Raw genomic sequence first — 114,377 nt, 5'->3', positions numbered from 1 at the left:
AGGTTGCGAGGCGGCGAGCACACGGGCGCTGGATCGCGCGCTCGATCAGTTGCGGGTGAAGCAGGGCGACAACGTGGCCAACTGGCGCTGGGCCGACGCCCACCCGGCCATCTCCATCCACCGGCCGATGAGCAACGTCAAGCCGCTGGCGCCGTTCTTCGAGGTGCGATCGCCCACGGGCGGCGACCCATTCACGATCAATGTGGGGCAGTACCACCTGGACAAGGCCGATGCGCCGTTTGCCAACCGGCACGCAGCCAGCCTGCGCGCCATCTACGACCTGGCCGACATGGACAACTCCCGGTTCATCTACCAGACCGGGCAGAGCGGCAACGTGTTTTCAGGCCGCTACCGCGACATGAGCAAGACCTGGTCGGCAGTGGAGTACCGGGCGCTCACCATGAAACCCGGCGAGTGGACTTCCACGCTCGAGCTGACACCCTGAAGAAGGGTGCGTTACTTCAAGTTGCCTGAGAGGAACTGAGCGAGGCGCTCGCTCTTGGGTCGGGCCAGCACCTCGGCGGGCACACCCTGTTCTTCGATGCAGCCCTTGTGCAGGAAGATCAGGTGCGAGGACACCTCGCGTGCGAAGCCCATTTCGTGCGTGACCACCACCATGGTGCGGCCTTCTTCGGCCAACAGCTTCATCACGCGCAGCACCTCGCCCACCAGTTCGGGGTCGAGTGCGCTGGTGGGCTCGTCGAACAGCATCACGTCGGGCTCCACGGCCAGCGCGCGCGCGATCGCCACACGCTGCTGCTGACCGCCACTCATGTGCGAGGGATAACGGTCTTCCACGCCCCGCAGGCCCACGCGTTCCAGGTAGCGGCGCGCGGTCTCCACCGCTTTGTCCTTCGGGATGCCCAGCACATGCACCGGCGCTTCAATGATGTTCTGCAGCACCGTCATGTGGGCCCAGAGGTTGAAGTGCTGGAACACCATGGCCAGCTTGGTGCGCAGGCGCTGCAACTGGGCAGCATTGACCGCGCGCAACTCGCCGCGTTTGTCCGCCTTGAGCTGCAGCTCTTCGCCAGCCAGGATGATGCGACCGGTGTTGGGGTTCTCCAGCAGGTTGATGCAACGCAGCAGCGTGCTCTTGCCCGAACCCGAACTGCCGATCAGGCTGATCACATCGCCAGCGCGGGCCTGAAGCGACACGCCTTTGAGAACCTCATTGGAGCCAAAGCGCTTGTGGATGTCCTGGACCTCCAGCAAGGGCCGACCGGGCGTTCGGGTGGTGGTGGAGTCAGCAGTCATGTTCAGTGCCCGATGGAGATGGAAACTCAGGCGCCCAGCAGATCGCCTGAGCGGAACGGTGTGGCGCCGGCGATCTTGCCGACTTCACCGCCTGCAACGATATAGCGTTCGCGCACGCTGGCATACAGCACACCCGAGACCTCGGAGCGCACCTCATGCACCCGTGCAGGTCCAGCGGCCGTGGGGTCGATCACCTCGGCCACCACGTCGCCCACGTCCAGGTGGGAGCCTGGTTTTGCCAGAAACACCAACACACCGGGTACCGGTGAACGCAGCGTCTGCGAGCCCGCCAGCGGCGTCGGCTTGCAAGCCATGGGCGGCAGCGCGCGCGGCGCGGCGGCAGCCAGGGCGCCTGTGTGTTCCAGGAAAGCGAAGATCGCCTGCGCGTCCTGCCGGGCGATGTCGTGTGACACGTCCGCCTCGCCACGCAGCTCCACCGTGGTGCTGGCACATGCCTGGGGCAGAGGGGCCTTCACGCCTTGGGCGCGCAGCGCAGCGGCCAACTGCCACCACAGACCCGAGAGGCGCTCGTCGAACGGCCCGCCGCCAGACTCGCGTGCCAGCAGCACGGCCTGGCAGCCGAGCAAGCGCGCCAGCGGCTCGAACGGCGGCCAGCAGGCCTCCTCGCTGTAGAGGTGCATCACCGCGTCGTTGTCGCAGTGGAGGTCGAGCACCAGGTCCGCGTCGTGAGAGAGCAGCAGCAACCGTCGGCGCATGCTGTCGAGCTCGCTGGCGGGCTGCCACTGGGTGAGCCACTCACCCACCAGTTTGCGCACCGTGGCCACGTTGGCGTGCGCGTCGGGGCCCATGCGGGAACTGGCGTCGGTCAGCACGGCGGCGGCCATGTCCGGGTAGTGGCGGTTGAAATTCTGTGCCGTGTCGAACTCGAAACGGCCCATGGCGCGGTGGTCCAGTCGCTGGCTCAGGCCGATCGGGTTGGCCGCCGGGACCACGATGACCTCGCCCAGCAGGAACCCCGCCTTTTCGGCCTCTTCCAGCCGCTCGCGCAAGTGGTGCGCGACCAGCATGCCAGGCAGTTCTTCGGCGTGCAGGCTGGCCTGTATGTAGACCTTGGGACGAGCGCCGGGCGTGCCAAAGTGAAAACCTACCAAGGTCTTCTGACTGCCCAGGCTTGGGCTGAGCAGGGGGTATTCGGTGCGTTGCATGGTTCGACTGAGGCCGCGGCCCTCAATGTCCGCGGGGCGCCAGGTGGGCCAGGAAGCGACGCTCGGCAAGCTTGAAGGCGCCCACCAGGCTGAACGTGATGGTGAGGTAGATCGCGGCCGCAAAAATGTAGGCCTCGAAGGGCAGGTAGAAGTCGGAGTAGATGCGGCTGGCGGCGGCGGTCACATCCAGCATGGCGGGCACGGTGCTGGCCAGACTGGTGGCGTGCAGCATCATCACCACCTCGTTGCTGTAGGCCGGGAGGGTGCGGCGAATGGCGCTGGGCAGCACGATGCGACGCATCGCCGTGGCTGAGCTCATGCCCATGGCCTGCGCGGCCTCGATTTCACCGGCGGCGGTTTCCCGGATTGCCCCCGCCAGCATCTCGGCGGTGTAGCCGGCGGTGTTCAGGCTGAAGGCGAGCAACGCGCAGAAGAACGGCTCCTTGAAGTGCGTCCAGGGCCAGACGTCGTTCCAGCGCTCCTGGATCCAGTCCAGTTGCGCGAGACCGTAATAAATCATGTAGAGCTGAATCAGCAGCGGCGTGCCGCGGATGACGTAGGTGTAGGCACCGACGAGCCAGCGCAGCGGCGCCACCGAACTCGTCAATGCCAGCGCGAACAGCACGGCGAGCACCGTGCCCACGCCCAAGGACGAGAGCAGCAACCACACTGTGGTGATGAGGCCCTCGCCATACATGGCCAGCGTGCTGGGCTGAAAGATGACGTCCCATCTCATGGCTGGTGCTCAGGTGTTGGCGCGCTTCACGCCCAAGCTGAAGCGTCGGTCCAGCCAGCGCAGCGCCCACAGCGACACGGAGGTGTAGACCAGGAACAACGCAGCGGCAAACAGGAAAAAGGTGAAGGGCTCGCGGGTGGCCGCGCTGGCCTGTTTGGCCAGGTAGGTCATCTCCTGCAAACCGATCAGGCTGATGAGGGCGGTGGCTTTGATCAGCACCAACCAGTTGTTGGTGAAGCCGGGCAGGGCGTAGCGCACCATTTGTGGGGCGGTGATGCGCAAGAAGGTGCGCACAGGGCCCATGCCGAACGCCCACGCAGCTTCCATCTGCCCCTTCGGGATCGAGAGGATGGCACCACGGAAGGTCTCCGTCATGTAGGCGCCATAAATGAAACCGATGGTGAGCATGCCCGCCAGGAACGGGTTGATGTCGACCGAGGATTTGCTGCCCATCGATTCGAGCAGGTTGTTGAGTCCGATGGTGCCGCCATAGAAGATCAGCAGCATGAGCACCAACTCGGGAATGCCACGCACCAGCGTGGTGTAGACGGTGGCCAGCCCCACGAGAATGGGGCGGCCCGAGAGTTTGGCCACCGCGCCAAGCAGACCCAGCAGAATGGCCACCACCAGAGCGGCCAGTGAAACGCCCACCGTGAGGAGGGCGCCCTGCAGGATCGAGGCGAAGTAGCCGGACAGCACGCTACAGCTTAGTTGCCGTACACGTCGAAGTCGAAGTATTTCTTGCTGACCGTCTCGTAGACGCCGTTGGAGCGAATGGACTTGATGGCGGCGTTCAACTCATCCTTGAGAGCGGTCTCGCCTTTGCGCAGGGCCACGCCAACGCCGGTGCCGAAGTACTTCGCATCCGCGAGCACGGGGCCCACGAAGCCGTAGCCGGCGCCTTCAGGCTTGCTCAGGAAGCCGCCATTGACTTCAACCTGGTCAGCCACCGTGCCGTCCAGACGGCCGGACTTGATGTCCAGGTAGACCTGGTCCTGGGCTTCGTAGGGAACCACGCTCACGCCTGCGGCCTTGAGTTCACCCATGGCGTACTTCTCTTGCGTGCTGCCTTTGAGCACGCCGATTTTCTTGCCCTTGAGGGAGGCGACGTCGGTGAATGGTGTGCCAGTCTTGACGACGATGCGGCTGGGCGTGAAATAGTACTTGTCGGTGAAGTCCACGACCTGCTGGCGCTCTTCGGTGATCGACATCGAGCTGATGATGGCGTCGTACTTCTTGGCTTGCAGGCCGGGGATCATGCTGTCCCAGACTTGTTCGACGTAAACGCATTTGCGTTTGATTTCGTTGCACAGCGCTTCTGCGATGTCAACGTCAAAGCCGGTGGGCTTTCCATCCGCGGTCTTGAAGGTGAAGGGTTCGTAGGTCGGGTCGATCGCAACCTTGAGTTCAGGCAACTCGGCCGGTGCAGGCGCCGCAGCCGGGGCAGCAACCGGTGCAGGCGCAGGGGCAGCCTCGGGCGCTGGAGTTTCGGTCTTGCCGCAACCAACCAGGGCGGCGGCGCCAATCAGGCTCAGGGAGAGAAGGAGATTTTTCATGAAGAAGCTTTCGTTTGGATGCCGTTGTGAAGATGGCAGCGGCGGGCACTCGCATTGTAAATCTCGCCCTGCCCGCGTCACGACCGATGGGGACCGGTGTTTCCCCGCATAGCGCAGCAACTATTGTGCCTGCCAGGGGCTGCTGACCACGACTTGCCGGCATGCGGGCCGGCTCCTCGACGGCAGCGGCACCGCCGCAGGAATTCGGCGGCGTCGGCCCGCGTGAGGTTGGCCACTGACAGCCGCTGGCGCTCCTCCCACAAGAACGAGCGGCGCTCCTCCTTTGCCGATACACTGCCTTCAAAGTTGATTGTCGGAGCCACGTTTCTCCGGGGGGATTGAAATTCACGCGATGCCGGCTGCTCGTGTTTTCACGACGCGCCTGCCTTTGAATTAGATGTTGAACGGGCATTCCATGAAAGCGATGGACACTCCGCACCAGCTTGTCGTCTTCACCCTTGACGACCAGCGCTACGGCCTGCCGTTGGCCTCGGTGGAGCGCGCCACGCGCATCGTCGAGATCACCCCGTTACCCGATGCGCCCGCGATTGTCCTCGGACTCATCAATGTGCACGGCCGGCTGGTGGCGGTCGTGAACCTGCGCCACCGGTTCCGCCTGCCCGGGCGCGAGTTTGCTCTGAGCGATCAGATCGTGGTCGCCCACACGACACGACGGCCGGTCGCTTTGGTGGTCGACGCCGTGATCGGGGTGATGGCCTATGCCGAGCAGCAGTTGGTGGATGCCGCAGACATCCTCCCCGGCACCGACCACCTGGAGGGCGTGGTGAAACTCGACGATGGCCTGATCCTGATCCACGACCTGGAGACGTTTCTCTCGCTGGATGAGGCCCGCGCCCTCGACGTGGCCATGGCGCAGGACGGATGATGCCGGCCCCGGTCCAGGACGCGCAGTGGTCGCGACTCAGCGATTTCATCGCCAGGCGCATGGGGCTGCACTTCCCATGCGAGCGTTGGGACGATCTGCAGCGCGGCCTGGCCGATGCGGCGCAGGAATTCGGCCTGACGGACCCCGCGGCATGCATCGACTGGCTGTTGTCGGCGCCGCCGACCCAAGGGCAACTGCAGGTGCTGGCAAACCACTTCACGATCGGCGAAACCTACTTTTTCCGGGACCAACCCACACTGCAAGCCCTGGCCGAGCACATCCTGCCCCCATTGATCCGGGCCCGGCGCGGCCGCGAGCGGCGCTTGCGCATCTGGAGCGCGGCCTGCTGCAGCGGCGAGGAACCGTATTCGCTGGCGATCCTGTTGCATGAGTTGCTGTCGGATTTGCAGGACTGGCACGTCACCATCACCGCCACCGACATCAACGCGCGCTTTCTGCACAAGGCCGCTGCGGGCATCTACGGCGACTGGTCTTTCCGCGGGGCACCGGCCTGGCTCAGGTCGCGCTATTTCAAACGCACCGCAGACGGGCGCTACGCCGTTGTCCCGGAGATCAAGAGGATGGTGCGCTTCGCGCACCTGAATCTGGTGGAAGACGTCTACCCCTCGCTCGCAACCGACACCCACGCCATGGATGTGATCTTCTGCCGCAATGTGCTGATGTACTTCACGCCGTCGCAGATGGGCAAGGTGGTCGACCATCTTCACCACGCGCTGATCGACGGCGGCTGGCTGGCGGTGAGTCCAACCGAAGCGTCACAGACCTTGTTTCCGCAACCGCAATTCGCGACGGCGAACTTTCCCGGTGCGGTCCTGTTTCGGAAAAGCGCGGTCCCACTTCGGTCTGAACCGCCTGCGATGGCCTTCAACCCGGCGCCGGCGTTTTTTGTTCCTGCGGTCGATGAATCCTTGCCATCGGAACCGACCGATCCGGCGGGGGCCGGACCTCGCGCGATGGAAGCGGCGCAGGGTTCATTGGCCAGCGCGGAATCGCTTTACCGAGAAGGCCGCTATGGCGAGGTGGTTGACACCCTGCTCACCCTGCATTCACGGCGTGCGCACGAACCGGCGACCTGTTCCCTGCTGGCGCGCGCGCTGGCCAACCAGGGCAAGCTGGGGGATGCGCTGACCTGGTGCGAGCGCTGGATTGCCTCCGACAAACTGAACGCCGCTGCACATTACCTGCGCGCGGTTGCTCTCCTGGAACAAGGCGATGCCGGGCAGGCACGTACCTCGCTGCAGCGAGCACTTTATCTCGACCACAATTTTGTTCTCGCGCACTATGCCCTGGGCAATCTTGAGCGCGGCCGCGGAAAGATCCGCGAGGCCGACAAGCATTTCGCCAACGCCCTGCATCTGCTGCGCCAATGTCAGCCGAACGACCCGCTGCCCGAATCGGATGGCCTCACCGCCGGCCGGCTTGCTGAAACCATCAACTCGGTGATCTGCATGGAAGCTTCGCCATGACGAACGGGGCTGACACCCTTTCGCCTGCGGCTGCCACAGCCGAGGCCAGACAGATCCTCCGTGCCCGCGCGCAGGCACTGGCACGTCCCCCGGAAAACTCCCGAACCACAGAGGCGACGCTCGAACTGCTGGAATTCCATCTGGCCCGGGAACGCTACGCAGTGGAAACCCGCTACGTGCGCGAGGTCCATCCGTTGAAGCATCTGACGCCGCTGCCGTCCACACCGCCGTTCGTTCTCGGCATCGTCAACGTGCGCGGCCGCATTCTGCCGGTGTTCGATATCAGGAAATTTTTCGGCCTGTCCGAGAACGGATTGACCGATCTGCACCGCATCATTCTCGTCGGTGGCAACGACCTCGAACTCGGCCTGTTGGCGGACATCAGCGTGGGCGTGCTCACCATTGCAGCGGGGAGCGTGCAACCACCACCGCCCACCTTCACCGGGATCGGCACGCAATACCTGAAGGGCATCACCGCCGAGCGCCTGGTGGTGCTCGACATCGGCCGCATTCTGACGGACCCGGGCATCCTGGTGCATCAGGATGCGGACAATTGATTGAACGCAAAAAGGCAAGGGAGGCCAGCGCCATGAAATGGAATGTCGGAACCAAGATCGCTGCCGGGTTCGGTCTGGCGCTCGCCGTTTTTGTGCTGGTCGGGGCGACCTCTTATCGCAGCACGACCCAATTGATCGAGACATCGGATTTGCGCCAGAACACCTACGAAGTGCTGAGGCATCTCGAGGAAACGCTGTCATTGCTCAAAGATGTCGAGATCGGCTCGCGCAGCTTTGCGTTGATCGGCGAGGAAAGTTACCTGGAGCCGTATCTGGCTGCGGTGAACAAGGTTGCTCCGAGCCTCCAGGAGCTTCGAAAAATGACCACGGGCAACCCACGCCAGCAGCAGCGTCTCGACGCCCTGGAGCCGCTGGTCACGAAACGGCTCGACTTTGCCGGTGAGGCGATCGAGCTGCGCCGCGCCCAGGGCGCGCAGCCCGCCGTTGAACTCATCCTGACCGGCCGGGGCAAGGCGACGATGGGCCAGATCCGCGAAATGATCGACCAGATGAGAAACGAAGAGGAAGGTCAGCTCAGGCAGCGCGTGGCGGTCGCAGACAACGATGGCGAGAATGCGAAAAGAGTTGTTTTCCTCGGCACGCTCGTCGCGCTGTCACTGGCGGTTCTGGCCGGGTTCCTGATCACGCGCAACATCGCACGGCCGCTTCAGCAACTGACCGCCGTCGCCGATCGGATCACCGTCGGCGATCTCAGCGCGAAACTGCTGGTGGAGACCCGAAACGATGAAGTGGGCGTGCTGGCGCACGCGTTCGAGCGCATGACGCAGTCGCTGCGCACCATGGCCGACGCGGCCTCGCAGATTGCCGCCGGTGATCTGCGCACCACCGTCAAACCGCAATCCCCCGAAGACGTGCTCGGCAACGCCTTCGCGCGCATGTCCGAGGATCTGCGTGCGCAGATTCAGGGGTTGGTGGAAGGGGCGAGCGTGCTGGGAGCCTCGGCCAGCGAGATCGTCGCCTCGACCAGCCAGCTGGCCTCCAGCGCCAGCGAATCGGCGGCGGCGGTGAGCGAGACCACCACCACGGTGGAAGAAGTACGGCAGACCGCGCAAGTGGCGAGCCAGAAAGCCAGACTGGTCTCCGACAACGCGCAGAAGGCGGCGCAGATTTCCAGCAGCGGGCGCCTGGCCGCCGAAGGCGTCACCACCGGCATGAACCGCATCCGGCAGCAGATGGACGCGATTTCGGCAGCCATGGTGCGCCTGTCCGAGCAGGGCCAGGCCATCGGCCAGATCATCGCCACGGTCGAGGACCTCGCCACGCAGTCGAACCTGCTGGCGGTGAACGCCGCCATCGAGGCGGCCAAGGCGGGCGAGCACGGCAAGGGCTTTGGCGTGGTGGCGCAGGAGGTCAAGAGTCTGGCCGAGCAGTCGCGCCAGGCCACCAACCAGGTCCGCACCATCCTGGGCGACATCCAGAAGGCCACCGGTGCGGCGGTGATGGCGACCGAGGAGGGCGGCAAGGCAGTGGAAGCCGGCACCCGCCAGACCGAAGCCGCGGGCGGCTCGATCCAGGCGTTGGCGGGCAGTGTCAACGAGGCGGCGCAGGCGGCGACCCAGATTGCCGCCTCCAGCCAGCAGCAACTGGTGGGCGTGGATCAAGTCGCCGGCGCGATGGAGAGCATCAAGCAGGCCGCTGCCCAGAACGTGGCCAGCGCCAAGCAACTGGAAACCGCCGCGTACAACCTCAATGAACTCGGCCAGCGGCTCAAGTCCATGGTCGAACGCTACAAGGTCTAGCCCGGTCCAGCCATGACCGCCCAGGACGAGGAGTTCCTCCACCAGCTCCGCGCGACCTTCAAGGTCGAAGCCGCCGAACATTTGCAAGTGATCGGCGCCGGCTTGCTGGATCTGGAGAAAACGTCGGCGCCCGACGCGCAGGGCAAGACCGTCGAAACGGTGTTCCGCGCGGCACACAGCCTCAAGGGTGCCGCCCGCGCGGTCGACTTCACCGAGATCGAGTCGCTGTGCCAGTTGCTGGAAGACGTGTTCGCGTCCTGGAAACGGCGGGAAAGCGCTCCGTCGTCCGCCGTGCTGGACACGTTGCACCGCACGCTCGACGCGATTTCGGCAACGCTTGCCCCGCCCGCCGGTTCGGTCGGTCCGGGCGCATCGCCCGATCTGGCATCGCTGCGCCAGTCCCTGCGCCAGGCGGGAGCCTCGCCGCCCGGGAGCAGAGCGGCGCCGGAGGCTGTTGTCCCGATCGAAGCAGTGCCGCTCGGGGCGCCCGCCGCAGCGGCAGAAACCACGACCCGGGAAACGGTGCGCATCGCCGTGGCCAAGCTGGACACGCTGCTGCTGGAATCGGAGGAAATGCTCATTGCAAAGCTGAACGCCGGTCAGCGGGCGGCCGATCTGCGGGAACTGGCCGGGCGCTTGAGTGCCTGGCGCAAGGCCTGGGCGGCGGTCGAACCCGAGGCGCACCGTCTGCGCCAGGCGCGCGAGCAGGCGCTCGCCGACGAGGATCGGCGCTCCGCTGCGGGGTTGCCGCGGTTGCTGGATTTTTTTGACTGGAGCATGGACTACCTCAAGATGGTGGAGAGCAGGGCGGAGGCGCTGGGCCGAACCGCGGAGCAGGACCGCCATGCCGTTGGCAAGCTCGTGGACGATTTGCTGGAGGACTCCAAGCAACTGCTGCTCATGCCTTTCGCCGCGATTTCAGCCCCGCTCCCGAAACTGGTGCGCGATCTCTGCCGTGATCAGGGCAAGGAGGCCGATCTGACCATTCAGGGCGAAGACGTCGAAATCGACAAGCGCATCCTCGAGGAGATGAAGGATCCCCTTGTGCACCTCCTGCGCAACTGCGTCGACCATGGCGTCGAAGCGCCGGCCGAACGCGCAGGTCGCGGCAAACCGGCCCGGGCGACGATCACGCTCGCCGTGAGCCAGATCAGCGACAGCAAGGTGCAATTGCTGCTGTCCGACGATGGGGCAGGCATCGACACCCGCAAGGTCAAAGCCTCGGCCGTCACGCACGGGTTGATGTCGGCGGAAGAGGCCGCCCGGCTGGTCGAACCCGAGGCGCTGGCGCTGATATTCCGCTCCGAGGTGTCCACCAGTCCGATCATCACGCAGTTGTCCGGACGCGGACTGGGGCTGGCCATCACGCGCGAGAAGACCGAAAAACTCGGCGGGGAGGTCTCGGTCGAGAGCCGTCCAGGGCTCGGAACCACCTTCCGCATGGTTGTGCCCGCGACACGGGCGACGTTTCGCGGCATCCTGGTCGAAGCGGCCGGACAGCAGCTGGTGCTGCCGACCTTGCAGGTGGAGCGTGTCATTCGCGCAAGGCCCGAGGACATCAAAACCGTCGGAGGCCGCGAAACCATTTCATTCGACGGTCGTGCGGTCGCGCTGGTGCGGTTGGCCGATGCCCTGGAGCTGCCACCGGTGGAACGACAAGACCCGGCACCCGGCGGTGCACTGGTCCTCGTTCTGGGCAGTGGCGAGCAGCGCGTGGCGTTCACCGTGGATGCGGTTCTCGATGAACAGGAAGTGCTGGTCAAACCCCTGCGCAAGCCGCTTTCACGCGTGCGCAACATCGCCGCCGCCACGGTGCTCGGCTCCGGGCTGGTCGCACCGATACTGAATGTGGCGGACCTGCTCAAGTCCGCCCGCAAGGTGTCGAGCGCGGCGGTGCTGGCGGCCCCCGACAGTGCGGCCCTACCCACCAAGACCAGGAGAATTCTGATCGTCGAGGATTCGATCACCTCGCGGATGCTGCTCAAGAGCATCCTGGAATCGGCGGGTTACGCCGTGAAGACCGCGGTGGATGGCATGGAGGCCTTCAGCCTGCTGCGGGCGGAAGATTTCGACCTGGTTGTCTCCGACGTGGAAATGCCGCGCCTGAACGGCTTCGATCTGACCTCGAAGATCCGCGCCAACCGGAAACTCGCCGAGCTGCCGGTGGTCCTGGTGACGGCGCTGGACATGCGGGAGGACCGCGAGCGCGGCATCGATGTCGGCGCCAACGCCTACATCGTCAAAGGCAATTTTGATCAGAGCAATTTGCTGGATGCCGTGAAGCGGCTGATCTAGGGAGTGAACTTTCATGACCGATGGCAAGATCGATGTGCTGGTGGCCGAAGACTTTGCGGTGACGCGCATGTTCCTGGTGCGCCTGCTCGAATCCGACCCGCAGATCCGCGTCGTGGGCGCCGTTGGCGACGGCCAGGCCGCGGTGGATTTTGTTCTGAAGAACAGGCCCGACGTTGTGCTCATGGATCTGTACATGCCCAAGCTGGACGGCTTCGAGGCCACCCGGCGGATCATGGAAACGCGACCACTGCCAATTGTGATCTGCAGCGCCGTCGCCGATCCCAGGGAACTGGACATCATCTTCCGCTCGCTGGAGGCGGGCGCGGTGGCCTGCATTGAAAAACCCGTCGGCAGCGGACATGCGCAGTTCGAAACCAATGCCGCGAACCTCCTTCAGACCGTCAAATTGATGTCCGAGGTCAAGGTCGTGCGCCGCCTGGCGCGCTCGGGGCCGGCGCCCGCCGCTGCAGCCCGCCCCGCGCCATCGCTGCGCGCTCCAGCAGAGATCAAACTCGTCGGCATCGGCACCTCCACCGGCGGGCCGCCGGTGCTGCAGTCCATCCTCGCCGGACTGTCAAAGGATTTCCCCGCGCCGGTCCTCGTCGTGCAACACATTGCGCGCGGCTTTCTGACCGGCATGGCCGACTGGCTGAGGCAGACCTCCGGCCTGCAGGTCCATATCGGCTCTTACGGCACCCTGCCGTTGCCGGGACACGTGTATCTGGCCCCCGACGATTTCCACATGGGCATCGGTGCAAGCGGTCAGATTGTCCTCACCCGGGAGGGACCGGAGAACGGACTGCGGCCAGCGGTCTCGTTCCTGTTCCGCTCGCTGGCCGAAGCCTACGGCCCGAACGCACTGGGGGTGCTGCTCACCGGCATGGGCAAGGACGGCGCAGCAGAACTGAAACTGATGAGGGACAAGGGCGCGATCACGATCGCGCAGGACAGCGAAAGCTCGGTCGTGCACGGCATGGCCGGCGCAGCCATCGCCCTGGGGGGCGTGACCCATGTGCTGCCGGCCGACAAGATCGCCGCAGCGCTGGTCTCACTGGTCAACAACAGAAGCAACAAGGCGAGGAACTGAGATGGTCGATACAAATTTGGGGGTCGCGGAAGCACCGGCAAAAATCCTGATCGCAGAAGACAGCCCCACCCAGGCCCAACGGTTGCGGCACATTCTCGAGCAGCAGGGTTACGAAGTCCGTGTGGCCGCCAACGGCCGCCTGGCGTTGGAAATGGCGCCGCAGTTCCAACCGGCGCTGGTCATCAGCGACGTGGTCATGCCGGAGATGGACGGTTACGAGCTCTCCCGTCGAATCAAGACAGGCGTCGGACTTCGCGACATCCCGGTGATCCTCGTCACCACCATGTCCGATCCCCAGGACGTGATCCGCGGCCTGGAGTGCGGGGCCGACAACTTCGTCCTCAAACCCTATGACGAACGTTATCTGCTCGACCGCGTGCGCTACGTGGTCATCAATCGCCAGATGCGCCGTCCGGAAGACGCGGGCATGGGCGTGGAGATCTATTTCAACGGGCAGCGGCATTTCATCACCGCGGACCGTCTGCAGATCCTCAACCTGCTGCTGTCCACCTACGACGCCGCCATCCAGCGCAACAAGGAACTGAGCCGGATCCGGGAAGCGCTGGAGAAGAGCTCGTCCGAACTGCTGGCGGCAAACCAGTTTCTGGATTCGGTGATCGAGAACATCCCCGACATGGTTTTCGTCAAGGATGCCGTCGATCTGCGTTTTGTCCGCCTCAACCGCGCCGGGGAGCAACTGCTGGGCTACTCCCGGGCGGAGTTCCTCGGCAAGAACGACCACGACTTCTTCCCCAAGGACCAGGCGGATCTCTTCACCGCCAAGGACCGCGAGGCGCTGGAAGCCGGCACGGTCGAAGACATTCCCGAAGAGCCGATCAAGACCCGCGAAAAAGGTGTTCGGCGGTTGCACACCAAAAAAATTCCCATCCCTGACGAACACGGCCGAGCGCGCTATCTGCTGGGCATTTCCGAAGACGTCACCGAACAGAAGGAGAAGGAGCGGGAGATCCTCAGGCTGAACGCGGCGCTGGCGCAACGGGCCACGGAGCTCGACGATGCCAACAAGGAACTGGAATCGTTTTCCTATTCGGTTTCGCACGACTTGCGCGCACCGCTGCGGCACATCAACGGCTACGTCAAGATGCTGGCCGGGGACATCGGCGATCAGGTCGGGGACGAGCCGCGGCGCTATCTCAAGGTGATCGCCGAGGCCAGCCGGCACATGGGACAGCTCATCGACGACCTGCTGGATTTTTCCCGCATGAAGCTGGTCGACATGCGCGAAGCGCGGGTGGATCTGGGCGAACTGGCGCGGGAAGTCCTGGCGAATCTGGAAACGGAAACGCACGGACGCAATATCGCCTGGAACATTTCTCCCTTGTCCACGGTCGCAGGCGACGCGGCGATGCTCAAGCAGGCACTGGTCAACTTGCTGGGCAACGCGGTCAAGTACACGCGCGACCGCGACCCGGCGCGGATCGACATCGGAACCGCGGGCGAGGAAAACGGCCGTGTCGTCGTGTTTGTGCGCGACAACGGCGCCGGATTCGACATGCAATATGCGGACAAGCTGTTCGGCGTGTTCCAGCGGCTGCATCGGGCCGATGAGTTCGAGGGCACGGGCGTCGGCCTGGCCAATGTCCAGCGCATCATCGCCCGGCACGGTGGCCGGATCTGGGCCGAGGCCGAGATCGACAAAGGCGCAACGTTCTATTTCACTTTGAAGCCGGCGGCAGCAGAAGAGTGAAGAGTGAATGGACCGGAGCTACCAGCTCCGTCCGCCGCGCAACTTGCCGTCCTTAACTTAACATAATATACATCGTGGAAGATGTAAACATCACCCAGGAAACGACCCTGCAGCCCAGAAACCCGCATGGTTGGCTGGCGCAACTAGAAGAACCCATTTGTGGAAGGCAATGGCAGCAAACATGGGCACTCCGGCGCAGCGCGCGTTGGGCGACGTGACGCCACAGGAACTCGCCGGCATGGACTTCGTCGCCGGCTCCATGGGCTCCAAGGTGCAGGCCGCCCGCGATTTCGTCAACCGTGCCGGTGGCATGGCTGGCGGGCACGCGGGTGATCCTTTCATGACTTGCTCAGGTAGACCAAAGCCGCGTTCACCACGTATGCCGCCACCAGCCCCACGCTCACCCAGCTGAGCACGCGCAAGGCGCGACCTTGCGGACGCATCACCAGACCGATGATGACCAGGCCCGTCATCACCAGCGCCGTCACCGCCGTGCCGGCGTGCACGGCCGAGGCATCGGCCAGCAGCGGGCCGCGAACGTAGAAGGCGTCGTCCACCGCGAGAATGGCGACGTTGAACAGGTTGCTGCCCAGCAGGTTGCCGATGGCCATGTCCAGCGCCCCGAGCCGCAGGGCGCCCAGCGTCACGGCCATCTCCGGCAAGGTGGTGACGACGGCCATGAGCACGGTACCAACGAAGCTGCGTGACACCCCCAGTGCCTGCGCCATGCCGTCGGCCACTTGTGGCAGCCAGCTTCCCGCAGCCAGCACCACCAGCGCGGCCAGCCCGAAGGCACGCCACTCGCGTCGGGTCTGTTCCGGCGGCGCTGGCGTGGCGGGCACGAGTGCTGCAGCGGCATCGGCCATCACCTGGCGCTCGTGCCCATGCACGCCCCGCAGCGCCAGCAGGTACAGCGCCAGCAACAAGGGGCTGTATACCCCGACGTGCAGCACCGCCGGCGCACGCGCACCCGTGAGCAGACTCAGGGCGACAAAGCCCAGCATCACCACGCCGAAGCCGGCCGACAGCAGGTGCGTCGCGCTGGCCTCGCGGTACATCGGCTGCTTGCGCTGCAGGGCGTCCACGACGACGAGGAACAGCAGGTTGATGACGCAGGCCCCGAGCGCATTGCCCACGGCGAGGTTGGGCGCATCGACGAAGGTCACCGCGCTGATGCCCGAGGCCAGTTCGGGCAGGGAGGTTACCGTGGCCAGCAGTGCCAGCCCGACCCAGCCGCGTCCCCAACCGTAGGCCAGGGCCAGGCGGTCGGCGCTGCGGCTGAGCACGTAACCCGCGCGCCCGATCAACACGGCGCAGACCGCAAGCTGGACCACCAGCCAGGTGAGCGTCACGGGCGCCCCCCGCTCGCCGCGCACCCATTGTCGGGGTGCCCTCCTCGGTCATTCTGCGGCTCACGACGCCTTGGAATCCGCATTGCCCTTGAAGAAGTTCATCCAGCTGCTCGCCAGCGCCCGCATGCTGTCGACCGACGCCGCCGCGGGCGGAAGGCCTCCGTCATCGACCAGGTGATCGAAGCGGCTGATCAGCTCGTTCTGCGTGTCCACGGCCACCACACCGATCTGTTGCCAGTAGCGGGTGGCGCCGTCGACGTCAAAGCGCATCAGGTCGACCTGAATCTCCAGCAACTGCGCGGGGTCTTTGGCTTCCCTGAGCCGCTGCGCGGCGTTCGAGTAATGGGTCAGCGCGTCATGCGCCGCTTTCTCCTGGATGTGGCGCAAGGCTTCGAAGCCCTGGAAGATCGCGCAGGCGCCCTCGGTCGCCAGCGTCATCTGCTGGCGCGGCAGATCGAGCGCGGCGTTCAATGCCTCGGCGGGTGCCACAACGGCTGGCGCGGGTTTGGTGGATCGGCGGGTGACCATGATCATGTCCTTTCCTGTGTAGTGGAGGTCGCGCGGTCGGTGCGACTTATCTTGAAGGCTTTGCAGGCGTCTCGACGGGACCTCCATGCCCGCCGAATGGTTTCTGACCGCGGAACTCACGGCACCAGCACCGCCGCCCCCTTGTGCAGCAGGCGGAAAAATGCCTCGCCATCGTCACGCGTGAGGTTGGCCACCGATCGCAGTTCGCGTTCGCCCCACAGCAGGCCAAGGCCGTGCAGTCCCCGCTGTACAAGGACGCATGACGAGGGGAAACCGCTTTGCCACGGGTAAAAAAGCCCGGACTTCAAAAAGAAAAAACCCGACTCAAGGTCGGGTTTGTTTCACATCCATCTGCTTTCTTGAGCAGATGCGTGCGGTCATTCTTCGACGAATGCTTCTTCGCGCTTCTTCTTGATCGAAGGCAGCAGCACGATCACCAGCAGCAGGACAGCAGCGCCCAGCAGCGAAGCCGAGATGGGACGGGTCACGAACACCGACCAGTCGCCGCGTGAAATCAGCAAGGCGCGGCGCAGGTATTCCTCCATCATCGGACCGAGGATGAGGCCCAGCAGCAGAGGTGCCGGCTCGCAGCCCAGCTTGATGAAGCTGTAGCCGATGAGACCGAAAATGGCCACCATCCAGATGTCGAAGCTGTTGTTGTTGGTCGAGTAGACGCCGATTGCACAGAACAGCAGGATGGCGGGGAACAGCCAGCGGTACGGGACCGTCAGCAACTTGACCCACAAACCGATCAGAGGCAGGTTCAGGATCACCAGCATGAGGTTGCCGATCCACATGGACGCGATCAAACCCCAGAACAACTCCGGGTTCGAGGTCATCACCTGGGGGCCAGGCTGGATGTTGTGAATGGTCATGGCACCCACCATCAGCGCCATGACGGCGTTGGGCGGAATGCCCAGCGTCAACAAAGGAATGAAGGAAGCCTGCGAACCCGCGTTGTTGGCCGCCTCCGGTGCGGCCACGCCACGGATGTTGCCCTGGCCAAAAGGCACTTCGCCGGGCTTGAGCTTGGTTTTCTTCTCGATGGTGTAGGCCGCAAAGGACGACAACAGTGCGCCACCACCCGGCAGGATACCCAGCATGGAGCCCAGCGCCGTACCACGCAAGACCGCGGGTGCCATGCGCTTGAAATCTTCCGCGGTCGGCATGAGGCCATGCACCTTGCCGGTGAACACCTCGCGCGTGGCCTCGTCGTGCGACAGGTTGCTGATGATCTCGCCGTAGCCGAAGATGCCCATGGCGATCACGACAAAGCTGATGCCGTCGGTCAACTCGGGAATGTCGAAACTGAATCGCGCCACACCGGAATTCACGTCGGTGCCGACCAGGCCGATCAGCAGACCCAACACGATCATGCCCAGCGCCTTGAGCAACGAGCCCGAGGCCAGCACCACAGCGCCAATGAGACCCAGCACCATCAGCGCGAAGTACTCGGAGGGGCCGAAGCTCAGCGCCACCTCGGTCAAGGGAGGCGCGAACGCGGCCAGCACCAGCGTACCGACACAACCAGCGAAGAACGAGCCGAGCGCAGCGGCCGACAAGGCTGGGCCTGCCCTGCCCTTGCGGGCCATCTGGTAGCCATCGATCACCGTGACGACGGAAGACGATTCACCAGGCAGGTTCACCAGAATGGCCGTGGTGGAACCGCCGTATTGCGCGCCGTAGTAGATACCAGCCAACATGATGAGCGCGGACACGGGTTCCAGTCCGTAGGTCACGGGCAGCAACATGGCAATCGTGGCCAGCGGACCGATGCCGGGCAGCACGCCGATGAGCGTACCCAGCAGGCAGCCCACGAAGGCGTAGAGCAGGTTCTGCAGGGTGAAGGCGACGCCGAAGCCCAGCGCGAGGTTGTCAATGAGGTCCATGGGGTGTCTCCGGTCAGGCGGTCAGGAAAGCAGGCCACACCGGGAACTGCAGGTTGAGCATGTAGACAAAGGCGCCATAGCTGCCCACGGCGAGGATGGTCGCAAGGATCACTGATTCCTTCACGTTGCAGTTCGGGCGCGCAAAGCCTGCAATGATCACCAGACCGTAAATGGCGACGATGAAGCCCATGGCCGGAATGCCCAGCGAGGGCAGTCCCACCAGCAGCACGCCGAAGATCAGGTTGGCCCCGAGCACGAAGCCCAAGGGGCGCCATGCGATCTTGCCGATGGGGTCGCCGTCGGGTGCCTTGCTGCGAAAAGACAGGACCGTGATCACGATGCCGAGGACCGTGAGCAAGATGCCGAGCAGCAGGGGGAAGTACCCGGGGCCCATGCGGGCCGCGTTGCCTACGTCGAAATTCGTTGCACCCACGGCGAACGAGATGCCCACGATGGTGAACATCAATCCAGAGAAAAAGTCTTTTTGACTTGCCAGCTTCACAGTGTCTCCTCCAAATAATGGGTGCCGCGATTTTGATCCGGTCAAAGCAATTGCCCCATGTGGGTTACACCTACATACGCGGTCGCGTGAAGCGCCTCGTCTTCACACTGCAGACGTCCGCGAGGCGTGCCTACCAGCGACCCTTGGGCTGTTTCGCCCGGACGAATGCCGCGATGAGGTTGGCCGATTCGGCCCTCTGGGCGCGGTTGGCGAAATCGATGGCCGTGAGTCCCTGCTGGTTCTTCAAGAGGGGATCGGCGCCCTCTTCCAGCAGCAGCTTCACCACCGTGGGGTGGCCGTAGTGCGCGGCCATCATCAGCGGCGTCGTGCCGTTGGGTGACTCGGCATCGATGTAGGCGTGGTGCTCCAACAAGAGACGCGCCATGGGCAGACTCGTTTCGTCGGCGTTGGTGGCGGCGTAGTGCAAGGGAGTCCAGCCGGGCTTGTTCACTTCGGCATTGCGTGCGATCAGGCGCCGGGCCGCTTCCAGCCTGCCCTTGAGTGCCGCCATCATCAGCGGGCTCTCGTCATTGGGGGTGCGACTTTCAACCTGCACTTTGGCCTGCCCCAGAAGGAAGTCCGTGACCTCTGGTGCTTCGTCGCGCAAGGCAAGAAACAGCGCGTGTTCGCCCCCCTCGTTTCGCGTGTTCAGGTCGAATCCGCGTTGAGCCAACTGCCGCACCGCGCCGACGTCATCGCGCTTGACCGCCGAGAAGAAGTCGGTGAACGAGTCGGCCCACAGCGTGGTGGAAATCAAGAACAGTGGCAGCAACAACCATTTGAAAACAATGGTCTTTTTTGTATTTTTCATGTGAACTCTCAAGTCAGGATTTCGTCGGAGATGACCTGACGCGGTCAAACAGGCGATCGAAGTTCACACTCGTGGCCTGCGCCACCTCGGCCACGGTCAGGCCCCGGATCTCGGCAATCTGCTCCGCGACCCTCGGCACGAAGGCCGGTGAATTGGTTTTGCCGCGATGGGGCACCGGTGCCAGATACGGGCTGTCGGTCTCGATCAACATGCGATCCAGCGGCACGAACGCGGCGACCTCGCGCAGGTCGCTCGCGCTGCGAAACGTGAGGATGCCGGAGAACGAGATGTAGAAACCGAGCTCGAGCGCGGCGCGAGCCACCTCGGCCGTTTCGGTGAAGCAGTGAAACACGCCGCGAGCCGTGTCCATCGAGCCGGCCTCGCCGTGAAAACCACCCTCATCGCGCAGGATGGCCAGGGTGTCTTCAGAAGCACTGCGGGTATGGATCACCAGTGGGAGGCGGGTGCGCCGTGCAGCACGGATGTGGGTGCGAAAACGTTCGCGCTGCCAGGCCATGTCGGCCGTGGTGCGATCGCCCAGACGGTAATAGTCCAGCCCGGTCTCACCAATCCCCACCACGCGTGGACGTGCAGCCCGTTCAATCAAATCGTCCAACGTGGGCTCCTGCACCCCCTCGTTGTCCGGGTGCACGCCCACCGTGGACCACAGGTTGTCGTGCTCGCGTGCCAGCGTGTGCACATCTTCGAACTCTTCCAGCGTGGTGCAGATGCACAGCGCCCGGTCCACCTGCGCCTGTGCCATGGCACTCAGGATCTCGGGCAACTGGCTTTTGAGTTCTGGAAAATTCAGATGGCAGTGGGAATCGGTGAACATGCGGGCCCTGGGAGTTCGGCAGCGGGAAGCGGGCCATTCAAGGCCCGATCGGCGGCACAACGGGAGAAAGGCCGACTCAGAGCGTCTGGGTGGCGCGGTCGGATCCGAGGCTGGAGCCGAGGATTTCCTCGATCTTCAGCTTCAACATGCGCGACTTCTCGTCGGACGGGAAGCGGATGCCGACACCTTGCGTGCGTCCCCCGGAGGCTTTGGCCGGGGTGACCCAGGCCACCTTGCCCGCCACCGGATAGCGTTGCGGGTCGTCTGGCAGGCTGAGCAACACATACACATCGTCGCCCAGGCGGTATTCGCGGGACGACGGAATGAAGATGCCGCCGTCTGCGAACAGGGGAATGTAGGCGGCATAGAGCGCTGCCTTCTCCTTGATGGAGAGCTGGATCACGCTCGGGCGCGCCGCAGCCGCCGAGGGAGAAGGGTTTGTGCTCATCGGTGGGAGTTTAGCGGCAATCCCCCACGGGGTGCGTCCTGTTGCATAGCTGCGAAGCCATGCCCGGCTGGGCATTTTCTGCGCGGTCGCGCAGCGCGTCAGTGCGGCCTGGCCGCCAACACCTGGCGCGTGCGCGCAGCCCAGGCTTCCTGCATGAGGCCTGGGTTGTAAGGGTGCTCGACGGAGCGCGCGGCCTGCATCAGTTCGCGCGACCAGGCGGCCAATGCCGTCATGCGCGGGGCGGCGGGCAGTCCCGCCGTGGGGAAGAACCGGGCCGGTGCGCCCGAGCCATGGGCCATCAGGTCGTGACACAGCTTCTGCAACACGGCGAGCTGCCGGGCCGCGGGCCAGTCGGCCAGCACCGACCAATCGCCTCGTGCCAGCGCCTGAGGCAAACCCGCCCAGGCTTTGGCATCCAGTCCGCTGGAGGCCCAGGCCAGCGCGTCATCGGGTCGTCCGCCCGCCGCCTGCAGCCACACCGAAGCCTGCTCGGGCGTGGGCGGTGGGGCGGGTGATTTGCCACCCGCTTGCGCGGCGCTCACCTGCCCGATCAACCAGCCGAGCGCCTCTGTCTGCGCCGGCCAGACCATCGCGTGGGTCTGACAGCGGCTGCGGATGGTGGGCAACAGCTGGTGCGCCGACTCGGTGGCCAGGATGAAACGCACCTCGCCGACCGGCTCTTCCAGCGTCTTGAGCAAGGTGTTGGCCGACTCCATGTTCATGCGCTCGGCCGGGTAGACCAGGATCACCTTGGTGTTGCCGCGCGAGCGGGTGGTCTGGGTGAAGGCCACCGCGTCGCGCGCGGCTTCCACCCGGATCAGCTTGCTGGCCTTGCGCTTCTTGTCGTCGATCTCCTTTTGCGCGCTTTCGTCCAATGGCCAGCCCAATTCGAGGCTGAGCACCTCGGGCATGAGTGCGCACAGGTCGGCATGGGTGCGCACGTCGATGGCGTGGCAACTGCCGCATTCGCCGCAGGCGCCCTGCGGTGTGGGCTGTTCGCACAGCCAGGCGCGCGCCAGCGCCAGTGCCAGGTCGTATTGCCCCAGACCCGACGGGCCGGAAAGCAGCAAGGCGTGGCCGCGTTGGGCCATCAGGCTGACGAGCTGGGTCTGCAACCAGGGCGCAAGACTTGACCCGCTCATGGATGCTCCTCGGCCCGCAGCCAGCCGCGTTGCTCGAAGGCCTGCCGCACGTGGCGCCACACCACGTCCTTGGGCTGGTCCGAGGCCACGCGGGCGAAACGCGAGGGATCCTGCTGCATGCGATCGCCGTAGCCGGCGGCCACCCGCTCGAAGAACGCCAAGGGCTGGGATTCGAAGCGGTCGGGCAGGCGCGCGCCAGCCAGACGCTGGGCAGCCACGGCAGGTGGCAGATCGAACCACACCGTCAGGTCGGGTTGGCGCAGGTGGTCGTCCTGGTCGGGCAGCGCCTGCACCCAGCGCTCCAGTTGGCGCAGCACGTCCAGGTCGAAGCCGCGACCGGCGCCCTGGTAGGCAAACGTGGCATCGGTGAAGCGGTCACAAAGCACCACGTCGCCGTGGGCCAGCGCGGGCTCGATCACCTGCTGCAGGTGGTCGCGGCGCGCGGCAAACATCAGCAAGGCTTCGCTCAGTGGATCCATCGGGTCGTTCAGCACCAGCTCGCGCAGCTTTTCGGCGAGCGGCGTCCCTCCGGGTTCGCGGGTGAGTGTGACGGCCCTCCCCTGTGCCCGAAAGGCGTCGGCCAAGCCAGCAATGTGGGTGGATTTGCCCGCACCGTCGATGCCCTCAAACGTGATGAAAAGTCCGGCAGTCTGCATGAAAGGGAATGAAGTTCGGGCGGGATCAGCGGCGCAGGATGTAGCGCCGCACCGCGGCATTGTGCTCTTCGAGCGTGGCGCTGAACTGGCTTGAACCGTCGCCCCGGGACACGAAATAGATGGCGTTGGTGTCGCCTGGCTGCACGGCGGCCCTCAGCGACGCGGCCCCCGGCATGGCGATCGGCGTGGGGGGCAGCCCGACGCGGGTGTAGGTGTTGTAGGGCGAGTCGGTCAGCAGGTCGTCGCGACGCAGGTTGCCGTCGAATCGCTCACCCAGTCCGTAAATGACGGCGGGGTCGGTTTGCAGGCGCATGCCGATGCGCAGCCGGTTGGAGAACACACCGCCGATGCGGCGGCGGTCGCTCTCCAGACCGGTTTCCTTTTCGATGATGCTGGCCAGGATGAGGGCCTCGTCCGGTGAGCGCAGCGGCACGGTGCTGTCTCGCTGGGCCCATGCCTCGGTCAGGCGCTTGTCCATGGCCTGCGCGGCCTGGCGCAACACGCTGGAGGCGTTGGCGCGCTTGGCCACGCGGTAGGTGTCGGGGAAAAACCGCCCTTCCGGGTGGCGGCCGGGGTACCCGATGAGGGCCATGATGTCGGCCGAACTCAGGTTGTCGAGGTCCTGGGTGAGGTCGGGCGAGGACCGCACCAGATCGAAGACCTGACGGTAGTTCCAGCCTTCCAGCAGGGTGATGCTGCGAAAAGCCTGCTCGCCCCGCACCAGCTTGGAGAGCAGACGGCGCGGCGTGGTGCCCGGCGCAATTTCGTAGCTGCCGGCCTTGATGTCGCGCGACTGGCCGGACACCCGGAACCAGCCGTACAACAGGACCCAGGGGGTCTGAACGCCCGAAAAAGAGAGCTTTTCGGCTATGCTGCGCGCCGATTGGCCGGGCTCGATCTCCACGTCCAGGGGCTTTTGCTCGGTCACGCCGGGGGCCAGTCGCAGCGGTTCATCGATCCACCACACGCCGAAGGCGCCTGCGATCAGCAGGGCCGCCAGTGGCAGCATGAACATGAGTTTGAGTAGGCGTAACAAGGGTGTGAGCTCAGCAGGGTGATGGGGCCGGCGCGAAGCGCCTGAAGCGGTCACACGATGATAATCGGGCACTTCCACAGCGCGGCGTGCCTCTTGCGCCGCTCCCGGCACCCCCGGGCGCCCCACATGAACACCACCAGCACCGCCATGACCCCATCCTTGCCACTCGAGGCCCCTCAAGTTCTGCACGGTGTCGCCCGGCTGACCCGGCTGGGGGCGATCCAGGTGGACGGCGAGGACGCCGCGACGTTTCTTCATGGCCAGCTCACGCACGATTTCGCACTGCTGGGCTTGTCCGAGGCGCGCCTGGCGGCCTTCTGCTCGGCCAAGGGCCGCATGCAGGCCAGCTTCGTGGGCTTCAAGCGCAGCCACGACCAGATCCTGCTGATCTGCAGCCGGGACCTGCTGCCCGCCACGCTCAAGCGGCTGTCGATGTTTGTGTTGCGCGCCAAAGCCAGACTGAGCGATGCCAGCGAGGCCTTCGCCATCTGGGGCCTGGCCGGCAGTGCCGTGCCCGCCGCCCTGCCCGATGCGCCGTGGACGCAATGGCGCGACAACGACGCCAGCGTGGTGCGCCTGTACCCCGCCGACGGAACCGCGCGAGCCCTGTGGGTGGCCCCCGCCACCGCCTCGGCGCCCACCGGTGAAGCGTTGAGCGAAGACCTGTGGAACTGGCTGGATGTGAAGAGCGCGGTGGCCACGCTCAGCCAGCCGGTGTTTGAGGCTTTCGTGCCGCAGATGCTCAACTACGAGTCGGTCGGCGGCGTGAACTTCAAGAAGGGTTGTTACCCCGGCCAGGAGGTGGTGGCGCGCAGCCAGTTTCGCGGCACGCTCAAGCGCCGGGCATATCTGGTGCACGGCCCTGAACCTCTGACTGCCGGGCAGGAGGTGTTCCACAGCAGCGACGCCGAGCAACCCTGCGGCACGGTGGTCCAGGCGGCGCCCCACCCGGGTGGCGGCTTCGATGCCATCGTGTCGATGCAGACCAGCGCGGCCGCCGACGGCAGCCTGCACGCCGGCAGCGCCAGCGGGCCGGCGCTGAGCCTGTTGCCCCTGCCCTACCCGTTGCTCGACGACATCTGAGTGGCTTGGCCATGTGCCTGATTGCCTTCGCGCTGAACGCCGATCCGGCTTGCCCGCTGCTGATCGCCGCCAACCGCGACGAGTTCCTGGATCGGCCCACGGCGCCGCTGCACCGCTGGCAGTTGGACGACGGCACCGAGGTGGTGGGGGGCCGCGACCTGCGCGACGGTGGCACCTGGCTGGGTCTGAGCACCCATGGGCGCCTGGCCATGCTGACCAATGTGCGCCAACCGCTGCCGTTGGCAGCGCGGCGCAGCCGCGGCGAGCTCGTCACGCGCTGGCTGCAGAGCGATGGTGATGTGATGCGGTTTGCGGCCGGCATCGCACCGGCTGACTACGGCGGTTTCAATCTGGTGGTGGGCGACTTCCATGCCCGCGCCTGGCACTGGCTGGGCAACCGCGACCCCGATGCGCCGCACGCCAGCGAAGCGAACGTGCTGCACCAGCGTGCACTGGATGCCGGCATCTACGGCTTGTCCAACGCGAGCCTGGACACGCCGTGGCCCAAGACCCAGCAACTGAAAGCCGCGATCGGCGAATCCCTGACCAGGGCATCCGACTGGTTGTCACCCTTGTCCCGAGCCCTGACCCACGACCAGCCGGTGCTGGACCCGGAACTGCCGCGCACTGGCGTGCCCGACCACATGGAACGGGCACTCTCCAGCCCGTTTGTGCGCATGGCCGATCGCGCCTATGGCACGCGCACCAGCCAGGTGGTCAGCGCACGAGCCCATGGGAAAGGCTTCGCCGTGACCGTCCACGAATGGACCCACGACCCCACCTTGACCGTGGCCAGTCTGGCGCCTGAGCATTCGCGCCGTGAAACGCTGGTGTGGTGAGCCTCAGAGCCGCTTGAACATGGTCACGTGCGGGATGCCGGCCTCTTCAAACGGCTCGCCCAGCACCGTGTAGCCCAGCCGGACATAGAAGCCCTCGGCGCTGCGCTGCGCGTGCAGCACCACCTCGGCGTCGCCACGCTCGCGGGCCGCTTCCATCAAGGCCTGCAACACGTCGCGTCCCAGGCGCCCGCCACGCAGCGTTCGGTCCACCGCCATGCGCCCGATCTTGGAAGTGCCCGGCTCGTGGGCCAGCAGGCGGCCGGTGGCCAGCGGACGGCCCAGCCGGTTGTAGGCCACCGCGTGCACGGCCGTGGCGTCGGCTTCGTCCCACTCCAGCTCTTTCGGAATGCGCTGCTCCTCCACGAACACCGCGGTGCGCAGGCGCCGGGCGTCCGGGCCGAGTTCGCTCCAGGCGCCCACGCGCACCTCGGTCACGGCCTCACCCGCTTCATAGCCGGTGAGGATGTCGCGCAGCAATGGGGGCACCGGTCGTGACGTCTGCGTGGCCGGGTCGGCAAAGACGTAGATGATTTCGCCGGAGATGAGGTGTTCGTCGCCGCGAAAGATGGCGCCCGTGAAGGTGAGCGACGAGTTGCCGATGCGGCTGCATTTCATGGCCACCTCAAGCTGGTCGTCCACCCGGGCCGACGCGTGAAATTCCACCGTGGCTTTGACCACGTACAGGTCGCCGTCGAGCTGCGCCATGCTTTCCTGGTAGGGCAGACCCAGCGCGCGCCAGTAGTCGGTGATCGCGGTGTCGAAGTACATCAGGTAGTGCGCGTTGAAGACGATCTTCTGCATGTCCACCTCGGCCCAGCGCACGCGCAGGCGGTGGAAGAAGCGGAAGTCGGAGCGTTGCAAGGTCATGTCAGTGCCGCCCGGCCGTCCGAAGGCAAATGACGCGCCCCCTCGGGGGGCAGCGATACGTGAAACGATGAGCGTGGGGGTAGTGTCATGGGGGTCATCCGTTGAAGGCTTGGCGCAGCGCGCGCGCTGCGTCGTTGTGGGCGGTCAGTGCCTGGGGAATGGCACGGCCGAGGTTGATGAAGCCGTGCACCACGCCGGCGTAGATCTCGATGTCCACCGGCACGCCCGCATGCCGCAGCCGGTCGGCGTACATCACGCCCTCGTCGGTGAGCGGATCGCATTCGGCCAGGCCGATCCAGGCCGGCGCGACATCGTCGAGCTCGCGCACGTGGCCATGCTCGTCCACGCCATCGAGTGGGGCAAAGCGCCAGTCGTCGCGGTCGGCCGCGCTGCGCAGGTAGTGGCCAAAGAAGTAGCTGATGTGCCGCTCCTCCAGCAGAAAGCCTTCGGCAAAGGTCTTGTGCGAGGCGGTGTCCTGGTGACCCACGCAGCCCGGGTAGAAGAGCAGCTGCAGCGCCAGCGGCACACCGGCGTCGCGCGCCGCGATCGCCGTCACGGTGGCCAGCGTGCCCCCGGCGCTGTCGCCGCCCACCGCGATGCGGTTCGCATCCAGACCCAGCGCACCGCACTGCTCGCGCAGGCCCGTCAGGCTGTCCCAGGCGTCATGCACGGCGGTCGGAAACTTCCATTCGGGCGCCAACCGGTAGTCCACCGACACCACGGCGCAGTGCGCCAGGTGGGCAAGGTGGCGGCACAGCGCCGCGTGCGTGGCCACGCTGCCCACGGTGAATCCGCCGCCGTGGAAGTACAGCAACACCGGCAGGGCGGCTTCGGAATCCGGCGCGAACAACTGCGCGTGCAACTCCGCGCCATCGCGCGCGGCGAAGCGCAGGTCTTCCACCCTGGGCAGTTTGTGCGCAGGAATCTCCAGCACACCAGCGCCTGCTTCGTAGGCCAGTTTGGCCTGCGCCGGCGTGAGCGCGTGCAGCGGCAGGTGCCCCGCTCGTGCGATGCGCTCCAGCACATGGCGCATGGCCGGCGTCAGGAGCGAACGGGGGTCGGGATGGTGGGACATGGGTCGACATTGTGGCGGGCACACAAAGGCGTGGTCACAGACCCTGTCTTTTGGGTGACGGACCGCGGGTTGGCGGCATAGGCGGATCGAGGCGCGAGCCCTATAGTTTTCGCATCGACAAGAACCCACACCGGAGACCGCCTTGGCCCAGATCCTCTACATCACCAACATCCTGATCGACTTCGGCGTGCTCTCGCAGTTGCAGGCCGAGTGCGAACGCGTGGGCATCCGCCGTCCGCTCATCGTGACCGACGCCGGCGTGAAAGCCGCGGGCCTGCTCGACAAGGCCACCGCCGCCCTGCCCGGTCTGAGTCCCGCGGTGTTCGACCAGACCCCGTCCAACCCGACCGAGGCCGCCGTGCGCGCCGCCGTGGCGGTGTACCAGACGCAGGGCTGCGACGGGCTCATTGCCCTGGGCGGCGGCAGCGCCATCGACTGCGCCAAAGGCGTGGCCATCGCCTGCACCCACCCGGGTGCGCTCAAGACCTACGCCACCATCGAAGGGGGCTCGCTGAAGATCACCGACCGCGTGCCACCGCTCATTGCCGTGCCCACCACGGCGGGCACCGGCAGCGAGGTGGCACGTGGCGCCATCGTGATCGTGGACGACGGCCGCAAGCTCGGCTTCCACAGCTGGCACCTGGTGCCCAAGACCGCCCTGCTCGACCCCGAGCTCACGCTGGGCCTGCCGCCCATGCTGACCGCCGCCACCGGCATGGACGCCATCGCCCACTGCATGGAAACCTTCATGGCGCCGCCCTTCAATCCGCCGGCCGACGGCATCGGCCTTGATGGCCTGGCGCGGGGCTGGGCCCACATCGAGCGCGCCACAAAAGACGGGCAGGACCGCGACGCGCGCCTGAACATGATGAGCGCCAGCATGCAGGGCGCGATGGCCTTCCAGAAGGGACTGGGCTGCGTGCATTCGCTCAGCCACAGCCTGGGTGGCGTCAATCCGAGGCTGCACCACGGCACGCTCAACGCCGTCTTCCTGCCGGCCGTGATCCGCTTCAATGCCGAGGCCGAATCGATGAAGAAGGACAAGCGCCTGCAGCGCATGGCGCAAGCCATGGGGCTGGCCAGCGGCGGTGATGTGGCCGAGGCCATCTCCGACATGAACGCCCGCCTGGGCCTGCCCACGGGCCTGGCCGCCATGGGGGTCACGACCGACCTGTTCGACAAGGTCATCGAAGGCGCGATGGCCGACCATTGCCACAAGACCAATCCTCGCCTGGCCACGGCCGAGGACTACCGGGCCATGCTGCAAGCCGCCATGTAGCCCCGGCGCTGCCTCCGAACTTCCGGGCGCGACATCCTGCTGTCGCGCCCTTTTTGCGTGCGTTGCACATGCCTTGCGCTGGTCGCCGCGAGCTCCGTGAAACCCCTTTTCGGGGGCGTTTTCCGAGTCATCGATTCATGAGCGTTTCATAACCTGTTCGTCAATCCTCCAACGGGTGATTGCCGCAGACTGCCCTCACTGAATTCGATGCCTCCACGGATGACGACAGCCCTGCGCCGAGCAGGGCTCCGGTTGGGTGCATCTGAATTGAGCTCAGACAACCACCAACCAGGGTCGACCATGACATTCGCACCGCGCTTGACTTCTTCCGATACCGCCTTGACCGCCCGCGAAACCGAAATCCTCGATTTCATCGCACGCGGTTTGACCTCGAAACAGATTGCGCGGGAACTGAACATCAGTCCCTACACCGTGAACACGCACCGCGACAACCTGCGTCGCAAGCTCGGTGCGCACAACGGCGCGCAGTTGGCGTCCTGCCGAGCCAACCTCTCGTCCAGCCAGTCTGGCGAGGCAGCGATGGCCCGCAAATTCTGATCACGTTGCCCACCCCACCCCAACTTTTCAGGAAGCTTTCATGTCGACCACCATTCCCTACTCGCCCTCGCTCGTGCTGGGCAGCATCATCGAACCCGCCGCCATCGACACGCTGCTGGCGGTGTCGGCGGCTCAGACGCCCATCGACGCCGCGCAGGAAACCCTGAACTCCTTCATTGCCATGAAACGCAGCCTGGAAATGACGGTTCAGGAGCTCATCAACATGAAGATCGATCCCAAGGATCTCGTGAAGAAGGTGCAGGAAGTGGGTGCAGATGTGGACAAGGCCGCCACCGCCTACGCCACGACGCGCCTGGAGCAGGAGCTCAAGCTGCAGCCGCTGCGCGCGAAGATGCAGATGGTCAATGCCAGCGTGGAGAGTCCGATCGACTACAACCGCACGCAGATCAAGACACTGCCGCTGGCGGCCGATTCATTGAAGCTGGACGCGCAGTTCTTCACGTTCGACGACAACCAGGAGAGCGACAACAACACGCTCTCCAACATCAAGTCGTACGTGAGCGCGGCCACGTCCTTCCTGGGCATCGACACGTCGTTCGACATGGCCAAGACCGCCGTGGACCAGGTCGACAAGCAGCGCCAGCTGCACAAGATTTCGGGCACCCTGGTGCTCACCGCCACCTGCACCCACAAGGAAGCGCAGGTGCTCTCGCCGCTGTGCCTGGATGTGGACAAGGCCATCCGCGTGTGGAACCAGCTGTTCCCCGGTGAGAAGATCCGTACCGACGAGGACGGCATGCGCCAGATCGTCGAGCACGAAGGCTCGCCGCAAGAGAGGGCATTCAACATCATCTCGGGCGCCACGCTGGGTTCGAGTTTCGTGGGCATGGTGCATGTTCTCAACGTCGACAGGACCTCCAGCAGCCAGGACGACGAATCGAGCGAGCGCAACGCCCAGGCAACGCTGGCGCTGGGCGCCGCAGTGGCTTCGATCAAGGGCGGCTTCGGCGTGGACAAGAGCTTCGCCAAGGATGTCAAGAACCTGCTGAGCACGCAGAACATCAATTCCCACGTCACCCTGATCACCGCGGGCTACATCCCCACCATCAAGGCCAACGACGTGGCCATCGGTGTCAAGCAGTTCGCCAACTTCGATCCGTCGGACATGATGACCAGCCTGGCCAAGCTCTCCGACTTCACCTCGGCTGATCGCACCTCCGCCCAGCAGGCGGCCACCGCGGCGCGCACCAAGGGCGAGTTCGTGGCTTTGAAGACGGCCAACATCGACAGCGTGATGCAAAGCCTGTCACAGCTCGATGACGCGAAGAACAGCATGCTGGACATCTCGTCAATGGTGGTTGCCTTCGAGGACTACGTGAAAACCGCCTCGGAAATCACGCCCGAGACGCCGATCGGGGTGCCGATCAACTACTACCTCAAGCCGATCACGCGCACCCAGCTCGCGCAGATGTGGGTGTCGAAGTACTACCCCAACAAGTACGTCGACATCCAGGGCGACGACGCTGCGCGTCCCAAGAAGGATGCGCCAGCCAGCTGAGCGCATCGAGCGCTGACTCCCCCGCCCTCTCTGCAATCCCATCTTCCCCCGGAGCCTTTTCATGCCCTCCTCCATTCCCTATTCGCCCTCCCTCGTGCTGGGCAGCGTCGTGCACCCTGCTGCCATGGCCACCTTGCTGGAGATGTCAGCCCTGCAGACGCCCGTCGATGCGGCGCAGGACACCCTCAACTCGTTCATTTCCCTCAAGCGCGGTCTGGAGATGACCTCCAGCGAGCTGGTGAACATGAACGTCGACCCCAAGGACTTGCTGGCCAAGATGCCCGATGTCGACGCCCAACTGGAGAAGGCCGCCGTGGCCTACGCCACCACGCGCGTGCAGCAGGAGCTCCAGATGCAGCCGCTGCGGGCCAAGGTGCAACTGGTCAATGCCGGTGTGGAGAGCCCGATCGACTACCAGCGCACCGTGATCAAGCCCATGCCGCTAGCGGCCGACACGCTGAAGATGGACGCCCAGTACTTCTCCTTTGACCAGAACGAACAAAAGGCGCAGAACACCATTTCCAACATCCAGAAGTTCATCACCCTGGCCGGCAGCGATGGCGACACCGAGGCTGGTTTCGAGATGGCGAAGACGGCGGTCAAGCAGATCAACCACCAGCGCCAGATGCACAAGGTCGCCGGCACGCTGGTGCTCACCGCCACCTGCACGCACCGCCAAGCCTCGGTGCTGGCACCGCTGGTGCTCGACGTGGACAAGGCCGTGCGGGTGTGGAACCAGTTGTTCCCAGATGCCAAGGACAAGCTGCGGCCCGACGCCAACAGCATGTCGAAGATCGCCACCCAGGAAGGGGCTCCCACCGACAAGTCGTTCAACATCATCTCGGGCGCCACCTACGGCTCCAGCTTCGTCGGCATGGTGCACATCCTGCGCAAGGAAACCACGGCAACGAGCCAGGAGATGGAATCCGATGTGCTGGATTTTCAGATCCGGGCCGCGAAGAAGGACTGGATCAGTTCGGCCAGTGGTTCGCTGGGCGTGGAAGACACCGATGCCGACGACGAAAAGGCCCTCGCCAGCCGCCAGGAGATCACCTCTCACGTGACCGTGATCACCTCCGGCGTGATCCTGGGCATTGCCGGCACCCAGGTGGAGATGGCCGTGAAAACCTTTTCCACCGAAGAGGGAAAGACCACCATGGACTCTCTGGCCGCTCTGGCCAACACGGCCAACACCGAGATCCAGTCCACACAGGCGCTGGCGGCCAGCGCCCGTTCGGGCCAGGCGCTCACCGAACTGCAGGCCAACACGGTGACGAGCGTGTTGACCAAGCTCGGCCAGATCAAGGGCATGAATGTCAAGGTGCTGGATATCAATTCCCTGATGACGGCCTTCGACAACTATGTGACGGCGGCGCGCAGGGGTGGCATCGGTGTGCCGATCAACTACTACCTCAAGCCGATCACGCGCACGCAGCTCGCGCAGATGTGGATGAACAAGTACTACCCCGACAGGCTGCTCGCCATCCAGGGCGATGACAGCGCCGCGGCCGATGCTGCGGCCGGCCAGTGAGGAGGTGCCCGATGACCGCAGACGATCTGGCCGCCCTCACCGGGCGCCCCAGCAACGAGGTGGCGCCCTGGCTTGGGCCCATCGAGGCCGCCATGGCCGAGTTCCAGATCAACACGCCAGCCCGCGAGGCGGCGTTTCTGGCGCAGACCGTGCACGAGTCGGACGGCCTGCGCGTGATGGCGGAGGACCTCAGCTACAGCGCCGCGCGGCTGTCCGTGGTGTGGCCCAGGCATTTCTACCTGGCTCCGGAAGAACCCGATGGCCGCCTGGATGCCAACCTGCTTGAACACCACCCCGAGGCGCTGGCCAATGTGGTCTATGCCAACCGCATGGGCAATGGGCCCGAGAGCAGTGGGGACGGCTGGCGCTACCGGGGGCGAGGCCTCATCCAGCTGACCGGGCGAACCCTCTACACCGAAGCGGGGGCGGCCCTGCAGCTCGATCTGGTCAACGATCCCGACGCCTTGCTGCAACCGGTTGCCGCCGCTCGCGTGGCCGGGTGGTACTGGCAGCGCATCAACGGCAACGCGCTGGCCGACCCCGCCACACCACAGTCCTTCGAGCAGCTGACCGTGGCCATCAACGGTGCAGCGCTGGACCAGGCCCACCGCGAGCAGTTGTGGAAACAAGCACAGACGCTGCTCGGCGCCGAAGCCTGAACGCCACCCCCGAACGAGGTTTGCCCATGAACCGTTTTCTTGTCCGTTCGCTGGCCTGGCTGTGGGTGTGTCTGGCACCTTCGGTCTGGGCCCAGTCGGCTGCCGTCGCGGCAGTGCCGCCCGCGCCCGTCGTGAGCGCACTCATGGGTGAACTGGAGATCGACCGGATCATCGAGGTCCAGGTCGATCACCTGGCGGACTGGAACCTCGCCATCGGCGGGCCCGCCGCGACACGCGCGGGTCCGGCATCGGTGCACCCGGCCTGGCAGCTGGTGCCCTACCTCGACGGGCGTGCCCTCACCGGGGTGACGCCACTGGCGGTGGATCTGGGCCAGGGCCGCTTGCAGTTCCATCTGCGCATCACCGAGCACAACCGGGATACATGGACACACCTGCTCAGTCCGCTGACGTTCCAGCGGGCGGTGCGATTCAGCGTGGGTCTTGAACAAGTGGATCCGTTTGCCACCGACCTCACACGGACCAGCCGGCGCGCGCTCTTGACGGTGATCAACTGGCGCTGGTTGCTGGCCGCCGTTCTGATCGTGGCGGCGTTCAGCGTGGCGTTCTGCGCACTGGCGATGCACACCACCTTGTTGATGGAGCGCTGCAAGCTGCTGGACGGCACGTTGTCGCACCGGTTCAGCCTGGCCAAGGTGCAACTCGCGCTGTGGTTCTTCGTGATCTTCGGTGCCTTTCTCGTGATCTGGCTGTCCACGGGCAACTTCGACACCTTGAACAGTTCCATCCTGTCAACGCTGAGCATCAGCGCCGGCACCGCGCTGGGCGACACGTTCGTGAAGGCCGCGGGTCCCGGCACGGCGACATCGGCCTCGCAGGCCACACGGACCGACATCTTCCTGGCACCGCGCTGGACGGCGCGGCGCTTCATGCGCGAACTCGTCTCCGACGACGAAGGTTGTTCGATCGCCCGCTTTCAAATGCTGGCGTGGACCGTTGCGCTGGTGATCGTGTTTCTGGCCGATGTCTTCGACGACCTTCAAATGCCGGTCTTCGGCCCTGAACTGCTGTACCTGCTGGGTTTGAGCACGGGCACCTACGTTGCGCACCGGTTGCCGGAAATGCAGCGCGATCGCCAGCGAAGTGGCGAAGCAAGTCAGGCTCCCGCGCCAGCGACCCTGCCCACACTGTCGGGATGAACGGGTCGGTCATGACCCGCGGACGGGCCGCCGTGACTTCACCAAACTCCGTTGGTGACTAGGTCGATGAACCTATGGCGCACGTAGTTCCAACGTTCTATAAAGTCGCAACTATTCGAATTAATTAATACTTCCATCGCATTTGCGGTGGTTTGGCGAGGTCGCCGCAGGCCGGCTGTCCAGGCCGGAGCAGCCCCCGGCGCAGATGGCAGGCGGTGGGGAGCCTCTGCGGTGGGGAGCCTCTGAACTGATGGGCTCGAAAACTCGGAGAAGTGGAGACATGGCATGGCGAATCGCCCACAAGGAATCCAAGATGACGGAAAAAAGCAAAGCCTGGCGGGAGGAATACCACTTCGCGAATTGCGTCATTCGCAGCGACACGCGAGAGCTGCTGCGCGACGGGGTGGCCCAGAAGATCGAGCGTCGCTCGTTCGATCTGATCCTGTACCTCCTGAAGCTTGAAGGCCGGGTCGCCAGCAAGGACGAACTGCTGGAACACGTGTGGGGCAACCACTTCGTTTCCGAATCGGTCATCGCGCAAAGCATCATGAAGGTTCGCAAGGCGCTGGGGATCACCGGCAAGGAGCCCGGCCCGATCAAGACCGTTCACCGGGTGGGCTATCGGTTTGCCAGTGAAGTGCGAAAGGCCATTCACTCGCCGCACACCGCGCCCCCGCTGCGCCCACCGGGGCCCACCCGCATCCTGTGGCTGCCCACCGATTGCGCCCTTCCCCGCGCAGACCTGTCCTGGGTCCGATACGGCCTGATCTCGGTAGCGACCCATGTGTTGCACGGGCATGGCGTGCCCACCGTGCCCGCCAGCGAAGCGATCCGGCTGCATGAATCGCTGGAAGAAGATGGCACCCACTGGGCTGACGATCAGGGACCCGGCATCCGGGAGATCGGCATACCGATGGTGCGAAGCCGTATGACGGCGCTGGGCGATCAGTTCCGCCTTGAATGGTGGATGCAGATCGACGGCATCGGTCATGGCAACCAGATCGAAGGCCCGGCCCCAGCCGAATTGGCCCTGCGTGCGGCGCGAGAAGTCGCGCTCATTGCTCGCACGCGATCGGGGGTGCAACTCACCCCGGGGCATGAGGCGAAGTTCTGGGAGGACGCGAGCCAGCTGGTCTCGCTGTCCGTGTCTCTGGATCAGACCGACAAGGCCCTGTCACTGATGGCGATCTGTGTCGACATGCCGCAGTGTCCTCTGCACATCTGGGCCGAGTTCGTGCTGGTGATGGCTCAGCGGGCAGACGAGGCCACCCCCGCGCTCACCCAGCGCATGGCACAACTGGCTCGCCTGACACAGGACTGCGCGCACGAAGGATGGGCGCTTCTCTGCAGTGCCAGGTACCAGCTCCTGCGGCACCGCACGGCGGAGGCCGTCGAGCAGGCCATGGGTGGTGTGGCCATGGTGCGCCATGCGGCGCCGCATGCATGCCACGCCAGAGCACTGCTGCTTGCATCTCAGGTGCTGGCGTTTGCGGGCAAGTCCAGCGAGGCCACGGTGCTGTGGCGGGAAGCCGCCACCCTGGTGAGCCAGGTGTCCTCCCCTGACATGGTGTGCCGTGTGCATCTGCTGCGATGCGAGCTGGACCACATGGGCATCGGACAAGCCGGTGCCGCCGAAAACCCCACCGACGGATTGGCTGCAGCGCGTTGGCTGGGTCTGACGCCCATGACCGCCTGGATATGGGTGTTGCAAGGCCTTCAATCCTGCGCGCGAGGTGAGTGGGCGGCCTGTCGACGGCAACTTGAAGCCGGTCTGCACGCGAGTGAGAAGGGAGAATCTGCACTCGCGCGACTGTTCGCGCATCTTCAACTGGGCAGTTTTCACGCACGTTGCGACGACCAGGCCGGTCTGGCCGCCTGCTTGAACGCGGTCGACCAACCGGCTTTGCGCTCGGCGCCCATGGGCGGCGCGGTGGCTCGCTGGTTGCAAGCCCGTCGGTGCTATCTGGCGGGAGATGCGGTCCAGGCGCTGTCGCTGGCCGAGAAAGCCATGGAGGAGATGGCCGACTTTGGTGTCTGGTGCGCGGAGGACCACTGGCTCTTTGTGGCCCAGCTGGCCCTGGTGGCAGGCAACCGGCGTGCGGCTCGCGCCCTTCTTGAGCGGCTGCAGGCACGACACGAACGCCGCCCGCTTCAGACGCGGCAGGCCACGGCCCTCGCCGTGGAGGGCATGGTGGAATACGCCGAGGGCAACGCGAGCAAGGCCCTGTTGTTGTTCGAACAGGCCTGCCGGCTGGCGCGCGGCTCCCTGATGGGCAACATCCTTTTGTTTGGTCACACGTGGCTGGCCTTGATCGATGGACGCAACCCGTCGCCCGCGCAGTTGGCACCCGCGGGGCAGTGGGTGGAGGCCACGCGCGAAGGCCGCTACCTGCGTGCCATGCTGCTGAACAAGCCTTACTGGGCGATCGCGCAACGGCACCATCCGGTCTTGTTGGGGGCGGCTGGCCGCACCATGCCACACCGGGTGACCGATGTGGGTGAAGGTGGTCATTCAAGCTACGCGCACTACCTTCCGCTGCCTGTGTGATGTCCCGGTTTTGCACCAGAGCACTGGCGCCGACGGATCGCGCCTCGTTCGTGAAATTCGAGCGGAACAACCGTGGGCCGTTTGAGCATTTCAATGAACCGCACCTGCCTCGCTACTACAGCGATGTCGGCCTTGAGCAGGCCTTCGACAAGCTCTTGGCGTGTCAGCACCGCGAGCGGTTCCTGACCCGGGTGACCACCCGAGGCGATTCCCCGCAGTGGGTGGCCCAAGGCAGCCTGACCATGCACAGCACAGCCGAGGGTGACTTCGCCATGTTGGTCTACCAGACGGATCGCCACCACTGGAGACAGGGTGCCGCCAGCGTTCTCCTGGCAGAACTCGTTCAAGAGGCGCAGGCGCTGAGGATGTTCAGGGTGGATGCGATGATCGCCAGTGACAACCTCGTGTCACTGCACCTGTTGCGCCGCGCTGGTTTCAAGGCCGCCGGCTGGACCACACCAGCGGCCCTGCTCCGTGGCCGGGTCAGTTGCCTGCAGCTAAGCCGGTCCTTGCGGGGCGTCGTCGGGCCGTCCCTGCCGCGCGCCCACGTGCACCTGCCCGCGTGACTCCGCCAGTTCGACCTGGCGCTGTCGCTCGGCCAGTTGTGCCTTCTCCTGCGGGCTGCGTTGGTCGTGGCAATGGGGACAGCTCACCCCCTTCACGTACAGCGGCGACGCCTTCTCGGCCGCACTCAGAGGCCAGCGGCACGAGCGGCAGAGCTCGTGGGGGCCGGGCTGCAAGCCGTGGCCCACGCTCACGCGCTCGTCGAACACAAAACACTCGCCTTCCCAGGTGCTCTGGGCGGGCGGGATCTCCTCCAGGTATTTGAGGATGCCGCCCTCGAGGTGGTAGACCTCGTCGAACCCGCGCATCTTCATGAGCGCGGTGGACTTTTCGCAGCGGATGCCGCCGGTGCAGAACATCGCCACCCTGGGTTTCTTCCCGCCATGCAAGGCCGGCTGGGCGTCGAGCCAGGCAGGGAGCTCCGTGAAGGTCTTGATGTTGGGGTTGACCGCGCCCGAGAAAGTGCCGATGGCCACCTCGTAATCGTTGCGGGTGTCGATCACCAGCACGTCCGGGTCGGCCAGCAAGGCGTTCCAGTCCTGCGGCTTGACGTATTGGCCCACGGTCTTGTTCGGATCCAGACCCGGCACGCGCAAGGTCACGATCTCCTTCTTCAACCGCACCTTCATGCGGTGAAACGGCGGGTGGTCGCTCCACGATTCCTTGTGGGGCAGACGGGCCAGGCGCGCATCGGATCGCAGGTGCGCCAGCACGGCGCGCACACCCGCTTCGGGCCCGGCAATGGTGCCGTTGATGCCTTCGCTGGCGATCAGCAGGGTTCCCTTGACGCCGTGCGCGTCGCAGCAGGCCTGCAGCGGTTCGCGCAGGTCGGCGAAGTCGGGCAGATCAACGAACTGGTAGAGCGCGGCGGTGAGGTACATGGGGGCGGAAGGCTCGGCGGACATGGTCGCAATTATCCCCCTGCCCCGCTGCCTCAAAGCGGCAGCACCCGAGCCGGGTCGGGTCGCTCGAGCCACTGCGCGAACTCGTCGGCCAGTTGCTGGCTGGCGGAGGTCGCTGCATTCCAGGCCTTCATGCGTGCGGCGAGATCCGGCCCGTATCGGGTGAAGTCCAGGCGGTCCGGCAGCTTGGCGTTGGGCAGCGTCTTCACCCAGGCCGGATCGGGCGCGAGCACCAGCATGTTGTCCAGTGCCGCGCTGCTGCGGTGCCGGCCTTTCCAGGCCTTGTCCAGCCAACCCGGCACCACCGCCTGCTGGAAGTGGGGGTACAGCACGATCGGCGCCGTGGCGGGCGGTTGGTACTGCAGGTGCAGGTGGTAGTCGGTGATGCCACCGTCCCAATAGGCGCCGGGCGGAGCGCCCTCAATGCCATGCACCGGGCGCAGCACGAAGGGAATGGAACAGCTGGCCTGCAGCGCATCCATGAAGTTGGCTTCGCTCAGCGGCACCTGGCGGGTGCGGAAATCCTGCGTTGCAAACGGCAATTCGGTGGCCGTTGAGAACACCACCCGCTCCAGCCAGGCCCCCAGCGCCTTGCGGTGCAGCGCGTTGGTCGCGAACGCGCCCAGATAGCCCAAAGGTGTTCGCACGCGGCCCTCGCGGCCCAACACGTGGCGCCCGCGCGAGGTGACGATGTGGAGGTGGTAGCGCGGGTGGTTCAGCACCTCCGGAACACGTCCACCATAAAAGAGCTTCAGGCTGCCACCAAACTGCTCGCTGACCTGGTCAGGCGTCGGCCGCGTCTGACCTGCGGGCAAGGCGTAATGTTGTGCGATGTAGTCGCGCTCCAGCCGCTCGAAAGCCGCCACCGAGGCACCGAGGCAGGCCGTGGCCATGCGCCACGCACCGATGGAGGCGCCCACCAGATGCACGGGCTGGCTGCTGCGCGGCAGCCAGTGGCCAAACAGGAAACGGTCGAGGGAGCCCAGGATCAGGCCCTTGGGCCCACCGGCGGCGGCGGGGATCACACCCACGTGTTGTGGGTGCAAACCGTGTTGCTGGATGTGCTGGCGCGCGCGCGGGCCAGCGTAGAGGCGAAGGGCTTGCATGGGCTGCGATTGTGTCGCAGCACACCCTCACGACGTGACCTGGTCGCCCGGGGTTTCTTCGGCCTCGGTGATCTCGGTGTGACGGGAGATGGAGGGGATCTCTTCCGCCACCACGGTGTCGGGGTCGATACCCAGCACCAGGCCCACCGGGTCGGGGTAGGTGTTGATCAACAGTTCGGAGCGCATGGACTGCTCCTCGGCGCGGGCGCGCCAGGAACCGATGTGGATCACGCCGGCAATCGGCTCGTACACCTCGTTCTCGAACGGTGCCGTCTGGTGTTCGATGGCGTTGATCATGCGTTTGGGGAAATTCCACTCGCGTGCCAGGGCGGCACCCACCTCGGCGTAGCTGTAGCCAAACAGGCCACGCTCTGCCGCGGAGCGCTTGAGGTCGAGCATGGGCACGCTGCGGTCCAGATCGATCATGGCCTCGGGCATGCCCACGTGCATCACGAGCTCGCCGATGCCATGGATCAAGCCGGCGGTGAACGCCGTGTTCTCGTCGATCCGGATCGGCAACGCGATGTAGCGCGAGAGGTTGGCGGTGTTGAGGCTGTAGCGCCAGAACTGGTTGAGGTTGACGCCACCCACGGCGTGAAAGCCCTCGCCAAGCGAGGCGGCAATGACCAGCGCGCGCACCTTGATCAGGCCCAGCACCTGGATCGCTTCGCGGGCGCTGGACACCGAGCGGTGCAGGCCAAAGAAGGCCGAGTTCGCCGTCTTGAGCAACTTGGCGGTGAGCACCGGATCGTCTTCGATGTACGACGCAGCCTGCATCGCATCGACACTTTCCTGGTCGAAGGTCTCGATCAGTTTTCGCACCACCTTGGGGGCCGAGGGCAAGGCATCGGGCCGTTTCAGAAGCTTGTCGAGTTGCATGTCTTTTCCCCGCCTAAGGTGCCCACCCGAATGGGGTTTGCTGTACTTTTTATCGCCTCAAAGCCTTCGCACTTGAGGTCTTTTTCAGTCAAGGAATGCCCCCAGCGCCTGGCTGAACGACCACTCCGACGGATCCTTGCCCAGCACGCTGTCCAGATCGAGCCCGAGCGAGAGGCCCACCAGGTCCGGGAAGGTGGCGACCAGGCCGTTTTCGTCGAGCTGTATTTCCTCGGCGCGCGCGCGCCACGAGGCCAGGTGCAGCACACCACCCAGCGGGTCGTAGGACTCGCCTTCGAAGGGACTGATCTGGTTGTTCAGGGCCGCGACGATGACGGTGGGGAACTGCCATTTTTCAGCCATGCCGGCGCCCACCTGGGCATAGGTATAGCCAAACACCGACATCTCGGCCTGGGCGCGCTGCAAGTCCAGCGGCGGTGTGCCCATGTCCAGGGGCGCGATGAGATCGGGCATGGCGATGTGCATGATCAGGTCGCCGATGGCGTGGATCAGGCCGGCGGTGAAGGCATTGCTCTCGTGCTGGCGCAGCACGCCCGCCAGGGATTTGGAGATGTCGGCCACGCGCAGGCTGTAGCGCCAGAACTGCGGCAGGTTCACGCCCGGCACGTTCTTGAAACTGGACCCCAGGGCCGCGGCCATCACCAGCGAACGCACATGCGTCATGCCCAGCATCGCCACGGCTTCCTCGGCGCTGCCGATCTTGCGGCTGACCCGGAAAAAGGCCGAATTGGACAGGCGCAGCACCCGCGTGGTGAGCGAGGGGTCCTGGGAAATCAGGTCGGACACCCGCTTGGGGTTCGGGTCGTCCTTGTTCATCTCCGCCAGCAGGTCGGACACGGTGCGCGACATGGCCGGCAGCGCGCGGGGAAAGTTCAGCAGGGCTTCGAGTTGCATGGGATGAAGTCCGATGGAGACTTTGGGTCTTTGGGCGTGATGAAGGCATGTGAAGGCATGTCTTCTCCTGTATCGGCTCCACCGCCCCCAACTTGAGCCCTGGCCCACGCCCCCCGGCCGGTATTCACCCCGACCTTGCACCGGCCCTTGTCACCGCTTCGGGTCTTTGCCCGTGCCCTGGAGCCGGGCAAACGCCGAGGCCATGGCCGAGGGAGCCGCGGGCGCCGAGCCACCGGGGGCATGTCGCCCCTCCGGACGACCCGCGCGCACCGGCTCGAAGCGGTTGTCGCGCGGCCCCGCGCCCTGCCCTGCGCCGCGTCCTGGCGCCTCGCCCAGCTTCATCGACAGGCCGATGCGCTTGCGCGCCACATCCACTTCCATCACCTTGACCTTGACGATGTCGCCGGTCTTGACGATCTCGCGCGCGTCGTTGACGAACTTGTGCGCCAGTTGGCTCACGTGCACCAGCCCGTCCTGGTGCACGCCCAGGTCGATGAAGGCGCCGAACTGGGCCACGTTGCTCACCGTGCCTTCCAGGATCATGCCCTCGCGCAGGTCGCTGATGTCGTCCACGCCGTCGTTGAAGCGCGCCACCTGGAAGTCCGGGCGCGGGTCGCGACCGGGTTTCTCGAGCTCGCCGAGGATGTCCTTGACGGTGATCACGCCGAAACGCTCGTTGGCGAAGAGCTCGGGTCGCAGGGTCTTGAGCATGTCGGCGCGGCCCATGAGCTCGGCCACCGGCTTGCCCGTGGTCTTCATGATCTGTTCGACCACCGGGTAGGTCTCGGGGTGCACACCGGTCATGTCCAGCGGGTTGTCGCCACCGCGGATGCGCAGGAAGCCCGCGCTTTGTTCAAATGTCTTGGCACCCAGGCCGGCCACGTCCATGAGTTGCTGGCGGTTCTTGAAAGCCCCGTGCGCCTCGCGCCAGCGCACAACGGCCTTGGCCACGCTGCCCGACAGGCCCGACACCTTGGAGAGCAGCGGCACGCTGGCGGTGTTGAGGTCCACGCCCACGCCGTTCACGCAGTCCTCCACCACCGCGTCCAGCGTGCGGGCCAGTTCACTCTGGTTCACGTCGTGCTGGTACTGGCCCACGCCGATGCTCTTGGGATCGATCTTCACCAGTTCGGCCAGCGGGTCCTGCAGGCGGCGCGCGATGCTGGCCGCGCCGCGCAGGCTCACGTCCACGTCGGGCATCTCTTGCGAAGCGAATTCGCTCGCGGAATACACCGACGCGCCCGCCTCGCTCACCACCACCTTCTGCACCCCACCCTGCCCGGCCTTCTCCAGCAGCTTGATGAGGTCGGCGGCGAGCTTGTCGGTCTCGCGGCTCGCGGTGCCGTTGCCGATGGCGATCAGGTTCACACCGTGCTTGCGCGCGAGCTGTGCCAGCGTGTGCAGGGCTCCGTCCCAGTCGCGCCGGGGTTCGTGCGGGTACACCGTGGCGGTGTCCACCAGCTTGCCGGTGGCATCGACCACCGCCACCTTCACCCCGGTGCGGATGCCGGGGTCCAGGCCCATCACCACCTTGGGGCCGGCGGGTGCGGCCAGCAGCAGGTCGCGCAGGTTGTCGGCGAACACCTTGATCGCCACCGCCTCTGCGCTTTCGCGAAGGCGGGCGAACAGGTCGCGCTCGCTGGAGAGCGAGAGCTTCACGCGCCAGGTCCAGGCCACGCACTTGCGCAGCAGGTCGTCGGCCGCCCGGCCTTTGTGGCTCCAGCCCAGGTGCAGGGCGATGCGGCCTTCGGCCAGCGAAACCACGGGCGCGGCCTTGCTTGTGGTGGCGGGCGTCACCTCGGGTTCGGGCAGCACCAGCTTTGCGTCCAGGATCTCCAGCGAACGCCCGCGAAACACCGCCAGCGCGCGGTGCGAGGGCACGCGCGAAATGGGTTCGTCGTAGTCGAAGTAATCGCGAAACTTCGCCACCTCGGGCGCGTTTTCGTCTTTGCCGGCCACGAGCGTGCTCTTGAGCAGGCCTTCGGTCCAGAGCCATTCGCGCAGGTTCTGCAGGAGCGCGGCGTCTTCGGCCCAGCGCTCGCTCAGGATGTCGCGCACGCCGTCGAGCACGGCCGGCACGGTGGAGAAGTCGGCGCCGGGTTTGCCGTCGTCCAGCACCTCGGGCGGGCGCGTGAACGCCGCAGCCTCGGTGGCCGGGTCCAGCGTCGGATCGGCGAACAGTTGGTCGGCCAGGGGTTCGATGCCGAACTCCCGGGCGATGAGGCCCTTGGTTCGCCGACGTTGCTTGAACGGCAGGTAGAGGTCCTCCAGCTCCTGCTTGGTGGGCGCCAGCATCACCGCCGCGCGCAGTTCGGGCGTGAGCTTGCCTTGTTCATCGATGCTCTTGAGGATGGTCTCGCGGCGGCTTTCCAATTCGCGCAGGTAGTCCAGCCGGTAGGCCAGTTCTCGCAGCTGGATGTCGTCCAGCCCGCCGGTGGCTTCCTTGCGGTAGCGCGCGATGAAGGGCACCGTGGCCCCGCCGTCGATGAGGTCCACGGCGGCCTGGACCTGGTGAACGCCGACCCGGATTTCCTGCGCGATTTGCGCAACGATGTTCTGCATCTGTGGCTTTTCCCGCCTCTGCGGCGGATGTCTGAGGAGGTTGAAAAAGCGAGGGAGTTTGCCACATGCCGGCAACCTGATTTTTCATCAGGCGCGGCCGCCATCAGAGAACTTTTTTCTGATGCCGTCATGACTTTTATCACCAATGGATCCTGGTTCGAGCACGAAATACTTCCCTTGGAGTATGGGTCGTTTTCATACCCCTACCTAGTATCGCAGCCAGCCCGACAAGGCCATCAACATGCGGTCCCCTTGAATTGATGGCCTCGGTTTCCCATTCCTCCGCCGGAGATTCCATGAGCAACTATTTCCGCTTGACCCGCTACTTCACCGCCACCAGTCTGGTCGCCTTCGGTGTGGTCGCCGTCACCCTGATGTATTTCGAACATCGCCAGTCCACCTTTTTCCAGAAGGTGCAAACCGAGGGGGCGCAGACGCTGAGCGACATCCAGTCCGATTTCGTGACCCGAGCCGATGTCGTGGCGCGCCGCGACCTGCTCGCGGTGAACGAACAAGGGAACGTCAACCTGACGCGGCTCTTCTCCAACGCCTTGTGGGCGAGCGACCTCACGCCCTACCTGGCCGAGACCGGATCGGTCGACTTTGCGCATTGCAGGGCATTGGCCGATGTCGTGGACGCACAAGGCAAAGCGGTCGCCTCCCCTGAGAAGAAGGCCTGCTTCAAGGAGGCAGGCACCCGGCTTCAGACGCTGGCGAGTTTTGGCCCACTGGATGCGCGTGTGCGTGAGGCCATGCAAGGCAGCACCATCTTCAAGATCAAGGTGTACGACATGAACGGCATCACGGTCTATTCCACCGAGCTCGCTCAGATCGGTGAAGACAAATCAGACAGCGCCGGCTGGAAGGGTGCGGCGCGTGAGGGCAAGTCCATCAGCGAGCTCACCTTCCGCGACAAGTTCAGCGCTTTGCAAGGTGTGGTGGAAAACCGCGACCTGATCGCCAGCTACCTGCCCGTGATCGAGCCGGGAAGTCAAAACGTCGTGGGCGTGTTCGAGGTGTACGCCGACGTGACATCCTTCCTGGGTCAGATCAAGGCGACATCGAGCGAATTCAAGCAGGTCGCGCTGGCCAACCAGAGCCGCCTGGCCGAGCAGGCCGCCAGCAACCACCAGCAGGTGCAGAGCAGCTCCAACCAGCAGCTGGCCATCGTGGCAGGCCTGCTGGCCCTGCTGTATGTCGTTCTGTTGAGCATCGTGCGCCGTGCCCAGACCGTCATCGAGCGCCAGGCCCGTGAAAGCGACGCCACCCAGCAGCGCCTGGCCCAGTCGGAAAAGATGACGTCGCTGGGACAGATGGTGGCAGGCGTGGCGCACCAGCTCAACACGCCTCTGGCCTTCTCCAAAAACAACGTGCTCATGTCGATCCAGGCGCTGGATCAGCTGGAGGGCGCGGTGCATCGACAGATCCGTCATTCGATCTGCAGCGCCGACGTGGTGTCCAGCGGATCAGACGTCCTGATGGATCCCCAGGATGATGAGCACCAGGCGAGGGAACTTGCCTCCGCGATGCTGGAGGTGCGCGAAGCGCGCGAGATGCTCAGCGACGTGCTCATGGGCATGGAACAGATGAACGAACTGGTGGACAACCTGCGCAGCTTCACCCGTCTGGACCGTGCTCACACCGCGGAGGTCAACCTCAACAGCGCGCTGGGCAGCGTGTGCTACATCGCCAAGACGGTGATTTCGACCAAGATCACCCTGGAGCGGTCATTCAAACCCCTGCCTTCAATCAAATGCAATGTGTCGCAGCTCAACCAGGTGTTCCTCAACCTCATCAACAACGCGGCTCAGGCCATCCAGGGCGTGGGCACGATCACCGTATGCACCGAGGCCGACGCCAGTTTCATCACCGTGAGCATTCGCGACACGGGCGCCGGCATTCCAGCCCATGTGCTGCCCCGCATCTTCGAGGCGTACTTCACCACCAAACCCGACGGCGAGGGCACGGGCCTGGGTCTTGCGATCGCTCGCAACATCGTGGAAGAACACGGCGGCGACATCCAGGTCAGCAGCGACGTGGGACTGGGCACCGAGTTTCGGGTGCGGCTGCCCATCGACAAGGCGGCATGACCATGAGCAATGCTTCACTGCCCAGGGTGCTGTGCGTCGACGACGAGCCCGGTCTGCTGCGGTCCTTGCGCTGGCTCCTGCGCGGCCAATACGAGGTGGCCGTGGCGGGCAGCGGACTCGACGGGCTGGCCTTGCTGAGTGCCGAGCACTTCGACGTGGTCATCAGCGATCAGCGCATGCCGGGCATGACCGGTACCGAATTTCTGGAGCGGGCCAAGCGCGTGTCGCCGCGCAGCATCCGGCTCTTGCTCACGGGCTACTCCGACTTCAACGCCGTGCTGAGTTCGGTCAATGAGAGCGAGATCTTCCGCTTCATATCCAAACCCTGGGACAACCAGAAGCTGCTGGACACGGTCAGCGATGCCGCCAAGGTGGCCCGGATGACGCAGACGTCCTGGGTCGATTGCCAGGACAGCCTGGACGCCGACGGGTCAGACACCTTTCACGAGGGGGTGCTGGTGTTCGACAACGACAGCAAGGCTGCCGCTCAGTGGCAGGCCTCCGTCAAAACTGCGACCAACATCGTTTGCACCAGTGACATCGGGGAAGCGGTGAACCAGTTGACGCGACGGAAAATCGCCGTGCTGATCACCGACATCCAGGGCGCGCGCTCGCAACAGATGGACCTGATCCGGGCCATTCGCCGCAACCAACCCCAAGTGGTCGTGCTGGTCTACAGCCAGGAGCGCGACAGCGCAGTCATTGGTCGGCTGATCAACGAAGGCCAGATATACCGCTTCATTGCCAAACCCGCTGGCCCTGAGTACCTGAACCGCACGCTGCGATCCGCATTGACCCGCCACAGGCAACTGCTGGCGGTGCCTGAGCGCACCGCGCGACATCAGGCCCAGGTGTCGGACGATCTCGACTTTGAAATCGACTTTGCGTCGGCAGGGGGCCAGTTGCCACTGGCCATGCGAAGACCGCTCACGGGTGCGCGGAGCTGGCTGCAACGCCTGTTTCACTGAGCACGTCGGGCTACCATCGGTGCCATCCGGGTGGCGGTTTGGCCAGACCTCCGGCACCCGCGCACCATGCAAGACAACCTCTTCGGCGACTCACCCGCACCGCCCCCACCCGCTGCCCCACCCGCGCGCAAACAGCGAACGGGCGTCGGCGCCGCCCCGCCCGACGCGGCCCTGCAGGCGCTGGCTTCGGCCATGCCGCCGCGCCTGCGCCTGGGCACCTCGTCCTGGACCTACCCCGGCTGGGTCGGCCTGGTGTGGGATGGCGACTACCCCGATGCGCAACTCTCGAAAGAGGGATTGGCCGCCTACGCCCAACACCCCCTGATGCGCACCGTGAGCCTGGACCGCGGCTTCTACCGCCCGCTCACCGAAGGCCAGTACGCGCGCTACGCGGCACAGGTCCCTGACGATTTCCGCTTTGTGGTGAAAGCACCCAGCCACGTGACCGACGCCTTGGTGCGCGGCGAGGACGGCCGCGGCCGCCAACCCAACCCGGCCTTTCTGGACCCGGCCCTGGCCACGCAGGACTTCGTGGCGCCCGCGCTCGCAGGGTTGGGCCACAAGGTGGGTGCGCTGGTGTTCCAGCTCAGCCCGATGCCACGGCACCTGCTTCACAACCTGCCATTGGTGCTGCAGCGCCTGCGCAAGCTCCTGCTGGCCCAGCCACCACTTTCACCCATCGCGCCCGATGGTGTGCTGGCGGTGGAAGTGCGCGACCCGGAGTGGCTGGACGAACCCTTTGTGCACGAGCTCGCTGCCGTGCTGCGCGAGGCCGGCGCCACCTGGTGTCTCTGCCTGCACGCCAAGATGCCGCGGCTGGAGAAACAACTGCCTTTGTTGCGCGCGCTCTGGCCCGGCCCCATGGTCTGCCGCTGGAACCTGAACCCGCTGCACGGTGCCTATGGCTATGAAGACGCGCGCAAGGAATACAGCCCCTACGACCGCATCCACGACGTGGACGACGAGACCCGCGCACTGCTGGTGCGCACCATCGCCGGCGTGACCGGCGCCGGGCAGAACGCCTTTGTCACGATCAGCAACAAGGCCGAGGGTTGTGCGCCGCTGTCGGTGCGGGCGCTGGCCGAGGGACTGGCATGCAAGCGCCCGTCGATTTCATCGTGACACGCGGTAGCTAGCGCGTGGAGAGGCCAGACTTCCGGCACCGTCCAAGGGCGGTCAATGGGGTTTCCTGCAGAATCCACAAGATGAAAGTTTTAGTCCTCGGCGGCTACGGTAATTTCGGAGCTCGCATATGCCGCGCCCTCGCCTCAGATACGGACGTCGAACTGCTGGTAGCCGGTCGAGATGCGTCACGTGCACTGGCGCTGGCTCAGGAGTTTGGACCTCGAGCAACGGGGCTGGCACTGGATCAAAGTCAGAGCGACTTAGCGGAGCGGGTGGCGTCACTCGGTGTGGAGTTGGTCATCCATACCGCTGGCCCGTTTCAGGCTCAGAGCTACACAGTGGCCGCTGCAGCGGCCGCTGCGCGCGCGCACTACCTGGATCTTGCGGACGGTCGGCGCTTCGTCTGTGACTTCCCGATGGCTGTGAATGCAGCGTTCCGGCGTGCTGGGCGAACAGCTATCAGCGGTGCCAGCACGGTGCCTGCGCTCTCTTCTGCTGTGATTGACGCGTTATGCGCCGATTGGCAGCGCATCGACCGTATCGCAATCTGCATTGCTCCAGCACAGGCCGCTCCGCGGGGCGATGCAACGCTGGCTGGGGTGCTGAGCTACTGTGGGGAGAGTGTCTCAGTATGGCTGGATGGCCGCTGGCAGGTACGTCGGGGCTGGGGCGGTCTGCATGAAGAACACTTTGCCCGACTGCGTTCCCGCAAAAGCGCCTTGTGCGATATCCCCGATCTTGAGCTGTTCCCGAGCCGCTACGCTGTTCGCGACCGGGTGGTATTTCGCGCAGCAGTCGAGGTCGGCCTTTCGCAGCGCATCCTGGCCTTGCTGGCTGCAATGCGTGCCGTCCGGATCATTCCACCACCTTCGCGCTGGGCGCGCGCTCTGAACAGGGCGGGAACGCTGTTCGACTATTTCGGTTCGGGGTTGGGCGGCATGGTGGTGCGGATATCCGGCTGTGATGGTCAGGGCCGCGACACTTCAGCTGCATGGCACATCGCCGCCGACAACGGTCACGGCCCGGAAATTCCGTGCATGGCTGCCATCTTGCTCACCCGTCGGCTAGCACGTGGCTCGCCGCTGCCAGTAGGCGCATTCACGGCAGCGGGCCAATTGACCCTTGCGGATTTCGAGCCAGAGTTTGCACGCTGGCACATGCAGACAGATATTGAAGTTTCCAGACATGCCGTCGCCTGAACGATCGACTTCGATGGGTGTGTTGCGGGGGGGGCTCGTCTTTGTCTGGCTAGCCACGGCCGTCGTCAGCGTGGTGGAGCTGGAAGGGCAGTCATCCGAGTTGCTCAAGCAGGCAGGGTGGTCCGATCCCCTCGCCATTCGGGTGGCGATTCTGGTGGGTGCCGGCGTTGATCTGGTGCTGGGCCTGGGCATGGCACTGCGGCCGGGGCGAGGCATTTACCTGATGGCTTTGGCCATGATGGTGCTCATGACCGTCGCAGCTACCGTGTTGACACCGACGCTGTGGCTTCATCCCTTGGGGCCGCTGACCAAGAACATTCCCCTGGCGGCTTGCCTCTGGGAGTTGCTGCGCGAAGAGAGGCGAAAATGAGCGTCTACCTGTTGGTCAAATGGCTGCATGTGCTCTCCAGCGTGGTGCTGGTGGGTACCGGATTCGGCTCGGCCTTCTATATGTTCTTTGGCAATCGAAGCGGCAGTGTTGCGGCGCAGGCTGTCATCAGTCGGCTGGTCGTCCGCGCCGACTGGTGGTTCACGACACCCGCGGCCATTTTTCAGCTGCTATCAGGCATGTGGCTGGCCCATGCAGCGGGCTGGCCGCTGTCCACACCTTGGCTGGCGCTGTCTATCTCGCTGTACTTGCTGGCCGGTGCCTGCTGGTTACCCGTCGTCTGGCTCCAGGTGCGGATGGCCCGCATGGCCAATGCCGCCGCACGTGACGGCGTTGAACTGCCGCCAGAGTTCCACCGATATCGCCGCTGGTGGGAGGGCCTGGGCTATCCCGCGTTTTTCGCCATGTTGGTGGTGTTCTATCTGATGGTTGCCAAGCCGGCCTGGCCCTGAGTCCCATGGCACACCGCAAGCTTGAGTTCACCATGCCCGTACCCGCCAGGGTGGTGTTCGACGCGTTTCACTACCATCAGTGGCGCGTCCATTGGGATTCCCTGGTGTCTCAGACGCGGGTAACGGATGGATCGCCATGCCCAAGCGTGGGTGCTGTCAGCGAGAATACCGGTGGCGGGCTGTTGCGCACGCTTTCGATGACCACTCGATTCGTCACCTACGACCCGCCAAGGCTCGCAGCCGCCACCATGGTCGGTACATCCTTTCCCTTCTCCCGCTGGGCCGCGTCCATGCGCCACGTTGACCTGGGAGATGAACGCTCCCTGTTGATCTATACCTACGCGTTCGCCGTTGCACCAACTGCCTTGGCATGGTTGCTGGAGCCAGTGGTAGACCGGGTTTTCTTGGAAGCAACGGAGAAGCGCTTCAAGCGACTGCAAACCTTTCTGGAAACCAAGGGTCAGGATGTACAGGTCTGGCAAGAATGTCGCAGGGGACAGTAGGCGACGGGCGGCGGCGGATTCAACCGGCCGATCGCCGACACCGTAGTCGAAGCAAGATCACGCTCAATAACCGTGTAGGCACCTCAGTCAGTCGCAACGACTTTGGCCGCGGACAGCCTCAGTGCCGAACGCGCAGCGAGCTGCTCACTCCCGCGAGCAAGGCACAACCCGCCGCCAGGCACAGAGCGATGGTCTCGCCTCGCCCGTCGTGCTGGTCCCACACCGCGTAGATCGCCGCCAGCATCACCGCCCCGAAGGTCTGCCCCGTGAGCCGCGCCGTGCCCAGCATGCCGCTGGCCGCGCCGCTGCGGTGCAGCGGCGCGGTGGTCACGATGGTGTGGTTGTTGGGTGACTGGAACAGCGCGAAGCCCGCGCCGCACAGCGCCAGGCGCCAGCCCATGTCCAGAACGGTGGTCTGTTCGGGCCGCAGGCCCACCAGCAGCAGGCCAGTGGCGAACACCACCATGCCGATGCCCCCCAGCCAGCCCGCGGGATAGCGCCCGATCAGGCGCCCCGCGACCGGCGCCACCAGCACGGTGGCCAGCGGCCAGGCCGTCATGATCAGGCCGGCCTCCATGTGCGTGCGGCCCTGAACTTCGAGCAACAGAAAAGGCAGGCTCAGAAAGGCCAGCATCTGCGCACAGAACGCGCCCAGCGACGAACCCATGGACAGCGCGAACACGGGGATGCGCAGCAGGTCCAGCGGGAACAGCGGTGCCGTCAGGTGCCACTGCCGGCGGAGGTACACCACGCCCACCGCCACCCCCGCGGCGAGCAAGGTCCAGCCCAGGGGTGATGCGCTGTGGGCCGCCTCGCCGCGCACGCCCAGCTGCTCCGCACCGATGAACACCAGCGTGAACATGAGCACGTTGAGCAGCACATCGATGAGCGAGAACTGCGGCGCCGCCTCGGTGCGCGGCGGGTTGGTGGGCAGCGCGCGGCGACCCATCCAGAGCGTGAGCAGGCCCAGCGGCACGTTGAGCGCGAACAGCCACGGCCACGACGCCACCGAGAGAATGGCTGCGGCCACCGCTGGCCCGGCCATGGTCGAGGTGGCGACCACCATGGAGTTGATCGCGATGCCGCGCCCCAGCCGAGCGCTTGGATAGATCAGGCGGACCAGCGCGGTGTTCACGGCCATGATGCCGGCCGCGCCCAGGCCCTGCAGCGCGCGCGCCGCCGTGAGCATGGGCAGTGAGGTCGCGAGCATGGCCACGATGGACGACAACACGAACAGCGACATGCCCACCAGATAGACGCGCCGGTAGCCCAGGCGGTCGCCCAGCGCGGCCAGCGGCAGCAGCATCACCAATGAAGCTATCTGGTAGGCATTGACCACCCAGATGGCCTGCGAGGCGCCCGCATTCAGTTCGCGCGCAATGCCTGGCAGTGCCAGGTTGACGATGCTGCCGTCCATCACCGCCATCGCGATGCCCAGCACGATGACCAGCACAGCCCGGCCGCGCTGGGGTTGAGGCAGGCCGTCGCGCTGCGTCACCCCTGTGCCTCGGGCGCCAGGTGGTTTTGCGAATCACCGCCCAGCGTTGCCCAGGTGAGCGCCACACCGATGAGCGCGCCCGAAGCCATGCCCACCACCATGGGCATGGGCTTGCCGTTGGCAAACAGGCTCACGATGGCCATGGCGGCCGCGCCGCCCAGCATCTGCAGCGTGCCCAGCAGCGCCGAAGCGGTGCCGGCAATGGCGCCGTGTTTTTCCAGCGCCAGCACCGAGGTGGTGGGGATCACCAGGCCCATGAAGGCGCTGGCCACGAAGTACAGCGCGATCAGCACCGCGAGTTGGTCGCCCCCGGCGAGGTAGTACACCAGCAGCACCGACATGGTCAGGCCCGAGGCGCTGGCCGCAGCCTTCACCAGGCGCCCCAGGCCAAACCGGTGACCCAGCAGGCCGGTGAACTGCGAAGCGCCGATGAAGGCGATGGCGTTGAAAGAGAACGCCAGGCTGTACTGCACGGGCGTGAGGCCGTAGTGGTTGATGAGCACGAAGGGCGAGCCCGCCAGGTAGACGAAGAAGCCGGCCATGGCGGTGGCACCGATGCCCACCAGACCCAGGTAATGCCAGTCGCGCAGCAGCAAACCATAAGCGCGCAAGGCGCTGCCCAGGCTGCTCTCCACGCGGTCGGCGGCACTGCGGGTTTCCTGCAGCGCACCGTAGACCAGCGCGAGGCCCGCCACCGAGGCCAGGGCCACGGCCCAGAACACGCCGCGCCAGCCGGTGAGCGCGATCACGCCGCTGCCCGCCAGCGGCGCCAGGATGGGCGAGACACTGAACACCAGCATCAGCAGCGACATCAGGCGCGCGGCGTCGGTGCCGGTGTGCAGGTCGCGCACCACGGCGCGCGGGATCGCCATGCCGGCGGCCGCGCCCAGGCCCTGCAGGAATCGCAGCGCCACCAGGGTCTGAATGTCGGTGGCCAGCGCACAGCCGATGCTGGCCAGCGTGAACAGGCCCAGGCCGAAGTACAGCGGCGGCTTGCGTCCCACCATGTCGGACACGGGCCCGTAGAGCAACTGGCCCACACCGAGCGCGAGAAAGAAGGCGGTCAGGCTGAACTGCACGGGACCCACCTCGGCGCCCAGACTGCGGCCGATGTCGGGCAATGCCGGCAGGTACATGTCGATGGCGAAGGGGCCGATGGCGGAGAGCAGGCCCAGGATCAGGGCCATCTTGAGGTAACGGGTGAAGAACATAGCGCCCCATTGTCCTTGCCGCGCGATGGCATTGCCTCGGCGAGGTCGATTCGCTCTGGTGTATGCACGGCTCGCGTGCGTCACAATTTCGCCTTCCACCGATCCGCCCACCCCACCCACCCGGAGTTCTCCCATGGCCGTTGAAGGCAGCGCAGGCGATCTGCTCAAAGTCGTGACCTTGCTGGGCGCAGCGGTCGTTGCCGTGCCCTTGTTCAAGCGGCTCGGCCTGGGCTCGGTGCTCGGGTATCTGGCCGCCGGCCTGGCCATCGGGCCGTTCGGCATGGGCCTGATCAGCGACCCGGCCACCATCCTGCACACGGCCGAACTGGGCGTGGTCATGTACCTCTTCGTCATCGGGCTGGAGATGCAGCCCTCGCACCTGTGGAGCCTGCGCCGCGCGATCTTCGGCCTGGGCAGCCTGCAGGTGGTGGTGTGCGGCCTGCTGCTCACCGGCGTGGGCCTGGCCTTCGGTTTTCCGCTGGGCGTGTCCTTCGTGAGCGCCATGGGTTTCGTGCTCACCTCCACCGCCGTGGTGATGCAGCTGCTGGGCGAACGTGGCGACATGGCCCAGCCACGCGGGCAGAAGATCGTCGCCATCCTGCTGTTTGAAGACCTGCTGATCGTGCCGCTGCTGGCCGTGGTGACCTTCATGGCGCCGCCCGACCTGGCGGGCACCGCGGCCGCCACGTCGTCGCGCTGGGGCAGCATCGGCCTGGCGCTGGGATCGCTGGTGGCGCTGGTGGCTGCTGGCGTGTGGCTGCTCAACCCCTTGTTCCGCGTGCTGGCCAACGCCAAGGCGCGCGAAGTGATGACCGCCGCCGCGCTGCTGGTGGTGCTGGGCGCGGCCCTGCTCATGCAGGTGGGGGGCCTGTCCATGGCCATGGGCGCCTTCCTGGCCGGTGTGCTGCTGTCCGAATCCACCTTCCGCCACCAGCTGGAGGCCGACATCGAGCCCTTCCGCGGTCTGCTGCTCGGCCTGTTCTTCCTGAGCGTGGGCATGTCGCTCGATCTGGCCGCTGTGGCCAGCAACTGGCCCATCATCGTGGCAGGCGTGGTGGCCATGATGGTGGTCAAGGCGCTGTGCATCTACGGCGTGGCGCGCTTCGCGAAAAGCTCGCATGCCGACGCGCTGGACCGCGCCGTGCTGATGGCGCAGGGCGGTGAATTTGCCTTCGTGCTGTTCGCGGCGGCACTCGGCGCGAAAGTGATCGACCCGGTGGTCAACGCCAACATGACCGCCATCGTGGTGCTCTCGATGGCGCTCACCCCGCTGGTGGTGCTGGTGCACCGGCGCCTGGCCAACAAGCCCGGTGTGTCCATGGACGGCATCGAGGCTGTCAACGGTCAGGCCGCCAGCGTGCTGGTGGTCGGCTTCGGCCGCTTCGGGCAGATTGCCAGCCAGGGCGTGATCGCGCGTGGCGCCAGCATCACCATCATCGACAACAACGTGCAGATGATCCGCGACGCCGAGGCCTACGGCTTCAAGGTGTACTACGGCGACGGCTGCCGTGCCGACGTGCTGCACGCGGCTGGCGCGCACTCGGCCAGCGCCATCCTGGTGTGTGTGGACAACAAGGAAGCCGCCACGCGCCTCGCCGAACTGGCCCAAACCGAGTTTCCCCAGGCCGAACTGCTGGTGCGGGCCTTCGACCGCGAACACGTGCTGGAACTGCGCAAAAAGGCCGACGTGGATTACCTGGTGCGCGAGACCTTCGAGTCCGCCATGGCCATGGGCCGCCAGGCCATCTTGACGCTGGGCGCCGCCGAAGAAGAAGCCGACGAGGTGATGGAACACCTGCGCCGGCGCGACGCCGAGCGCATGGACATGGAAGCGGCCGGTGGCATCTTTGCCGGACGCGCACTGGTGCTGGGCAACCAGGTGAAAAAGGCCGCCGCACACCACGCAGCGCAAGACCCCGCCTGAAGAATTCAGGCAAGGTCTGGCTTCAATTTCCGCTCTGCACCGGCAACGCCTTTTCGCCTTCTTCCAGGTGCACGGCATTGAAGTTGCGCAGCGCGTACCAGACCCGGTCCAGGCCCGATTCAATGACGATTTCCTTCTGGATGGTGGCCATGACGCTTCTCCTGTTCAGGGGCAGACGGCTTCGACGTTGTTGCCGTCGGGGTCGATCAGGAAGGCCGCGTAGTAGGTCGGGCTGTAGTCGGGGCGGGGGCCTGGGCCGCCATTGTCCTGGGCGCCCGCCTTCAGGCCCTCCTTGTAGAACGCGTCCACCGCCTTGTGGTCGGTGGCGCGCAACGCAATGTGCGTGCCCGGGCCTTGGGCGCCCTGGGCCGCGTAGAGCCACAGCGCGGGTGCACCTTTCGGGCCCAGGCCGGCGCAGGTGTCGTCGTGGGATCCCAGCACGTGGCCGAGGGGTGCGAGCGCGGCTTCGTAGAAGCGGCGGCTGGTGGCGAGGTCTTTGACTTTCAGTCCGATGTGGTCGTACATGGTGATGACTTCCTGCTGGATGGGTGGATCAGGCGGTCATCTTCGATCAGGGACGTCACACGGTCTTGGAGAATCTTGCGGTCTTGCTTCGGGCCGGTTCGGGCGGCTTGGCGAAAGCCGCGCGGCGACACGCCGGCCGCGCGGTGGAAGGTGCGCACGAAGTTGCTGAGGTCGGCAAAGCCCACCGCCAGGGCCACGTCGGTCACCGCTTGCTCGCTGTCGGCCAGCAGCCACGCCGCGTGGCGCAGCCGCGAACGCACCAGGTACTGGTGCGGCGTGACGCCGAGCACGCGCGAGAACAGCCGCAGGAAATGGAACGGGCTCAGGGCCACTTCGCCAGCGGCCCGGTCCAGGTCGATGTCTTCGTGCGAATGGGCGGCAATCCACATCGCCGCCTCCACGGCACGGCGGCGGTCGCGCTCGGTCGTGGTCTGCGGCGCGAGGGTGCGGCCCGTCACGACGTCCACGAAACGGGACGCGAACCACAGGCCCACTTCGTCCAGACCGGCATCGCTGCGGCCATTGGCCACCGACTGCGCGAGTTCGCCCAGCACCATGAGTTCGGGCAGCGGCGGCAGGCCGCCGGTGCGCCAGGTGCCTTTGTCGCCGCCGACCAGATCCACGAAACCGGGCGAGAGGTGAAAGGCCAGGCATTCGTCGCCGCAGACGTGGTGGTCGTGCGTGCACATGAACTCGTCACCCGGGTGGCCCACCAGCACCGAGCCGGCCACCAGTTCATACGACGCGCCCCGCACCCGGTAGCCAAAGGTTCCCTTTCGCACGTAGGAGACCGAGTGGCCTGTGTGCACCTCGGTGAACGGCTTCTCGGCCGGGCCGGCGCTGCAGCGGTAGTCCACCACCCGGATGGCGCCCGACAGCAGTTCGGTGCCGGTGATCATCTGCCGTCTCCGTCGAACAGGCCGGGCTCACCACCGATTTGCGCACATTCGATCTGCAGCATGCGCAGCTTGGTGGCCACGCCGCCGGCGGCGGAAAAACCGCCCGAGCGGCTGCGCGCCGCGAGCACGCGGTGACAGGGAACGATGGGGGCAAAGGGGTTGTGGCCCAGGGCCTGCCCCACGGCACGGGCCAGGCCGGCATCGCCCAGGGCCTGCGCCATCTCGCCGTAGGTGCGGGTCTGGCCGGGGGGTATGGCGCGGGCCATCGCATACACCTCGCGCTGGAACGGCGTGAGGCGGCTCATGTCGAGTTCGATCTCGCGCAGATCGCTGCGCGAGCGGCCCTCCAGCAAAGCCTGAACACCCGCCATGGCCGCCTGCACCGGTGCCGGCGGCTGGTCCACCGCGGGCAGCGGCGGGAAACCCTTCAGCAGCCGCGCACGGGTGCGCTCCGCGTTGGCCTCGGGCAGTTGCACCGCCAGCACCCCCGCCGCGCCCCAGGCGATGCCGCAGACACCGATGGCGGTGTCGAACAGGGTGTGGCCGCCCTCGCCCATCGCTGTCTCACATTCAGACGGCGCGCAGCGCCGCGCGCAAACCCACGCCGATCTCCGGGCGCTCGAGGAAGGGGTCGGCCGGGTTGGTCTGGTTGACGATGCCCTCCATGCGCGCGCGCACATTGCCCAGCGCGCGTGGGTGGCTGAAGATGTAGAAGCGGTCGGCCGTGATGGCGTCGAACACCAGCTGCGCCACCTCGGCCGCCGTGACCTTGCCCGAGCCAACCGCCTTGTCGCTCATGGCCTGGCCGATCAGCTGGCTTTGCGTGGCCTTCTCGTCGGCCAGCTCGGCGGGCTTGTTGCGGTGGCTCTGGCTGATGCCGGTGGGCACGAAGTACGGACAGAGCACGCTGGCGCTGACCTGGTCGCTCACCAGCTTCAGGTCCTGGTAGAGCGTTTCGGTGAGGCTCACCACAGCGTGTTTGCTCACGTTGTAGATGCCCATGTTGGGTGGCGTGAGCAGGCCGGCCATGCTCGCGGTGTTCACGATGTGGCCGCGCCAGCTGGGGTCCTTCCTGGCGGCGGCGAGCATCATGGGCGTGAACAGGCGCACGCCGTGCACCACGCCCCAGAGGTTCACGCCCAGCACCCACTCCCAGTCCTTCACCGAGTTCTCCCAGATCAGGCCGCCCGAGCCCACGCCCGCGTTGTTGAACACAAAGTGCGGCGCACCGAAGGTCTTCTCGACGTCGGCGGCCAGCGCCTCCATCTGTTCCTGGCTGGACACGTCGACCTTGCGCGACAGCACCTTCGCGCCAGTGGCCTCGATCTCGGCCGTGGCCTTGTCCAGCGCGTCCTGCTGCACGTCCACCAGCACCAGGTTCATGCCGAGCTTGGCGCCGATGCGTGCGCATTCCAGGCCGAAGCCCGAACCGGCGCCGGTGAGCACCGCGGTTTTGCCTTTGAAGTCCTGAATCATCCGTGTCTCCTGTTTGTAGATAAGAAAAAGCTCAGGCGGCCCTCACCATCTCGATGTGGTCGATGCCGTCTTCGATGTAGATCGGTCCGTCGGGTACGAAGCCGTGCTGGCGGTAAAAGGCCTCCAGGCGTGCCTGCGCGCCGATGCGGATGGGCTGCACACCCCACAGGCCGTGCAGGGCCTGCACCGCTTCGCGCACCAGCACATGGCCCAGGCCACCACCGCGCGCCGCCGGCAGCGTGACCACGCGGCCGATGCTGGCCTCGGTGAACTTCAGGCCAGCCGGCACCAGGCGTGCGTAGGCCACCAAGGCCGGGCCCGCCGTTTCGCCCAGCAGGTGGAAGCACTGCGCATCGGCGCCGTCCATGTCCTGGAACACGCAGTTCTGTTCCATCACGAAGACCTCGGTGCGCAGTTGCAGCAGGGCATAGAGCGTGCGGGCATGCAGGGCATCAAAAGGCAGGCAGCGCCAGGTCAGCGAGGTCGAATTCAAGCGCGCACTTCCCTCAGCACAAAACCGATGCGCGGAAAGTGCACGTGCAGCAGACCAGCGCGTTCATCGGTGCGCTCCAGCGTGTACCGCGTGCGCGTGGCCGCACGCAGGATGCCTTCGGTGGGTTCCTGGCCGAAGGCCTCGGCGTTGATGGTCACGCGGCTGCCCAGCGCAATGCCGTGGTCGTCCTGGAAAGTGTCGTCGGTGTGCGGCGCGGGCTGCGCGGCGGCCGCGATGGCGATGGCATCCGCCGACGTGAGTTTGCTGAAGCTGCCATGGCCGATCGCGGCCATGCGGTCCATCCATTCGATGACGTGTGGTGTGGCGTCCAGGATATCGGCCATGGGGGGGTTGACCACACGGCTGAACCACAGCGGGTGGTAGGCCGCGAAGTCGGCCACGCAGGGCGCGTCGCCCAGCAGGTAGGGGTGCATTTCCACCATGGTCGAGAGGCGGCGCAGGTAGCTCTTGCAGGCGGAAGTCGCGTCCCCCGCGCGCAGGCTGGTCATGCCGCCACGCATGGCGCCACGGTCGGCAGCAAAGGCCTGGGCCGCTTCCGGCGGCTGGCCGGCAAACATCGCTGCCGCGCCCTTGGGGCTGAGGCTGTAGCCCATGGCGGCCCAGAACAGCGTGCTGTCGGCCCACTGGGACAAGACGCGCGCCATGCCCTTGAGGTGCTCGGGGTACAGGGTGGGCTCGGGCTCGCGGTGTTCGAGCACGTCGCAGATGAGCGCGGTGTCGCAATAGATGTCGGCGCCGATCTGCAGAAACGGCGTGCGGCGGTAGCCACCGGTGAGGGCGATCACGTCGGGCTTGGGCATGATGCGCGGGATGTTCACGCTCTGCCACGCCAGCTTCTTGTGTCCCAGAATCAGGCGCACCTTCTCCGAAAACGGTGACGTGGGGTAGTGGTGCAGGATCAGGTCGGACATGGTGTCTCCGGGTCGTTGTTCATGTGGGCATGGCGCGCTGGAGTATGGCGTCGAAGTCGGCACCGGCGCCCAGCGAGCCGAAGCTGTGGCCCCACTGGCCGTCCAGGCGCGAATCGCAAAACGCACTGAACACGGCGGCGGGTGCGGTCTGGGCCAGCAGGGCGGCCTGCACCGCCAGCGCCACGTCTTGCGCCAGGCGGCGGGCTTCCATCTCGCTGGCCATCTCTTCGACGCGGATGGGCAGTTGTGCGGCGAGCCGGTCCAGCGCCGGGTGCATGTTGCGCGAAGGTTCGAGTTCCTGTGCCAGGGCCGCCGCGGCATCCGCTTTGCGCAGCGCGCGCAACAGGTCGATGGCCATGATGTTGCCCGCGCCTTCCCAGATGGAGTTGAGCGGCATCTCGCGGTAGATGCGCGCCATGATGCCCTCGCCGCCCTCCTCCACGTAGCCGTTGCCGCCCAGGCACTCCATGGCTTCCTGCGCGAAGTGGCTGCCGCGCTTGCAGATCCAGAATTTCGCCACGGGTGTGAGCAGGCGGTTCATCACCTGCTCGTGCGGGTCGCTCGCGCGGTCGAAGCTGCGCGCCAGGCGCAGCGCAAGCGCGGTCGCGGCCTCGGATTCGAGGGCCAGGTCGGCCAGCACGTTCTTCATCAGCGGCTGATCGATCAAGGTCTTGCCGAAGGCCTTGCGCTGTGCCGTGTGGTTGAGCGCAATGCCCAGCGCCTGGCGCATCAGGCCGCTGGTGCCGAGCGCGCAGTCCAGCCGCGTCATGGTGCCCATGGCCAGGATCTGCGGGATGCCACGGCCCTCCTCGCCCACCAGCCAGGCGCTGGCACCCACAAATTCCACCTCGGAACTCGCGTTGGCCTTGTTGCCCAGCTTGTCCTTCAGGCGCTGGATGAAGAGCTGGTTGATCGAACCGTCGGGCAAGACGCGCGGCAGGAACAGGCAACTCAGGCCGCTGGTCGTCTGCGCGAGGATCAGGAAGGCGTCGCACATGGGTGCGGAGAAGAACCACTTGTGACCGGTGACGCTGTAGCGCTGGCCCCAGGCATCGCTGCCGGCGGGCTCGGCGCGCGTGGTGTTCGCGCGCACGTCGGAGCCGCCCTGCTTCTCCGTCATGCCCATGCCCATGGTCAGGCCCGCCTTGTCGCGCCAGACCTTGAGTTGCGGGTCGTAGGCGCGGCTGGTGAGGCCCGCTTCCCAGTCTTTGTAGATGGCCGGGTTGTCCTTGAGCGCGGGCGCCACCGCGTAGCTCATGGAGATGGGGCACAGGATGGAGGGTTCGAGTTCGGTGAAGAGCATGAAACCGGCGGCGCGCAACTGGTGGGCATGGCCGGTGGCCTGCTGCTCCGCGGAAAACGCCGTGCCGTGCAGACCGGCCGCGGTGGCTGCGGTCATCAGCGCGTGGTAACTCGGGTGGAACTCGACCTGGTCCACGCGCTGTCCGAAGCGGTTGTGCGTCTTGAGCTGCGGCGTGTGCACATTGGCCAGCCGCGCATGCGTCTGCATCTCGCCGCTGCCCACCACAGCGCCCAGCGCGCGCAGCGGGGCGGTGTCCAGTGCGGGCGCGTTGAACGCCAGCGCCGATTGCATGGCCCGGTTGGCGCCGAACAGGTTGGTATCGACCAGCGGCGAAGGCTGGTTGAACACTTCATGCGTCGCATTCATCACAACACCTCCTTCGAGAGCGGTGCCTTCAGACCAGGCCACCGCGGAACCGGCTCTGCCGGGCCGCCAGTGGCGCCCCCCGGGGGGTGACGCCGAAGGCGGCGCGGGGGGTTACACCAGCTTGACGAGCTGCTTGCCGAAGTTCTTGCCTTTGAGCAAGCCCATGAAAGCTTCGGGTGCTGCGGCCAGACCCTCGGCCACGGTCTCGCGCGGGCGCAGCTTGCCGGTGGCCACCAGCGTGCCCAGCTCGGTCAGCGCCTCGGGCCAGACTTCCATGTGTTCGCTGACGATGAAGCCTTCGATCTTCAGGCGGTTCACCAGGATCAGCGCCGGGTTGGTCAGCGGCAGCGGCTGGCCGTCGTAGCCGGCGATCATCCCGCACACCGCGATGCGGCCGAAGGCGTTCATGCGCAGCAGCACCGCGTCGAGCACCATGCCACCCACGTTTTCAAAGTAGCCGTCGATGCCCTTGGGGCAGACTTCCTTGAGTGCCTTGGCCAGCGACCAGGCGTCCTTGTGCAGCTTGTAGTCGATGCAGGCGTCGAAGCCGAGCTCTTCCACCGCGTACTTGCATTTGTCGGGTCCTCCGGCGATGCCCACCGCACGACAGCCGCGCGCCTTGGCCAGTGCACCGAAGGCACTGCCCACCGCGCCCGTGGCCGCGCTCACCACCACGGTGTCGCCGGCCTTGGGGTTGATGATCTTCACCAGGCCGTACCAGGCGGTCACACCCGGCATGCCGACAGCACCCAGGTAGTACGACAGCGGCACGTGGGTCGTGTCCACCTTGCGCAAGGCACCCACCTGATTCGCGTCGACCACGCTGAACTCCTGCCAGCCGCCCATGCCCACCACCTGGTCACCGGCCTTGAACTTGGGGTGCATGGACTCGACCACTTCGCCCACGGTGCCACCGATCATGACCTCGCCCAAGGCCTGCGAAGCCGCGTAGCTCTTGCTGTCGTTCATGCGCCCGCGCATGTACGGGTCCAGGCTCAGGAAGTGGTGGCGCACCAGCACCTGGCCGTCCTTGAGCGCGGGGGTGTCGGTGGCGACGAGCTTGAAGTTGTCGACGGTGGCTTCGCCCTGGGGGCGGTTGTCGAGCACGATCTGGTGATTGGTGGGCATGTGGTGTCTCCTGTGGAAATCAGTCTGTTGAAATGCGGTTGAAGGGCTGGGCGCTGCCTGGCCCGGTGGCCAGGCGTGGCACCAGCTTGAAGGTGCCGGTGGCGTGTGCACACAGCTGGTTGGCCGCGTTGAAGATGCTGCCTTCGGTGAAGACCATGGTGGCCGTGCGGTGCAACATGCGGCCCTTGGCGCGCAAAGGCCCCTGGGCTGCGCGCATGAAGCTGGTCTTCATCTCGATGGTGACGCAGCCCAGGTCGGGCTCGACCGAGCGCGCCGCGTGTGCCATCACCACATCGAGCAAGGTCATGCTGGCGCCGCCGTGCACCACGTCGAAGGAATTCAGGTGGTCCGGCAACGGATCGAAGGCGATCTCCGCCTCACCGCCTTCGAACTTCAGAAGTTCGAAGCCGAGCAGTTCAACGAAAGGGATGCGGACGGAAAATTTCATGGGTGAACGATACAACCGGATGGATGAAATGTCTGGATCCAGGGCACCGCGGAACCGGCTCTGCCGGGCCGCCAGTGCCGCCCCCTGGGTCGCGCGCAGCGGGGCGGGAGTGGTCCTGGTCTTAGCCCCCGGTGATGATGGACACACCTCCATCGACCGCCAGCCACTGGCCCGTGATGTGTTTGCCGGCGTCGCTCGCGTACAGCAGCGTGAGGCCTTTCAGGTCTTCGTCGTCGCCCAGGCGGCCCAGCGGCGCGTGCGCGGCCAGGCGCTCTTCGCCCATGGCCTTGAGCGTGCCCATGGTCATCTTGCTTGGGAAGAAGCCGGGGCAGATCGCGTTGACGCGGATGCCGTGAGCGCCCCACTCGGCGGCGAGCGCGCGGGTGAAGTTGATCACCGCACCCTTGGAGGTGTTGTAGGCGATGGTCTTCATGTCGCGCGGGTTGCCGCCCAGGCCGGCGATGGAGGCGGTGTTGATGATGCTGCCGGTTCTGCGCGCGATCATGCTGCGCTTGGCCACGATCTGGCTCAGGATGAAGTAGCTGCGCACGTTGAGGTTCATCACCTTGTCCCAGGCGTCCACCGGGTGGTCTTCGGCGGGCGCGCCCCAGGCGGCACCGGCGTTGTTGATCAGGATGTCGATGTCGCCCAGGCGCTGCAGGCTCTCGTCGGCCAGGCGCTGGATGTCTTCCTCCTTCGAACAATCGGCGGCGATCCAGCGGGCGTCGATGTTGGCGGCCTGCAGCTCGGCCGTGGCCGCTTCGAGGTCTTCGGTCTTGCGCGAGCTGATCACCACGCGGGCACCAGCTTCACCCAGCGCGTGGGCCATCTGCAGGCCCAGGCCGCGCGAGCCACCGGTGATGAGGGCGGTCTTGCCCTTGAGGTCGAAGAGTTGGTGGATGGTTCGGGTCATGTTGGTCTCCTTTGGTTTGAGGTATGTCAGACGACGCATGAAGCAGCGCAGGCCAGGGGCACCGAGGGTCCGGCTTTGCCGGCCCCAGGTGCCGTCCCCCTCCAAGCCGAAGGCGCAAGAGAGGGGGAAGCCGCAAAGCGGCGCAGGCGGTGTTTCATGTCTCGTAGTCCATGCACTGGCGTTCGAGCACGACCTTTCGCATGAACGGCTTCAACGCCACATGCGAAGGATGCGTCTGGTACGCCGCGAGCGCTGCGCGGTCGGTGAAGCTGCTGTTGAGCACCAGATCGTAGGTGCCCTCCAGACCCGGCTGGGCCGTGGCCACTTCAAAGCGTTCGATGCCGGGCACCAACTGCGCGCAGGCATCGAGCAGGGCCTTGGCTTTCGCGATGTTGGTGGCCTTGTCGCCCTCCGCGCCCAGATCCTTGATCTTCCACATGACGATGTGATGCAGCATCAGAAGGCCTCCTCGGGCAGGGCCGCACAGGTCTGGTCGCGGCTGCTCACCACCTGCAGCCAGGCACCGGTTTTCGGCAGCTCGTAGTGGAAGAAGAAGCGCATGGCGGCGAGACGCCCGGTGCGTGCGCTCGACTCGGGTGCTGCGTGCGCGGCCAGCGCCACGTCCAGCCAGACCCAGGCCAGCACCGTGTGGCCGAAGGCCTGCAGGTAGGGCACGGCATTGGCCAGCGCGTCGGTCGGTTCACCGGTGGCCCAGGCCGCCTTGGTGGCGGCACCCACCTGCGCGAGCGCCTGGCCCAGCGCGTCGGCATGGGCCGCCAATTCGGGAATGTGGATCGCGCGCTGAATGGTGTCGTTGATGCGCCCGGCCAGCAGCGTGAGGCCCTTGCCGCCCTCCATCAGCACCTTGCGGCCCAGCAGGTCCATGGCCTGGATGCCGTGCGTGCCCTCGTGGATCATGTTCAGGCGGTTGTCGCGCCAGTACTGCTCCACCGGAAAGTCGCGCGTGTAGCCGTAGCCGCCGTGGATCTGGATCGCGAGGCTGTTCGCTTCCAGGCACCACTCGCTCGGCCAGCTTTTGGCGATGGGCGTGAGCACCTCCAGCAGCAGGCGCGCATCGTCGGCCGTGGCGGCATCGGCCGTGTGTTGTTCGTCCACCAGGCGCGCGCAGTACAGCTCGAGCGCGAGCGCGCCTTCGCAATACGACTTCTGCGCCAGCAGCATGCGCTTGACGTCGGCGTGTTCGATGATGCGCACGGGTGCCTGCGCCGGGTCCTTGCCGGCCGGGCCCATGGGGCGGCCCTGTGGGCGGTTCTTCGCGTAGTCCAGGCTGGCGAGGTAACCCGCCATGCCCAGCATGGTCGCGGCCATGCCCACGCCAATGCGGGCCTCGTTCATCATGTGGAACATGCAGTGCAGGCCCTTGCCGGCCTGCCCCACCAGGTAGCCCACGGCGCCCGCTTCTCCGCCTACGGGGTACTTGCCCTCGCCGAAGTTGAGCAGCGTGTTGGTGGTGCCGCGCCAGCCGCACTTGTGGTTCAGGCCGGCCAGCGCGACGTCGTTGCGCTCGCCGGTCAGTTCACCCGCGGCGTTCACCATTTTCTTGGGCACGATGAAGAGCGAAATGCCACGCGTGCCCGGCACCAGCTTGCCGTGCTCATCCGGAATCTTGGCCAGCACCAGGTGGATGATGTTGTCGGTCAGCTCGTGTTCGCCGGCCGAGATCCACATCTTGTTGCCCTTGAGGCGGTAGCGTGGGCCGAGCGGGTCGTCGGCGAAATCGGCGCCATCGGGCACGGCGCGCGTGGACACGTCGCTCAAGCTGGAACCCGCCTGTGGCTCCGACAGGCACATGGTCCCCGAGAAACGGCCGCTGAATTCGTTGAGCGCAAACACCTGCTTCTGCATCTCGGTGCCGTGCACCATGAGCAGGTTGGCGTTGCCGGTGGTGAGCATGCCGCTGCCGATGCTGACCGAGGCCATGGCAAAGAACGCGTTGGCCGCGGCCTCCACCGTGTAGGGCAACTGCATGCCACCCACGTCGTAGTCCTGCGCAGCGCTCAGCATGCCCGAGGCAGCGTAGGCCTTCTGCGCGTCGTGCGTGGCCTGCGGCAGGATCACGCGCTCGCCGTCGAAATGCGGCTCCTGCGTGTCCACCAGCCGGTTGAAGGGTGCGTACTTTTCGCGCGCGATGCGTTCGCAGGTGTCGAGCACCGCGTCAAACGTTTCGCGGCTGTGGTCCGCGAAACGCTCGCGCTGCTGCAGCGTCTCGACGTGCAGCCAGTCGTGCAGCAGGAAGTCGACGGTCGGGCGAAGGCTCATAGAGGTGATCCATCTCGCAAACAGCAAAAAGCAACTGAAGACCCGCGCTCATCCGAGGCGCGTGCCCCAACCCAGGAGGCCGTGGAACCGGCTCCGCCGGGCCACAGGCATCGCCCCCCTCCGGGGGGTGACGCCGAAGGCGGCGCGGGGGGTGTTGTACCCCGCGCAGCGCGCGGGTTTACAACACTTCAAATACACCAGCGGCACCCATGCCGCCGCCGATGCACATGGTCACCACGACACGCTTTGCGCCGCGGCGCTTGCCTTCGATCAGCGCGTGGCCGGTCAGGCGCTGGCCCGACACGCCGTAGGGGTGGCCCACGGCGATCGCGCCGCCGTTCACGTTGAGCTTGTCGCCCGGAATGCCCAGCTTGTCGCGGCAGTAGATCACCTGCACCGCGAAAGCTTCGTTGAGTTCCCACAGGTCGATGTCGCTCACCTTCAGGCCCAGGCGCGCGAGCACCTTGGGGATGGCGAACACCGGGCCGATGCCCATTTCATCGGGCTCGCAGCCGGCGACCGCGAAACCGAGGAAACGGCCCAGGGGCGTGAGGCCGCGCTTCTCGGCCAGGGTCTCGTTCATGATCACGCAGGCGCCGCCGCCATCGCTGAACTGGCTGGCATTGCCAGCCGAGACCAGACCGCCCGGCAGCGCCGAGCGCAGGCCGTGGATGCCTTCAAACGTGGTGCCGGCGCGGATGCCTTCGTCGTTCTCCACCGTCACCTGCTTGGTGGTGAGACCCATGACCTTGTCGGCCACGCCGGCGGTCACGGTGATGGGGGCGATCTCGGCCTTGAACAGACCGGCTTCCAGCGCTGCCGTGGCCCGCTGCTGGCTGGCCGCGCCGTACTCGTCCATGGCATCGCGGCCGATGTTGTAGCGCTTGGCCACCTGCTCGGCGGTCTGCAGCATGTTCCAGTAGATCTCGGGCTTGTTCTTGGCCAGCCATGGGTCGGCCAGCATGTGCGTGTTCATCTCCTGCTGCACGCAGGAGATGCTCTCCACGCCGCCGGCCACGTACACGTCGCCCTCGCCGGCAATGATGCGCTGTGCGGCCATGGCAATGGTCTGCAGGCCGGACGAGCAGAAGCGGTTGACCGTCATGCCCGAGGTGGTGATGGGCAGGCCGGCGCGCAATGCAATCTGGCGTGCGATGTTGGCGCCGGTGGCGCCCTCGGGGTTGGCGCAGCCCATGATGACGTCGTCCACTTCGGCGGCCTCGATGCCGGCGCGGGCAACGGCGTGCTGCACCGCGTGGCCGCCGAGGGTGGCTCCGTGGGTCATGTTGAAGGCGCCCTTCCAGCTCTTGGCCAGGGGTGTGCGGGCGGTGGAAACGATGACGGCGTTGGTCATGATGAATTCCTAAAAGTTGTTCAGTTGAAGGTCTTGCCTTCGGCGACCAGGCGCGCCAGCAGCGGTGCTGGCTCCCAGAATTTCGCGTCGTCCAGCGGGTTCTTGGCAAAGCGCTTCATGCTCTGCACCACGTTGAACAGGCCCACCGTGTCGGCGTAGATCATCGGGCCGCCGCGGTGCGCGGGGAAGCCGTAGCCGAAGATATAGACCACGTCGATGTCGCTGGCCTTGTTGGCGATGCCCTCTTCCAGGATGTGCGCGGCCTCGTTCACCAGCGAATACACCAGGCGCTGCACGATTTCCTCGTCGGAGATCTTGCGGGGTGTGATGCCCAGGCTCTTGCGGTGGTCCTCGATCATCTTCACCACCTCGGCGTTCGGGATCGCGTCGCGCTTGCCCGGCACGTAGTCGTACCAGCCGGCACCGGTCTTCTGGCCGAAGCGGCCCTTCTCGCACAGCAGGTCGGCCGTCTTGCTGTATTTCATGTCCGGCTTTTCCTGGTAGCGGCGCTTGCGGATCGCCCAGCCGATGTCGTTGCCGGCCAGGTCGCCCATGCGGAACGGGCCCATGGCCATGCCGAACTTTTCCATCGCCTTGTCGACCTGCTCGGGCGTGCAGCCTTCGTCGAGCAGGAAACCGCCCTGGCGGCCGTACTGCTCGATCATGCGGTTGCCGATGAAGCCGTCGCACACGCCGGAGACCACCGCGGTCTTCTTGATCTTCTTGGCCACGGTCATCACGGTGGCCATCACATCCTTGGCGGTCTTCTCGCCGCGCACCACTTCCAGCAGCTTCATCACGTTGGCCGGGCTGAAGAAGTGCAGGCCCACCACGTCCTGCGGGCGTTTGGTGAACGAGGCGATCTTGTTGACGTCGAGCGTCGAGGTGTTGGAGGCCAGGATCGCGCCGGGCTTCATCACGCGGTCGAGTTCCTTGAACACGGCTTCCTTGACGCCGATCTCTTCGAACACCGCCTCGATCACGAGGTCGGCCTCCTTGAGGTCGTCGTAGCTCAGCGTGGTGCTCAAAAGCGCCATGCGCTGTTCGTACTTGTCCTGCTTGAGCTTGCCCTTCTTGACCTGCGCTTCGTAGTTCTTGCGGATGGTCGCCAGACCCCGGTCCAGCGCTTCCTGCTTCATCTCCAGCATCTTCACCGGGATGCCGGCGTTGAGGAAGTTCATGGCGATGCCGCCACCCATGGTGCCGGCGCCGATGACGGCCACCGAGGCGATCTCGCGCTTCGGGGTGTCTTCCGGCACGTCAGGAATCTTGCTCGCGGCGCGTTCTGCGGTGAACAGGTGGCGCAGCGCGCGGCACTCGGGTGTCCACATCAGGTTGATGAAGATCTCGCGCTCGAAGGCCATGCCGTCGTCGAATTTCTTCTTGGTCGCGGCTTCCACCGCGTCCACGCACTTGGCGGGCGCGGGGAAGTTCTTCGACATGCCCTTGACCATGTTGCGGGCGAACTGGAAGTACGCATCACCCAGCGGGTGCTTGCACGGCAGGTTGCGCACCTTGGGCAGCGCGCTGCCATCGGCATGCTTGGCGGCCATCTCGCGCGCCAGCGCCAGGGCTTCCTCGGCCAGGCTTTCGGGCGAAGCGGCCATCTTGTCGAACAACTTCTGGCCGGGCAGCATGGCCAGCATTTCGCTCTTCACCGGCTCGCCGCTCACGATCATGTTGAGCGCAGGCTCCACGCCCAGGGCGCGCGGCAGGCGCTGCGTGCCACCGGCGCCAGGGATCAGGCCAAGCTTCACTTCAGGCAGCGCAATGCTCGTGCCGGGCGCGGCAATGCGGTAGTGGCAACCCAGGGCCAGTTCCAGGCCACCACCCATGGCGACGCTGTGCATGGCGGCGATGACGGGTTTGGACGTGTTTTCCACGGCGAGGATCACGGAGAGCAGGTTGGGCTCGGCCAGTGCCTTGGGCGAGCCGAATTCACGGATGTCGGCACCGCCCGAAAACGCCTTGCCGGCGCCGGTGATCACGATGGACTTCACGGCCGGATCGGCCTCCGCCTTCTCCAGGCCAGCGGCGATGCCCTGGCGCGTGGAAAGACCCAGACCGTTGACCGGCGGGTTGTTCATGGTGATGACGGCGACATCGCCGTGGACCTGGTACTCAGCGGTCATGGAATCTCCTTCGTTGTTGGCGGAAACGGGTGCCCGGGGGCATTGACTGTGATGTTCTTCCCGAAAAAGAACGATCGTTCGATTCTAGGAACTTGCTGCGCTGCCGCAAGGCCCACTTGTCGCCAGCGAGTCAGGCAGCGCGGGCGTTCAGACTTCCAACCATTCCTTGCGCACTTGGGAATCGGCGCGAAGAGTTTCCGGCGTTCCCTCGAACACGATGCTGCCGTGCCCCATGACCAGCACCCGGTCGGAGATGCTCAGGGCGATGGTGAGCTTCTGCTCGATCAGCAGCACCGACACGCCGCGTGCCTTGAGCTTCTGGAGGTACTCGGCCACCAATTCCACGATCTTGGGCGCAAGGCCTTCGGTGGGCTCGTCGATGATGATGAGGTCGGGGTCGCCCATGAGGGTGCGGCACAGCGTGAGCATCTGCTGTTCGCCGCCCGAGAGCACGCCCGCTTCGGTGTGCTCGCGCTCCTTCAGGCGGGGGAACATGGCGTACATGTCGTCGAAGCTCCAGCGGGCACCCAGCCCCTTGCCCTTCTGGCCGAGCAGCAGGTTCTGGTGCACGGTGAGCTTGGGGAAGATGTCGCGGTTTTCGGGCACATGGCCAATGCCGAGGTGCGCAATCTCAAACGGCTTCTTGCCCAGGATGGGCTTGCCTTGCCATGCCACGCTGCCGGTGGCTTCCACCAGGCCCATGATGGCCTTGGCGGTGGTCGAGCGGCCCGAGCCGTTGCGCCCGAGCAGGGCCACGATCTCGCCCTTGCCGACAGAAAAATGCACGCCGTGCAGCACGTGGCTCTTGCCGTAGTAGGCGTGAAGGTCTTGTATCTCAAGCATGGTGTGTCCTCAGTGGCCTGCCGCCTGTTGATCCGCCAGCACCGAGCCCAGGTAGGCTTCCTGCACACGCGGGTTGGCGCGCACGGCTTCGGGTGTGTCGAAGGCGATCACCTCGCCGTACACCACCACGGCGATGCGGTCGGCCAGGCCGAACACCACACCCATGTCGTGCTCCACCGTCAGCAGCGTCTTGCCCACCGTCACCTCGCGGATCAGGTCGATGAAGCGGCTGGTTTCGCTCTTGCTCATGCCGGCCGTGGGCTCATCCAGCAGGATCACCTGCGCGCCGCCGGCGATGGTGATGCCGATCTCCAGCGCGCGCTGCTCGGCGTAGGTGAGGTTCATGGCCAGCGTGTCGTGCTTGCGCTCCAGGTGGATCATGCGCATGAGCTCTTCGGCGCGGTCGTTGGCGTCCTTGAGGTTGGCGAGGAACTTCAGGAAGGTGTACTTGTAGCCCAGGCTCCAGAGCACGCCGCAGCGCAGGTTCTCGAACACGCTGAGCTTGGGGAAGATGTTGGTGATCTGGAAGCTGCGCGAGAGGCCCAGGCGGTTGATCTCGAACGGCTTCAAGCCGTTGATGCGGTGGCCGCCCAGCATCACGTCGCCGCTGCTGGGCTCGAAACGGCCCGAGATCAGGTTGAACAGCGTGGATTTGCCCGCGCCGTTGGGGCCGATGATGGCCACGCGCTCGCCCGGGCTCACCACCAGGTTGACGCCGCGAATGATGTCGGTCTTGCCGAAGCTCTTGCGCAGATCGCGCAATTCGAGGGCGGGTGTCGTCATATTGCCTCCCGCTGTTGCGTGTGTTTTTCGATCGTCACCTGGATGTCGTGCCACTGGAGCATGAAGCGCCGGCGCGCCCACTCGAACAGCGCCAACCCGACCGCCAGCACCACCACGGCACCGACCCAGCTCACCGCGCTCTTGGCATCCAGCTCCACGCCGAAGAAGCGCAGCAGCGTGTCTTGCCCGGCGTTGAGCTGCAGGTGGTACATCATTTCAATCATGGCGCCCGCGCCGGCAAACATGACCAAGCCAAACAGCGCCAGCAACACATAGCTGCCGAGCACGCGTTTGAGCAAACCGTAGGCCGCCACGCGCACGTTCATCATGATGAGGCTGGCCACGCCACCGGGCGCGTACATCACCATGAACAGGAAGATCAGGCCCAGATAGAGCAGCCAGGCCTTGGTCAACTCGGAGAGCAGCACCGAGGCGAGCACCATGAGGATGCCGCCGATGATGGGACCAAAGAAAATGGTGGCACCGCCCAGAAAGGTAAACAGCAGATAGGCACCAGAGCGCCCGGCGCCCACCACCTCCGCCGTGACGATTTCAAAAACGATCGCCCCCAGGCCGCCTGCGATGCCGGCGAAAAAGCCCGCGATCATGAAGGACAGGTAGCGCACCTTTTGCGTGTTGTAGCCAATGAACTCCACCCGCTCCGGGTTGTCGCGCACGGCGTTGAGGATGCGGCCCAGTGGGGTGCGGGTGAACGCAAACATGAGACCCACGCAGACGAAGGTGTACATCGCGACCAGAAAATAAACCTGCCGCGGCGGCCCAAACGTGATCCCCATGAAGGCCTCGCCCACCACCCGGTTGCCCGACACCCCCGCTTCACCGCCGAAGAATTCGGAGAACATCAGCGACATGGCGAACACCAGCTCGGCCATGCCCAGCGTGATCATGGCAAAGGTGGTTCCAGCCTTCTTGGTGGTGACATAACCAAACAGGATCGCGAAAAACAGCCCGGCCACGCCCCCCACCAGAGGCAGCAAGGTCACGGGAATCGGAAAGTGTCCATCCGTGATGGCATTGAGCGCGTGCATGGCCACATAGGATCCCAGCCCGGTGTAGACCGCATGGCCGAAGCTCAGCATGCCGCCCTGTCCCAGCAGGATGTTGTAGGACAGGCACGCAATGATCGCGATGCCCATCTGCGACAGCATGCTGGTCGAGAGGCTGCTGGTGAATACAAAAGGCGCTGCCAGCAGCAACGCGGCAAAAAGGGACCAGACGGTCCAGCGGCCCTTGTTGAAGCCGGTTGTGGTGTGTTGCATGTTGCTCATCTCGGGTCAGCCCTCTCGCGTGCCAAGCAGGCCTTTGGGGCGGAAGATCAGGATCAGCACCAGGAACAGGTAGGGCAGGATCGGCGCCACTTGCGACAGGGTGAGCTTGACCACCGAGTTCTCCTTGGTGGCGTCCGAGAGTTCAAGCCCGAGCTGTTGCGCCAGGCTGATGAAGGAGTAGTCGAAGGCGACCGCGAAGGTCTGGATCACGCCGATGAGCAGGGAAGCCAGGAACGCGCCCGAGAGCGATCCCATGCCGCCGACGACCACCACGACGAAGATCACCGAACCCACCGTGGCGGCCATGGCCGGCTCGGTCACGAAGGTGCTGCCGCCAATGACCCCGGCAAGGCCCGCCAGGCCGGTACCCGCGCCAAACACCAGCATGAACACACGCGGCACGTTGTGTCCCAGGCTCTCCACCGTTTCAGGGTGGGTGAGCGCCGCCTGGATCACCAAACCGATGCGGGTGCGCGTGAGCAGCAGCCACAGCGAGAGCAGCATCAGCAGGGCCACCAGCATCATGAAACCGCGCGTGGCCGGAAACGGCGAGCAGATCGCGCCAGCGGCCGAACACACGTCGCTGGCGGCTGCGCCCCAGACCATATGCAGGGAATCGTCGGCCAGGTGCACCAGCGTGAAGGCCGGGCCGCGCAATGCCTCGGGCGGCGCGAAGTCCAGCGCCGTGCGGCCCCAGACCAGTTGCACCACCTCCAGCAGGATGTACGAAAAACCGAAGGTCACCAGCAGTTCGGGCACGTGACCGAACTTGTGCACCTTGCGCAGTGTGAGGCGCTCGAACACGGCCCCCATGGCACCCACCAGCAGCGGCGCCACGATGAGGGCGGGCCAGAAGCCGATCCAGTTGGACAGCGTGTAGCCCATGTAGGCGCCGACCATGTAAAAACTGGCGTGCGCAAAATTGAGGACGCCCATCATGCTGAAGATGAGGGTCAGCCCCGAGCTCAACATGAACAGCAACAGGCCGTAGCTGACTCCATTGAGCATGGAGATGATGAAGAACTCCATGAAGTTCGCCTTTCGTGGCTGGTGTGTCAGCCTTCGGAGCACGGTGAAAACAAACCAGCGCCTGAAACGGCGCTGGTTCTACCCAAGAGGACCACCCCGCACGAGACCGGGTTCGTGCATGGCGGTCCTGTCGATCAGCCCGGCCGCTTCATCTGGCAGCTGGTCGGCGTGCTGGACACGTAGGACGGGTATTCCTTGACGGGTGCCAGCGTCATGCCGGTGTTTTCCGGGCTGTAGGGGTACTTCTTGTCGGCTTTCTGCCAGACCGCAATGAACAGGGGTTGCTGCAACTGGTGATCGAGCTTGCGCATTTCCACTTCGCCGTTGAAGCCCTTGAACTTCAGGCCTTCCAGCGCCACCGCCACTTTCACCGGGTCGGTGGACTTGGCCTTGGCCATGGCTTCGGACACGGCGGCGTAGGCCAGCGGAATTGCGCCGGTGTACATGTCGTCCTTGTACCGGGCCTTGAACTCGTCGGCCCACTTGCCCATCTGGCCGCCCATGTTGTAGTGCTGGTAGGCCACCTGGTACACACGGCCTTCGCCACCGGTGCCCAGCGCGGTGGGGGTGCCCGTCACGCCGGTGTAGTAGGTGTAGAACTTGCCCGTGTAGCCACCTTCGTTGGCGGCCTTCACCAGCAGCGCGAGATCGGAACCCCAGTTGCCCGTGATCACGGTGTCGGCGCCCGAGGCCTTGATCTTGGCGACGTAAGGAGCGAAGTCACGCACCTGCGCCAGCGGGTGCAGGTCTTCGCCGACGATCTTCACGTCGGGGCGCTTGCGCGAGAGGTTTTCCTTGGCAAAACGCGCGACCTGCTGGCCATGCGAGTAGTTCTGGTTGAGCAGGTAGACGTTCTTGACGTCGGGCTGGTCCTTCATGAAGGTGGTCATGGCCTCCATCTTCATGGAGGTGTCTGCGTCGAAGCGGAAGTGCCAGTAGTTGCACTTGCTGTTGGTGAAATCGGGGTCGACCGCGGCGTAGTTCAGGAAGATCACCTCCTTGCCGGGGTTGCGTTCGTTGTGCTTGCTGACCGCATCGATCAGCGCGCCGGCCACCGAGGAGCCGTTGCCCTGCGCGATGTAGCGCACGCCCTGGTCGAGCGCGGCCTTGAAGTTGTTCAGGCTCTCGGCGGGGCTGAGCTTGTTGTCAAAGCCGACCACCTCGAACTTCACGCCGGCCGGATTCGACTGGGTGAACTTCTCGGCGAAGAACTGCCAGCTCTTGAGCTGGTTGTTGCCCACGGGGCCCATCAGGCCGGTCTGTGGGTCGATCAGGGCGATCTTGACGGTCTCGCCCTTCTGGGCTTGCGCGGCGAGGGCGCAGGCGAGCAGCGATGCTGCGGTGAGGCTCTTGATGGCGAAATGCATTGTTTGTCTCCTGTTGGTTTGGGAATCCGCTTGCAGCTTACAAGCCTGCTGCGGTGCAGCACTCAGGGATAGCCCCTAGGGGCTATCGCACTGGCGACTGTGGGGGATGAAGGGTGGTGGTCTGGCGACTTCCACCCGTCGGAAAGGTGGGTTCAGATCCCTGGGAGCACGTAGTCCTTGAGCTGTTGGCGCAACGTCATCTTCTGCATCTTGCCGGTGGCGCCCAGCGGGATCGCGTCGACGAACACCACGTCGTCCGGGATCTGCCACTTCGCGGTCTTGCCCTCGAAGAAGGCCAGCAACTCCTCGCGCGTGACCTCGGCACCCGGCTTCTTCACCACCACCACGATGGGCCGCTCGTCCCACTTGGGGTGGCGCATGCCCACGCAGGCCGCCATGGCCACGGCCGGGTGGGCCATGGCGATGTTCTCCACGTCGATCGAGCTGATCCACTCGCCGCCGGACTTGATCACGTCCTTGCTGCGATCGGTGATCTGCATGAAGCCGTCGGCATCGATGGTGGCCACGTCGCCGGTGGGGAACCAGCCCTGGCCCTGGGCGTCGTAGCGCAGCGGATCGCCGCCCTCGCCCTTGAAGTAGCTGGCGATGATCCAGGGGCCGCGCACCAGCAGGTCGCCGTAGCTCTTGCCGTCCCAGGGCAACTCCTCGCCGGCCTCGTCAACGATCTTCATGTCCACGCCGTACACCGCACGGCCCTGCTTGAGCAGGATCTTGTGCTGCTCCTCGGGCGGCAGCGCCAGCTGGGCGTTTTTCAGCGAGCACACGGTGCCCAGCGGCGACATCTCGGTCATGCCCCAGGCGTGGATCACGGCCACGCCGTACTGGTCGTTGAAGGCTTTCATCATGGCCGGCGGGCAGGCCGAGCCCCCGATCACGGTGCTCTTGAGCGTGCTGAACTTCAGGTTGTTGGCCTGCAGGTGGCCCAGCAGCATCTGCCACACCGTGGGCACGCCCGCGGCCATGGTCACCTTCTCGGACTCCAGCAGTTCGTAGATCGACTTGCCGTCCATCGCCGGGCCGGGGAACACCAGCTTGCAGCCGGTGGCCGCGGCCGAGTACGGCAGGCCCCAGGCGTTGACGTGGAACATGGGCACCACCGGCAACACGCTGTCGCGCGCGCTCAGGCTCAGAGCGTCGGGCAGGGCCGCGGTGAACGCGTGCAGGATGGTGGAACGGTGCGAGTACAGCGCGGCCTTGGGGTTGCCGGTGGTGCCGCTCGTGTAGCACATGCTGGAGGCCGAGTTCTCGTCGAACGTGGGCCAGTGGTAGGTGTCGGGCTGGTTGGCTATCCAGGCTTCGTAGCTCTGCAGGCCGGCCAAGCCACTGTCGGCGGGCAGTTTGTCGGCGTCGCACAGCGCGATCCAGTGCTTGACCGTGGGGCATTTGGCCGCCACCGCCTTCACCAGTGGCAGGAACGTCATGTCGAAGCAGATCGCCTTGTCTTCGGCGTGGTTCACGATCCAGGTGAGCTGGTCGGGGTGCAGACGCGGGTTGAGCGTGTGCAGCACGTGGCCGGTGCCGCTGACACCGAAGTACAGCTCCAGGTGGCGGTAACCGTTCCAGGCCAGTGTGGCCACGCGGTCACCAAAGGCCAGATCGAGGCTGTTCAGCGCGTTGGCCACCTTGCGGGAGCGCACGGCGATCTGGCCCCAGTTGCTGCGGTGGATGTCCCCCTCGACACGGCGGGACACGATCTCGCCGCTGGCGTGGTGCCGCTCGGCGTGCACGATCAGTGTCGAAATCAAAAGGGGTTGGCTCTGCATTTGGCCCAGCATGGGAAGTCTCCTGTCGATGAAGTTTTGGGGAATCGACTTCATCGTAGCGGTTTGCTCCGCACGGTGACCGAGGGCTTCCACGGGAGGAAGGCCCTCGGTGTCCATTGCGGGACATGGTCTTTCGTTTGGCCTCGACGCAGCATGGCGGCCAACGGTGGGAATGGAACCGATCACGGCACCGTGCTGATCTGCGCGTCGGTGAGTGACGCATCGAAGTGCAACTGGCCGGGCCACGGTTGCCAGGTGGCGCCCAGCGTGGCGTGGTTGGGGTTGCCGGTGCGCGCGAAGCTGCCCAGCGTGGCCATCATGCGGGCCGAGAGGGCCAGCCGACCGGGCTGGTTGGCGCTGCTGTTGGTGGCGTTGGAGAACACCGAGGGTCCGAAATTGCCGAAGAGAAACGGCAGGTCGAACGCATGGGCGGCCCCATACACCGTGTTCCAGGGCGCGGGCTGCTGCGCCCAGTCGAACTGGTAGTACCAGACGTCGGCCTGCTGCGCCTTGAGCGTGTCGAGCACGTTGTCCCGGCTGGGCGCCATGAAGGCGGCGGCCAGCTGCGCGGTGCGGGCGGACCACCCGGTCACCGGCGTGTTCGACGGCAGGTAGGCCGCGTCGATGATGTCGCCCTCGGTCAACAGCGTGGGCGCGTCGGGGTTGAACGCGGCCATCAGGTTGAAGCGGTCGGCGTCGTTGATCTTGAAGCCCGGCGGGCCACCGAACAGGGTGAGGAAGGGTGCGAACAGCTTGCCCTCCTCGCCCGTGTTGCCCGCGAGCACGGGCACCTTGTTGTAGAGACCTGCCGCCATGGCGGCGATCGGGTCGGTGGGCAGCACGTTGCCGTCGGGGATGGGACCCGAGCCGGTGAGGCCGTTCACCAGCACGGTGGTGAGGATGGTGCCACCGGCCTTGCCGCGCAGGTAGTCGGCGATCTGGGTTGACGACTGCGTGGCGATCCAGGCCTGAGCGGCGAGCAGGTCGGCCGCCAGGCCGTCGGCGATCACCAGCCGCGCCAGCAGGCCGTTGCTCTGCGCCAGGTAGGTGCTGGCCGGGTTCAGCGTGGGAATGCTGCCCAGCGGCAGGTTGCTCGCCAGCGAGATGCCACCCGACAGCGGCACGGCCTTGTGAAAGAGGCCGGCGCCCAGCGGCGAGGCCATCAACGCCCAGACGTTGATCGCGCCGGCGGACTGCCCCATCAGCGTCACGTTGCCGGCGTTGCCACCGAAAGCCGACGCATTCTGTTGCACGAACTTCAGGCCCTGCACGATGTCGAGCAGCGCGAAGTTGCCGGAGTCCTCCGCGCTGTTCGTGCCGGTCTTGAGCTGCGGCAGGTTCATGAAGCCCAGCACGCCCACGCGGTAGTTCAGCGTCACCACCACCGCGTTGGCGCTGCGCGCCAGGGCCGCGCCGTCGTACACCGGGTCGGCGGTGTAACCCGAGATGTTGCTGCCACCGTAGACGAACACGATCACCGGCAGCCCGGTGGTGTCGCTGGCGGGGCGCCACACGTTGAGCGTGAGGCAGTCTTCGTTGCCCACCGGGGTGTTGAGCGTGGTGGCGATGGTGGCGTCGTAGGTGTTGTTCGTGCCCGGCCCGTAGATGCGGCCGTTCTGCAGACAGGCGTGGCCGAAGGCCGTGGTCTGGCGCATGCCGTTCCAGGCGGCGGGGGCCACGGGCGCCTTCCAGCGCAACGGGCCCACCGGCGCCTGCGCGTAGGGGATGCCCTTCCAGGCATAGGTGCCGGAGGTGCTCGCGTCGTTGCTGCCCTTCACCGTGCCGTAGGTGGTCTGTCGCACCTCGGGCAGGGGCGCGGGCGCGGCGGGAGTTGGGTCGGACCCGCCGCCGCACGCGGCCAGCAACACGAAGGCAGCGCCCACGACCCAACCCAGCCTCATCGATGTGCTCTTGATCATGTCTTGTCTCCTGTTTTCGGGGGTAAACAACAGCTTGCGCGGCGCTCCGAAATCCCGTTGAATCCGGTGCTCGTCGGCGGCGCAAACCGTTCGGGAAATTCTAGGAACGCAAGCCCCGAACGCCGCTATCGCAACATGGCCAATCGACTGACTTCAGGACACCACCCCCCATGAAAAGGACCAGCTCCGTCACCTGGGTCAAGGGCATCGCCGAGATGTTCGCGTCTCAGGGGCTGGACGTGGCGCGCCTGTTCGAGGCGGCCGGCATCGACATCGCGCTGCTGCAGAAGCCGGACGCCCGCTTCGACGTCGAGGAGATCAGCCACCTGTGGGAGCTCGCGGTGGCGTGGTCTGGCAATCCGGCGCTGGGAATGGACAGTGAGCTCACCAGCCGCCACGTCAATTTCGGCATGGTCGGCTACATCATGCTGGCCAGCCCCACGCTCAAGGCCGGCCTGCAGAACTTCGCGCGCTACCTGGCGGTGATCTCCGACGCGGCCACCTTCGAACTGGAGCCGCAAGGGGCGCAGCAATGCTGGCTGGTGCTGGGCCACATCGGCAACACGCGCCCGGTGCCGAGGCAGCGCCAGGAATACGGCCTGCTCTCCCTGGCCACGTTGTGCCGCTGGATCACACGGCGCGACGTGCAACCGCGCGCCGCCGAATTCATCTTTCCCGAGCCGGTGGACGCCGGCCCCTACCTGCGCGCCTTCGGCTGCCCGGTGCGCTTCAACCAGCCCGCCACCCGCCTGCTGCTGGACAACGCGGATCTGGACAGGACCCTGCCATCGAGCGACCCGGTGCTGTTCGACATGCACCAGCGCGTGATCGAGGCGCGCATGGTGCAACTGGGCAATGCCAGCACCGGCCACCGCGTGACCGAGGAAGTCATTCGCCGCCTGCACCTGGGCGAACCGCGCCGCGAAGACATCGCGAGCAGCCTGGCCATGGCCGACCGCACGCTGCAGCGCCGCCTGCACGAGGAGCACACCAGCTTCCAGCAGTTGCTCGACGACGCGCGGCGCGACCTGGCGCAGAAGTACCTGGCCGAGGCGCGCTACACCCTGGGCCAGGTGGCCGATCTGCTGGGCTTTGCCGACCAGAGCAACTTCTTCCGGGCCAACAAGCGGTGGTTCGGTGTGTCGCCCGGCCAGTACCGCGCCCGCCTGCTCGTCACCGAGCCCCTGACCGAGCCGGATTGACCCTGCGCCACGCCATGTCGGGCGGTATGGGGACAATGGCAGACATGAACCGACCCGTCGACATGGCCGCCAGCCTGGATCTCGGCCTGGCCTGGCAGAACCGATTCGCCGGCCTGGGCGAAGCCTTTTACACCCGGCTCTCCCCCACCGCGCTGCCTGCGCCCCACTGGGTGGGCACGAGCCCGGCGGTGGCCGATTTGCTGGGCCTGGACCGGGCCTGGCTTGCGTCCCCGGCCGCGCTCGATGCCTTCACCGGCAACCTTCCCATCGCCGGCACGTTGCCCCTGGCCAGCGTGTACAGCGGTCACCAGTTCGGCCACTGGGCCGGCCAGCTGGGCGACGGTCGCGCCATCCTGCTCGGCGAGGTGGACTCGCCTGCAGGCCCGCAGGAAGTGCAGCTCAAGGGCGCGGGCCTCACGCCCTACTCGCGCATGGGCGACGGCCGCGCCGTGCTGCGCAGCTCCATCCGCGAATTCCTCTGCAGCGAGGCCATGCACGCGCTGGGCATTCCCACCAGCCGGGCCTTGTGCGTCACCGGCTCGCCCGCGCCGGTGCGCCGCGAGGAGATCGAGACCGCGGCGGTCGTCACGCGCGTGGCGCCCAGCTTCATCCGCTTCGGCCATTTCGAACACTTCTCGCACAGCGGCCAGCACGAACAACTGCGCATCCTGGCTGACTTCGTCATCGACCACTTCTACCCGACCTGCCGCGAGGCGCCGGGCAACCCGTACGCCGCATTGCTCGAAGCCGTGAGCGCGCGCACCGCCGAGATGGTGGCGCAGTGGCAGGCCGTGGGCTTCTGCCACGGCGTGATGAACACCGACAACATGAGCATCCTGGGCCTGACCATCGACTACGGTCCGTTCCAGTTCCTCGACGCCTTCAACCCCGGCCACGTCTGCAACCACTCCGACACCGGGGGACGCTACGCCTACAACCGCCAGCCCAACATCGCCTACTGGAACCTGTTCGCCCTGGGCCAGGCGCTGCTGCCGCTGATGGACGAGCAGCAGCAGGCACTGGACGCACTGGAGCCCTACAAGGCCCTGATGCCGGCCGCGCTGCAGCGGCGCATGAATGCCAAGCTGGGCCTGGACCGTGTGGAGGACGGCGACGCCGAGCTCACCGAAACGTTGATGAAGCTCATGGCCGCCGACGCGGTGGACTTCACCATCTTCTGGCGGCGCCTGAGCCACGCGGTGGTGGGCCCGCTTGAGACAGTGCGCGACCTCTTCCTGCAGCGCGAGGCTTTCGACACCTGGGCCACGCGCTGGCGCGAACGCCTGCAGGCCCAGCCCGGCTTCGACGCCGACGCCACGCAAGCGCGGATGCTGCGCACCAACCCGCAGGTGGTGCTGCGCAACCACCTCGGCGAGCAGGCCATCCAGCGCGCCAAGCAAGGCGACTTCAGCGAGCTCGCGCGGTTGCAAAGCGCGCTGGAGCACCCATTTGAGGCCATTGCCGGTCACGACGACCTCGCCGCCTTTCCACCGGACTGGGCCAGCGGGATCGAAATCAGCTGTTCATCATGAGCACCCAGGAGAACACATGAACTTCCCCATCCAGAAAACCGAAGCCGAGTGGCGTGAGGTGCTTGCCGCCAAAGGCGCCGAGCCGCGTGCCTTCGACGTGACGCGCCACGCCCACACCGAGCGGCCCTACACCGGCAAGTACGAACAGGTGTGGGCCGATGGCAGCTACCACTGCATCTGCTGCGGCAACACGCTCTTCGACGCCAAGACCAAGTTCGACGCCGGTTGCGGCTGGCCCAGCTTCTCGCAGGCCGTGCCCGGCGCCATCACCGAAATCACCGACCGCACCCACGGCATGGTGCGGGTGGAGACCGTGTGCAGCCAGTGCGGCGCCCACCTGGGCCACGTGTTCGACGACGGCCCCACCGACACGGGCTTGCGCTACTGCATGAACTCGGCTTCACTGCAGCACTCCCCCACCAAGGACACGCCATGAAAGCCAACAGCATCCTCCAGACCATCGGCAACACGCCCCACGTGCGCATGCAGCGCCTGTTTGGCGACGCCACGCAGCAGGTGTGGATCAAATCCGAGCGCAGCAACCCGGGCGGCTCCATCAAGGACCGCATCGCCCTGTCCATGGTGGAAGCGGCCGAGCAGAGCGGCGAGCTCCAGCCCGGCGGCACCATCGTCGAACCGACCTCGGGCAACACCGGCATCGGCCTGGCCATGGTGGCCGCGGTCAAGGGCTACAAGCTCGTTCTGGTGATGCCCGACAGCATGTCGGTCGAGCGCCGCCGGCTGATGCTGGCCTACGGTGCCAGCTTCGACCTCACGCCGCGCGAGAAGGGCATGAAGGGCTCGATCGCGCGCGCCGAAGAAATCGTGGCCAGCACGCCCGGCGCCTGGATGCCGCAGCAGTTCAACAACCCGGCCAACGTGGCGGTGCACGTGCAGACCACGGCCGAAGAGATCGCAGCCGATTTTCCCGAGGGCATCGACGTGCTCATCACCGGCGTGGGCACCGGCGGGCACATCACCGGCTGCGCACGCGTGCTCAAGGCGCGCTGGCCCAGGCTCAAGGTGTTCGCGGTGGAACCCGCCGCTTCGGCGGTCATCTCCGGCGGCGCTCCCTCGCCCCACCCGATCCAGGGCATCGGCGCGGGCTTCATTCCGAACAACCTCGACACCAGCGTGCTGGACGGCGTGATCCAGGTCGAGGCCGAGCCGGCGCGCGAGATGGCGCGCCGCTGCGCGCGCGAAGAAGGCATGCTGGTCGGCATTTCATCGGGGGCCACGCTGGCCGCCATCGCACAGAAACTGCCCGATCTGCCGGCCAACGCCGTGGTGCTGGGCTTCAACTACGACACCGGCGAACGGTATCTGTCCATCGAAGGTTTTCTCCCCGCATGAAGCAACTCAAAGACATCCGCCTCTCCATGCTCGACCTGGTCGCCGTGCGCGAAGGCGGCACCGTGGCCGACGCCCTCGCCGTGGCCTTGCGCACCGCGCAGCACGCCGAGTCGCTCGGCTTCACCCGCTACTGGCTGGCCGAGCACCACAACATGAGTGGCATCGCCTGCTCGGCCACGGCCGTGCTGGTGGGCCACATCGCGGGCGGCACCCAGCGCATGCGCGTGGGCTCGGGCGGCGTGATGTTGCCCAACCACGCGCCGCTGGTGGTGGCCGAAGCCTTCGGCACGCTGGCCGAGCTCTACCCCGGCCGCATCGACCTGGGCCTGGGCCGCGCGCCCGGCACCGACCCGCACACCATGCGCGCGCTGCGGCGCGACCGCGTGGAGACCGAGGCCGACTTCCCACGCGACGTGGCCGAGCTGCAGCACCTGCTGGGCCCCGCCACGCCCGGCCAGCGCCTGATCGCCAACCCGGGTGCCGGCACCAACGTGCCGATCTGGCTGCTGGGGTCGAGCCTGTTTTCGGCGCAACTGGCGGCCGAGCGCGGCCTGCCGTACGCGTTTGCGTCGCACTTCGCGCCCCGCATGCTGCTGCAGGCGCTGGATGTGTACCGCCGCCACTTCCAGCCCTCGGCCGCGCTGGACAAACCCTATGCCATCGTCGGCGTTCCGGTGATCGCCGCGCCCACGGATGAAGAAGCGGAATTCCTGGCCAGCAGCACCTACCAGCGCGTGCTGGGCATCCTCACCGGCAAGCGCGGTCAGTTGCCGCCACCGGTGCCGGGCTTCATGCAGCAACTGCACCCGCAGGAACAGGCCGCCATCGCCGACTTCCTGGCCGCCGGTGTGATCGGTGGACCGGACACGGTGCGCGAAGGACTTCAATCGTTGGCCGATGCCACGCAGGCCGACGAGTTCATGATCGTGAGCGACCTGTTCGACCCGGCGCTGCGCCTGCGTTCGCTGACGATCACCGCCGAAGCGATGGCCGCCACGGCTGCCCTGGCCGCCTGAACAGCCCAGGGGGGCTTCGCCTCCCGGGCTGAACTCAGTTCCGGCTCAGTTTGCGAACCCGATTGCCGCCCGCCTCGATCGCATACAGGTTGCCCTGTGCGTCAAAGGCCAGGCCCGTCACGTAGTTGAACCTCGCGACACTTCCCGCTCCGTCGTCAGCGCCCACAGAAAGGCTTTGTCCCGCGATCGACGACACCGTGCCATCGGCGGCGATGCGGCGAATCTTCTGGCCGGCGCTGTCCGACACATAGACCATGCCATCGCTTCCCATGGCCAGACCCACGGGTTCGTAGAACGTCGCCGAAGAGCCCGGGCCATCGACAGCGCCCATCATCCCGGTGCCGGCCAGTGTGGTCACGTTCCCGGTCGGGCTGATCTTGCGGATCGTGCGACCGTTCTGATCCGCCACGTACACGTTTCCATCGGCGTCGATGGCCAGACCCGCGGGGTTGTAGAACGAGGCGGCGGTGCCCTGGCCGTCGGCCGTGCCCGTGGTGCCACTGCCGGCCAGCGTCGTGACCGCACCCGCTGGCGATATCTTGTTGATGCGTTGCCCGTATCCGGAGACGTACAGGTTGCCCGCCGCGTCACCCACCAGGCCCCGAGGCCTGTCCAAGGGAATGTCCACGACGAACTCGGTGAACGTGCCGTTGGTGGGATGCACTTCCAGCAACTTGTTCCCGTTTTCACTGGCGACAAGAATGCGCCCCTGGCTGACCGTCACGCCGAAGGGACGGTCAAGTCCCGTGCCGAGCGTGCTCACCACGCCTGCGGGCGTGATCTTGCGCAGGCTGTTGTTGTTGGTGTCGGAGACCAGCACGTTGCCATCGGCATCGACGGCCCCCGCCAGGGGTCCGTTGAAACGCGCGGCGGTGCCCACACCGTCCGCCGAGCCCGGGCTGCTGCCCGCGAGCGTGCTCACCTGCACGCCATCGACGCAGGTGACGCTGACGTTCGTGATGTCGGCGCTGCCCGTGGTGCCCTGTCCGTTGCCCACGGTGCAGAGCTGGAAAGGAGGATTCGATCGCACCGTGACGTTGTAGGGCGCCCCTTCGCTCAGGCCCGATGCAAAACTGAAGCTGCCGTTGGCCATCAGCCTGAGGTCGTCTGCGGCGTTGTTCTGCAGCACGAGGCCGGCCGTCAGGCCCGCGACGGTGCCGCCCACGGTGTGCGTGACCACAGGAGCAGGAGGCGAGGCCGTCGGCGCCTCGATGGAGGATGACCCGCCACACGCAGCGAGCAACGCGAACAGGCCCAGAGAACCACATGTGGAGCGCGACAGGAAAATGGGCATGGTGGACCGGGTTGTTGCTGACGTTGTGACAACCTGCACCTTATCCCTGCGAGAGGACGGCGATCGCCGAATAAGCGGCAGAAATGCGGCCACCGCCGCCCATGCTCACACCCCGCCGCGCACCATCTGCATGATCTGCCCGGCGTCCAGCGTGGCGGCCTTCTGCCGGATTTGCGGCAGGTACTGCGCCTGCATCTGTTTGGCGGGGCCGAGCAGGCTCTGAAAGCTTTCCTGCAGCAGCGCGGTGCTCATGACCCGCCCACCTGCGTAGTAGCGTCTGGCCACCTGGCCCAACGCGTAGGTGGTGGCAAACGAAAACGCCACGCCGGTGGCCGCGCCGCCCAGACCGCCGATGGCGCGGCCCGCCACCTTGCCGAGCAAACCGCCCAGCAGCTTGCGCCCGAACTGCTCCAGGTACTGCGAAGTCAGGCCCACGCCCACCGCCGCGATGAACTCGCGGATATGGCCCTGGTCCAGTTCCACGCCGTGCGCCTTGCCGATGGCATAGACCATCTTCACCTGCAACGGAATGATGGCCATCGATGCCCAGGACTGCGGCAGCAACTCCAGCGCGCCGTTGAGCAGCGCGTAATTCAAGATCGATTTGTCGAGATCAACCCCGGACACCGCGGTGGCCGCCACCACCGGAGCCGCGGCCACTGCCGCGGGCACCGCGAGCGGCACGGCTTTCTCCGCTGCTTCCACGATCGCATCGGCCTCACGCTCGAACGCCGCCGCCTCCACGGGATCGAGCTTCAGGCGTGTCTTCAGATCCGCCAGGAACGTTCGCTCGGGGTCGCTCTGCCGGCCGTCGGCATCGCAGACACACACCGCCATTTCGTAGGCCAGCTGGCGCTGCCCAGGGTCCTGCAGACCCGACACCGCGTCGGCCAGCGACACACGCTTGAGCAGCACATCCTGATACAGCCGTGGCAGGCCGGCGCCGGCGTCTTCCTGCCCCAGCGACACGGCCATGCGCCGGATGGCCTCGCGCTCCGTGTCGGCCTTGTGACCATCGGCAAAGCCCGCCAGCAAGGCGATGGTGAGGATGGACTGTTGTTCTTGAGGGGACATGTCGGTGAAACTCCTTGAGGCCAAAAGTGAATGCGCGATCGGTATGGAGCAGCCGGATGCGCCGTGAGTTCCGGGGGCTTGACCCCGCCAGGCAGAGGCCGGGAGCAAAGCGGATAATCCTGCGATGCGTTTCCTCATCGACTTCTTTCCCATCGCCCTGTTCGTGGCGGCCTACAAGTTGGCCGACATCTACACCGCCACCGCCGTCCTCATGGTGGGCACGCTGGTGCAGACCGGGATCATCTATGCCATCGACCGCAAGCTGCAGACGCTGCAAAAGGTGACGCTGGTGCTCATTCTGGTGTTTGGCGCCCTCACCCTCTTCCTGCAGGACGAGCGCTTCATCAAGTGGAAGCCCACCGTGCTGTATGCGAGCATGGCCATCGTGCTCGCGGCGGCCCTCTGGATCTGGAAGAAAAACTTCCTGAAACTGCTGCTGGGCAGCCAGTTGAGCCTGCCCGATGGCGTGTGGGCCAGGCTCACCGTGGCCTGGGTCGGCTACTTCCTGTTCATGGCAGCCATCAACGCCTATGTGGCGGCCTATTACTCCACCGAAGACTGGGTCAACTTCAAGCTGTGGGGCTACATCTTCCCGGTGGTCTTCATCGTCGGTCAGGGCGTGTACATCTCGCGCTTCCTCAAAGACGACCCGGTGGAAAAGTCATGAGCGAAGCTGCAACGCCCACCGCGGCCGCGATCGAGGCGCAACTGCGCGCCGTGCTGGCCCCCACCGACCTGGAAGTGCTGGACGAAAGCGCCGCCCACGCGGGGCATTCGGGGTCCAACGGACTGGGCTTCGGCACCCACTTCCGCGTGCGCATCGCAGCCCCCGGGTTCAAAGGTCTGAGCCGGGTCGCCAAGCACCGCCTTGTGTATGATGCGCTGCAAAAATTCACCGACGCGGGGCTGCACGCACTGGCCATCGAAATCAAGGCCTGAAGCGGCTTGCCAGCCCGGCGCTACGTTCTGATACGAGTCTGCTGAACCCAACCGGCACCCGCAGCTCCAACCCTTTTTACACCCCGAGGAACACCATGAAATTTTCCCGCTCAGCCCTGACCGTGGCCGTGCTTGTTGCCGCTGCCTTCAGCGCATCTGCCCAGAACATCGCCATCGTCAACGGCAAGGCCGTGCCGACCGAGCGCCTGGAGGTGCTGGCCAAGCAGATCGCGGCCACAGGCCGTCCGGTGGACGACACCGTGCGTGCCCAACTCAAGGAAGAAGTGGTCCTGCGCGAGATCTTCATGCAGGAAGCCCAGAAGCGCGGCATCGGTGCCACGGACGAGTTCAAGAACCAGCTCGAACTCGCCCGCCAGACCATCATGATCCGCTCGCTGTTCGCCGACTTCCAGGCCAAGAACCCGGTGACGGACGCCGACATCAAAGCCGAGTACGACAAATTCGTCGCAGCCAACGGCGGCAAGGAATACCGCGCCCGCCACATCCTGGTGGAGAAGGAAGACGAAGCCAAGGCCATCATCGCGTCGCTCAAGGGCAAGGGCAAGTTCGAGGACATCGCCAAGAAGCAGTCCAAGGACCCAGGCTCCGGCGCCAACGGGGGCGATCTCGACTGGGCCGCCGCGGCCAGCTACGTGCCCGAATTCTCCGAAGCCATGGTCAAGCTTGAAAAAGGCCAGACCACCCAGGCGCCGGTGAAGACCCAGTTCGGCTGGCACATCATCCGCGTGGACGACATCCGCCAGGCCGAACTGCCCAAGATGGAAGACATCAAGCCGCAGATCGCCCAGCAGATGCAGCAGCAAAAACTCACCGAGTTCCAGAAATCCTTGCGCGAGAAGGCAAAGATCGAATAACACAAGCCCCCAACGCGGCGGCCTTCGGCCATCAAGAAAAGCGCGGTCTTCCGCGCTTTTCTTGTTTCATGTGAGTTGCATACCCAGCCAGATCAGGCCCATGAGCACCGGCTGGTGCAGCAGGTAGTAGCTCAGGCTCCAGCGCCCCATGAGCACCAGCGCCTGGCTGGCACCCCGGGCCGGTGCATCGGTTCCCAGCCACTGCAAGCGGTTGCGCAGCACCCAGTGTCCCGCCGCCACACCCCACCACATCACCCCCAGCCACGGCAACAGCGGCACGTAGTCTTCGGTCACGGGCTTGCGGCTGATGACGCCCAGCCAGTTCAGCCAGGGCGTGTTGAACACCTCCAGCGCGGGCCAGGCCACGATGATCGATGGGGCGGCCCACTTCAGACCGATGGCCAGCGCCCCGAGCAGCCACAACCAGGCACCCCACCCGGCCGTCAGGCGAACGACGATGAGCATGACCGCGATGCCGTGCAGCACGCCGAAGTAAATGAAGCTGCCGGGAAACACCAACAGCGAGCCGGCAGTGACCAGCAAGGCGGCACCCGCCACCTGCAGCCAGCGGCGCCAGAAGCGCGCCCAGGTCTGCCCCTGGTGCACCGCCACGGCCTGAGACAGGCCCGCCGTGAACAGAAAGAGGCTCACGATGGCGGTGCGCTGCCAGGTCCAGAACGGGTCGCGGTAGAAATCCTCGCGGATCAGGCGAAAGAAGTTCAGGTCGAAACAGACGTGGTAGGCCGTCATCCACAGCATGGCGCTGGCGCGCAGCAGGTCGATGCGGTCCAGGCGCTGCGGCATCGGTTGCGCCATGGCGATCTCAGGCGCTGGCGTGGATGTTCCGCAGGATCTGGCTGAGCGCCACGGGCTCGCTGACCATGGGATCGTGGCCGGTGGCCATCTCCACCACGTTCCAGCCCGGCTCGCTGCGCACCCTTGCGCGCGATGGCGCGATGGTGGCCAGCGCTGGCTGGATGCAGTCGATGAAGGTGCGCGGCAGCGCTGCAACCCGGTCGGCGTCGAAGTCCAGTGGTTGCTGGTACAGCCTGAAGGGCTGCGGGGTCTGCCGCCGGTTGACCCAGTCGCGGTCGGCGCCGCTCAGGCCGAACAAGGCGGCATCGGGCGGCGGAAAACTCAGACCGCCGCTGGGCATCGACGCGTCGGTGCGCGCCTGCCTGGTCTCGGCTGAATGGTGGCTGCTCCAGCTGTCGCCGGGGTACGGCAGCGCGGCATCGAGGTACACCAGGTGCGCCAGCAGGCCGCCGCGCTCGCGCTGCAGCCGGTCGGCCACGCCGGTGATCACCATGCCCGCGTAGCTGTGCCCCACCAGCACCACGCGCCGCAGTTCTTCGGCCTTGATCAATCCGATCACGTCCTGAATGTGGGTGTGCAGATCGATGCCGGGCGACATCAGGTGGGCACGTTCACCCACGCCGGTGAGCGTGACGGCGTGGCTGTCCACACCCGCACTGCGCAGCAGCGGCAGCACCCGGCTCCAGCACCAGGCGCCATGCCAGGCGCCGTGCACGAGCACGATGGAGGTTGTCGCGGGGTCGGTGGCTGCGGTCAAGGGCAATCTCCAGTGGTGGGGGAATTCCACCGGATTCTGCCCTGCGCGCGCCGGCGCGTCAGATGTAGGCGATCGGCTGCGGTACGTGCCTCATGTGCAGCGAGAGGCCGAGCGCGGCCATGTGGTTGCTGTTGCGTCCCAGGATGGTCTGCGACAGTGGCAGGAACTCTGTTTCCTCGTAGCTTGCGTGGGCGGCATAGGCGGCCACGAGCTGGTGCAACTCGTCCACATCCAGGTCGGCATCCTGGCCCTTGCCGACGCGCTTGAGGGCCTTCTCCAGACGCTTCCAGAGCGATTCGATCGCGCGATGCTCACACGTGAGGCGTTCTGTCATGGCCTGCACGCGGTCGCGCTCGGCGCCCGCCTGGGCACTGGCGAGCACGGCCGGAAACAGGTCGCGTTCCTCGTCGAGGTGGTGCTCGAAGATGGCCTCGCGAAAGAATGCCAGCGAGTCCGCGGCGATCTGGCGGGCCTGGGCGGCGGGCTCCAGCAGGGCCGGCAGACCGTCGAGCGCCTTGAGGCGTTTGAGAATCCCGACATGGCAGTCGGTGAAGGTGGTCAGTGGCGCGTGCTCGCCATGCGTGGGCTGGGCTGGGGTGGCCATGGTGTCTCCTGGCGGCGCGCCGGGCGAAACCCCGGCGTATGCGGCCAGTCTAGGCAGACCACCGCCCGGCGCCTTGATGCAGGTCAAGCGCTGCCCGTTCAGCGGTGGGCCACCAGTTCGAACAGATCTTTCTCCATTTCACGGTTGGCCGCGCTGATCACACGCCGCTGCATCTTCACGTAGCGCTTGACCTGCGGCGCGTACCAGACGAGGTAGTGGATGCGCACCGGTTCGATCGCCGCCTGGGTGGGGCCACCGGTGGCGCTGCGGCTGCTCCACACCTCGACCTTGAAGGCGTCGAAGCTGCCACCCGGCACGTTCACCGTCTCCCGCCCCAACACCTTGGCCTGCGAGTACCACTGGCCCCAGGTGTCCACGTCCGGGGTGGCGAAATCACTCAGGGAGCCCAGGGTGCTCAGGTCGCGGAAGGCACCCAGATAGGGGCTGTATTCAAGGCCGAGCTGTTCCCACTTGAGAAATCCCGGGCGGCTGCCCACAGCGCGGCGGGAGTCGCCCACGATGCGCGATTCGGCATCGGCACGCAGCGCGTCCGTCACGAGGCCATCACGCACCGATTGCACCGAGATCACGATGTCGCGGCGGGGGCTGGTGGGCCATTTGCCGCTGGTGCGGTAGGTCCAGCTTTCGCCCGGCCGCGGCAACGCGGCGTTGACCGGGCTCGCGACGTCCGGGGTACGCGCGGGTGCAGCGGCCACCGCGGCTGGTGCCGGCTCTGCGGGCCGCGGTCGCGTGGTGGCCACCGGCGCTGTGGGTCGGGATGCTGCCGGCGCAGGCGATCTCACTGGCGCCGCCGCCACGACCACCGGAGCCGGAGCCCGAGCTGGTGCAACAGGGGTCGCGGTCACGGGAAGCGGTGCCGCGGCAGCCGGAACTGGCGTGGTCGTCGCGGCGATGACCACCGCCGGGGTTTCCGGCGGAGGCGTGGTCGCCGCGGTGAGCATGGTTGTGGAGGACACGGTGGGCGCAGGCTCGTCCTCGCCCCGCAGTCCCACCCAGACGGCCGCCACCAGCACGCCGGCGCCCAGACCGGCCCACGGCATCCACCCACCGCGCCTGGCTGACGCAGGCGCGGACGAAGCCGGTTGGGGCATGTTGGCAACCACCAGGGGTTCACGCCGCGCATCGGGCACCTCGCCCGGCACGGTGATCCCGGTGTCCGCGCGCTGCCCGAGCATGGTGTCGAGTGCCCGAATCAATTCGCGCGTGGACGCCTCCCACTGCTTGTGGCTGATCTCGATGGCTTGCCGTCGCGCCAGCGGTTTGAGCTCTTCGGGCAGCTCGTCCGCGCGCGGCATGAGTGCGCCGCCCACCAGCACCGGCACCACGCGGATCTCGCGCTCCAGCGCCACGCGGGTTTCCAGGCGCACGAAATCGTGGGGGTCGTCGAGTCTGCGGCGCCCGGCAGCGTCGGTGGTGCTCAGCCATTCGTCACCAATGACGACGATCAGGACCTTGCAGGAACCCACCGCCTGCTCGATCGCGGTGACGAAGTCGGTGCCGAGTTCGATGCCCTCGACGTCCATGAACACCCGCTCGGCTCCCAGGTGGGCGGACAACCGGTCGTACAGGCGCCCGGCGTAGCCAGCCGAATCGTCCCTGCGGTAGCTGATGAAGATCCCGTCCATGTGGCGAAGACCCCAGGTGTCACCGCAAGGCGGTGCGGTGTCCGGCGTCTGGTCCGGCAAGCGCCAAGGCGCCCGGACCGACCGGATCATTCTAGGACGCTACCCCGGCGCGTGCCATCCCCAGCCGGGGGGGACATCCGGCTCAGGCCGCCTTGGGCTTGCCGCCGCGCAAACGGCCGATGAGTCCCACCACGAGCAGCACCACCGCGCCGGCCACCATGCCGACCAGTGCGCCGGCCAGGCTGGTCACCACGGGCGCGAGCCAGCCCAGGCCCGCGGCGAAGTCCTCGATGCCGTGACCCACCGCAGGCACGCCGTGCACCAGGATGCCGCCGCCCACCAGAAACATCGCGGCAGTGCCCACCACCGACAGCGTCTTCATGAGCCAGGGCGCTGCGGCCAGGATGCCGCGCCCGATCGCCTGCTTCCAGCCCTGGATCTGCTGGTTCAGGTACAGACCCAGGTCGTCGAGCTTGACGATGCCGGCCACCAGACCGTACACGCCCACGGTCATGAGCAGCGAGATGCCCACCAGCACGGCCACGCGCTGGCCCATGCTGGCCGCTGCCACCGTGCCCAGGCTGATCACGATGATCTCCGCCGAGAGGATGAAATCGGTGCGCACCGCGCCCTTGATCTTCTCCTTCTCGAAGGCCACCAGATCCACGTTTTTGTCGGCCACGGCCTCCAGCAGCCTGGCGTGCTCGGCTTCGTCTTCGGCCTTGTGGGCGCCGAACGCATGCACAAGCTTCTCCACACCCTCGTAGCACAGGAACAAACCACCGAGCATGAGCAGCGGCGTGATGGCCCAGGGCGCCACCACGCTGATGAGCAGTGCCGCCGGCACCAGGATGGCCTTGTTGATCAGCGAACCCCTGGCCACCGCCCAGACCACCGGCAGTTCGCGATCGGCCTTCACGCCGGTGACCTGCTGCGCGTTGAGCGCGAGGTCGTCGCCGAGCACGCCCGCCGTCTTCTTGGCGGCCAGCTTGGTCATCACCGCCACGTCATCGGCCGCCGCCATGCCCTGGCGGGCCGCGACCTTGGTCATCACCGCCACATCGTCGAGGATGGTGGCGATGTCGTCGATCAACAAAAGCAAGCTGCTTCCGGCCATGGGTCGTTTCCTCGGGAAGGGGTGGTGTCAGGGCACAGGCCAGACGGGTGGGAAAAGCGGATCGTCAAGAAAGGCGCCATCGGCCATGCGCTCGGCCAGACCGGGAAACGGGGGTGAGGTGCGCCAGGGTCGAGGCGCGTGGCGCGCGTCGTCACCCAGGTAGCGGGCAGAGAACACACGCCGCCGCTGCCCCGGGCCGACGCCGCTGGAGGCGTGCAGGCTGAGCATGTGGAAAGCCACGCAGTCGCCGGGCTCCAGCGCCCAGGCCAGTTGGCGGAAGCGCTCGGGTTCGGCGTCGATCGCGGGCAGCTCGGCCAGCGTGCCCTCGGGAAACCACCGGGCCTGCTGGTCGCGGAAGGTGCGCGGCATGTACCAGGTGCCGGCGTGCGAACCGGCCACGAAACGCAGCGTGCTGGCCAGCGGCACGGGGTCCACGGGGATCCAGAAGCTCACGTTCTGGCGACCGCTCACGTTGTAGTACGGCTGGTCCTGGTGCCAGGGCGTGGGCTGGCGCGTGCCCGGCTCCTTCACCAGCAGGTGGTCGTGGTACAGCCGCGCGCTGCGGCTCTGCATGAGCTGCACGGCGATGTGCGGGAGCGCCGAGTGGCGCAGGATCGCTTCGTAGTCCGGGTTGTTCTGCCAGGTGCAGAAGTCCTCGACGAAACGGCCCGGGTCGTCGGCCTCGCTGGCCACCAGGGCGAGCGGGCTCAGGTGGGTCAGGTTGTGTTCGATGCCGCGCTCGAGCAGGGCCAGCTCACCGGCGTTGAAGACGCCGCGCAGCACCACGGCGCCGTCGGCCGCGTAGTCCGCGGCGGTGTGCTCGGGCAGGACGAATTCGCGTCCCATGCTTCAGGCGCCCTTGCCGCTCTTGCCGGCCTTCTCGCGCTTGCGCCAGTAGGTGAAGGCTTCTTCGTGAATCTCGATGTCGAGTTCCGAGACGCGCATCTGCAGGCGCTCCTGCACTTCTGCGACGGCCTGGTTGTATATCACGGGGCCGATCTCCTCGAGGAAGAAGCCCAGCAGGCCACCGGCGGCGATGTTGCCGATGCGCTCGTCCATGTGGGCTTCAAAGTAGCGCTGGATCGAGGCGATCGCCTCGGCCCGCGCGTCCTTCGGAATTTCGATGGTCATGCGGCGGGTCCCCTGAAGATGTGATTCAACCGACCCAGCGGCGCGCGTTGCGCCACAGCTGCATCCAGGCGCTGTGGGCCGCCGGGTCCTGGTCGGTCCAGCTCATCTGGATGTGGCGGAACACGCGCTCGGGGTGCGGCATCATGGCTGTGAATCGGCCGTCGGCCGTGGTCACGGCCGTGAGACCGCCCGGGCTGCCATTGGGGTTGAACGGATAGGCCTCGGTGGCGGCGCCGGTGTTGTCGGTGAAGCGCATCGCGGCAATCGCCTTCGACGCGTCGCCACGGTGATGGAAGTTGGCATAGCCCTCGCCGTGAGCGACGGCGATCGGCAGGCGGCTGCCGGCCATGCCGGCCAGGAACAGGCTGGGCGATTCGAGCACTTCCACCATCGACAGGCGCGCCTCGAAGCGCTCGCTCTGGTTGGTGGTGAAGCGCGGCCAGGCCTCGGCGCCGGGGATGATGTCGGCCAGCTCGGCAAACATCTGGCAGCCGTTGCACACGCCCAGACCAAACGTGTCGGTGCGCGCGAAGAAGCTCTGGAACTGCGCCGACAGCGCGGGGTTGAAGGTGATGCTGCGCGCCCAGCCGATGCCCGCGCCCAGCGTGTCGCCGTAGCTGAAGCCGCCGCAGGCAACCACGCCCTTGAAGTCGGCGAGCTTCGCGCGGCCGGTCTGCAGATCGGTCATGTGCACATCAAAGGCTTCGAAGCCGGCCTGGGTGAAGGCATAGGCCATCTCCACGTGCGAGTTCACGCCCTGCTCGCGCAGGATCGCAACCCGCGGCCGCGCGAAGTTGAGGAACGGCGCGGCCACATTGTCGGTGGCGTCGAAGCTCAGCCGGGTGTGCAGGCCCGGGTCTTCGGGTCGGCCGGCCGCCGCGTGTTCGGCGTCGGCGCAGGCCGGGTTGTCGCGCTGCTGGTTGATCTTCCAGCTCACGCTGTCCCAGACCTGGTGCAGGTCGAACAGGCTGGCCGCGAACACGGCCTTGGTGTCGCGCCAGACCTGCAACTGGCCCTTGCCCGCGTCCATGGCCGAGCTGGCCGGGCGGGTCTTGCCGATGAAGTGGCTGTGTTTGCTCAGCCCATGTTCGCGCAGGGTCTGCATCACGGCGTTGCGGTCTTCCGTCTTCACCTGCAGCAGCACGCCCAGCTCTTCGCTGAACAGCGCCTTGAGCGTGAGCTCTTCGCGCCGCGCGCTGACCTGGCCGGCCCAGTTCTTGGCGTCACCCATCTCGGCGCGGCTGTCGCTGATGCCATCGCCTTCGGTGACCAGCAGGTCCACGTTGAGCGCCACACCCACATGGCCGGCAAAGGCCATCTCGGCCGCGGCGGCCAGCAGGCCACCGTCGCTGCGGTCGTGGTAGGCGAGGATCTGGCCTTGCGCGCGCAATGCGTTCACCGCGTTCACCAGGTTGATGAGGTCTTGCGCCGCGTCGAGGTCGGGCGCTTCGCCACCGCCCTGCCCCAGCACCTGGGCCAGCACGCTGCCGCCCATGCGGTGACGACCCTTGCCCAGGTCGATCAGCACCAGCGTGGTGTCTTCCAGGGTGTTGTTCAGCTGCGGCGTGAGCGTGCCACGCACGTCGGCCAGCGTGGCGAAGGCGCTCACGATCAGGCTCACCGGCGATGTCACCTTCTTCGTGTCAGCGCCCTCTTTCCACTGCGTGCGCATGGACAGGCTGTCCTTGCCGACGGGAATCGAAATGCCCAGCGCGGGGCAGAGTTCCATGCCGACCGCTTTCACGGTCTCGTACAGCGCCGCGTCTTCGCCCGGTTCGCCGCAGGCGGCCATCCAGTTGGCGGAGAGCTTCACGCGCGGCAGCTCGATGGGCGCGGCCAGCAGGTTGGTGATGGCCTCGGCCACCGCCATGCGACCCGAGGCGGCGGCGTCGAGCGCGGCCAGCGGCGTGCGCTCGCCCATGCTCATGGCCTCGCCCGCGAAACCTTTGTAGTCGGCCAGCGTGACGGCGCAGTCGGCCACCGGCACCTGCCAGGGGCCAACCATCTGATCGCGGTGCGACAGGCCGCCCACGGTGCGGTCGCCGATGGTGATCAGGAAGCGTTTGGAGGCCACCGTCGGGTGGCTGAGCACGTCGATCACGGCTTTCCGCAGGTCCACGCCGGTGAGGTCCAGTGGCGCGGGCGCGCGCACCACGGTCTTCACGTCGCGGTGCATCTTGGGCGGCTTGCCCAGCAGCACGTTCATGGGCATGTTGACGGCGTCTTGACTCCCTTCCCCGCTGGGGGAGGGTTGGGATGGGGGCAAGTCCACTTCGCCGAGCACCAGTTGGCGCTCCTCGGTGGCCACGCCGATCACGGCGAACGGGCAACGCTCGCGCTCGCAGAAGGCCTTGAAGGTGGCCAGCGATTCGGGTGCGATCGCCAGCACATAACGCTCCTGGCTTTCGTTGCACCAGATTTCCTTGGGCGCCAGGCCGCTCTCTTCCAGCGGCACGGCGCGCAAGTCGAAGCGCGCGCCGCGTCCCGCGTCGTTGGTCAGTTCGGGGAAGGCATTCGAAAGGCCACCCGCGCCCACATCGTGGATCGCCAGGATGGGGTTGTTCGCGCCCTGCTGCCAGCAGTGGTTGATGACCTCCTGCGCACGGCGTTCGATCTCGGGGTTGCCGCGCTGCACGGAATCGAAATCGAGCGAGGCGGCGTTGGTGCCGCTGGCCATGGAACTGGCCGCGCTGCCGCCCATGCCGATCTTCATGCCCGGGCCACCGAGCTGGATCAGCAGCGAGCCGGCGGGGAACTCGATCTTCTGCGTCTGGGTGGCGTCGATCACGCCGACGCCGCCGGCGATCATGATGGGCTTGTGGTACCCGCGCTGCACGCCGTCCACCGACAGCTCGTACTCGCGGAAATAGCCCAGCAGGTTGGGCCGGCCGAATTCGTTGTTGAAGGCCGCGCCACCGAGCGGGCCCTCGGTCATGATCTGCAGCGGGCTGGCGATGTGCTCGGGCTTGCCGCCGGGCTGGTCGGAGAGGCCACCCCAGAGCTTGCCGACGGTGAAGCCGGTCAGGCCCGCCTTGGGCTTGGAGCCACGGCCGGTTGCGCCCTCGTCGCGGATCTCGCCGCCCGCGCCGGTGGAGGCACCGGGGAACGGGGAAATGGCGGTCGGGTGGTTGTGGGTTTCCACCTTCATCAACACGTGGTGGGTGGCGGTCTCGGCCGCATAGGCCGGGGACGTGCCCACATCCGCGCGTGCCACAAAGCGCTCGACCACACTGCCTTCCATGATGGAAGCGTTGTCCGAGTAGGCCACCACGGTGTGCTGCGGCGCGAGCTGGTGGGTGTGGCGGATCATGCCGAACAGGCTCTTGTCCTGCGCCACGCCGTCGATGGTGAACTGCGCGTTGAAGATCTTGTGGCGGCAGTGCTCGCTGTTGGCCTGCGCGAACATCATCAGCTCGACGTCGGTCGGGTTGCGCTGGAGGCCGGTGAAGGCGGTCACCAGGTAGTCGATCTCATCAATGGCCAGGGCCAGTCCCCAGTCGGTGTTGGCGCGCTCCAGGGCCGAACGTCCACCACCCAGCACATCGACCTGCTCCATGGGAGCGGCGTGCAGCTCGGTGAAGAGGGCCTGGGCCTGCGAGCGGTCGAGCGAGACGTTTTCGGTCATGCGGTCGTGCAGCAGGTCGGCCACGGCTCGCAGTTGTTCGGTCGACAGGCTGGCCTTGCCCAGCAGGCCGCTTTTGAGCTGCAGGCGGAATTCGACCAGCCGCTCCACCCGGTGCAGGGCGAGGCCGCAGTTGTGCGCGATGTCGGTGGCCTTGGAGGCCCAGGGCGACACCGTGCCCAGGCGCGGCATCACCAGCAGCGCCGGCGCGCCGGCGGCTTCAAGCTTGCCGTGCGCCTCGGTGGCGGGTTCGCCGTAGGTCAGAAGTTCACCCACGCGTGCCACCAGGGCCGCATCGGGCTCGCCGTCGAAGGCGGCCAGGTGCACGAAGCGGGCCGAGAGGCCGGTGATCTTGTCGGAGAGGGCTGCCAGTCGGGGCAGGAGTTGCAGGACTTTGAAGTCGCTGATGGCATTGCCGCCATCAAAAGTGCGCAGGTGCAGGGACACGTTGGGAGCCTGAGGTGCGTAGACCCGGGGGGTGGGCGGAGCGCCGATTTTACCCGCGTGGCCCGCCCAGTCATCGCAGCCGATACCCTGCGCCGCATGGCCCGGTGGGATAATCGGCGCCCATGAGCATCACCTACAAAGACGAAGCGGGCATCGAAGGCATGCGGGTGGCTTGCCGCCTGGCCTCCGAAGTGCTGGACTACCTCACGCCGCTGATCCAGCCGGGCGTGACCACGCTGGAGATCGACCGCCTCGCGGCCGAGTTCATGAAGCAGCAGGGCACGGTCTCGGCCACCATCGGTTACCAGCCCAGCGGTTACCCGCCCTACCCCGGCCACCTGTGCACCTCCATCAACCACGTGGTGTGCCACGGCATTCCGAACGAGAAGGCACTCAAGAAGGGCGACATCCTCAACGTGGACGTGACGGTCATCAAGGACGGCTGGTTCGGCGACAACAGCCGCATGTACATGATCGGTGGCGAAGCCGCCTGTTCGGTGCAGGCACGCCGGCTGACCCAGGTGACTTATGAAGCCATGTGGAAAGGCATCGTGATGGTCAAGCCGGGCATCCGCCTGGGCGACATCGGCCATGCCATTCAAACCTTTGCCGAAGGCAATGGCTTCTCGGTGGTGCGCGAGTTCTGCGGACACGGCATCGGCCAGAAGTTTCACGAAGACCCACAGGTGCTGCACTACGGCCGCCCGGGCACGCTCGAAGAGCTCAAGCCCGGCATGACCTTCACCATCGAGCCCATGATCAATGCCGGCAAGCGCGACATCAAGGAAGCCGGCGACGGCTGGACCATCGTCACGCGCGACCGTTCGCTCTCGGCCCAGTGGGAACACACCGTGCTGGTCACCGAGACCGGCTACGAGGTGCTCACCCTGTCGGCCGGCAGCCTGGCGCCGCCCGCTTTCGTGAAGCCAGCGGCCGCCGTGGCCGTCTGAGGCCATGGACGCCCCCCTGGCGCCGGCGGGCGACATCGGCGCGCTGCGCCAGCGTTACCGCGGCGACAAGACCGCCCTGTTTGCGCTGTTGCGCGATCAGGGTGCCTCCACCCGTGGCGTGCGCCGGGCCCTGCAGCAGCTCTCGCGGCTGACCGACCAGACCCTGCGCGAACTCTGGGGCCGGGCGGGCTTCGGCACCGGCTTCTCCTTGATTGCGGTGGGTGGATACGGCCGCGGCGAGCTGTTTCCCTATTCCGACGTGGACGTGCTGGTGTTGCTGCCTGATGGCGCGCAGCCCGACGAAGACGCCGAACTGAAAAAACAGCTTGAAGCTTTCATCGGCGCCTGCTGGGACCTGGGCCTGGAGATCGGCTCCAGCGTGCGCTCGGTGACCGACTGCGTGGATGAGTCTGCCAAGGACGTGACGGTGCAGACTTCCATGCTGGAGAGCCGCCTGATCTGCGGCAGCAAGAGCGCCTTCAACCGGCTGGTGACCCTGCTCGACGAGGCGATGGATCCCAAGGCGTTCTACGTGGCCAAGACGCTGGAGATGCGCCAGCGCCACACCAAGTACGAAAACACCCCTTACTCGCTGGAGCCCAACTGCAAGGAGTCGCCCGGCGGTCTGCGCGACCTGCAGATCATCCTGTGGGTGTCCAAGGCCGCTGGCCTGGGCCGCAGTTGGGACGAGCTGGCGCGCAAAGGCCTGGCCACGCCGCTGGAGGCGCGCCAGATCAAGGCCAACGAGGCCTTGCTCAGCCTGATCCGTGCCCGCCTGCACCTGCTGGCCAACCGGCGCGAAGACCGCCTGGTGTTCGACCTGCAGACCGCCGTGGCCGAGTCGTTCGGCTTCAAGGCGCAGGTGCCCGCCGTCATCACCGCCGGCCCCGCCGGGCAGCCCCACACGGCTCCCACGGCCAAAGGCACGCGCCGCGCCAGCGAGGCGCTCATGAAGCGCTACTACTGGGCGGCCAAGGCCGTGACCCAGCTCAACCAGATCCTGTTGCTCAACATCCAGGAACGTCTGCAGGACGACATGGCTGGCGTGGACCGCTTGCGTCCGCTGAATGCGCGCTTCTTCGACAAGGGCGGCATGCTGGAAGTGGCCAGCGACGACCTGTACGTGCAGCAGCCGCACGCGATCCTGGAAACCTTTCACATCTACCAGACCACGGTGGGCATCAAGGGTTTTTCGGCGCGCACGCTGCGCGCGCTCTACAACGCCCGGCCGGTCATGAACGCGCGCTTTCGTGCCGACCCGGTCAACCGTGAACAGTTCCTGCAGATCCTGAAAGAGCCCGAAGGCATCACCCATGCGCTGCGCATGATGAACGAGACCTCGGTGCTCGGACGCTACCTCTGGGTGTTCCGCCACATCGTGGGGCAGATGCAGCACGACCTGTTCCACGTCTACACCGTGGACCAGCACATCCTGATGGTGTTGCGCAACATGCGCCGCTTCTTCATTGCCGAACATTCGCACGAATACCCGTTCTGCTCGCAGCTGGCCGCTGGCTGGGACAAGCCCTGGATCCTCTACATCGCGGCGCTGTTCCACGACATCGCCAAGGGCCGCGGGGGTGACCATTCGGACCTGGGCGCGCGCGACGTGCGCACCTTCTGCCACCAGCACGGCATCGACCGCGATGACATGAAGCTGATCCAGTTCCTCGTCGCCGAGCACCTCACCATGAGCCGCATGGCGCAGAAGGAAGACCTGAGCGACCCGGACGTGATCGCCGCGTTTGCCCAACGCGTGGGCAACGAGCGTTACCTCACGGCCCTCTATCTGCTCACCGTGGCCGACATCCGCGGCACCAGCCCGAAGGTCTGGAACGCCTGGAAGGGCAAGCTGCTGGAAGACCTGTACCGCTACACGTTGCGTGCGCTGGGCGGCCGCGCACCCGACCCGGGCGCCGTGATCGAAGCCCGCAAGCGTGAGGCGCTGTCCATGCTGGCGCTGCACGCCCTGCCCCACATGGCGCACAAGGCGCTGTGGGACACGCTGGACGTGAGCTACTTCATGCGCCACCAGGCCGACGAGATCGCCTGGCACACGCGCGTGCTGACCCGGCAGATCGCGCACACCGCCACCAAGGCGGCCGGCAAACCGGTGCCCGAAGGTGAAACCGCAGACCGTGCCATCGTCCGCGCTCGCCTGTCGCCCGAAGGCGAAGGCCTGCAAGTGCTCGTCTACGCACCCGACCAGCACGACCTGTTTGCCCGCATCTGCGGCTACTTCGACAGCTCCAACTTCAGCATCCTCGACGCGCGTGTGCACACCACGCTCACCGGCCATGCGCTCGACACCTTCCAGGTGGTGGCACCCACGCTGTCAGAGCACTACCGGGAGCTGATTGCCATGGTCGAGAACAACCTGGCGCAAACCATCGACGAGTGCGGGCCATTGCCCGCGCCCATGAAGGGCCGGCTGTCGCGCCGGGTCAAGAGTTTCCCCGTCACGCCTCGGGTGGACCTGCGGCCCGACGAGAAGGCCCAGCGCTGGTTGCTGTCGGTATCAGCCAGCGATCGCGCCGGTCTGCTCTACGGCATCTCGCGCGTGCTGGCGCGCTACGACATCAACGTGCAACTGGCCAAGATCACCACGCTGGGCGAGCGGGTGGAAGACACCTTCCTCATCAGCGGCGCGCAGTTGCAGATGAACAAGCGGCAGATCGAGATCGAGACGGAACTGCTGGAGACTTTGGAGGGCTGAGGCTTTTTTCCGGTTTCGCTTCGGTTTCGCTTCGGTGTCGCTTCGGCTGGTCCGGTCATCGGCGGCCACGGGGCACGGCTCCGCGAATGTCCCCCGGGGCCTTTGGCCCCTCCTCCTTTATTTCGCTGCGCCGTGCCCCATGGCCGCCGATGACCTCGTTGGCACTCGGTCCGTGGGCGCGCCGGCATCTCTTCAGGCTCGTGAGCGCCATGCGCTCACGAGCCCGCCTACCCCTGAGCGTGAACGGCTTCCACGGTACTTGAATACTCGGGCTTGCGGCCAAACAGTTTCCCGAACCAGATCGACACATCGTCCACCAGCGTGAACACCGCCGGGATCACCAGCAGGCTCAGGAAGGTGGAGGTGATCAAGCCGCCGATCACGGCCACCGCCATGGGTGACCGGAAACTGCTGTCGGCCTCGCCCCAGCCGATGGCGATCGGCAGCATGCCCGCGCCCATGGCGATGGTGGTCATCACGATCGGGCGGGCGCGCTTGTGGCAGGCGTCCAGGATGGCATCCAGCCGGTTCATGCCGTGCTCGCGCCGCGCCTCGATGGCGTACTCCACCAACAGGATGGAGTTCTTGGTCGCCACGCCCATCAGCATGATCAGTCCGATCAGCGACGGCATCGAGAAACTCTTGTCCGCCAGCAGCAGCGCCACGAAGGCTCCCCCCAGCGACAGCGGCAGCGCCGCCAGGATGGTGACCGGGTGCAGGAAGGCCTTGAACAGCAGCACCAGCACGATGTAGATGCACAACACGCCGGTCAGCATGGCCAGACCAAAGCTGGCGAACAGCTCGCCCTGCACCTCGGCGTCGCCGATCTCCAGCACCGACACGCCCGGTGGCAGGTTGCGAATGCTGGGCAGCTTCTCCACCGCGGTCTTCATGTCGCCCAGCGCGATGCCGGCCAGCTCCACCTCGAAGTTGATGTTGCGCGAGCGGTCGTAGCGGTCGATCACGGCCGGGCCGCCGCCAAAGCTCAGCGTGGCCACCTGTCCCAGCATCACCGGGCCCTTGCTGCCCGGCACCGACAGGCGCCCGAGCAGGTCCAGGTCGTTGCGCGCCGCGGCATCCAGCTTGACCACGATGGGAATCTGCCGCTGCGACAGGTTCATCTTGGGCAAGGCGGTGTCGTAGTCGCCCACGGTGGCGATGCGCAGGGTCTCGGCGATGGCGCTGCTGGTCACGCCCATCTCGGCGGCGCGCGCGAGGTCGGGCGTGACGCTGATCTCGGTGCGCACCAGCGACGCGGTCGACTGGATGCTGCCCACGCCACTGATGGTGCGCAGGTCGCGCTCGATCGCGGTGGCGGCCGTCGTCAACGCGGCGGCGTCGTTGCCGGTCAAGGTCAGGATGTACTTTTCACCCGAACCGCCCAGGCCCACCTTGCTGCGCACGCCCGGCAGGTTGGACATGGCCGAACGTATCTGGTTTTCGATCACCTGCTTGCGCGGCCGCGTGCCGCGCGCGTCGAGCTGGATGGTGAGCGCGGCCTTGCGCGACTCGGCCGTGCCCTGCGGCGCGAACGGATCGCTGCCGGCCGAGCCCGAGCCGATGGTGGTGTAGACCGACTTCACGTGCGGTACTGCCGTCACCAGCAGGCGTGCCTGTTCAGCGCTGGCGATGGTCTGCTGCAGCGTGGCGCCCGGCGGCAGTTCGATGTAGACCTGTGTCTGCGAGTTGTCGTCGGCCGGGATGAAGCCCTGGGGCAACAGCGGGATCAGCGCCAGCGAGGCGAAGAAGAACACGCCGGCGCCGATCATGGTGATCCAGCGGTGGCGGATGCACCACGCGGCCCAGCCCCGGTAGGTGTCGAGCCAGGCGGGCTCGTCCTGGTTGGTCATCCAACGCCAGATCGCACCCGTCACACGGTTGCTGCGTGCCCAGCGCGGCATGTCCTTGGCCATCACCACCGGCTTGAGCAGGTAGGCCGCCATCATGGGCGTGAGCGCGCGCGCCACCACCAGCGAGGCGAACACCGCGAACGAGGCCGTCCAGCCGAACTGCTTGAAGAACTTGCCCGGAATGCCCGACATGAACGCGGTCGGCAGGAACACCGCGATCAACGCGAAGGTGGTCGCGATCACCGCCAGCCCGATCTCGTCGGCGGCTTCCATGGACGCCTGGTACGGCGTCTTGCCCATGCGCATGTGGCGCACGATGTTCTCCACCTCCACGATGGCGTCGTCCACGAGAATGCCGATCACCAGCGACATGGCCAGCAGCGTGACCACGTTGATGGTGAAGCCCATGTAATGCATGCCGATGAAAGCCGGGATGGCCGACAGCGGCAGCGCCACAGCCGAGACCACCGTGGCCCGGAAGTCGCGCAAGAAGAGCCACACCACCAGCACCGCCAGGATGGCGCCTTCATAGAGCAGCGCCATGGAGCCGTCGAACTCTTCCTTGACCGGCGTGACGAAATCGAACGACTCGGTGATGCGCAGATCGGGCCGCGCGGCCTGCAGTTCCTTGAGCTTGGCGCGCACGCCATCACCCACCTCGATCTCGCTCGCGCCGCGGCTGCGCGCCACCTCGAAACCCACCACCGGCTTGCCATCGAGGAAGGCCGCAGCGGTCGGTTCGGCCACGGTGTCCTTGATCTCCGCGATCTGGTCCAGCCGGATGCGCCGACCGTCGCTCAGGGACAGTTCGAGACGGGAGATGGCCTCGGCCGACTGCAGCGACGACAGCGTGCGCAGCGGCTGCTGGCTGCCACCGAGGTCCACCCGGCCCCCGGCGCTTTCGATCTGCACCTTGGCCAGCTGGCGCGACACGTCGGCCGCGCTCGCGCCCAGGGCCTGCAGCTTCAGCGGATCCAGCAGCACCTGCACCTCGCGGTCCACGCCGCCCACGCGGTTGATCGCCCCCACGCCACGCACCGAGAGCAGCAGTTTGGCAATGTCGTTCTCGACGAACCAGGAGATGGCTTCCGCGTCCATCTTGTCGGACGACACGGTGTAGGCCAACACCGCACCACCGGCAAGCTCGATCTTGTTGATGATGGGCTCGCGCAGGTCGGCCGGCAGATCGCCACGCACCTTGGCCACGGCCGAGCGCACATCGTCCAGCGCCTCCTGGGTGTTCTTCTCGATGCGGAACTCGGTGGTGATGGTAACCGAGCCGTCCTGCACCTTGGTGGTGATGTGCTTGATGCCTTGCAGCGAGGCCAGGCTGTTCTCGATGACGCGCGCCACGTCGTTTTCGAGCTGGTTGGGCGCGGCACCCGGCAGGCTGGCGCTCACCGTGATGTTGGGCACGTCCAGGTCGGGGAAGTTCTGCACCTTCATCTGCTTGAAGGAGAACAGGCCCGCCAGCGTGAGCATGACGAACAGCATCGCCGCGGGTATCGGATTGCGGATCGACCAGGCTGAGACGTTCATGACCCGGTCCTCACTTCACGACCTTGACGAGGTCGGCTTCGTTGAGGAAGCCCGCCCCCTGCACGGCCACCAGTTCGTCGGCCTTCAAGCCTTCCAGCACCTCGACCCTTTCGCCCACGCGCCGGCCGGTCTGCACCTTGCGCTGGTCCGCCTTGTTTTGCGGGTCGATCACGAAGACGTGGTTGCTGCCGTCGCGCACCACGATGGACTCGCTCGGCACCGTGAGTGCTTCGCTCTGCCCCAGCTCGAAGAAGCCTTTGGCAAAGGTGCCTGCCTTCAGTTCGGCATGGCGGGGCAGGTCCACGAACACCAGGATGTTGCGCGTCTGCGGGTCGGCACTGGGTGCAATCGCGCGCACCTGACCGCTGATCTCCAACCCACTGGCCGCGGTGACCTGCACCTTCTGACCGACGCGGATGCGGCCCACCTCGCTGGGCGTGACCTCGCCGCGCCACTCCATGCGGCTCTGGCGCACCAGGCGGAACAGCTCCTGCCCCGCGCTCACCACCGCGCCCACGGTGGCGCCGCGCGCGGAGATCACGCCGTCGTCGGGCGCGAGCACCTTGGTGTTGCCCAGGCGCACCTCGGTCGCACTCAACACCGCCTTGGCCGCTTCCAGCTGCGCGCGCGCCACCTTCTCCTGCGTGAGGTACTGCGCCACCTGCGATGCCGACAGCGCCCCGCTGTCCTGAATGGAGCGCGCGCGGTCGGCGTCGGCCTTGGCGTTCTCGAAGCTGGCCTCGGCCTGCATCAGGCTGGCCCGGCTCTGCAGGCTGTCGGCCTGCGTGGTTTCACGCGCGAACTCGGCCAGCACCTGGCCCTTGCGCACCACATCGCCCACGTTCACGTTCACCGACGCCAGCCGCAGGCCGTTGAGCTCGGCGCCCACGCTGGCCTCTTGCCAGGCGGTGATGTTGCCGTTGGCCTGCAGGCGGATCGGCAGGCTGCTGCGTTCGGGCTGGGCTACCGTCACGGTGAGTGAAGGTTTGGGCCCGGCGTCGGCGGCCGCTGCTTCGGCTGCGGGTGCCGTTGGCTTCTTGATGAACATCCAGAAGACCACCACCAGCACCAGGGCCAGTGCGATGGCCAGCCAGAGCCAGCGTTTGCGCGATTGCGAAGGGGTGGCGTTCATGCGGGGTCTTTGAGTGCGTTGGGGTTGTTCACGGGATCGAAGCCACCGCCCAGGGCGACGTAGAGCTGGATCCAGGCGTTGATGCGCTCTTGCTGCAGCGCCACTGCGCTGCTGTCGGCGTTGAGCTTGAGGCGGCGGGCCTCCTCCAGCTCGTTGAGGTTGGCCAGGCCCACGCGGTACCGCGCCTCGGTGCCCTTGAGCGACTGCTCGTAGCCCGCCACCGCGGTCTCGGTGGACGCCTCGCGCTCGCGCAGGCTGGAGAGCGTCACCAGCGCCTGCTCCACCTCGGCCACAGCCTGGCGCAGGGTGCTGGCATAAGCCACGGCGGCGGCTTCGTAGCGGGCTTGCGCGCTGTCGGTGCTGGCGCGCAGGCTGTCGCGCCCCAGCAGTGGCAGGCTCAGGCTGAGCGGGCCGATGGCCCAGGTGTTGAACGTGCCCTCGGTGCCGCCGCCCGAGAAACGGTTGCGCAGCAGGCTGCCGGAGAGCGAGAGGCCCGGCAGCAGCGCCGCCTTCGCCACGCCCACGTCTTCGCTGGCGGCCACCAGTTCGCGCTGCGCGCGGTACACGTCGGGCCGCTGGCGGATCACCTCGGCGGGCACGGCATGCACCGACAACATGTTGTCCAGGCGCTCTGATGACAGCAAGGCCGGCGCACTGGCCAGCCGCTGGCGCACTTCGGGCTCGGGCACGCCGGTGAGCGCCGTGAGCGACTTCACCTGACGCTCGCAGGTCTCGTTCTGCTGCCGGTAACGCGCCGCGCTTTCCGCCGCGCTGGCGCGGGCCAGCGCGGCCACCGCCGGCGCGGTGAGGCCTGCGCGCTCCGACGTGGTGTTGTTCTGCGAGGTGACCGCACGCGAATCGCGGTCTCGCAAGGTCACCGCGAGCTGTTCGCGGCACAGGCGCTGAGAAAAATAGAGTTGCGCCAGCTCGGAGGCCACCAGCACGCGGGCCTCGTGCCAACCCGCCCCGGCCGCATCCTGCTGTGCCTGGGCGCTGCCCAGGCGGGCCTGGCTCTCGCCCCACAGGCCCATGGCCCACGAGGCCTGCAGGCCGGCGCTCAGCGTGGTGCCCAGGGGAAGGGTCGGGTCGGTGATGCCACGGGTGGCATTGGCCACCGCGTTCACCTGCGGCCCGTTCTGCGCCTCCACGCCGAACCTCGCCGCACGGGCGGCAAACACCTGCGCACGGGCGGTGGCGATCGTCGGGCTCCGTGCCTGCGCGCGGGCGATCCAGTCGGTGAGCACCGGATCGTCGAAACGCTCCCACCAGCGGGTGAGCTCCTGTGTGTTGCCCTGGTGGGCCAGGGGCGGCGCGTACCAGGTGCTGGCCAGGTCAACCGCCACCTCGGTGGGTGGCTTGGTCACGCTGCAGGCGCTCAGCAAGGCGGCGCAGGCGGCCACGGCAAGCATGTGCTTCATGAAATCGGAGTCCCTGTTCTTTGGTTTGCCGGGCATGACTCTAGTTGATTTGCCCGTGTGAACATTTCAATTCATTTCAATCACGCGACGAATTGTTTCAATCGTCATCACCGGCGTCCAGGCCCGGAAAGAGCACGTCGGTGAAGCCGAAACGGGTGAAGTCGCGCACCCGCATCGGGTAGAGCGTGCCCCAGAGGTGGTCGCACTCGTGCTGCACCACCCGCGCATGAAAGCCCTCGGCCTCGCGGTCGATGGCCCGTCCCCACTCGTCGAAGCCCTGGTAGCGGATGCGCCGCCAGCGCGGCACCACGCCCCGCAAGCCCGGCACCGACAGACAGCCTTCCCAGCCCTCTTCCTCCTCGTCACCCAAGGGGGTGATGACCGGGTTCACCAGCACGGTGCGTGGCACCACGGGCGCTTCGGGGTAACGCGGGTTGGGTGCGCCGCTGCCGAACATGACCACCTGCAGGTCCACGCCGATCTGCGGCGCAGCCAGACCAGCGCCGTTGGCCGCCACCATGGTGTCCTGCAGGTCGGTCACCAGTTGATGCAGTTCGGGCGTGTCGAAGTGGATGACGGGCTGGGCGTGGCGCAGCAGGCGCGGATCGCCCATTTTCAGAATGGTGTGAATGGTCATGTGTTGGACAAGCGTCGGGGTTGGAGTAAGTTTCGCTGATCACGGCCCTTCGCGTGAATACCCGAGGAGACCTCATGAAGCCCTTCCTGATGGCATGTGCGTTGTCACTGCCCTTGCTCGCCCAGGCCCAGGGCGCCGATATTTTCAAAGGGGCCGATCTCGCCTTGGGCGAAAAACTCATCGCCGAGAACAAGTGCGCCCAGTGCCACATCAGCAAGGTCGGCGGAGACGGCAGCGCGATCTACCGCCCGCAAGGCCGCATCAACAACGCCGGTCTGCTGCGCGGCATGGTGGAGAACTGCAGCACGCAACTGAACCTGCAACTCTTTCCCGAAGAAGTCACCGCCATCGCGGCGGTGCTCAACCGGGATCACTACAAGTTCAAGTGAGCATGTCTTCAGGAGGTCAGCAGTGCCAGCATGCCGGCCTCGTCGATCACCGCCACACCCAGTTCGTTCGCCTTGTCCAGCTTGCTGCCGGCCTCGGTGCCGGCCACCACGTAGTCGGTCTTCTTGCTCACCGAGCCCGCCACCTTGGCGCCGGCGGCTTCGAGCATGGCCTTGGCGTCTTCGCGCTTGAGCGTGGGAAAGGTGCCGGTGAGCACGAAGGTCTTGCCAGCAAGAGGCTGGGGCGCGCGCTCGGCGGGTTCGCCTTCTTCCCAACTCACACCACAGGCGCGCAGCTGCTCCACCACCTCGCGGTTGTGGGGCTGGTCGAAGAAGGTGCGGATGCTCTGCGCCACCACCGGGCCGACGTCGTTGACTTCCGACAGGGCTTCCACGCTCGCGTCCATGATGCGGTCCAGTTGACCGAAATGGCGCGCCAACTCCTTCGCCGTGGCGTCGCCGACGTGGCGGATGCCCAGGCCAAACAGGAAGCGCGGCAAGGTGGTGCGCTTGGATTTCTCCAGCGCAGCCAGGATGTTCTGCGCCGACTTCTCGGCCATGCGGTCCAGCGCCAGCAAGGACGCGAGGCCCAGGCGGTACAGATCGGGCAGTATCTTCACCACGCCGGCGTCCACCAGCTGCTCCACCAGCTTGTCGCCCAGGCCCTCGATCTCCACCGCGCGGCGCTGAGCGAAATGCAGCAGGGCCTGCTTGCGCTGCGCGCCGCAGAACAGACCGCCTGAGCACCGGTAGTCCACCTCGCCTTCTTCGCGCACGGCGTCGCTGCCGCACACGGGGCACTGGCGCGGCAGGCTGAACGGCTCGGGGTTGCCCACGCGCTTGTCCAGCAACACCGACACGACCTCGGGGATCACGTCACCGGCACGGCGCACGATCACCGTGTCGCCCACACGCACGTCCTTGCGGCGCGCCTCGTCCTCGTTGTGCAGCGTCGCGTTGGTCACCGTCACACCGCCCACGAACACCGGCGCGAGTTTGGCCACCGGCGTGAGCTTGCCGGTGCGGCCCACCTGCACATCGATGGCCAGCACGGTCGTGAGTTGTTCCTGTGCGGGGTACTTGTGGGCCACGGCCCAGCGGGGCTCGCGGGTGACGAATCCGAGCCGCCTTTGCAGCGCGAGAGCGTTGACCTTGTAGACCACGCCATCGATGTCGTAGGGCAACTGGTCGCGGCTGCTGCCGATGCGCTGGTGGAAGGCGACCAGCGCGTCGGCGCCACTGCACAGCGTGGTCTGCTCGGCGACGGGGAAACCCCAGGTCTTGAGCTGCATGAGCATGTCGTAGTGGGTTTCAAAAACAGGCCCACCCTGCTCGGGTGTTGTGATCTCGCCCAGGCCATAGGCAAAGAAGCTCAGCGGCCGCCGAGCCGCGATGGACGAGTCGTGCTGGCGCACCGCACCGGCGGCGGCGTTGCGCGGGTTGACGAAGGTCTTCTCACCCTTGGCCCCAGCAGCGATCTTCGCGCGCTGCCGGTCGTTGAGCGCTTCGAAATCGGCGCGGCGCATGTAGACCTCGCCGCGCACTTCGAGCACGGGCGGCGCATCGACGGGCAGGCGCAGTGGAATGTTGCGAATGGTGCGTATGTTGTTCGTCACGTCCTCACCCACCTCGCCGTCACCGCGTGTGGCGGCCAGCACCAGCAACCCGGCTTCATAGCGCAGGCTCATGGCAAGACCATCGAACTTCAGTTCGGCCACGTATTCCACCGGCGGATCGGCCTCGGCGAGGCCCAGGGCCCGACGCACGCGGGTGTCGAAGTTGCGCGCGCCGCTGGGCTCGGTGTCGGTCTCGGTGTTGATCGAGAGCATGGGCAAGCGGTGACGCACGGCCACCAGCTCGTCGAGCACGCGGCCACCCACGCGCTGGGTCGGCGAGTCGGGCGTGAGCAATTCAGGGTGCGCGGCTTCAATGGCTTGAAGCTCCTGGAACAAACGGTCGTACTCGGCGTCGGGGATCTCCGGCTCGTCGAGTGTGTAGTAGCGGTGAGCGTGGTGGTGCAGCTGAGCGCGCAACTCGGCGGCTCGCTCGGCGGGGCCCGGCCCCGCAGCGAAAAGATCGGGTGTCATGACAGTCAGGTCAAGAAAACAGGCGCCGGGCCTGCGCGGAGCCGGCCGACAGGTCGCGGCTGTCGAGCGCGTCGTACAGGCTTTCCAGGTCGGCACCGATGCGGTCCATGGTGTCGGTGGACAAGGGCTGGCCTGCGTCGTCGGTCACCACGCCATCCATGGCCTCGGCCAGGGCCTTGGCCGCCTGGCGCATGCGCACGAAGGGCTGCTCGCTGCGCGGCACGTGCGTGACTTCCAGCGACAGTGCCACCTCGCGCAGTGCGCTTTGCTCCGGATCGTCGGCCATGGCCGCTTGCGGATCGAACACCAGGCTCAACACGGGTGCCTGCCCGCTCTCGCTGCCCGAGAGCACCATGCGCCCGGGCAAGGCGCCGGCCACGAAGCCCAGCTTGGAAGCGTGCTGCGCCACGTAACCCGGGCTCCAGGCGGCGCGGCGCGCGCGCAGTGTGAAGCCGAGCTGCGCATCGTGCCCGCTGGCGAAGGCGTCGAGCTCGCGCCCGCGTGCCACTTCAGCGCGCATGTCGGGAAACTCGGGGGCAGCGCCCACCGCGTCGGCAAAGGCCTGCGCCTTCACCACGAACTCGGAAAACTCGATGTCGTTGAGTGCCCCGGCCCGGTTGGCCAGTTGTACGCCCGCCTGCAGTGCGCGGTAACGCTGCCCCAGGCGCGGGGTTTCCCATTCGCCGCTCGCATCGCAAAGCCCTTCCACCGCAAACGGCTTGCTGCCCACGCGGCGGGTGCCGGGCAGCGCGGCCAGCAGCGCATCGCCGGAGACCTGGTGATCGAGCACCAGCGGTGTGATCACGTCGATCAAGGCGTCCAGGCCGGGACGTTTTTCCGGCTGGTGGAGCAGCGGGTTCACACTGACCGCAGCAGCGGCCACGGCAATCGCTGCCGGATCGGGTTGCAGCGTGGCACCGGGCATGTCGCCTAGCACCGGATCGATGCGCTGGACCTCGTGACCGGTCAGGTCTTCGGGCGAATACGGCACCGTTTCGTCTTCCGCGGAGTCGCCCGGGGAGTGGGCCGAGCGCTCGCGCGCCAGGCGCGGCACGCTGTTGCGCGTGATCCAGGCGTTGTAGGCCACCACGCCCGCGAGCACGAGCCCTCCAATGATGGCCAGTCCGATTTGCAGAGTGCTCATGGTGATTGTGTTCAGGTGGGTTCGAGCATGCCGGCGGCCGATTCCATGTCCACCGCCACGATGCGGGAGACGCCCTGCTCCTGCATGGTCACGCCGATCAGCTGCTCGGCCATTTCCATGGCGATCTTGTTGTGGCTGATGAACAGGAACTGCGTCTCTTTGGACATGTGGGTGACCAGCTTGGCGTAGCGTTCGGTGTTGGCGTCGTCCAGCGGCGCGTCCACCTCGTCGAGCAGACAGAACGGCGCGGGGTTGAGCTGGAAGATGGCGAACACGAGCGCGATGGCGGTGAGCGCCTTCTCGCCACCCGAGAGCAGGTGGATGGTCTGGTTCTTCTTGCCTGGTGGTTGCGCCATCACCTGCACACCGGCGTCCAGGATCTCCTCGCCAGTCATCACCAGGCGCGCGTTGCCGCCGCCGAAGAGCTCGGGGAACATCTTGCCGAAGTGTGTGTTGACGGTTTCGAACGTGCTGCCCAGCAGCTCGCGCGTTTCGTTGTCGATCTTCTTGATCGCGTCTTCCAGCGTGTTCATGGCCTCGACCAGATCGGCCGTCTGCGCATCAAGGAAGGTTTTGCGCTCGCGCGCGGCGGTGAGTTCGTCCAGCGCGGCGAGGTTGACCGCGCCGAGGGCCTGGATCTCGCGGTGCAAGCGGTCGATCTCGCCCTGCATGCCGGGCAGGCGCACGTTGTTCTCGGTGATGCTTTGCGCCACGGCGGCCAGATCGGCCTGGGCTTCTTCGAGCATCTGGCTGTACTGCTCCACGCCCAGGCGCGCGGCCTGTTCCTTCAGCTGGAATTCGGTGATGCGGTTGCGCAGCGGATCGAGTTCCCGCTCCAGTTGCAGCCGGCGCTCGTCGCTGGCGCGCAGCTTGGCGGTGAGGTCGTCGTACTGGCTGCGCAGTGCGCCCAGCGCCTGCTCGCGTTCGAGCTTCATGGCCAGCGCGTTCTGCAGGCCGGCCTGTGCGGCGGCGTCGTTGAGGCGCCCCAGCTCTTCGGCGGCGCGCTGCTGCTCGTCGGCCAGCGACTTTTCCTGCGTGGCGGCCGTCTCCAGCGAGCGCTGCAGCTCGGCCTGGCGCGCCTGCAGGCTGCGCAGGGCGAATGTGGCTTCCTGCGCGGTGCGCTCCAGCGATCGCTGTTGCTCGCGGGCCTGATTGAGCGAGCGCTCGGCCGCGATCACCGTGTCGTCCAGTTGCGCGTGGCGCTCCTGGCTGTCGGCCAGTTGCATGTCGAGTTCTTCAAATCGCGCCTCGGCGGTCACGCGGCGCTCCTGCAATTCGTCCAGTTGCGCGTCCACCTCGGCCAGGTCGGAGGCGATCTGCTCGCTGCGCGCGCGGGTCTGTTCGGCCAGTTGCGTCAGGCGCAGGGCCTCCACCTGCAGCTCGTGCGCGCGGCTGCGCGACTCGGCGGCCTCGCGCCGCGCGCTCACCAGGCGCTGCGAGGCGTCGGTGTAGGCCGCTTCGGCGCGGATCAGGCTTGAGCGCGCCTGTTCGTTGATGAGCACCTGCGCCTTGAGCTGCTTGTCGATGTTCTCGATTTCCTGCGCGCGCGCCAGCAGACCGGCCTGTTCGCTGTCGGGCGCGTAGAAGCTCACGCTGTGCGCCGTCACCGCATGGCCACTGGCCACGAAGATCACCTCGCCGGCCTGCAACTGGGCGCGCTGCGCCATGGCGTCTTCCAGGCTGGGCGCGGTCAGGCAGCCGTGCAGCCACTCAGCCAACAGGGCCTGCTGGCCAGCGTCGTTCAGGCGCAGCCAGGCCGCCAGGGGCTTGAGGCCGGTGGTGCTGGTGGCCGCAGCGCCGCCCACTGGCGGGTTGTAGAACGCCAGCTTGGCCGGTGGTGCGTCGTTGCCGAAAGCCCGCACCATGTCCAGGCGTGAAACCTCAAGCGCACCCAGGCGCTCGCGCAGCGCGGCTTCCAGTGCGTTTTCCCAGCCGGTCTCGATGTGGATGCGGCTCCACAGGCCCTGCAGGCCATCGAGCCCATGCTTGGCCAGCCAGGGTTTCAATTTGCCGTCGGTCTTGACCTTGTCCTGCAGCGCCTTGAGCGCTTCCATGCGGGCCGAGAGGTCGGCCTGCCGGGCCGATTCCTGGTTGACGGCCTGCTGCGCGGTGCGGCGCGCGTCGTCGAGCTGGGGCACGCTGTCCTGCAGTTCGTGCAGCACCGCATCGTTGAGCTCAGCGGTTTCCTGCGCGCTGGCGAGCTGGGTCTGCGCACTCAGCAGTCGAGCCTCGTCGGGCGCGGCCAGCGCATTGCGGTCGGCCGTCAGGCGCTCGCGGCGCTGGTTGAACGAGCGGCTCTGTTCTTCGATGTTGCGCTGCTCGGCCGCCAGCACCTGGATCTGCTGCTGCACCTGCGTGACGCTGGCGCGCTGCTCGTTGGCGCGGGCCTGGGCCTGGCGCAGGCTGTCTTCGAGCGCGGGCAAGGCGCCCGATTGTTCTTCGCCCTGAGCGGCCAGCACCACCGACTGGTCTTCGGCCTGCACCATGGATTCGGCCAGTTGCTCCAGCTCCACCGCCGCGTCTTCGCTGCGCGTGGTCCATGAAGCGATCTGCTCCTTGAGCTGCACCAGGCGCTGCTCCACGCGGGTGCGCCCCTCGACCACAAAGCGGATCTCGGCTTCGAGCTTGCCGACCTCGGCACTCGCTTCGTAGAGCTTGCCCTGAGCCTGGTTCACCTGGTCGCCCGCGGCGTAGTGGGCCTGGCGGATGGTTTCCAGCTCACTTTCGATGCGGCGCAA

At 66.1% G+C, this 114,377-nt stretch carries 100 protein-coding genes (2 of these 100 cut by a window edge); 37 read left to right on the top strand and 63 right to left on the bottom strand.

Annotated features, from left to right (window positions below):
- Positions 1-445, top strand: the final stretch of a protein-coding gene (locus V6M63_RS02580) for a penicillin acylase family protein (protein WP_332739129.1). Its footprint begins 2,045 nt before the window's first position; the window shows 445 of its 2,490 coding nt (coding positions 2,046-2,490); the start codon falls outside the window, past its left edge; it ends in the stop codon at positions 443-445.
- A gap of 11 nt (positions 446-456) precedes the next feature.
- On the opposite strand, the gene V6M63_RS02575 is transcribed toward V6M63_RS02580, so the two are convergent.
- The 5 genes from V6M63_RS02575 to V6M63_RS02555 are packed head-to-tail and all read right to left on the bottom strand — an operon-like array spanning position 457 to position 4,715.
- Entirely contained in the window at positions 457-1,257 is an 801-nt protein-coding gene (locus V6M63_RS02575) for an ABC transporter ATP-binding protein (RefSeq protein WP_332739127.1), read from the bottom strand.
- Positions 1,258-1,283: 26 nt separating this feature from the next.
- Complete coding sequence (locus V6M63_RS02570) at positions 1,284-2,423, bottom strand: succinylglutamate desuccinylase/aspartoacylase family protein (protein ID WP_332739125.1); 1,140 nt, start codon at positions 2,421-2,423, stop codon at positions 1,284-1,286.
- Between the two features lie 22 nt (positions 2,424-2,445).
- Positions 2,446-3,159, bottom strand: a complete 714-nt coding sequence (locus V6M63_RS02565; protein ID WP_332739123.1) for an ABC transporter permease — start codon at positions 3,157-3,159, stop codon at positions 2,446-2,448.
- A 9-nt stretch (positions 3,160-3,168) separates the two neighbouring features.
- Complete coding sequence (locus V6M63_RS02560) at positions 3,169-3,855, bottom strand: ABC transporter permease (protein ID WP_332739214.1); 687 nt, start codon at positions 3,853-3,855, stop codon at positions 3,169-3,171.
- A gap of 11 nt (positions 3,856-3,866) precedes the next feature.
- Positions 3,867-4,715: an ABC transporter substrate-binding protein gene (locus V6M63_RS02555; RefSeq protein WP_332739121.1), complete on the bottom strand. Its 849-nt coding sequence runs from the start codon at positions 4,713-4,715 to the stop codon at positions 3,867-3,869.
- A gap of 424 nt (positions 4,716-5,139) precedes the next feature.
- On the opposite strand from V6M63_RS02555, the gene V6M63_RS02550 reads away from it, so the two are divergent.
- The 7 genes from V6M63_RS02550 to V6M63_RS02520 are packed head-to-tail and all read left to right on the top strand — an operon-like array spanning position 5,140 to position 14,495.
- On the top strand, positions 5,140-5,601 hold the full coding sequence (locus V6M63_RS02550; protein WP_332739119.1) for a chemotaxis protein CheW: 462 nt from the start codon (positions 5,140-5,142) through the stop codon (positions 5,599-5,601).
- A complete protein-coding gene (locus tag V6M63_RS02545; protein WP_332739117.1) occupies positions 5,601-7,088 on the top strand; it encodes a CheR family methyltransferase in 1,488 nt (495 codons plus the stop codon). Before V6M63_RS02550 ends, V6M63_RS02545 begins: the two co-directional genes overlap by 1 nt.
- Positions 7,085-7,645: a chemotaxis protein CheW gene (locus V6M63_RS02540; protein ID WP_332739115.1), complete on the top strand. Its 561-nt coding sequence runs from the start codon at positions 7,085-7,087 to the stop codon at positions 7,643-7,645. The genes V6M63_RS02545 and V6M63_RS02540 overlap by 4 nt, the downstream gene beginning before the upstream one ends.
- Before the next feature lie 32 nt (positions 7,646-7,677).
- Positions 7,678-9,405, top strand: coding sequence for a methyl-accepting chemotaxis protein (locus V6M63_RS02535; RefSeq protein WP_332739113.1), 1,728 nt, complete (start codon positions 7,678-7,680; stop codon positions 9,403-9,405).
- A gap of 12 nt (positions 9,406-9,417) precedes the next feature.
- A complete protein-coding gene (locus tag V6M63_RS02530) occupies positions 9,418-11,700 on the top strand; it encodes a hybrid sensor histidine kinase/response regulator (RefSeq protein ID WP_332739112.1) in 2,283 nt (760 codons plus the stop codon).
- Positions 11,701-11,713: 13 nt separating this feature from the next.
- Positions 11,714-12,787 carry a chemotaxis-specific protein-glutamate methyltransferase CheB gene (gene cheB, locus V6M63_RS02525; protein WP_332739110.1) on the top strand — a complete coding sequence of 358 codons (1,074 nt, stop codon included), beginning with the start codon at positions 11,714-11,716 and terminating at the stop codon, positions 12,785-12,787.
- 1 nt (position 12,788) lies between these two features.
- Positions 12,789-14,495: a response regulator gene (locus tag V6M63_RS02520; protein ID WP_332739108.1), complete on the top strand. Its 1,707-nt coding sequence runs from the start codon at positions 12,789-12,791 to the stop codon at positions 14,493-14,495.
- Positions 14,496-14,833: 338 nt separating this feature from the next.
- On the opposite strand, the gene V6M63_RS02515 is transcribed toward V6M63_RS02520, so the two are convergent.
- From V6M63_RS02515 to mltG, 10 genes are all read right to left on the bottom strand, one after another.
- Positions 14,834-15,847 (bottom strand): sodium:calcium antiporter, encoded by a 1,014-nt coding sequence (locus tag V6M63_RS02515; protein ID WP_332739106.1) that lies wholly within the window; start codon positions 15,845-15,847, stop codon positions 14,834-14,836.
- A gap of 60 nt (positions 15,848-15,907) precedes the next feature.
- Entirely contained in the window at positions 15,908-16,381 is a 474-nt protein-coding gene (locus tag V6M63_RS02510; RefSeq protein WP_332739104.1) for a phasin family protein, read from the bottom strand.
- 371 nt (positions 16,382-16,752) lie between these two features.
- The gene (locus V6M63_RS02505; protein ID WP_332739102.1) at positions 16,753-18,264 is read right to left on the bottom strand and encodes a tripartite tricarboxylate transporter permease; all 1,512 of its coding nucleotides are present in this window, start codon (positions 18,262-18,264) and stop codon (positions 16,753-16,755) included.
- 13 nt (positions 18,265-18,277) lie between these two features.
- Positions 18,278-18,766 carry a tripartite tricarboxylate transporter TctB family protein gene (locus tag V6M63_RS02500; protein WP_332739100.1) on the bottom strand — a complete coding sequence of 163 codons (489 nt, stop codon included), beginning with the start codon at positions 18,764-18,766 and terminating at the stop codon, positions 18,278-18,280.
- A 130-nt stretch (positions 18,767-18,896) separates the two neighbouring features.
- Positions 18,897-19,577 (bottom strand): ankyrin repeat domain-containing protein, encoded by a 681-nt coding sequence (locus V6M63_RS02495; protein ID WP_332739098.1) that lies wholly within the window; start codon positions 19,575-19,577, stop codon positions 18,897-18,899.
- Positions 19,578-19,590: 13 nt separating this feature from the next.
- Complete coding sequence (locus V6M63_RS02490; protein ID WP_332739096.1) at positions 19,591-20,412, bottom strand: TatD family hydrolase; 822 nt, start codon at positions 20,410-20,412, stop codon at positions 19,591-19,593.
- Between the two features lie 76 nt (positions 20,413-20,488).
- A complete protein-coding gene (locus V6M63_RS02485) occupies positions 20,489-20,860 on the bottom strand; it encodes a PilZ domain-containing protein (RefSeq protein ID WP_056274396.1) in 372 nt (123 codons plus the stop codon).
- A 98-nt stretch (positions 20,861-20,958) separates the two neighbouring features.
- Positions 20,959-22,002, bottom strand: coding sequence for a DNA polymerase III subunit delta' (locus V6M63_RS02480; RefSeq protein ID WP_332739090.1), 1,044 nt, complete (start codon positions 22,000-22,002; stop codon positions 20,959-20,961).
- On the bottom strand, positions 21,999-22,658 hold the full coding sequence (tmk, locus tag V6M63_RS02475) for a dTMP kinase (protein ID WP_332739088.1): 660 nt from the start codon (positions 22,656-22,658) through the stop codon (positions 21,999-22,001). Before tmk ends, V6M63_RS02480 begins: the two co-directional genes overlap by 4 nt.
- A gap of 25 nt (positions 22,659-22,683) precedes the next feature.
- Positions 22,684-23,673: an endolytic transglycosylase MltG gene (gene mltG / locus V6M63_RS02470; protein ID WP_332739086.1), complete on the bottom strand. Its 990-nt coding sequence runs from the start codon at positions 23,671-23,673 to the stop codon at positions 22,684-22,686.
- A 168-nt stretch (positions 23,674-23,841) separates the two neighbouring features.
- On the opposite strand from mltG, the gene ygfZ reads away from it, so the two are divergent.
- Entirely contained in the window at positions 23,842-24,777 is a 936-nt protein-coding gene (gene ygfZ / locus V6M63_RS02465) for a CAF17-like 4Fe-4S cluster assembly/insertion protein YgfZ (RefSeq protein WP_332739212.1), read from the top strand.
- A gap of 11 nt (positions 24,778-24,788) precedes the next feature.
- Positions 24,789-25,616 carry an NRDE family protein gene (locus V6M63_RS02460; RefSeq protein WP_332739084.1) on the top strand — a complete coding sequence of 276 codons (828 nt, stop codon included), beginning with the start codon at positions 24,789-24,791 and terminating at the stop codon, positions 25,614-25,616.
- Positions 25,617-25,619: 3 nt separating this feature from the next.
- Here V6M63_RS02460 and V6M63_RS02455 read toward each other — a convergent pair whose 3' ends face one another.
- Positions 25,620-26,483, bottom strand: coding sequence for a YbgC/FadM family acyl-CoA thioesterase (locus V6M63_RS02455; RefSeq protein WP_332739082.1), 864 nt, complete (start codon positions 26,481-26,483; stop codon positions 25,620-25,622).
- Between the two features lie 94 nt (positions 26,484-26,577).
- Positions 26,578-27,558, bottom strand: coding sequence for an alpha/beta hydrolase (locus V6M63_RS02450; protein WP_332739081.1), 981 nt, complete (start codon positions 27,556-27,558; stop codon positions 26,578-26,580).
- Positions 27,559-27,700: 142 nt separating this feature from the next.
- On the opposite strand from V6M63_RS02450, the gene V6M63_RS02445 reads away from it, so the two are divergent.
- The 8 genes from V6M63_RS02445 (at position 27,701) to V6M63_RS02410 (ending at position 37,375) form a co-directional block, all read left to right on the top strand.
- On the top strand, positions 27,701-28,837 hold the full coding sequence (locus tag V6M63_RS02445; RefSeq protein ID WP_332739079.1) for an iron-containing alcohol dehydrogenase: 1,137 nt from the start codon (positions 27,701-27,703) through the stop codon (positions 28,835-28,837).
- Positions 28,838-29,137: 300 nt separating this feature from the next.
- Positions 29,138-29,395 (top strand): response regulator transcription factor, encoded by a 258-nt coding sequence (locus V6M63_RS02440; protein ID WP_332739077.1) that lies wholly within the window; start codon positions 29,138-29,140, stop codon positions 29,393-29,395.
- Between the two features lie 40 nt (positions 29,396-29,435).
- A complete protein-coding gene (locus V6M63_RS02435; protein ID WP_332739075.1) occupies positions 29,436-30,914 on the top strand; it encodes a hypothetical protein in 1,479 nt (492 codons plus the stop codon).
- Between the two features lie 61 nt (positions 30,915-30,975).
- The gene (locus V6M63_RS02430) at positions 30,976-32,445 is read left to right on the top strand and encodes a hypothetical protein (RefSeq protein ID WP_332739074.1); all 1,470 of its coding nucleotides are present in this window, start codon (positions 30,976-30,978) and stop codon (positions 32,443-32,445) included.
- Between the two features lie 11 nt (positions 32,446-32,456).
- A complete protein-coding gene (locus V6M63_RS02425; RefSeq protein ID WP_332739073.1) occupies positions 32,457-33,104 on the top strand; it encodes a glycoside hydrolase family 19 protein in 648 nt (215 codons plus the stop codon).
- A 26-nt stretch (positions 33,105-33,130) separates the two neighbouring features.
- Complete coding sequence (locus V6M63_RS02420; protein WP_332739072.1) at positions 33,131-34,261, top strand: hypothetical protein; 1,131 nt, start codon at positions 33,131-33,133, stop codon at positions 34,259-34,261.
- A 313-nt stretch (positions 34,262-34,574) separates the two neighbouring features.
- On the top strand, positions 34,575-36,809 hold the full coding sequence (locus V6M63_RS02415) for a winged helix-turn-helix domain-containing protein (RefSeq protein ID WP_332739070.1): 2,235 nt from the start codon (positions 34,575-34,577) through the stop codon (positions 36,807-36,809).
- Positions 36,809-37,375 (top strand): GNAT family N-acetyltransferase, encoded by a 567-nt coding sequence (locus tag V6M63_RS02410; RefSeq protein ID WP_332739068.1) that lies wholly within the window; start codon positions 36,809-36,811, stop codon positions 37,373-37,375. Before V6M63_RS02415 ends, V6M63_RS02410 begins: the two co-directional genes overlap by 1 nt.
- On the opposite strand, the gene trhO is transcribed toward V6M63_RS02410, so the two are convergent.
- The 5 genes from trhO to V6M63_RS02385 form a co-directional block, all read right to left on the bottom strand.
- Positions 37,307-38,278 carry an oxygen-dependent tRNA uridine(34) hydroxylase TrhO gene (trhO, locus tag V6M63_RS02405; RefSeq protein WP_332739067.1) on the bottom strand — a complete coding sequence of 324 codons (972 nt, stop codon included), beginning with the start codon at positions 38,276-38,278 and terminating at the stop codon, positions 37,307-37,309. The two genes, V6M63_RS02410 and trhO, sit on opposite strands and share 69 nt — an antisense overlap.
- A 29-nt stretch (positions 38,279-38,307) precedes the next feature.
- Positions 38,308-39,381, bottom strand: coding sequence for a patatin-like phospholipase family protein (locus tag V6M63_RS02400; protein WP_332739065.1), 1,074 nt, complete (start codon positions 39,379-39,381; stop codon positions 38,308-38,310).
- 27 nt (positions 39,382-39,408) lie between these two features.
- Positions 39,409-40,260, bottom strand: a complete 852-nt coding sequence (locus V6M63_RS02395) for an HDOD domain-containing protein (protein ID WP_056266209.1) — start codon at positions 40,258-40,260, stop codon at positions 39,409-39,411.
- 84 nt (positions 40,261-40,344) lie between these two features.
- Positions 40,345-41,172, bottom strand: a complete 828-nt coding sequence (locus tag V6M63_RS02390; RefSeq protein WP_332739062.1) for an HDOD domain-containing protein — start codon at positions 41,170-41,172, stop codon at positions 40,345-40,347.
- Positions 41,173-41,322: 150 nt separating this feature from the next.
- Positions 41,323-43,734 (bottom strand): Tex family protein, encoded by a 2,412-nt coding sequence (locus V6M63_RS02385; RefSeq protein WP_332739060.1) that lies wholly within the window; start codon positions 43,732-43,734, stop codon positions 41,323-41,325.
- Between the two features lie 296 nt (positions 43,735-44,030).
- On the opposite strand from V6M63_RS02385, the gene V6M63_RS02380 reads away from it, so the two are divergent.
- The 7 genes from V6M63_RS02380 to V6M63_RS02350 all read left to right on the top strand — a co-directional run bounded on the left by V6M63_RS02380 (position 44,031) and on the right by V6M63_RS02350 (position 50,459).
- A complete protein-coding gene (locus V6M63_RS02380; protein WP_332739058.1) occupies positions 44,031-45,824 on the top strand; it encodes a sensor histidine kinase in 1,794 nt (597 codons plus the stop codon).
- A gap of 2 nt (positions 45,825-45,826) precedes the next feature.
- Positions 45,827-46,792 (top strand): response regulator, encoded by a 966-nt coding sequence (locus tag V6M63_RS02375; RefSeq protein WP_332739056.1) that lies wholly within the window; start codon positions 45,827-45,829, stop codon positions 46,790-46,792.
- 66 nt (positions 46,793-46,858) lie between these two features.
- The gene (locus V6M63_RS02370; RefSeq protein WP_332739054.1) at positions 46,859-47,914 is read left to right on the top strand and encodes a DUF72 domain-containing protein; all 1,056 of its coding nucleotides are present in this window, start codon (positions 46,859-46,861) and stop codon (positions 47,912-47,914) included.
- Between the two features lie 83 nt (positions 47,915-47,997).
- Positions 47,998-49,116, top strand: coding sequence for a saccharopine dehydrogenase family protein (locus V6M63_RS02365; protein WP_332739053.1), 1,119 nt, complete (start codon positions 47,998-48,000; stop codon positions 49,114-49,116).
- Entirely contained in the window at positions 49,103-49,486 is a 384-nt protein-coding gene (locus tag V6M63_RS02360) for a DoxX-like family protein (RefSeq protein WP_332739051.1), read from the top strand. The genes V6M63_RS02365 and V6M63_RS02360 overlap by 14 nt, the downstream gene beginning before the upstream one ends.
- The gene (locus V6M63_RS02355; RefSeq protein ID WP_332739049.1) at positions 49,483-49,956 is read left to right on the top strand and encodes a DUF2269 family protein; all 474 of its coding nucleotides are present in this window, start codon (positions 49,483-49,485) and stop codon (positions 49,954-49,956) included. Before V6M63_RS02360 ends, V6M63_RS02355 begins: the two co-directional genes overlap by 4 nt.
- 5 nt (positions 49,957-49,961) lie before the next feature.
- Positions 49,962-50,459: a hypothetical protein gene (locus V6M63_RS02350; protein WP_332739047.1), complete on the top strand. Its 498-nt coding sequence runs from the start codon at positions 49,962-49,964 to the stop codon at positions 50,457-50,459.
- 118 nt (positions 50,460-50,577) lie between these two features.
- On the opposite strand, the gene V6M63_RS02345 is transcribed toward V6M63_RS02350, so the two are convergent.
- Both V6M63_RS02345 and V6M63_RS02340 read right to left on the bottom strand, forming a co-directional pair.
- Positions 50,578-51,957: an MFS transporter gene (locus V6M63_RS02345; protein ID WP_332739045.1), complete on the bottom strand. Its 1,380-nt coding sequence runs from the start codon at positions 51,955-51,957 to the stop codon at positions 50,578-50,580.
- Complete coding sequence (locus V6M63_RS02340) at positions 51,954-53,168, bottom strand: multidrug effflux MFS transporter (protein WP_332739043.1); 1,215 nt, start codon at positions 53,166-53,168, stop codon at positions 51,954-51,956. Before V6M63_RS02340 ends, V6M63_RS02345 begins: the two co-directional genes overlap by 4 nt.
- A 133-nt stretch (positions 53,169-53,301) precedes the next feature.
- On the opposite strand from V6M63_RS02340, the gene V6M63_RS02335 reads away from it, so the two are divergent.
- A complete protein-coding gene (locus tag V6M63_RS02335; RefSeq protein ID WP_332739041.1) occupies positions 53,302-55,092 on the top strand; it encodes a monovalent cation:proton antiporter-2 (CPA2) family protein in 1,791 nt (596 codons plus the stop codon).
- Positions 55,093-55,114: 22 nt separating this feature from the next.
- Here V6M63_RS02335 and V6M63_RS02330 read toward each other — a convergent pair whose 3' ends face one another.
- The 22 genes from V6M63_RS02330 to V6M63_RS02225 all read right to left on the bottom strand — a co-directional run bounded on the left by V6M63_RS02330 (position 55,115) and on the right by V6M63_RS02225 (position 78,355).
- Positions 55,115-55,243, bottom strand: coding sequence for a hypothetical protein (locus V6M63_RS02330; RefSeq protein ID WP_332739039.1), 129 nt, complete (start codon positions 55,241-55,243; stop codon positions 55,115-55,117).
- Positions 55,244-55,257: 14 nt separating this feature from the next.
- Positions 55,258-55,617, bottom strand: coding sequence for a VOC family protein (locus V6M63_RS02325; protein WP_332739037.1), 360 nt, complete (start codon positions 55,615-55,617; stop codon positions 55,258-55,260).
- The gene (locus V6M63_RS02320) at positions 55,596-56,516 is read right to left on the bottom strand and encodes an AraC family transcriptional regulator (RefSeq protein ID WP_332739035.1); all 921 of its coding nucleotides are present in this window, start codon (positions 56,514-56,516) and stop codon (positions 55,596-55,598) included. The genes V6M63_RS02325 and V6M63_RS02320 overlap by 22 nt, the downstream gene beginning before the upstream one ends.
- The gene (locus V6M63_RS02315; protein ID WP_332739033.1) at positions 56,513-57,073 is read right to left on the bottom strand and encodes a methylated-DNA--[protein]-cysteine S-methyltransferase; all 561 of its coding nucleotides are present in this window, start codon (positions 57,071-57,073) and stop codon (positions 56,513-56,515) included. Before V6M63_RS02315 ends, V6M63_RS02320 begins: the two co-directional genes overlap by 4 nt.
- A gap of 13 nt (positions 57,074-57,086) precedes the next feature.
- Positions 57,087-57,992, bottom strand: a complete 906-nt coding sequence (locus V6M63_RS02310; protein WP_332739032.1) for an SDR family oxidoreductase — start codon at positions 57,990-57,992, stop codon at positions 57,087-57,089.
- 31 nt (positions 57,993-58,023) lie between these two features.
- Positions 58,024-58,485, bottom strand: a complete 462-nt coding sequence (locus tag V6M63_RS02305) for a GNAT family N-acetyltransferase (protein WP_332739030.1) — start codon at positions 58,483-58,485, stop codon at positions 58,024-58,026.
- Complete coding sequence (locus V6M63_RS02300) at positions 58,482-59,417, bottom strand: glutathione S-transferase family protein (protein ID WP_332739028.1); 936 nt, start codon at positions 59,415-59,417, stop codon at positions 58,482-58,484. The genes V6M63_RS02305 and V6M63_RS02300 overlap by 4 nt, the downstream gene beginning before the upstream one ends.
- Positions 59,418-59,436: 19 nt before the next feature.
- Positions 59,437-61,086, bottom strand: coding sequence for an isovaleryl-CoA dehydrogenase (locus V6M63_RS02295; protein WP_332739026.1), 1,650 nt, complete (start codon positions 61,084-61,086; stop codon positions 59,437-59,439).
- Positions 61,087-61,197: 111 nt separating this feature from the next.
- Complete coding sequence (locus tag V6M63_RS02290; RefSeq protein WP_332739024.1) at positions 61,198-62,214, bottom strand: NADP-dependent oxidoreductase; 1,017 nt, start codon at positions 62,212-62,214, stop codon at positions 61,198-61,200.
- A gap of 19 nt (positions 62,215-62,233) precedes the next feature.
- A complete protein-coding gene (locus V6M63_RS02285; RefSeq protein ID WP_332739022.1) occupies positions 62,234-62,662 on the bottom strand; it encodes a PaaI family thioesterase in 429 nt (142 codons plus the stop codon).
- Positions 62,663-62,783: 121 nt separating this feature from the next.
- Positions 62,784-63,575 carry an SDR family oxidoreductase gene (locus tag V6M63_RS02280; protein ID WP_056266133.1) on the bottom strand — a complete coding sequence of 264 codons (792 nt, stop codon included), beginning with the start codon at positions 63,573-63,575 and terminating at the stop codon, positions 62,784-62,786.
- A 154-nt stretch (positions 63,576-63,729) separates the two neighbouring features.
- Complete coding sequence (locus V6M63_RS02275) at positions 63,730-64,032, bottom strand: Dabb family protein (RefSeq protein WP_332739019.1); 303 nt, start codon at positions 64,030-64,032, stop codon at positions 63,730-63,732.
- On the bottom strand, positions 64,032-65,855 hold the full coding sequence (locus tag V6M63_RS02270) for an acyl-CoA dehydrogenase (RefSeq protein ID WP_332739017.1): 1,824 nt from the start codon (positions 65,853-65,855) through the stop codon (positions 64,032-64,034). The genes V6M63_RS02275 and V6M63_RS02270 overlap by 1 nt, the downstream gene beginning before the upstream one ends.
- 178 nt (positions 65,856-66,033) lie before the next feature.
- The gene (locus V6M63_RS02265; protein WP_332739015.1) at positions 66,034-67,209 is read right to left on the bottom strand and encodes an acetyl-CoA C-acyltransferase; all 1,176 of its coding nucleotides are present in this window, start codon (positions 67,207-67,209) and stop codon (positions 66,034-66,036) included.
- Between the two features lie 20 nt (positions 67,210-67,229).
- The gene (locus V6M63_RS02260) at positions 67,230-69,341 is read right to left on the bottom strand and encodes a 3-hydroxyacyl-CoA dehydrogenase NAD-binding domain-containing protein (protein ID WP_332739013.1); all 2,112 of its coding nucleotides are present in this window, start codon (positions 69,339-69,341) and stop codon (positions 67,230-67,232) included.
- A gap of 147 nt (positions 69,342-69,488) precedes the next feature.
- Positions 69,489-70,184 carry an ABC transporter ATP-binding protein gene (locus V6M63_RS02255; protein WP_332739011.1) on the bottom strand — a complete coding sequence of 232 codons (696 nt, stop codon included), beginning with the start codon at positions 70,182-70,184 and terminating at the stop codon, positions 69,489-69,491.
- A gap of 9 nt (positions 70,185-70,193) precedes the next feature.
- Positions 70,194-70,967 (bottom strand): ABC transporter ATP-binding protein, encoded by a 774-nt coding sequence (locus tag V6M63_RS02250; RefSeq protein WP_332739008.1) that lies wholly within the window; start codon positions 70,965-70,967, stop codon positions 70,194-70,196.
- The gene (locus tag V6M63_RS02245) at positions 70,964-72,256 is read right to left on the bottom strand and encodes a branched-chain amino acid ABC transporter permease (protein ID WP_442909521.1); all 1,293 of its coding nucleotides are present in this window, start codon (positions 72,254-72,256) and stop codon (positions 70,964-70,966) included. Before V6M63_RS02245 ends, V6M63_RS02250 begins: the two co-directional genes overlap by 4 nt.
- A gap of 6 nt (positions 72,257-72,262) precedes the next feature.
- Entirely contained in the window at positions 72,263-73,285 is a 1,023-nt protein-coding gene (locus V6M63_RS02240) for a branched-chain amino acid ABC transporter permease (RefSeq protein WP_332739004.1), read from the bottom strand.
- A 134-nt stretch (positions 73,286-73,419) separates the two neighbouring features.
- Complete coding sequence (locus V6M63_RS02235) at positions 73,420-74,652, bottom strand: branched-chain amino acid ABC transporter substrate-binding protein (RefSeq protein WP_332739002.1); 1,233 nt, start codon at positions 74,650-74,652, stop codon at positions 73,420-73,422.
- A 152-nt stretch (positions 74,653-74,804) separates the two neighbouring features.
- A complete protein-coding gene (locus tag V6M63_RS02230) occupies positions 74,805-76,448 on the bottom strand; it encodes a 3-(methylthio)propionyl-CoA ligase (protein WP_332739000.1) in 1,644 nt (547 codons plus the stop codon).
- Positions 76,449-76,618: 170 nt separating this feature from the next.
- The gene (locus V6M63_RS02225; protein WP_332738998.1) at positions 76,619-78,355 is read right to left on the bottom strand and encodes a carboxylesterase/lipase family protein; all 1,737 of its coding nucleotides are present in this window, start codon (positions 78,353-78,355) and stop codon (positions 76,619-76,621) included.
- A gap of 170 nt (positions 78,356-78,525) precedes the next feature.
- Here V6M63_RS02225 and V6M63_RS02220 point away from each other — a divergent pair, with 170 nt between their 5' ends.
- From V6M63_RS02220 to V6M63_RS02200, 5 genes are read left to right on the top strand one after another with little or no spacing between them, the layout of a single operon-like run.
- Entirely contained in the window at positions 78,526-79,557 is a 1,032-nt protein-coding gene (locus V6M63_RS02220) for an AraC family transcriptional regulator (protein ID WP_332738996.1), read from the top strand.
- A 44-nt stretch (positions 79,558-79,601) separates the two neighbouring features.
- Positions 79,602-81,089, top strand: coding sequence for a protein adenylyltransferase SelO (locus V6M63_RS02215; protein ID WP_332738994.1), 1,488 nt, complete (start codon positions 79,602-79,604; stop codon positions 81,087-81,089).
- A gap of 16 nt (positions 81,090-81,105) precedes the next feature.
- Positions 81,106-81,525, top strand: coding sequence for a peptide-methionine (R)-S-oxide reductase MsrB (msrB, locus tag V6M63_RS02210; RefSeq protein WP_332738992.1), 420 nt, complete (start codon positions 81,106-81,108; stop codon positions 81,523-81,525).
- Positions 81,522-82,442 (top strand): cysteine synthase A, encoded by a 921-nt coding sequence (cysK, locus tag V6M63_RS02205; protein WP_332738990.1) that lies wholly within the window; start codon positions 81,522-81,524, stop codon positions 82,440-82,442. The genes msrB and cysK overlap by 4 nt, the downstream gene beginning before the upstream one ends.
- Positions 82,439-83,458 carry an LLM class flavin-dependent oxidoreductase gene (locus V6M63_RS02200; RefSeq protein ID WP_332738988.1) on the top strand — a complete coding sequence of 340 codons (1,020 nt, stop codon included), beginning with the start codon at positions 82,439-82,441 and terminating at the stop codon, positions 83,456-83,458. The genes cysK and V6M63_RS02200 overlap by 4 nt, the downstream gene beginning before the upstream one ends.
- 34 nt (positions 83,459-83,492) lie before the next feature.
- On the opposite strand, the gene V6M63_RS02195 is transcribed toward V6M63_RS02200, so the two are convergent.
- A complete protein-coding gene (locus V6M63_RS02195; protein ID WP_332738987.1) occupies positions 83,493-84,752 on the bottom strand; it encodes a hypothetical protein in 1,260 nt (419 codons plus the stop codon).
- Positions 84,753-84,857: 105 nt separating this feature from the next.
- Entirely contained in the window at positions 84,858-85,826 is a 969-nt protein-coding gene (locus tag V6M63_RS02190) for a YcjF family protein (protein ID WP_332738986.1), read from the bottom strand.
- A 124-nt stretch (positions 85,827-85,950) separates the two neighbouring features.
- Between V6M63_RS02190 and V6M63_RS02185 the strand changes: the two genes are divergently transcribed.
- The 3 genes from V6M63_RS02185 (at position 85,951) to V6M63_RS02175 (ending at position 87,640) form a co-directional block, all read left to right on the top strand.
- Positions 85,951-86,493, top strand: coding sequence for a septation protein A (locus V6M63_RS02185; RefSeq protein WP_332738985.1), 543 nt, complete (start codon positions 85,951-85,953; stop codon positions 86,491-86,493).
- Entirely contained in the window at positions 86,490-86,765 is a 276-nt protein-coding gene (locus V6M63_RS02180; protein ID WP_332738983.1) for a BolA family protein, read from the top strand. Before V6M63_RS02185 ends, V6M63_RS02180 begins: the two co-directional genes overlap by 4 nt.
- Before the next feature lie 95 nt (positions 86,766-86,860).
- Entirely contained in the window at positions 86,861-87,640 is a 780-nt protein-coding gene (locus tag V6M63_RS02175) for a foldase protein PrsA (RefSeq protein ID WP_332738981.1), read from the top strand.
- Positions 87,641-87,706: 66 nt separating this feature from the next.
- Here the strand turns inward: V6M63_RS02175 and V6M63_RS02170 are convergent, their stop codons facing one another.
- The 8 genes from V6M63_RS02170 to purL form a co-directional block, all read right to left on the bottom strand.
- Positions 87,707-88,456 carry a DUF1624 domain-containing protein gene (locus V6M63_RS02170; protein WP_332738979.1) on the bottom strand — a complete coding sequence of 250 codons (750 nt, stop codon included), beginning with the start codon at positions 88,454-88,456 and terminating at the stop codon, positions 87,707-87,709.
- Positions 88,457-88,463: 7 nt separating this feature from the next.
- A complete protein-coding gene (locus V6M63_RS02165) occupies positions 88,464-89,213 on the bottom strand; it encodes an alpha/beta hydrolase (protein WP_332738977.1) in 750 nt (249 codons plus the stop codon).
- 58 nt (positions 89,214-89,271) lie between these two features.
- On the bottom strand, positions 89,272-89,817 hold the full coding sequence (locus tag V6M63_RS02160; protein ID WP_332738975.1) for a hemerythrin domain-containing protein: 546 nt from the start codon (positions 89,815-89,817) through the stop codon (positions 89,272-89,274).
- 98 nt (positions 89,818-89,915) lie between these two features.
- Positions 89,916-91,463, bottom strand: coding sequence for a toll/interleukin-1 receptor domain-containing protein (locus V6M63_RS02155; protein WP_332738974.1), 1,548 nt, complete (start codon positions 91,461-91,463; stop codon positions 89,916-89,918).
- Positions 91,464-91,605: 142 nt separating this feature from the next.
- Positions 91,606-92,580: a DUF808 domain-containing protein gene (locus V6M63_RS02150; protein WP_332738973.1), complete on the bottom strand. Its 975-nt coding sequence runs from the start codon at positions 92,578-92,580 to the stop codon at positions 91,606-91,608.
- A gap of 27 nt (positions 92,581-92,607) precedes the next feature.
- Complete coding sequence (locus tag V6M63_RS02145; RefSeq protein WP_332738972.1) at positions 92,608-93,426, bottom strand: phytanoyl-CoA dioxygenase family protein; 819 nt, start codon at positions 93,424-93,426, stop codon at positions 92,608-92,610.
- A gap of 3 nt (positions 93,427-93,429) precedes the next feature.
- Entirely contained in the window at positions 93,430-93,711 is a 282-nt protein-coding gene (locus tag V6M63_RS02140; RefSeq protein ID WP_332738971.1) for a DUF2164 domain-containing protein, read from the bottom strand.
- Between the two features lie 25 nt (positions 93,712-93,736).
- The gene (gene purL, locus V6M63_RS02135) at positions 93,737-97,780 is read right to left on the bottom strand and encodes a phosphoribosylformylglycinamidine synthase (RefSeq protein WP_332738970.1); all 4,044 of its coding nucleotides are present in this window, start codon (positions 97,778-97,780) and stop codon (positions 93,737-93,739) included.
- Positions 97,781-97,902: 122 nt separating this feature from the next.
- On the opposite strand from purL, the gene map reads away from it, so the two are divergent.
- Both map and V6M63_RS02125 read left to right on the top strand, forming a co-directional pair.
- Entirely contained in the window at positions 97,903-98,730 is an 828-nt protein-coding gene (map, locus tag V6M63_RS02130) for a type I methionyl aminopeptidase (RefSeq protein WP_332738969.1), read from the top strand.
- 4 nt (positions 98,731-98,734) lie between these two features.
- The gene (locus tag V6M63_RS02125) at positions 98,735-101,446 is read left to right on the top strand and encodes a [protein-PII] uridylyltransferase (protein ID WP_332738968.1); all 2,712 of its coding nucleotides are present in this window, start codon (positions 98,735-98,737) and stop codon (positions 101,444-101,446) included.
- Between the two features lie 227 nt (positions 101,447-101,673).
- Here the strand turns inward: V6M63_RS02125 and V6M63_RS02120 are convergent, their stop codons facing one another.
- The 4 genes from V6M63_RS02120 to def form a co-directional block, all read right to left on the bottom strand.
- A complete protein-coding gene (locus tag V6M63_RS02120; protein WP_332738967.1) occupies positions 101,674-104,835 on the bottom strand; it encodes an efflux RND transporter permease subunit in 3,162 nt (1,053 codons plus the stop codon).
- Positions 104,836-104,845: 10 nt separating this feature from the next.
- The gene (locus V6M63_RS02115; RefSeq protein ID WP_332738966.1) at positions 104,846-105,967 is read right to left on the bottom strand and encodes an efflux RND transporter periplasmic adaptor subunit; all 1,122 of its coding nucleotides are present in this window, start codon (positions 105,965-105,967) and stop codon (positions 104,846-104,848) included.
- Positions 105,964-107,385, bottom strand: coding sequence for an efflux transporter outer membrane subunit (locus V6M63_RS02110; RefSeq protein ID WP_332738965.1), 1,422 nt, complete (start codon positions 107,383-107,385; stop codon positions 105,964-105,966). The genes V6M63_RS02115 and V6M63_RS02110 overlap by 4 nt, the downstream gene beginning before the upstream one ends.
- A gap of 97 nt (positions 107,386-107,482) precedes the next feature.
- Positions 107,483-108,022 (bottom strand): peptide deformylase, encoded by a 540-nt coding sequence (def, locus tag V6M63_RS02105; protein WP_332738964.1) that lies wholly within the window; start codon positions 108,020-108,022, stop codon positions 107,483-107,485.
- 74 nt (positions 108,023-108,096) lie between these two features.
- Between def and V6M63_RS02100 the strand changes: the two genes are divergently transcribed.
- Positions 108,097-108,411 carry a hypothetical protein gene (locus V6M63_RS02100; RefSeq protein WP_332738963.1) on the top strand — a complete coding sequence of 105 codons (315 nt, stop codon included), beginning with the start codon at positions 108,097-108,099 and terminating at the stop codon, positions 108,409-108,411.
- Between the two features lie 8 nt (positions 108,412-108,419).
- On the opposite strand, the gene ligA is transcribed toward V6M63_RS02100, so the two are convergent.
- The 3 genes in view from ligA to smc are tightly spaced (at most 11 nt apart) and all read right to left on the bottom strand, a layout consistent with a single transcriptional unit that may run on beyond the window.
- The gene (gene ligA, locus V6M63_RS02095) at positions 108,420-110,495 is read right to left on the bottom strand and encodes an NAD-dependent DNA ligase LigA (RefSeq protein WP_332738962.1); all 2,076 of its coding nucleotides are present in this window, start codon (positions 110,493-110,495) and stop codon (positions 108,420-108,422) included.
- A 10-nt stretch (positions 110,496-110,505) separates the two neighbouring features.
- Positions 110,506-111,639: a cell division protein ZipA C-terminal FtsZ-binding domain-containing protein gene (locus tag V6M63_RS02090; RefSeq protein WP_332738961.1), complete on the bottom strand. Its 1,134-nt coding sequence runs from the start codon at positions 111,637-111,639 to the stop codon at positions 110,506-110,508.
- Positions 111,640-111,650: 11 nt separating this feature from the next.
- Positions 111,651-114,377 carry the 3' portion of a chromosome segregation protein SMC gene (smc, locus tag V6M63_RS02085; RefSeq protein WP_332738960.1) on the bottom strand. Its footprint extends 792 nt past the window's final position, so the window shows 2,727 of its 3,519 coding nt (coding positions 793-3,519); the start codon falls outside the window, past its right edge; it ends in the stop codon at positions 111,651-111,653.

The organism is Hydrogenophaga sp. (genome assembly GCF_036675665.1).
In the GTDB taxonomy this organism is placed as follows: Bacteria; Pseudomonadota; Gammaproteobacteria; order Burkholderiales; family Burkholderiaceae_C; genus Hydrogenophaga.
The sequence above is the reverse complement of the archived record's forward strand: the minus strand, read 5'-3'. Positions and strand labels throughout refer to the sequence as shown.

What these genes read in the sequence shown, in the direction of transcription:
- V6M63_RS02520 (WP_332739108.1), top strand. Translation starts at nt 12,789, where the DNA reads ATGGTCGATACAAATTTGGGGGTCGCGGAAGCACCGGCAAAAATCCTG.
- tmk (WP_332739088.1), bottom strand. Translation starts at nt 22,658, where the DNA reads ATGCAGACTGCCGGACTTTTCATCACGTTTGAGGGCATCGACGGTGCG.
- V6M63_RS02380 (WP_332739058.1), top strand. Translation starts at nt 44,031, where the DNA reads ATGAGCAACTATTTCCGCTTGACCCGCTACTTCACCGCCACCAGTCTG.
- V6M63_RS02370 (WP_332739054.1), top strand. Translation starts at nt 46,859, where the DNA reads ATGCAAGACAACCTCTTCGGCGACTCACCCGCACCGCCCCCACCCGCT.
- ligA (WP_332738962.1), bottom strand. Translation starts at nt 110,495, where the DNA reads ATGACACCCGATCTTTTCGCTGCGGGGCCGGGCCCCGCCGAGCGAGCC.
- V6M63_RS02550 (WP_332739119.1), top strand. Translation starts at nt 5,140, where the DNA reads ATGGACACTCCGCACCAGCTTGTCGTCTTCACCCTTGACGACCAGCGC.
- V6M63_RS02285 (WP_332739022.1), bottom strand. Translation starts at nt 62,662, where the DNA reads ATGAAATTTTCCGTCCGCATCCCTTTCGTTGAACTGCTCGGCTTCGAA.
- cysK (WP_332738990.1), top strand. Translation starts at nt 81,522, where the DNA reads ATGAAAGCCAACAGCATCCTCCAGACCATCGGCAACACGCCCCACGTG.
- V6M63_RS02540 (WP_332739115.1), top strand. Translation starts at nt 7,085, where the DNA reads ATGACGAACGGGGCTGACACCCTTTCGCCTGCGGCTGCCACAGCCGAG.
- def (WP_332738964.1), bottom strand. Translation starts at nt 108,022, where the DNA reads ATGACCATTCACACCATTCTGAAAATGGGCGATCCGCGCCTGCTGCGC.
- V6M63_RS02480 (WP_332739090.1), bottom strand. Translation starts at nt 22,002, where the DNA reads ATGAGCGGGTCAAGTCTTGCGCCCTGGTTGCAGACCCAGCTCGTCAGC.
- V6M63_RS02490 (WP_332739096.1), bottom strand. Translation starts at nt 20,412, where the DNA reads ATGTTCACCGATTCCCACTGCCATCTGAATTTTCCAGAACTCAAAAGC.
- V6M63_RS02320 (WP_332739035.1), bottom strand. Translation starts at nt 56,516, where the DNA reads ATGATCACCGGCACCGAACTGCTGTCGGGCGCCATCCGGGTGGTGGAC.
- V6M63_RS02460 (WP_332739084.1), top strand. Translation starts at nt 24,789, where the DNA reads ATGTGCCTGATTGCCTTCGCGCTGAACGCCGATCCGGCTTGCCCGCTG.
- V6M63_RS02300 (WP_332739028.1), bottom strand. Translation starts at nt 59,417, where the DNA reads ATGTCCGACCTGATCCTGCACCACTACCCCACGTCACCGTTTTCGGAG.
- V6M63_RS02140 (WP_332738971.1), bottom strand. Translation starts at nt 93,711, where the DNA reads ATGACCATCGAAATTCCGAAGGACGCGCGGGCCGAGGCGATCGCCTCG.
- V6M63_RS02170 (WP_332738979.1), bottom strand. Translation starts at nt 88,456, where the DNA reads ATGGCGCAACCGATGCCGCAGCGCCTGGACCGCATCGACCTGCTGCGC.
- V6M63_RS02455 (WP_332739082.1), bottom strand. Translation starts at nt 26,483, where the DNA reads ATGACCTTGCAACGCTCCGACTTCCGCTTCTTCCACCGCCTGCGCGTG.
- V6M63_RS02410 (WP_332739068.1), top strand. Translation starts at nt 36,809, where the DNA reads ATGTCCCGGTTTTGCACCAGAGCACTGGCGCCGACGGATCGCGCCTCG.
- V6M63_RS02435 (WP_332739075.1), top strand. Translation starts at nt 29,436, where the DNA reads ATGTCGACCACCATTCCCTACTCGCCCTCGCTCGTGCTGGGCAGCATC.
- V6M63_RS02220 (WP_332738996.1), top strand. Translation starts at nt 78,526, where the DNA reads ATGAAAAGGACCAGCTCCGTCACCTGGGTCAAGGGCATCGCCGAGATG.
- V6M63_RS02255 (WP_332739011.1), bottom strand. Translation starts at nt 70,184, where the DNA reads ATGCTTGAGATACAAGACCTTCACGCCTACTACGGCAAGAGCCACGTG.
- V6M63_RS02150 (WP_332738973.1), bottom strand. Translation starts at nt 92,580, where the DNA reads ATGGCCGGAAGCAGCTTGCTTTTGTTGATCGACGACATCGCCACCATC.
- V6M63_RS02355 (WP_332739049.1), top strand. Translation starts at nt 49,483, where the DNA reads ATGAGCGTCTACCTGTTGGTCAAATGGCTGCATGTGCTCTCCAGCGTG.
- msrB (WP_332738992.1), top strand. Translation starts at nt 81,106, where the DNA reads ATGAACTTCCCCATCCAGAAAACCGAAGCCGAGTGGCGTGAGGTGCTT.
- cheB (WP_332739110.1), top strand. Translation starts at nt 11,714, where the DNA reads ATGACCGATGGCAAGATCGATGTGCTGGTGGCCGAAGACTTTGCGGTG.
- V6M63_RS02290 (WP_332739024.1), bottom strand. Translation starts at nt 62,214, where the DNA reads ATGCCCACCAATCACCAGATCGTGCTCGACAACCGCCCCCAGGGCGAA.
- V6M63_RS02420 (WP_332739072.1), top strand. Translation starts at nt 33,131, where the DNA reads ATGAACCGTTTTCTTGTCCGTTCGCTGGCCTGGCTGTGGGTGTGTCTG.
- V6M63_RS02565 (WP_332739123.1), bottom strand. Translation starts at nt 3,159, where the DNA reads ATGAGATGGGACGTCATCTTTCAGCCCAGCACGCTGGCCATGTATGGC.
- trhO (WP_332739067.1), bottom strand. Translation starts at nt 38,278, where the DNA reads ATGTCCGCCGAGCCTTCCGCCCCCATGTACCTCACCGCCGCGCTCTAC.
- V6M63_RS02335 (WP_332739041.1), top strand. Translation starts at nt 53,302, where the DNA reads ATGGCCGTTGAAGGCAGCGCAGGCGATCTGCTCAAAGTCGTGACCTTG.
- V6M63_RS02425 (WP_332739073.1), top strand. Translation starts at nt 32,457, where the DNA reads ATGACCGCAGACGATCTGGCCGCCCTCACCGGGCGCCCCAGCAACGAG.
- V6M63_RS02280 (WP_056266133.1), bottom strand. Translation starts at nt 63,575, where the DNA reads ATGACCCGAACCATCCACCAACTCTTCGACCTCAAGGGCAAGACCGCC.
- V6M63_RS02235 (WP_332739002.1), bottom strand. Translation starts at nt 74,652, where the DNA reads ATGCATTTCGCCATCAAGAGCCTCACCGCAGCATCGCTGCTCGCCTGC.
- V6M63_RS02115 (WP_332738966.1), bottom strand. Translation starts at nt 105,967, where the DNA reads ATGAACGCCACCCCTTCGCAATCGCGCAAACGCTGGCTCTGGCTGGCC.
- V6M63_RS02155 (WP_332738974.1), bottom strand. Translation starts at nt 91,463, where the DNA reads ATGGACGGGATCTTCATCAGCTACCGCAGGGACGATTCGGCTGGCTAC.
- V6M63_RS02555 (WP_332739121.1), bottom strand. Translation starts at nt 4,715, where the DNA reads ATGAAAAATCTCCTTCTCTCCCTGAGCCTGATTGGCGCCGCCGCCCTG.
- V6M63_RS02265 (WP_332739015.1), bottom strand. Translation starts at nt 67,209, where the DNA reads ATGACCAACGCCGTCATCGTTTCCACCGCCCGCACACCCCTGGCCAAG.
- map (WP_332738969.1), top strand. Translation starts at nt 97,903, where the DNA reads ATGAGCATCACCTACAAAGACGAAGCGGGCATCGAAGGCATGCGGGTG.
- V6M63_RS02350 (WP_332739047.1), top strand. Translation starts at nt 49,962, where the DNA reads ATGGCACACCGCAAGCTTGAGTTCACCATGCCCGTACCCGCCAGGGTG.
- V6M63_RS02440 (WP_332739077.1), top strand. Translation starts at nt 29,138, where the DNA reads ATGACATTCGCACCGCGCTTGACTTCTTCCGATACCGCCTTGACCGCC.
- V6M63_RS02215 (WP_332738994.1), top strand. Translation starts at nt 79,602, where the DNA reads ATGAACCGACCCGTCGACATGGCCGCCAGCCTGGATCTCGGCCTGGCC.
- V6M63_RS02145 (WP_332738972.1), bottom strand. Translation starts at nt 93,426, where the DNA reads ATGGGACGCGAATTCGTCCTGCCCGAGCACACCGCCGCGGACTACGCG.
- V6M63_RS02385 (WP_332739060.1), bottom strand. Translation starts at nt 43,734, where the DNA reads ATGCAGAACATCGTTGCGCAAATCGCGCAGGAAATCCGGGTCGGCGTT.
- V6M63_RS02295 (WP_332739026.1), bottom strand. Translation starts at nt 61,086, where the DNA reads ATGAATGCGACGCATGAAGTGTTCAACCAGCCTTCGCCGCTGGTCGAT.
- V6M63_RS02180 (WP_332738983.1), top strand. Translation starts at nt 86,490, where the DNA reads ATGAGCGAAGCTGCAACGCCCACCGCGGCCGCGATCGAGGCGCAACTG.
- V6M63_RS02240 (WP_332739004.1), bottom strand. Translation starts at nt 73,285, where the DNA reads ATGGAGTTCTTCATCATCTCCATGCTCAATGGAGTCAGCTACGGCCTG.
- V6M63_RS02125 (WP_332738968.1), top strand. Translation starts at nt 98,735, where the DNA reads ATGGACGCCCCCCTGGCGCCGGCGGGCGACATCGGCGCGCTGCGCCAG.
- V6M63_RS02230 (WP_332739000.1), bottom strand. Translation starts at nt 76,448, where the DNA reads ATGCTGGGCCAAATGCAGAGCCAACCCCTTTTGATTTCGACACTGATC.
- mltG (WP_332739086.1), bottom strand. Translation starts at nt 23,673, where the DNA reads ATGTTCATGCTGCCACTGGCGGCCCTGCTGATCGCAGGCGCCTTCGGC.
- V6M63_RS02450 (WP_332739081.1), bottom strand. Translation starts at nt 27,558, where the DNA reads ATGTCCCACCATCCCGACCCCCGTTCGCTCCTGACGCCGGCCATGCGC.
- V6M63_RS02120 (WP_332738967.1), bottom strand. Translation starts at nt 104,835, where the DNA reads ATGAACGTCTCAGCCTGGTCGATCCGCAATCCGATACCCGCGGCGATG.
- V6M63_RS02100 (WP_332738963.1), top strand. Translation starts at nt 108,097, where the DNA reads ATGAAGCCCTTCCTGATGGCATGTGCGTTGTCACTGCCCTTGCTCGCC.
- V6M63_RS02400 (WP_332739065.1), bottom strand. Translation starts at nt 39,381, where the DNA reads ATGCAAGCCCTTCGCCTCTACGCTGGCCCGCGCGCGCGCCAGCACATC.
- V6M63_RS02390 (WP_332739062.1), bottom strand. Translation starts at nt 41,172, where the DNA reads ATGCAACTCGAAGCCCTGCTGAACTTTCCCCGCGCGCTGCCGGCCATG.
- V6M63_RS02495 (WP_332739098.1), bottom strand. Translation starts at nt 19,577, where the DNA reads ATGAAAAATACAAAAAAGACCATTGTTTTCAAATGGTTGTTGCTGCCA.
- V6M63_RS02575 (WP_332739127.1), bottom strand. Translation starts at nt 1,257, where the DNA reads ATGACTGCTGACTCCACCACCACCCGAACGCCCGGTCGGCCCTTGCTG.
- V6M63_RS02505 (WP_332739102.1), bottom strand. Translation starts at nt 18,264, where the DNA reads ATGGACCTCATTGACAACCTCGCGCTGGGCTTCGGCGTCGCCTTCACC.
- V6M63_RS02545 (WP_332739117.1), top strand. Translation starts at nt 5,601, where the DNA reads ATGCCGGCCCCGGTCCAGGACGCGCAGTGGTCGCGACTCAGCGATTTC.
- V6M63_RS02110 (WP_332738965.1), bottom strand. Translation starts at nt 107,385, where the DNA reads ATGAAGCACATGCTTGCCGTGGCCGCCTGCGCCGCCTTGCTGAGCGCC.
- V6M63_RS02570 (WP_332739125.1), bottom strand. Translation starts at nt 2,423, where the DNA reads ATGCAACGCACCGAATACCCCCTGCTCAGCCCAAGCCTGGGCAGTCAG.
- ygfZ (WP_332739212.1), top strand. Translation starts at nt 23,842, where the DNA reads ATGACCCCATCCTTGCCACTCGAGGCCCCTCAAGTTCTGCACGGTGTC.
- V6M63_RS02190 (WP_332738986.1), bottom strand. Translation starts at nt 85,826, where the DNA reads ATGTCCCCTCAAGAACAACAGTCCATCCTCACCATCGCCTTGCTGGCG.
- V6M63_RS02360 (WP_332739051.1), top strand. Translation starts at nt 49,103, where the DNA reads ATGCCGTCGCCTGAACGATCGACTTCGATGGGTGTGTTGCGGGGGGGG.
- V6M63_RS02485 (WP_056274396.1), bottom strand. Translation starts at nt 20,860, where the DNA reads ATGAGCACAAACCCTTCTCCCTCGGCGGCTGCGGCGCGCCCGAGCGTG.
- V6M63_RS02530 (WP_332739112.1), top strand. Translation starts at nt 9,418, where the DNA reads ATGACCGCCCAGGACGAGGAGTTCCTCCACCAGCTCCGCGCGACCTTC.
- V6M63_RS02365 (WP_332739053.1), top strand. Translation starts at nt 47,998, where the DNA reads ATGAAAGTTTTAGTCCTCGGCGGCTACGGTAATTTCGGAGCTCGCATA.
- V6M63_RS02535 (WP_332739113.1), top strand. Translation starts at nt 7,678, where the DNA reads ATGAAATGGAATGTCGGAACCAAGATCGCTGCCGGGTTCGGTCTGGCG.
- V6M63_RS02340 (WP_332739043.1), bottom strand. Translation starts at nt 53,168, where the DNA reads ATGTTCTTCACCCGTTACCTCAAGATGGCCCTGATCCTGGGCCTGCTC.
- V6M63_RS02310 (WP_332739032.1), bottom strand. Translation starts at nt 57,992, where the DNA reads ATGATTCAGGACTTCAAAGGCAAAACCGCGGTGCTCACCGGCGCCGGT.
- V6M63_RS02245 (WP_442909521.1), bottom strand. Translation starts at nt 72,256, where the DNA reads ATGAGCAACATGCAACACACCACAACCGGCTTCAACAAGGGCCGCTGG.
- V6M63_RS02175 (WP_332738981.1), top strand. Translation starts at nt 86,861, where the DNA reads ATGAAATTTTCCCGCTCAGCCCTGACCGTGGCCGTGCTTGTTGCCGCT.
- V6M63_RS02200 (WP_332738988.1), top strand. Translation starts at nt 82,439, where the DNA reads ATGAAGCAACTCAAAGACATCCGCCTCTCCATGCTCGACCTGGTCGCC.
- V6M63_RS02395 (WP_056266209.1), bottom strand. Translation starts at nt 40,260, where the DNA reads ATGCAACTCGACAAGCTTCTGAAACGGCCCGATGCCTTGCCCTCGGCC.
- V6M63_RS02315 (WP_332739033.1), bottom strand. Translation starts at nt 57,073, where the DNA reads ATGGGCGAGGGCGGCCACACCCTGTTCGACACCGCCATCGGTGTCTGC.
- V6M63_RS02430 (WP_332739074.1), top strand. Translation starts at nt 30,976, where the DNA reads ATGCCCTCCTCCATTCCCTATTCGCCCTCCCTCGTGCTGGGCAGCGTC.
- V6M63_RS02330 (WP_332739039.1), bottom strand. Translation starts at nt 55,243, where the DNA reads ATGGCCACCATCCAGAAGGAAATCGTCATTGAATCGGGCCTGGACCGG.
- V6M63_RS02225 (WP_332738998.1), bottom strand. Translation starts at nt 78,355, where the DNA reads ATGATCAAGAGCACATCGATGAGGCTGGGTTGGGTCGTGGGCGCTGCC.
- V6M63_RS02415 (WP_332739070.1), top strand. Translation starts at nt 34,575, where the DNA reads ATGACGGAAAAAAGCAAAGCCTGGCGGGAGGAATACCACTTCGCGAAT.
- V6M63_RS02160 (WP_332738975.1), bottom strand. Translation starts at nt 89,817, where the DNA reads ATGGCCACCCCAGCCCAGCCCACGCATGGCGAGCACGCGCCACTGACC.
- V6M63_RS02275 (WP_332739019.1), bottom strand. Translation starts at nt 64,032, where the DNA reads ATGCTGCATCACATCGTCATGTGGAAGATCAAGGATCTGGGCGCGGAG.
- V6M63_RS02250 (WP_332739008.1), bottom strand. Translation starts at nt 70,967, where the DNA reads ATGACGACACCCGCCCTCGAATTGCGCGATCTGCGCAAGAGCTTCGGC.
- V6M63_RS02270 (WP_332739017.1), bottom strand. Translation starts at nt 65,855, where the DNA reads ATGAGCCTTCGCCCGACCGTCGACTTCCTGCTGCACGACTGGCTGCAC.
- V6M63_RS02375 (WP_332739056.1), top strand. Translation starts at nt 45,827, where the DNA reads ATGAGCAATGCTTCACTGCCCAGGGTGCTGTGCGTCGACGACGAGCCC.
- V6M63_RS02195 (WP_332738987.1), bottom strand. Translation starts at nt 84,752, where the DNA reads ATGCCCATTTTCCTGTCGCGCTCCACATGTGGTTCTCTGGGCCTGTTC.
- V6M63_RS02260 (WP_332739013.1), bottom strand. Translation starts at nt 69,341, where the DNA reads ATGACCGCTGAGTACCAGGTCCACGGCGATGTCGCCGTCATCACCATG.
- V6M63_RS02090 (WP_332738961.1), bottom strand. Translation starts at nt 111,639, where the DNA reads ATGAGCACTCTGCAAATCGGACTGGCCATCATTGGAGGGCTCGTGCTC.
- V6M63_RS02185 (WP_332738985.1), top strand. Translation starts at nt 85,951, where the DNA reads ATGCGTTTCCTCATCGACTTCTTTCCCATCGCCCTGTTCGTGGCGGCC.
- V6M63_RS02325 (WP_332739037.1), bottom strand. Translation starts at nt 55,617, where the DNA reads ATGTACGACCACATCGGACTGAAAGTCAAAGACCTCGCCACCAGCCGC.
- V6M63_RS02510 (WP_332739104.1), bottom strand. Translation starts at nt 16,381, where the DNA reads ATGATCATGGTCACCCGCCGATCCACCAAACCCGCGCCAGCCGTTGTG.